The sequence below is a fragment of the Mesorhizobium wenxiniae genome, from assembly GCF_002284535.1.
GTDB lineage: Bacteria > Pseudomonadota > Alphaproteobacteria > Rhizobiales > Rhizobiaceae > Mesorhizobium > Mesorhizobium wenxiniae.
Window position 1 is genome coordinate 114,583 of sequence record NZ_NPKH01000001.1, and the last position, 115,343, is coordinate 229,925.

The following is a 115,343-nucleotide window of genomic DNA, read 5'->3' on the forward strand; positions in this document are numbered from 1 at the left end:
TCTTCGGCAGCCTGGTGACCCTCATTGTTGAAGCCCAGCCGGTTGATCACCGCTTCGTCCGATGTCAGCCGGAAAATGCGCGGCTTCGGGTTGCCGGCCTGCGGCCGCGGCGTGATCGTGCCGACCTCGGCAAAGCCGAAGCCGAGGCCAAGCAGCGCATCGGCAACCTCGGCGTTCTTGTCGTAGCCGGCAGCCATGCCGAGCGGATTGGGGAAGTCGATGCCGCAGACGCTGACTTTCAGCCGGTCGTCACGCACGGGTCTCCCGGCTATCGGCAACCCGCATTTCAGCGCGGCGATCGACAGGCCGTGGGCTGCTTCCGGATCGAATGCGAACAGGAACCTCTGGCCGAGCCAGTCGAGCACGCTCATTCGGCCTCCAGCGTTGGGAATTGGTGCAGGCCATCGGTGTCGAGCGGCAACGGTTGCACCCAGACAACGGCCTTGAGGTCGAGCGGGCCGTAAAGATGCGGGAACAGCGCGCCGCCGCGCGAGACCTCGTATTTCAGCAAATCACCCAGTTTGGCTCCATCGATGGCGACCAGCAGCAGCCCGGTCTGGCCGGCAAAGTGTTTTGTCGCCGTTTCCCTGGCCTGGCCAGCGGTGGAAAAATGGATGAAACCGTCGGCGACATCGATCGGCGCGCCGGTGAAGCGGCCATTTCTTTCGGCCTCGCGCCACAACGCTTCAGGTACTATCTTGTAGATAATCTGAGACATGGTTGCGCTATAGTCCGAACCAACCATGCGGGGAAGAGGCAAGCAGGTTCCGGAAAAGTGTCACACGGTTTTTCCGACAAGAATCTGCGCTAAGGCAAAGGCTAGGATTCTTCCCCATTTCCGGCGCAAACATGCGATAAATTGCGCTTACTGGCCCATGGAGGACAATATGCGTCCGCAACACGTCTTGATTCCCGCAGCGCTCGTCTCGCTCGTCGCGGCATCGGCCTTTTCTGAGGAAGCCGACCGCTACCGGCTGGAAAAGTCGGCCACCGGCTATGTCCGCATGGACACGCAGACCGGTGCGATGTCGATCTGCGAGGAGCGTTCCGGCCAGCTCGTCTGCAAGATGGCGGCCGATGAACGCGCCGCCTTCCAGGACGAGATCGACCGGCTGCAGAATTCGGTGAAGGCGCTCGACCAGCGCGTCGTCAAGCTCGAGAACTCGCTTGCCGCCCGCTTTGAGTCGACATTGCCCAGCGAGGAGGATTTCAACAAGACGATGAGCTTCATGGAGCGCTTCCTGCGCAGCTTCATGGGTATCGTCAAGGACATGGAAAAGGACAGCGGCGAGGATGGCGCCAAGCCCAATTCACAAAAAACCTGAGCACCATTCACCGTGGGAACCCGGCGCATAGGCTTGCCGCTTGAAAACGGCTGATATCGCCGCATAATCGTTCGACTGATCCCGTAAGAAGCAGACAATCAGTGGGATTCGGGGAGGGACTTGTGCCGTCAGGCTACACTTTCGTCATCGCTGACGATCATCCACTTTTTCGCGGCGCGCTGAGAGAGGCGCTTGCCGGCATCGGCAATGTCGCCGGCATTCACGAGGCCGGCGATTTCGAAAGCGCTAAGGCGCTGGTCGTGGCCAATGAGGACGTCGATCTGGTGCTGCTCGACCTGTCCATGCCGGGCGCGAGCGGCCTTTCCGGTCTGATCTCGCTGCGCGGCATCCACACGACGGTGCCGATGATGGTGGTGTCGGCGCATGACGATCCGGTGACCATCCGGCGCGCGCTTGATCTCGGCGCTTCGGGTTTCATCTCCAAATCGGCCAGCATGGAGGAAATCCGCAGCGCCGTGCAGTCGGTGCTTGCCGGCGACATCGCTGCGCCCACGGGCATCGATCTCGGCGTCGAGCGCGATCCCGAGATATCCGATCTGATCAAGCGGCTGCAGACGCTGACGCCGCAGCAGACGCGCGTGCTCGGCATGCTGGGCGAAGGGCTGCTCAACAAGCAGATCGCCTACGAACTCGGTGTCTCCGAAGCGACGATCAAGGCGCATGTCTCGGCCATTTTGCAGAAGCTTGGCGTCGACAGCCGCACCCAGGCGGTGATCCTGCTCTCCAAGATCGGCAGCGACCCGCTGCAGGCAGCCAGCTGAGCTAGAGCATTTTGCAGCCAAGTGGAATCACTTGGCGTTGCATAAATGCGGCTAAAACAGATAGATAGAGCGGTTCAATTGAACGCATCCCGCTCCAGCATCCTGGTCAACAGAAAGATTATGACCGTTACTCGGCCGCGGACGCCAGCGGCCTGACCCTCGCCATCATCGAGCGCAGCACCGCTGGTTTGAGTGGCTTATTGATCACCGGCACGTCGAGTCTGCCGGCGGTGGCGCGCACCTCGCTCGAGCGGTCGGCGGTGACCAGCACGGCCGGCATGTCCTGGCCGTGGATCGCACGCAGTTTGACGATCGCGTCAAGGCCGGTCTCGCCGTCGAGATGGTAGTCGGCAAGCACGATGTCGGGGCGATGCGTGACGGACCCCTCGAGATCCCCCGTGCCGGCAAACGTGTCGACGCTGCAGCCCCAGCCTTCGAGCAGCAGCCGCATGCCGTCGAGGATGCGGGCATCGTTGTCGATGCAGAGCACGCGAAGCCCGGCAAGCGAAGCAGCAGTGCGGACCGGCGCTTTCGCCGTGACCACGCGCCGTGGCTCCTGCGCTGCCGCGACCGGCAGGATGACGGAAAAGCGCGTGCCCTTGCCTGGGTTTGAAAAGATCCGGAGTTCGAGGCGCAAGACGCGAGCGATGCGGTCGACGATGGAAAGGCCGAGCCCGAGGCCGTCAGCTTCGCGCGCACCCTCGTCGAGCCGGGTGAATTCGTGAAAGACCGTGTTCAGCTTATCGCCGGCAATGCCGATGCCGGTATCGATTACCTGGATCTCGGCCAGTTCGCCGCGCCGCCGCACGCCGACCAGGATGCGGCCATGGCGCGTGTATTTGATGGCGTTGGACACCAGGTTCTGGATCAGGCGGCGTAGCAGATTGCGATCCGTCATCACGCTGAGTGACGAGGGCATGATCGTCAGGCCGAGCTTCCTCTCGGCGGCAAGCGGCTGGAAGTCGTTGCCAATCTGCCGCAGCAGCTCGTCCAGGCTGAAGACGGTGTCGTCCGGTTTCATCGCGCCGGCATCGAGGCGGGAGATGTCGAGCACCGCGCCGAGAATGGTCTCGACCGATTCCAGCGAAGATTCGATGTTGTTTGCGGCCTTGCCGGTCGGGCCCTTGCCGGCCTTTTCGATCAGCGACGAGCAATAGAGGCGGGCGGCGTTCAGGGGCTGCAGGATATCGTGGCCGGCGGCGGCAAGGAACCGCGTTTTGCCGAGATTGGCCTCCTCGGCCAGCATCTGCGCCTGTGCCAGTTCCTCGTTGACGCGGGTCAGTTCGACAGTGCGGTCCTTGACGCGTTGTTCCAGCGATTCATTGGCGCGCTTGAGCGCCAGATCCTGCTCGACGCGTCCTGAGATGTCGGCATAGGTGGCGACGATGCCGCCATCTGGCATTGGGTTGGAGCGCAACTCCAGGATGCGGCCGCTGGTCTTCAGCTCCATCTGCCATGGGCTGACGAAACTGGTGAGGCGGTTGAGCATCGCCACCCGCTGGTCGGCCGGAATGTCGCCGCGCTCGGCCAGGTGGCGCAGGATGCGGTCGAGCGAGACGCCGACCTGGCCCATCTCGTCGGGCAGGTCGAACAGCGCCCGATACTGGCGATTCCAGCAGATCAGCCGGAAATCCCTGTCGAAGACGGTGATGCCTTGTTCCATCTGGTCGAGCGCGATCTGCAGCAAGTCGCGATTGTGCTGCAGCGCCTCGGTGGCGTCGTCGAGCAGGCGGAAGGCATCCTTGGATTCGCGGTCGTTGCGGCGCAGCAGCAGCGACAGGATCAGCCGCGCCGAGGAGGAGCCGACGGCACTCGCCAGAAGCTGCTCGGAGAAGCGGATGACGTCCATGCTGGCTTGTTCGTTGCCGTGCAGCGAAGCGCCGCTGCTCTCTTCAAACGACTGGAAGGACCGCTCGGTGCGTTCGACGCCAAGATAGCGCGCGATGGTGTCCTTCAGGTCGTTGACGGTGACGGTGGTGCGGAAGCGGCGCAGGCTCGGCATCGGGCTCGCCTCGCGCGGCACGAAGATCGACGCCTGGATGCGTTCCAGCGGCACCGACGCGCGCGACAGCGAGCCGAGCACGAAGAACAGCGTGTTGATCGACAGGCTCCACAAGACGCCGTGGTTCAGCGGCTCGGCGATGGTGCCGAACAGCGCTTGCGGCCGCAATGCGTCGAAGCCGAACAGGCCGTGGACGACAATGCCGGTGTCGGACGCGGCGAGCGAAGGAAGCAGCAGCGTATAGCTCCAGACGACGATGCCGGCGACCATGCCGAGCGCCGCCCCCCTGCCGTTGGCGCCGCGCCAGATCAGTCCGCCGATCAAGGCCGGCGCGAACTGCGCGATCGCGGCGAAGGACATCAGGCCGATAGAGGAGAGCCGCGCGCTGTCGGTGCTCTCGCGATAGTAGAGGAAGGCGATGAACAGCATGATGAAGATCGCCGCACGTCGCACGTTGAGGATGAGCGCTGACCAGTCCTCGTTCTCGGATGTCGTGGTCTTGAGCAGGCGACGCACAAACAGCGGAATGACGAGGTCGTTGGAGATCATGATCGACAGCGCGACACTTTCTACGATCACCATCGCGGTCGCCGCCGACAGGCCGCCGATGAAGGCGGCCATGGCCAACACATCGTGACCGCTGAGCAGCGGCAGCGACAGGACATAGAGATCGCTGCTGGTTCTGGTACCGACCAGCGCCAGGCCGGCGAGCGCGATCGGCAGCACGAAAAGGTTGATCGCCACCAAATAGAGCGGAAACACCCATGTCGCGGTGCGCAGTTCGGCCTCGCTGCGATTCTCGACGATGGTGACGTAGAACTGGCGCGGCAGCATGATGATGGCGAAACCGCTCAAACACGTCAGTACCAGCCAGGTGGCGAGCGACGTGCGGTAGCCCATCGCCTGCTGCACTTGCGTATTCTCGGCGAGCTTGTCGACCATATCGCCCGGGCCGCCGAAGATCAGGAAGGTCACCATCAGGCCGATCGCCAGGAAGGCCGCGAGCTTGACGACCGTTTCCACCGCGACGGCCAGTACCAGCCCGTCCTGGTGCTCGGTGGCGTCGGCGTGGCGCGTGCCGAACAGCACCGCAAACAGCGCAAGCAGCATGGCGACGACCAGCGAGATGTCGCTGACGAAGGGATCGAAGGAGGGCGGCGAGCCGGTATAATGCTCGACCATCAGGCTGACCGAACCGGAAATCGCCTTCAACTGCAGCGCCATGTAAGGCACCGCGCCTACCGTCGCAATCAGCGTGGCAATCGCTGCTACTGCGAAACTCTTGCCGTAGCGGGCGCCGAGGAAGTCGGCGATCGAGGTGATCTTCTCTGTCTTGGCCAGCCTGACGATGCGCCGAAGCAGCGGAAAGCCGAACACGAACACCAGCACCGGGCCGATATAGATGCCGAGGAATTCAAGGCCGCGCTCGGAGGAAAGGCCGACCGAACCGAAGAACGTCCAGGAGGTGCAGTAGATCGCCAGGCTGAGCGCATAGATGAAGGGCCGGGCCCGGTCAGACCCGGATGTCGTTGAGCGCCGGTCGCCGAGGCTGGCGATGGCGAACAGCAACGTCACATAGGCAATCGCAATGATGACGACGAACCAGCCCTGCACGGCCTGACAATCCTCCCTTGCCGGTTTTGCATCCGGCCTGCTGAGACGCAATCACAGCTTGGCGATCAAGTCCATCGCGGCTTTCGGCGCAGGATGGCTGCGGCTTCGGAATTTTGGCCGGCGGAAACGGTCTTTTGTCCATGCTGCAACCGCAGGTTTTTGCTATTGTGCCAGTGAAGCCAACGATCGGGCGAGGGCGGCGGCCTGGCCCGTCAGGACAAGGAGGGTCGAATGCTGAAAGAATTCCAGGAATTCATTTCCCGGGGTAACGTCATGGACCTGGCGGTCGCCGTCATTATCGGCGCTGCCTTCAGCAAGATCGTCGATTCACTGGTCAATGACATCATCATGCCGATAATCGGGGCGATTTTCGGCGGACTCGACTTCAACAACTATTTCCTGCCCTTGTCCTCAGCCGTCAACGCCACATCGCTGGCGGAGGCCAAGAAGCAGGGCGCAGTCTTCGCCTATGGCAGTTTCATCACCGTCGCGCTGAATTTCATCATCCTCGCCTTCATCATCTTCCTGATGGTCAAGGCCGTGAACAATCTGCGCAAGCGGCTGGAGCGTGAGAAGCCAGCTGCGCCTGCCGCTCCGCCGCCGGCCGATGTTGCGCTGCTCACCGAAATTCGCGATCTCCTCGCCAGGAAATAATCCGAAGACAGATTCCCTGGACCAAAACCCCGGTCGGTTTCGGCCGGGGTTTTCTATTTTCGCCTGTCGTAAAACACGCTAGCTGTCCAGAAGACGGAAAACGGATCCATCCATGACCCTCATCGAGGATTTGCGCGCCGAGGCCCGGGCTGCGCCGGAAAGCGGCATTGTCGCCGTCATGAACCGCGGCCGCGACCGCGACGGCATGATCCCGCTCTGGGCCGGCGAGGGCGACCTGCCGACGCCCGCCTTCATCACCGATGCCGCTGCCCGGGCGCTGGTCGGCGGCGAGACCTTCTATACCTGGCAGAAAGGCATCCCCGAGCTGAGGCAGGCGCTCGCCCGCTATTACGTGAGGCATTTCAGCAAGAGCTTTGCCGAGGAAGAATTCATCGTCACCGGCTCGGGCATGCACGCCATCCAGCTGGCGCTCGACGCCGTCGCCGGGAAGGGGGACGAGGTCGTCTATCTGTCGCCGGCCTGGCCGAATTTCGCCGCAGCCGCCGGCGTGGCGGGCGCCGTCCCGGTCGCTGTCACGCTCGACCTGTCCGGCAATGGCTGGTCCTGCGACGTCGGCAAGATTGAGGCGGCGATCACGCCAAGGACAAAGGCGCTGTTCGTCAACACACCGTCCAATCCGACCGGCTGGACCGCCGACAGGGAGACGCTGCAAGCGATCCTCGACCTCGCCCGCGAAAAGGGCCTGTGGATCATCGCCGATGAGATCTATTCGCTTTTCCACTACGGCGATAGTCGTGCGCCGTCCTTCATCGACATCATGGCCGACGAAGATCGCATTCTGTTCGTCAACAGTTTTTCCAAGAACTGGGCGATGACCGGCTGGCGGGTCGGCTGGATCAAGACCCATCCTTCGCTGCAGCAGGTGTTCGAGAACCTGGTCCAGTATTCGACCTCAGGTGTTGCCCAATTCATGCAGCGCGGCGCGGTCGTCGCGCTCGACGAAGGCGATGTCTTCATCGCTGAGCAGGTGGAGCGGGCAAGGGCTGCGCGCGACCTGGTCTGCGGCACCCTGGCTGCGACCGGCAGGGCACGCTTCACCGTGCCGCAGGGCGCGTTCTATCTGTTCTTCGCGGTCGACGGCATCACCGATTCACGCGCCGCCGCCTTCGACATCGTCGACCGTGCCAATGTCGGTCTGGCACCCGGAACCGCCTTCGGCCCCGGCGGCGAGCCCTTCCTCAGGCTGTGCTTCCACCGCCGCCTCGACCAGCTCGAGGAAGCGGCGCACCGGCTGGCGAAGTGGATGACGAGTATGTGAGTTGCCTTCGATCCCCGAGTTGAAGCTCGGGGATCAGCCGCCGGACTTCGGCACCAGCAACGGAATGACGCGGTCGCTTTCCCTCACCGAAGGCCGGCCCGCAGAACCGTAAGAGATACCCAAAGCATCCCAAGTCTCAACCAGCGCATCCTGGAGATCCGCGATCAGGTGATCCGAATGGAACGGCGTCGGCGTAATGCGCAGCCGTTCGGTGCCGCGCGGCACGGTCGGGTAGTTGATCGGCTGGATGTAGATGCCGTGGACGCCGAGCAGGCGGTCGCTGGCCATCTTGCAGAGCTCGGGATCGCGGACGAGCAGCGGCACGATGTGGGTAGCGGAGTCCATCACCGGCAGGCCGGCGGCGGTAAGAACCTGCTTAGTCCGCGTCGCCTGGCGCTGCTGTGCGTCGCGTTCGGACTGCGAGCGCTTCAAATGGCGGATCGACGTGGTCGCCGCGGCGGCGATGGCCGGCGGCAGCGCCGTGGTGAAAATGAAGCCCGGCGCATAGGAGCGCACGGCATCGATCACCGCATTTGTGCCGGTGATATAGCCGCCGAGCGTGCCGAACGCCTTGGCCAGCGTGCCTTCGATGATGTCGATACGGTCTGCCAGCCCTTCGCGCTCGGTGATGCCGCCGCCGCGCGGTCCGTACATCCCGACGGCATGGACCTCGTCGATATAGGTCATGGCGTTGTAGCGCTCGGCAAGATCGACGATCTGCTTGATCGGCGCGATGTCACCATCCATCGAATAGACGCTCTCGAAGACGATCAGCTTGGCGCGTTCGCGGCCCGCCGCCTGCAGCAGGCTTTCAAGATGCGCAACGTCGTTGTGACGAAAGATCTTCTTCTCGGCGCCCGAACGCCGCACGCCCTCGATCATCGAGGCGTGGTTCAACTCGTCCGAGACAATCAGGCAGTTGGGCAGAAGCCGTGCAATGGTCGAGATCGAGGCTTCGTTGGAGACAAAGCCCGAGGTGAAGACGAGTGCGGCTTCCTTGTCGTGCAGGTCGGCCAGTTCCAGTTCGAGCTCGACCAGCGGATTGCTGGTGCCGGAGATGTTGCGGGTGCCACCGGCGCCAGATCCCATCTTGCCGGCGGCGTTCTGCAGCGCAGCGATGACGTCTGGATGCTGGCCCATGCCGAGATAGTCGTTGGAGCACCAGACGGTGATTTCCTGGGCGCGGCCGTTGGCGCGCCAGATGGCGCGTGGGAATTTCCCCACGATGCGCTCGAGGTCGGCGAAGATGCGGTAGCGACGCTCTGCATGGAGCTGGTCGATCGCGTCTTCGAAGAAACGCTGATAGTTCATTTCGGCTTCCCAGTTTTGCGTGGGATCATAATCATTGCCCTATTCGACGTCCACTTGGCCTTTTTGGTCAAAATGCCACGCCCCAAGCCTGTTCCTAACGACCACGGATCATGGCCGATTCCCTTGATGTGCATGAATTTTGTTTCAGGACTATGCCACGCGCCGATGAGACTGGTTGCCGCAGGCACTAATGCTACTGATGGCCTGGCGGCAGGCTTTCCAGTAAGGCAGGTGTTGAGACAGTTTCCGATAAAATCTTGAGCAGCGAGGACGCGGATGACGGTTTTGGTGACAGGCGGCGCCGGCTATATCGGCAGCCATATGGTCTGGGAGCTGCTGGATGCGGGCGACAGCGTTGTCGTCCTCGACCGGCTTTCGACCGGTTTCGAGTGGGCGGTGGCGCCGGAGGCAAAGCTCGTTGTCGGCGATGTCGCCGACAAGGAGCTGGTCGGCTCGATCATCCGGGACAACAAGGTCGACGCGATCATCCATTTTGCCGGCTCCATCGTGGTTCCCGAATCGGTTGCCGACCCGCTCGGTTATTACGAGAACAACACCTGCAAGACCCGCACGCTGATCGAGACCGCAGTGCGCGAAGGCGTGCCCGATTTCATCTTCTCCTCGACCGCCGCCGTCTATGGCGGCGCCGGGCTGGAGCCGGTGCGTGAAGATGCCCGCCTTGCACCGGAATCGCCCTACGGCCTGTCCAAGCTGATGAGCGAATGGATGCTGCGCGACGCCGCAATTGCCTATGGTTTGCGCTATACGGCGCTGCGCTACTTCAACGTCGCCGGCGCCGACCCGAAGGGCCGCACCGGCCAGTCGACGCCTGGCGCCACGCATCTGATCAAGGTCGCCTGCGAGACGGCGCTCGGCAAGCGACCCCTTATGCAGGTGTTCGGCACCGACTATCCGACGCCAGACGGCACCTGCATGCGCGACTACATACATGTCAGCGATCTGGCGGTGGCGCATCGGCTGGCGCTGGAACGCCTGCGCGCCGGCGGGACAAGTCTCGTCGCCAATTGCGGCTACAGCCACGGCTATTCGGTGCTCGAGGTGATCGACAGCGTGCGGCGCGTCTTTGGTCATGATTTCGAGGTGCGGATGGGCGAGCGCCGTCCGGGCGACGCCGCAGCGGTAGTCGCTAATTCGGAGCTGGCGCGCCGCGAACTCGGCTGGACGCCGCAGCGCGACGACCTCGACCTGATCGTCGCCGACGCGCTGGCCTGGGAGCGCATTCTGACCGGCAAGAATTCGTCGCGGGGCTGAGACCAAGTTCTTAGCTCGAAAGCTCCACGCAGAAGCGCTATTGAAGGAGCTGCGCGGCGCAGCGTAGGCGCATTTGGCCGCGTGTGACTTTGGGGGGCGGCATGAGAATATTGGTGCTCGGAGCCGGTGTGGTCGGCACGGCGGCCGCCTATTATCTGGCGAGCGACGGCCACGAGGTGACCGTCATCGAGCGCCATCCGATGGCGGCGGGCGGCACCAGCCAATCGAATGCCGGGCTGGTGTCGCCGGGCGACGCCACCGCCTGGGCCTCGCCCGCTGCGCTGAAGACGTTCCTGCGCGCGCTTTACAACCACGATCTCGGCATCAAGGTGCGGCTGCGCTTCGATCCCTATTTCTTCGCCTGGAGTCTGCGCTTCCTGCGCCAGTGCACGCGAGCGCGCCTGCGTGCCAACACCGAAATCAAGCTGCGCCTGGCGCTTTATTCGCGCGACTGCATCAACGCCATCTCTGCCGACACCGGCATTCACTATGACGAGCGCAAGAAGGGCATTCTCTATTTCTTCCGCTCGCAGCAGAGTCTTGATACCGGCACCGACAATTACCGCTATCTCGCCGAGCACGGTCTGCCGATCGAGATCGTCGGCCGCGACCGGCTGGTCGAGCTAGAACCCGGGCTTGCCGGGGCCAAGGATAAGATCGCCGGCGGCGTCTATTCTCCGATCGACCAGACCGGCGACTCCAGCCAATTCACGCAGAACCTCGCTGCCTATGCCGCCGAGAAACTCGGCGTCCAATTTCTCTATGGCACGACGGTCGAAGGCCTCGACATTGAAGGCGATCGGGTGCGCGCGGTGATGACCTCGGCCGGTCCGGTCGCTGGCGACGCCGTGGTCATATCAATGGGACCTGAAAGCGGCCTGCTCGGTCGCCGCTACGGCCTCGATCTGCCGGTCTATCCGGTCAAGGGCTACACCGCGACCTTGCAACTGGAGGACGAGAGCAAGGGGCCGACCATGGGCGGCGCCGACGAGGATCAGCTCATCGGCTATTCCAGGCTCGGCAACCGGCTGCGGCTCGCTTCGACAGCCGAGTTCACCGGCTTCGACCGCACCCACAAGCCGAGCGATTTCGCCGCCATGTTCAGGACTGGCAACGATCTGTTCCCGGGTGCCTTCGACGAGAACAAGGCCGAGCTCTGGGCCGGCTTGCGGCCGATGATGCCAAACTCGGTGCCGGTCATCGGCCAAGCGCGCTACAGGAATCTATACCTCGATACCGGCCACGGCCATGTCGGCTGGACAATGGCCTGCGGTTCCGGAAGATTCCTTGCCGATGTGGTCGCCGGCCGCAAGCCGGAGATCGACCCGCAAGGGCTGGTCTACAAAGGCTAGATCATGTCCGGACCGCAAGTCGCCATCGACCTTGGCCGCATCGAGCGCAATGCACGCACGATCGTCGACCGCTGCGCCCTGTCCGGCATCAAGGTCTTCGGCGTCACCAAGGGAACTTGCGGCATGCCGCAGGTGGCGCGAGCCATGCTGCGCGGCGGCGTCGCCGGCATCGCTGAATCGCGCTTCGAAAACATCCGCCGCCTGCGCGACAGCGGCATCAATGCGCCGATCATGCTGCTGCGCAGCCCGCCGATGGCGCGCGTCGAGGAGGTGGTCCGCACCGTCGACATCAGCCTGCAATCCGAACTCGCCACCATCCGCGAGCTGTCGCGTATCGCCGCGCGCATGGGCCGCGTCCACGACATCATGCTGATGATCGATCTTGGCGACCTCAGGGAAGGCATCTGGCCGAACGATCTCGTGCCCACTGTCGAGCAGATACTGGCACTCAAGGGCGTGCGCATCGCCGGCATCGGCACCAATCTCGGCTGCTTCGGCGCCATCATGCCGACGGAGGAAAATCTTGGGCAACTTGTCGCCCATGCCTACAAGGCCGAGCGTCTGTCCGGCGCAAGGCTCGACTGGATATCAGGCGGGGCGTCATCGTCACTGACGCTGCTGCTCGAAGGCAGGCTGCCCGCCGGCATCAACAATCTGCGGGTCGGCGAAGCAATCCTGCAGGGTGGCGTCGAAACCTTCCGCGAGACGCCGTGGGCCGAACTGGAACCCGATGCCTGCCGCCTGACCAGCGACATCATCGAGGTCAAGCTGAAGCCGTCGCGGCCGATCGGCCAATCAGGCTACGACGCTTTCGGCAACCAGCCGGTGTTTCCCGACGAGGGCGACAGGTTGCGCGCCATCGCCAATATCGGCCGCGAGGACGTTTTGATCGAAGGTTTGACGCCGATTGCCAAGGGCGTGCGGGTGCTCGGCGCCTCCAGCGATCATCTGCTCCTCGATGTAACCGACGCCGACCCGCCACCCGCCGTCGGCGACCGTGTCGCCTTCCGCATGAGCTATGGCGCCATGCTGTTGGCGATGACCTCGGAATATGTCGAAAAGGCCCCGATGCACGATGTCGAGGATTTCTCCGGCCGCAAGATGGTGCAGATCACAGCCGAACCAGCGGCCGCCGGCATCCTCGCCAGGGAAGCGACCGGCGCCCGGCTGGAGGCGATGAATTTCGATGTCGTCGAGCTGGCCGATATCGAGCGGCCGCCTTCCGGCCTGGTCCGGCTCACCGCCGGGAGTGACCGGCGCATCGCCCACAAGGCGCTGACGATGACCGCGCGGGCGACACACTCGTTTGGCCTGATCTGGATCGATTCCATCGCTGCGCTGATGCCCGAGGACGAGGACGGCATCGATCTGCCGGAACGTTCGGTGCTGGCGCGGGCGCTCGGCCTCGATCACAAGCCCGGCGCGTTGCAGCCCCAGCTGTCGCCGGAAAACGTCGTCATCGTCGGGCTGCGCCATGCCGATCCGGCCGAGGCCCGGGTGCTGAAGGATTCGCGCGTCTCCGCCTTCACCATGACCGACATCGACGCCATGGGCATGCGCGACCTGATGCACGAGGCGATCCGCATCGCCACCTCCGGCACGCAAGGCTTCCATGTCAGCTATTCGCCTGAGGTGACCGAATTCGCCGGCTGGGCGGCTGGCTCCGGCGGCATCACGGTGCGCGAAACGCATCAGGCGATGGAGGCCATCGCGCTGTCCGGCGGGCTGTTGTCGATGGATGTTTCCGGCCTGACAGAAGGTTTGGAACCGCGGATTGCGATAGACACCGTCAACTTCGTCATGTCGGCTTTCGGCAAGCGGATTTTGTGATCAGCCCCGCGCGTCGACCGCCGCGCGCCATGAGCGCGCATAATCCGCCCAGGCTGGGTCGGCCGGCGGTTCCATCCCTTCGCCTTTGCCGTGGACCGTTCTTTGGTCCGACGCCAGCAAGGCAGCGCCGATGCTGGTCCCGGTCGCAGCCTCGGACGCAATGACGGCACGCGCCGTCGCTGCAGCCAGCATCTGCGTGAAAAGCCGGTTGCGGGCGAACGGGCCCTCGACGATGATCGGACCGTCGGCACCGATCAGATCGAGGCAGGTCGCGGTCATCAGCGCCAGGTAGAAAGAGATGGCGGCAAAGCGCTGGCCGTTGTTTATGCCGTCGGCGTCGAGCCATGCGGCGGCGTGATGCGGGAACGGCCCCGAACCTTGTTGGGTCGAAGGCAGCAGGGATGTCTTCCCAGCGAGCACTGTGGCGACATCCTCTTCGGTCCAGCCTTCCGATTGGCCTTCTGTCAGCCGTGAAAATTCGCGACCCCCCATGAAGCGCGCCGATGGCACCGGATCACCGAGCGCATTGACGTTGACCAGCGTGTCGCGCGCCGGATCGAGCGCGATCTTGTTGCCGCCGACGGCCATCGACACCACCCAGGTGCCGGTCGAGACGACCGAGAAGGGCGGTCTGTCGGACAGGAGATGCGGCAGCAGCGAGGCATTGGAATCATGCAAGCCGCAAAACACCGGCGTCTGCGGATCGAGCCCGGTTCCCTTGGCAAGGGCGGGCAAGATTGGGCCAAGGCGGTCCTTGGCCGGCCGCACCGGCGCCATCAGGCCGCGCCATTGCATCCGGTCGACGAGTGACGAAAAATCCGCTTTCCATGGGTTCCACAGATCGGTGTGGCAGCCGAGCGAGGTCACCTCGTTGGCGGCGACGCCGGTGAGGCGAAAAGCCCAGTATTGCGGATACATCAGGATCGCGGCGGCCTCGGCGAACTCCGCCGGGAAGTTCCTCTGCTGCCAGAAGAACTGCGCGCCGAGATTGAGGCCGACCGGCAGGCGCGGCGTGCCCGTCTCGGCAAAGGCCGGACGGATCGCGTCATAGTCCTGGGCAAGGGCGCCGGGCCCGGTGAATTCATAGTCGAGCACCGGCAGCGCCAGCTCGCCGGCAGCGTCCACCAGCACGCCCGTCGCGCCATGGGCGGTGATCGATATCGTGTCGATGCGCTGTTCGCGATTAATCCCGGCGAGGCTGTCGACGATGAACGACCACAAAAGCTCGACATCGTGGTGCGGGTAGGGACCGTCGGCAACGGGCGCATTCGCCATGCGGCGCAGCGCGACTTCGCGCATGTCGGCGAGATCGACCAGTGCTACCTTGGCATTGGTCTTGCCGATATCGATGACGGCGACGTGGTGTGTCATTCCATATGGAACATGGTTTCCAGCGGCACCGCCACCGGCTCGTTATCAGGCTTGGTCTCCATGATGTCGGCCATTTCAGCCCACCAGCGCTGTATCACTGGGTGCTTCGGCAATTCATCCATGCCGTGGTCGTCACGCCGCCACAGCACGCCGAACAAGGTGTTGGTCTCTTCGTCGAGATGGATCGAATAGTCGAAAACGCCTGCCTGCTTCAACAGCGCCACCAGCGACAGCCAGATGTCGTCATGGCGCCTTTTGTATTCGGCCTTCATGCCCGGATTGAGCTTCATCTTGAACGCGTATTTTTCGGCCATCAGGTGAAACGCTCCCGACGCACCCGCCGCCAGACGATCGGCAGCGCGATGACGATGATCAGCAGCAGGCCGATGAAGATCGACATGACGATGCCGGGCACGTTGAGCAGCCCCAAGCCAAAAGTCACCAGCCCCATGATGAAGGCGGCGAGCACAACACCCAGAATGCTGCCGGCGCCGCCCAGGATGCTGACGCCACCAAGCACCACCATGGTGATGACTTCCAATTCGTAGCCTTGCGCGATCGACGGTCGGGTCGAGCCGAGCCGCGAGGTGATCAGCACCGAGGCGATGCCGGCCATCAAGCCGGTCAGGCAGAACAGGATGAACTTGATGCGGCCGACGCGCACGCCGGAAAACTGCGCCGCAACCGGGTTGTTGCCGATGGCGAAGACGCGGCGGCCGAAGCTCGTCCGGTGCAGTAGGAACCAGTAGACGACCGCCGCGACGAGGAGCAGCGTCAGTTCGAACGACACCACCCACCAGACATAGCCTTGGCCGAAGAAGGCGAAGCTCGGGGGATAGCCCTTGTAGGCCTGGTCGCCGAGGACGATGAAGGCGATGCCGCGAAACAGGCTCATCGTGCCGATGGTAACGACGATCGACGGCAATCCCAGCCTGGTGACGAGCAGCCCGTTAAAGGCGCCGCAGCCAAGCCCGACCACGATGCCGATCGCCACCAGCACCGGCGTGCCGGCGCCGGCCTGCACCGCCATGCCCATCATCGTCGAGGCCAGCGCAATGATGGCGGCGACCGACAGGTCGATCTCGCCGGAAATGATCAGCAGCGCCATGGCAAGCGCGATCAGTGCCTTCTCGGTGAAGTTGAAGGTCAGGTCAGACAGCGACCACGCGTCGAGGAAATAGGGCGAGGCGAAGCTGTTGACGGCAAAGATGGCGACTGCCACTGCGACCAGCAGCGCCTCCCATGAGAAGATCGCCGCGTTGAGCGGCTTGTCGAGCCGGTTGGGAATGTGGCGTCGGGCTGGGGTGTCGGTCATGCCGCTTCCGCCTTTTTGAGGATGATGCGGCCTTGCCGGCGTTCGCCGCGCGCATTGAGCACCACGGCCAGGATGATGGCGCTGCCCGAGATCGCCATCTGCCAGAAGGGCGAGATGTTGATGACCGGCAGCGCATTGGAGATGATGCCGAGGAACAGCGCACCGAGCAGTGCGCCGCCGACCGAGCCGATGCCGCCGGCGATCGAGATGCCGCCGATGACGCAGGCGGCGATGATGTTGAGCTCGTAGCCATTGGCGACCTCGACCGAGGCGATGACGTAGCGCGAAATCCAGAGATAACCGCAGAGACCGGCGGCCATCCCCGAGATGCAGAAGACGATGAACTTGGTGCGGCCGACATCGATGCCGGCATAGACCGACGCCGTCGGATTGACGCCGATGGCGTAGATCGAGCGGCCGAGCGCCGTTCGCGTCATCACGAGGAAGAACAAGGCGACGACCAATATGGCGATCCACGACAGGACCGGGATGCCGAGAAAGGCCGCGCGCTGCAGGCCGATGAACTCAGGGCTCATCTGGTCGGCATTGACCCAGGCGCCGCCGGAGATGACGAAGGTGGCGCCGCGGTAGATGGTCAGCGTGCCGAGCGTCACCACGATTGACGGGATGTTCAGCCGCCATACCAGCAGGCCGTTGATCACGCCGAGCACCAGTCCGACTAGCAGTGCGATGACGATCAGCAGCGGGATCGGGATTGCCGGATGCGCGGCGTTCAGCATCGCCACTACCATGCCGGTGAAGCAGAGATTGGACGCCATCGACAGGTCGATCGAGCGGGTCAGAATGACAACCATCTGACCCAGCGCCAGGATCGTCAGGATCGAGGTGTCGTTGAACACCTGGCGCAGATTGGCCGGATTGGCAAAGCCCGGAAAGCGCAGGGAGATCAGCCCGATCAGCACGACGATGGCGGCGAGAAGCCAGACTTCGCGATATCTAGGAAGAGCCTTCATGCTGCGATCCCCGCTGCCGTCTTGACCAGCGTTTCCGCGTCGAGCCCCTTGTTGTCGTAGACCGTAGCAATGCGCCCCTCTCGCATGACGACGACGCGGTCGGACATGCCGAGGATTTCGGGCAGTTCGGACGACACCATGATCACTGACAGACCTTGCGCGACGAGCTCGGCCATGAAGCCGTGCACGGCGGCCTTGGAGCCGATGTCGATGCCCTTGGTCGGCTCGTCGAGGATGATCACTTTGGGGGCTGTCGCCAGCCATTTGGCGATGACGATCTTCTGCTGGTTGCCGCCCGACAGCGTGCCGACATCCTGGCTGAGCGACGAGGCGCGCAAATCGAGCCGCTCGGTATAGGAACGGGCCAGTGCGAACTCCTCGGCGAGCCGCAACACGCCTGATTTGGACATGCGCTTGAGTGAGGGCAGCGAGATATTCTGGAAGATCGGCAGGCCGATCACCACGCCTTGCTTGCCGCGCTCTTCAGGCACATAGACGATGCCGGCATCGATCGAATCCGCCGCCGATTTCGGCACGATCTGTTCGCCTTCCAGCATGATCGTGCCGCTGCTGGCGCGGGTGATGCCTGATATCGCCTGCATCACCTCGCTGCGGCCGGCGCCGACGAGGCCGTAGAAGCCGAGGATTTCACCCTTGTGCAGCTCGAAGCCGATGTCGTCGAACTCGGTTGGATGCGACAGGCCGGAGACAGTGAGCACCGGCGCGCCGATCTCGGCCTTCCGCTGCGGAAAAATGTGATCGACTGCGCGGCCGACCATCATGCGCACGATCTGGCTCTGGCCGGCATCCCTGATCAGGCCTTCGCCGACCATTTCGCCGTCGCGGAACACCGTATAGCGGTCGGCAATGCGGTAGATCTCGTCGAACTTGTGGCTGATGAACAGGATCGCCTTGCCTTCGCTCTTCAGGAATTCGATGAGCAAAAAGAGCTCTTCGATCTCCTTCAGCGACAGCGCTGCGGTCGGCTCGTCCATGATGACGATCTGGGCATCGATCGACATGGCGCGGGCGACTGCCACGAGGTGCTTGTTGGCGATACCGAGGTCCTTCAGCCGCGCGTCGGCGTCAATGTGGCCGGCACCCATGGTGTTCAATACTTCACGGGCATTCTTGCGCATGGTGCGCCAGTCGATGGTGCCGAAGCGCGACCGCGGCGCATGGCCGAGAAAGATATTCTCGGCCACCGTCAGGTCGTCGAACAGCACGGTTTCCTGGTGGATGGCGGTGATGCCGTGCCCGAAGGCGGCATGAGCGCTGGGCAAGGTGACGGCTTGGCCGTCTATGCTGATGGTGCCCGCATCGGGCTGGTAGATGCCGGTCATGATTTTGACCAGCGTCGACTTGCCGGCGCCGTTCTCGCCGATCAGAGCGGTCACCTGGCCGGGATAGAGCGACAGGCTGACATCATGCAGCGCGCGCACGCCGGGAAAACTCTTCGAGATGCCGGACAGGGTCAGCCGCGGAGCCGGAGCCAAAGGCTGCTCGGTCGTCGGGTTGAGTTGGGCTGTCGTGTCCATAGTCGTATCAAGCCCTGCAGCAGGTCCGTTTGAGGACGCGGCGGAACCTCTGCCCCGCCGCGCCGGCTTGAAGGGCTCCAGGATCAGTAGATCTTGGAGAATTCTTCGATGTTCGACTTGTCGAACTTGAAGGGCGGAGCCATCGCAGCCGAATTGGTGTCGTCGAGCGTGACCTTGCCGACGCGGCCGATCGACAGCGTCGCACCCGGCTTGGCTTCTTCCTTCTTCACCGCCAAATCATGGGCGAGGTAGACGGCCGAGTAGCCGAGGTCGATCGGGTTCCACAGCGCGACCGCTTGGCTGGCACCGTTGTCGATGAACTTCTTGAACTCCGACGGCAGCGCCAGGCCGGTGACGTTGACCTTGCCGATCAGGGCTTGGTCGGTCACCACCTGAGCGGCGGCAACGACGCCGACCGTGGTCGGTGCGATGATCGCTTTGAGGTTCGGATAGGACTTCAAAAGGCCCTTGGCTTCGTCCGTGCTCTTGGCCGAGTCGTCGTCGCCGTAAACGGTGGCGACGAGGTTGATCTTGGGAAATTTCTCCGGCAGCACCTTCTTGGCCGCGTCGATCCAGGCGTTCTGGTTGGTCGCGGTGGACGAAGCCGACAGGATGGCGACGTCGCCGCCTTCCGGCAGGTAGTCGGCGGCAAGCTTGATGATGGTCTCGCCGATCAGGCTGGTGTCCGAGGGGTTGAGGTGGAGCTGGCGACCTTCCGGAGCGACGCCTGAATCCCACGAGATGACGGTGATGCCGCGATCCATCGCCTTCTTCAGCGCCGGCACCAGCGCGTCGGCGTCATTGGCCGAAATGGCGATGGCGTTGACCTTCTGGGCGATCAGCGAATTGATCACCTCGATCTGCGCTTCGGCGGTCGCCTTGGTCGGGCCGGTGTAGATGATATCGACGTCGCCGAGTTCCTTGGCCGCCTCTTCGGCGCCCTTGTTGGCGGCATCGAAGAAGCCATTGCCGAGCGACTTCACCACCAGTGCGATCTTGACGTTCTCGGCACAGGCGGCATTCACGAACATGGCGGCGGAGAACGCCGCCGTAACCATCAGTTTCTTCAGAAAGCTCATCGAATATCCTCCCTTGAGTGTTGCATTCCATCGCCGCTGCGGGCCTCAGGCCTGCAGCGAAGATTCTTCCTTATTGCCCAGCGTTGTGCGGGCGACGACCAGCGTCACACCGGCGGCCTCCAACATCTTGGCCTCGCGGTCCTCGATGCCGTCGTCGGTAATGACGGTCGCGATGCGCGACAGGCCGCACAGGATCAGGCTCGAGCGTTTTCTGAACTTCGACGAGTCGACCAGCACCACCAGTTCGTCGGCCTGATCGATCAGTTTCTGTTCGGCCTGGATCAGCAGCGGGTCGCCTTCCATCAAGCCGAGTGGCCCGAGCCCTTGCGCGCCCATGAACATGCGGCGCGCATAGAAATTGCGCGTCACGTCATTCTCGAAGGGCGACAGGATGATGTTCTGCTCGCGGTAGATGGTGCCGCCCGACAGCATCACGGTGTTCTTGGAGTGCTTGAGCAGGTGCTCGGCGATCGGAAAGGAATTGGTGAAGATCGGCATCCGGCGGCCGGTCAGGAAATGCACCATCTGGAAGGTGGTGGTGCCGCCATTGATGATGATCGGCTCGCCGTCCTTGCAGAGTTCCACGGCGTCCCGCGCGATCGCCCGCTTCTGCGAAGCGTTGATCGTCTCGTTGACGGAAAAAGGCCGGCCGGCAAGGCCGATGAACTGCGGTGGCGTGATCGCCTCGGCGCCGCCGCGCACGCGGCGCAGGCGCTTTTGCACATGCAATGCGGCGATGTCGCGCCGGATCGTCGCCTCGGACGAGTCCGTCAGGTCGACCAGCTCCTGCACCGTCACCACAGGCTTTTCCTGGACGGCGGACAGAATGATCCTGTGGCGCTCTTTCTCGTGCATGGTTCCTCCTGCCGAGCATCTAGGCACCCAAAACGCGCAGTGTCAATCATTTCCGATCAAATAATTTCATTGTGCAGTGCAATATGATCAATCTTGATCGTTTGTGATTGACAACGCCGCCGCTTGCGTGGACATTCGAGCAAAGCTGACCCGCAATGCGGTGGCAATTGACCGCATCGTTTGCGCGTCTCACGTCACGGGAGGATTACCTATGCTCGACAAGCGCTCCGGCACGCGCCCCGCCAATCTTTGGGATGACGCGAAAGCCCAAGCAATGAGCGAGCCGGAACGTCTCGTCTATCGCTCGAATGTTCTTGGCTCCGACAAGCGCGTCACCAACTATGGCGGCGGCAACACCTCTTCCAAGATCTGGCAAAAGGATCCGCTCACCGGTGAGAGCATGGAAGTGCTGTGGGTCAAGGGCTCGGGCGGCGACAGCGCCTCGATCAAGCTCGACGGCTTCGCCACGCTCTATATGGACAAGCTCAGGGCGTTGAAGGGTCTTTATCGCGGCCTCGAGCATGAAGACGAAATGGTCGGCTATCTGCCCCACTGCACCTTCAACCTCAATCCGCGCGCGGCCTCGATCGACACGCCGTTGCACGCATTCGTGCCGAAGCCCCATGTCGACCACATGCATCCCGACGCCATTATCGCCATTGCCGCCGCCAAGGATTCGAAGGCGCTGACCAAGGAGATCTTCGGCGAAGCGATCGGCTGGCTGCCGTGGAAACGTCCGGGCTTCGAACTCGGCCTGTGGCTGGAAAAATTCTGCCTCGAGAACCCTGAGGCCAAGGGCGTCGTCCTGGCAAGCCATGGCCTGTTCACCTGGGGCGACACCCCAAAGGAATGCTACGAGACGACGATCTCGGTGATAAACCAGGCGATCGACTGGTTCGAGCGCAAGTCTGAAGGGAAGCCGGTCTTCGGTGGCGAAGTCGTCAAATCGCTCGACGCGCCAGCGCGTCGCGCCGCGGCGGCAAAGCTGATGCCGAGGATCCGCGGCCTGATTTCGGAGAAAAGCCACAAGCTTGGCCATTTCGACGATTCGCCAGCCGTGCTCGAATTCGTCAATTCGAAGGATTTGCGCCCACTGGCAGCGCTCGGCACATCCTGCCCGGACCATTTCCTGCGCACCAAGATCCGGCCGCTGGTCATCGAATTCGATCCCAAGAATCCCGACGTCGATGCCGTCATCGCCCGTCTCGCCGACGATGTGGCGGAGTATCGTGTTGGCTATCAGGCTTATTACGACCGCTGCAAGCACGTGGATTCGCCACCGGTGCGTGATCCGAACGCCGTGGTCTATCTGATGCCCGGCGTCGGCATGTTCACCTTCGCCGGCGACAAGGCGACGGCGCGCATATCGGGGGAATTCTACGTCAACGCCATCAATGTCATGCGCGGCGCCTCGACGGTTTCGACCTATGTCGGGCTGCCCGAGCAGGAAGCCTTCGACATCGAGTACTGGCTGCTCGAAGAGGCAAAGCTGCAGCGCCTGCCGAAGCCGAAGGCTCTAGCCGGCCAGATCGCGCTGGTCACCGGCGGCGCCGGCGGCATCGGCCGGGCGACGGCCAACCGGCTGCTGCGCGAAGGCGCCTGCGTCGTGCTGGCCGACATCGACGAGACCGCCCTTGCCAGCGCCAATGACGAGCTGGTGAAAGCCTATGGCAAAGATTTCGTGCGGCCGCTGGTCATCAATGTCACGTCAGAGGACCAGGTGATCTCCGGCTTCGCCGAGACCGCAGTCGAGTTCGGCGGCATCGATATACTGGTGTCGAATGCCGGCCTGGCAACCTCGGCGCCGATCGAGGAGACGACGCTGGCGCTGTGGAACAAGAACATGGACATCTTGTCGACAGGCTATTTCCTGGTTTCGCGGGAAGCATTCCGTCTTTTCCGCGCGCAAAAGATCGGCGGCAACGTCGTCTTCGTCGCCTCCAAGAACGGGCTAGCAGCATCGCCCAACGCCGCCGCCTATTGCACGGCCAAGGCCGCCGAGATCCATCTGGCGCGCTGCCTGGCGCTGGAGGGCGCGGAAGCGCAGATCAGGGTCAATGTCGTTAATCCCGACGCCGTACTGCGCGGCTCCAAGATCTGGACCGGCGAGTGGAAGGAACAGCGCGCCGCCGCCTACAAGATGTCGACCGACGACCTCGAGGAGCACTACCGCTCGCGCTCGATGCTGAAGCGTTCGGTGTTCCCCGAAGACATCGCCGAGGCGATCTATTTCTTCGCGTCCGACATGTCGGCCAAGTCGACCGGCAATATCGTCAATGTCGACGCGGGCAATGCCCATTCGTTCACGCGCTGAGCGGAGACGGGCGATGGAACAAATCATCTCCGCCGACATCGTCGAAAAAGACAACGCCGCGCGCGAGGCCGACCTCAAGCGCGATTACGACTCGCTCGGTGAGCGTCTTGACCGTCGCGGCATCGCCATCGACGCTATCAGCGACAAGGTCGAAAAATTCGCCGTGGCGATCCCGTCCTGGGGCGTCGGCACCGGCGGCACCCGCTTTGCCCGCTTTCCCGGCGCCGGCGAGCCGCGCGACATTTTCGACAAGATCGAGGACTGCGCCGTCATCCGGCAGTTGACGCAGGCGACGCCGACCGTCTCGCTGCACATTCCATGGGACAAGGCCGACCCGAACCGGCTGAAGCAGGCCGCCTCCCGCTTCGGCCTCGGCTTCGACTCCATGAATTCGAACACGTTCTCTGACGCTAAGGGCCAGGCGCTTTCCTACAAGTTCGGCTCGCTGTCGCATGCCGATGCCGCAACGCGCCGGCAGGCGGTCGAGCACAATCTCGAATGCATCGAGATCGGCAAGACGCTGGGATCGAAGGCACTGACCGTATGGATCGGCGACGGCTCGAACTTTCCCGGCCAGGTCAATTTCGCCAAGGCGTTCGAACGCTATCTCGACGCGATGAAGGAGATCTACGCCGGACTGCCGGACGACTGGAAGCTGTTCACCGAGCACAAGATGTACGAGCCGGCCTTCTATTCGACGGTCGTGCAGGATTGGGGCACCAACTACATCATCGCCACCGAACTCGGCGACAAGGCGTTCTGCCTGGTCGACCTCGGCCACCACGCGCCCAACGTCAACATCGAGATGATCGTCTCGCGGCTGATCCAGTTCAAGAAACTCGGCGGCTTCCATTTCAACGATTCGAAATATGGCGACGACGATCTCGACGCCGGCTCGATCGATCCTTACCGGCTGTTCCTCGTCTTCAACGAGCTGGTCGATGCCGAGCTTTCCGGTGCCGAAGGTTTTGATCCGGCTCACATGCTCGACCAGAGCCACAACGTCACCGATCCGATCGAAAGCCTGATGCTGTCCGCTGTCGAGTTGCAGCGCGCCTATGTGCAGGCGCTGCTGGTCGATCGCAAGGCACTGGAAGCCTATCAGGACGCCAATGACGCGCTGATGGCGACGCAAACGCTGAAAGCCGCCTATCGCACCGATGTCGAGCCGATCCTCGCCATGGCGCGGCTGAACACGGGCGGCGCCATCGATCCGGTCTCCGCCTACCGGGCGGCCGGCTATCGGGCGAAGGTCGCGGCGGAACGGCCGGCGGTTGCGAGTGGCGGCGGCGGGATTGTTTGATGTCGGCCTGAAACGAAAAACCCGCCTGAGGCGGGTCGCGGTGCGATTGCCCAAATCAATGGCGATTGTAGCGTTTACAAACCCAGGCTTGGACGGATCGCATTCCAGTCTTCCCAAGCATTCTCCAGCCTGATGTCATCGTAGCCGCGCTTCTCCGTCACCTCCGCGGCGACGTCGTAGGGCATCGCCACGCATTCAGCGCTATCCCTGATCGCCACGACTTCATCCTCAGTCAAGGTGAGCCCTTTTGCTGTTCGCGATTGAGGAGAATCGCCACGAGCGATGGAATCGCCACCAAAACCAACTGCTCGTCGGTCACTTCGGCTTCTCTACCGGCTTGTGCATTACCAGCTTCTTGAGCCGCTCGTCAAAGCACTTCTCGTGGTCGTCGCATTCAAGCTCGCGGGCGACTTCCTTGAATTTGTCGAGCTGGAATTGCTTCGGATCAGTCATGCTTGCGCTTGTACCATGCTCGGTGGCTGGGGCGAAATCTGCCGTTCAACGCTGTAACACTCACAGTTACAGCCGTGACAATAACCGGAAGAGCGCAACGGTGCTTTACGAAGCGGACCGGCAAAAGCGCGTGAAGGACTCCGGAAACTTTCTCCCCTTGGCAGTAGACTCGCCCGCTCCAACGGTTTCTTCTAGGCGCATCCAACGCCTCGGAGAACGGCCATGCACCACACCCGCCGCACCCTAATCGCCGTCGGTCTTTCCCTCACCTTCGCCTTTGTGCCGATGACGGCCATCTTCGCCGCCTCGCCGCAGCCGGCGAAGGGCGAGCATGGCATGGTGGTGACCGCCCAGCATCTGGCATCGCGAGTCGGCGTAGAGGTGCTGAAGAAAGGCGGCAATGCCGTCGATGCGGCGGTTGCCGTCGGCTATGCGCTGGCTGTGGTCTATCCGAACGCCGGCAATATCGGCGGTGGCGGCTTCATGACCATCCGCTTCGAGGACGGCCGCTCGACCTTCCTCGATTTCCGCGAGCGGGCGCCGCTCGCCTCGACGAAGACCATGTATCTCGACAAGGACGGCGAGCCGGTGAAGGGCGCCAGCCTTGACGGCTATCTCGCGGTCGGCGTGCCGGGCTCGGTGGCCGGTTTTGAAACGGCACGGGAAAAATACGGCACGCTGCCGCGGCAGGACTTGATGGCGCCGGCCATCCGCTATGCCAAGGACGGCTTCGTGCTGGAGCAGGGCGATGTCGCCTCGCTCGAAGGCGGCGCCGAACGGCTGGCCAAGGACCCGGCCGCGGCTGCCATCTTCCTGAAGCCGGACGGCAAGCCTTATGCCATCGGCGAGCGCCTTGTTCAGGCCGATCTCGCCGCCTCGCTCTCAGCGATTTCGGAGCAAGGTCGAGATGCCTTCTACAAAGGACCGATCGCCGACGGCATCGTTAAGGCCAGCGCGGAGAAGGGCGGCATTCTGGCCAAGGCGGATTTCGAGAACTACGCGGTCCGCGAGCTCGAGCCGGTGACCTGCAATTACCGCGGCTATGAGATCACCTCCTCGCCGCCACCGAGCTCGGGCGGTGCCATCATCTGCGAGATCCTCAACGTACTGGAATTCTACCCGCTGTCCTATCTCGGCGCGGGTTCTGCCGAAACCGTCAAAGTCATGGTCGAGGCAATGCGCCATGCCTATGTCGACCGCAATTCGGCCCTCGGCGATCCCGAGTTCGTCGACAATCCGGTCGAAAAACTGCTCGACAAGAATTATGCGAAGGAAATCCGCGAAAAGATCGATCCGTTCCGGGCCGGGGTGTCGCAGGACTTGATGCCGAAGGGCTTTGGTGAGAGCCAGGAGACGACGCATTATTCGATCGTCGACAATGACGGCAACGCCGTCGCGGTGACCTACACGCTGAACGGCTCGTTCGGCGCCGGCGTCGTCGCCGACGGCACCGGCATCCTGCTCAACAACGAGATGGACGATTTCACCCAGAAGCCGGGCGTGCCCAATCTCTACGGCCTCGTACAGGGCGAGGCGAATGCGATCGAGCCGAGGAAGACGCCGCTGTCGTCGATGAGCCCGACCATCGTGGCCAAAGACGGCAAGCCGTTCATGGTCATCGGCAGCCCCGGCGGCTCGCGCATCATCACCATCACGCTGGAAGCGATCGTCAACGTTGTCGATCATGGCATGAACATCCAGGAGGCGATCGACGCGCCGCGCATCCACCACCAGTGGCTGCCAGACACGGTCTATATCGAACCGTTCGGCCTGTCGCCCGATACCGAAAAGCTGCTTGCCGGCATGGGCTACCACCTCGATGTCACCGAGGCGACCTGGGGCCAGGCGGCCGGCATCCTGGTCGGCGGCAAGAGCCTGGCCGAGATCGAGAAGGGCGGCGGCGCCCGCTACAACGGCGCTATCGACAGCCGCGCCGCATCCGGCGAGGCGATCGGATATTAAGTTTCGTGCGCCCCGGGTCTGTTGAGATTCAGGTCAGGCCGAGCCGGAGTCGAAGACGGGCGCGAAGCGACCAGACTGCGTGGTTTCCGAGAACCGGAACGGAGCGTACTTTCGGTACGCGAGTACCGGAAGCGCAGGAGACCGCCATTCGCAGGCCGGCATCATCTAAATATCGGCAGACCATCAGATGACCAGCGTTATGGTGGACGCAATCAGCATCACCGCCGCGATGCCGACGAACAAGGCATAGATACGCGGCCGATCGAGCAGAAGCGCATTTCCGGATATCCACGCCGCAGTGGCGCCGCCAAGCGCGTACAGGAAGCCGTTGCGATGGCCCAAGGCCAGGGTTGCGGCCATCAAGCCGCCAATGACGAGGGCGCCGAACACGATGATCACGGCGACCGCGTATTTCTCGAAATCGTTGCTGGCCACACCCGGGCCCATCACGTTCAACGTCGTCAGGTCGTCCGGGTCGAAGGGGTTGGCCGACCCATATTCGTCTTGACCGACAGGCTCGCGCATCATTCATTCTCCTTGAAGCGGCAACAAATCATCAAGCGTTGCCGAGCGCAACTGGATCGCGCCGCGTTCAATGCGATCGGCACCGTCTTCAACACTTTCTGGCCGCAGCTTGCTACCGGTTTTTTGGATTTATGTCGGATCGTCCTGTCATTCCAGGCGATCTGTCGGATTGGAATCGCAGCCGGGCGTTCCGACTTGAAAGTCCGCCGCTCTGGAGGCGGCTTCGAACCGCTGCCCCTGACTATCGGGCCTGACGATCGCGCGCAGGCCTCGCCCTCGCAACGGCGTGCTCGACGTTGTCGGTGGCGAAGATTGGTCAGCGGCGAAGTTGGCCGGCGCCACTTTGGGGGGGCGTTGGGGTAGGTTGCCTGATGGGCGCCGGCCAGGCGGAAATCAGGTCCGCCGCAAGGAAATATAACAGGAATTGCGCGGTATTGGCAGTGGTGTGATCGCGGAAGGATGGTTCGCGCTTCCCGGTGCGGTGACCCATTATGGGTCAGTCGTCTGGCACCTGAATTGCACGGTAGGCAATGCTGGGCAACAGCCCGGAAGTTGTCCCCAAATATGGGGCCTCGCCGCTTCGCAAATGGAGCGGCGGGCCTTTTTGGCACACCGTCGTGAGCGCGGCACCGCCGGAACTCAAAGGCAGCGTTTTGCAACACGCCTGGGTTTCTTATGCGGCCGGAGCCGGCGGCAGTTCGAACAGGTTGGCGCCATTCTCCTGGCCTCGCTCGACATAGCCGATTATCCGAAACCATTTTGCGACGTCCGGTCTCTGGAGCCAGCTGCGCGAATGAATGGGGAGGTTGCCGGCGAGCGCCTGGATATGGCGGATGTGCCGCTTGCAGAAGCGAACGGTCGCGGCACTGAAGAAATCCTCCTGTGCGGCGAACAGCGTATCAGCAGCGTCGCTATGCTCGTGCCACGCAATGATCGCCACGGTCTTTTCGCCCTGGACAAGCGCGTGAGCACGGCCTTCTTTCAAGTTCATCATCAGATTGTCGTAGGCGATCTTGCTGTCCTTGCCGGCCGCGGCGTATTCGTCCGATATCCGCTTGGACAGATCACGGAAAAGAGCTTCCAGATCTCCAACCGTTGCTGCGCGTGCTCTCATTTCGCCTCCTAGAGCCCCAGCAGGCAGTTTGCCCTAAGGATAGAGGATCACCAAGCAAATCAAATCCGTCATCCGCCCAACGCGAGCAAAGACGTTTCGCGGGGCGAAGCCGCAATGATGTGCTCAGGTCACGTGATTTTGCCGATAGGCGCGGGAAATGCGACTGGTGCGTGAGTCGCGCAGGTAATCGCCGTCCGCCCGGTCTAGTGGCGATGGTAAGCCAGAACTGTACTGCCGCGTGGCGACTTGTGGCGATCAGATAAGGTGAACCCGGCACCCTCGATTAGAGACTGAAGACGGATGTCGTCTTCGTCGGGAACTCGCGCCACAATCGTCTGAGTGCGGTTAATGATGTCGATGAAGATGCGATCGGCCTCCTCCTGACCCAATCCCCTGCGGACATGCTGGTACACAGCGAGAAGAAGAACGATATCGTAACGATCATTTAGAACAGATTGAAGCTTTCCACTCCCAAGACTCATGGTGTCAAATCGACTTTCTACGTTCGATCCTAGAAAGATAGAACGCGCCACGCGGGTGTGTGGCTTCAGAACGTCAATGCCGTGGATGTAGGCCGGTCTGCGTTTGGCGATTTCATAAGCGACGATGCCCATATTGCAGCCAACATCAAGGATCGTCTTACCGGAGTAGTTTACCCCGCATGAAAATAATCCATCGAGCCGATCGTCCCACGTTCCTGCGCTATATTTCTTGTGCGATTTCCAAAAAGGCACGACTATCCTTCCGTGTCCTGGACCAAGTCGAATTTATCTGCGCCCTCGTGCATTTTCCGGCAAAGTCCAACGAAACGTCTGTCGGACCGTTAAGCAATTGCCATGGAAAATGGTGCCCAGAGGCGGATTCGAAGCGAAGGAAATCTGGCTTTGTTTCCAAATAGTTGACACCCACACAAGAGCAGGGATAGCCAACAAAAATACCAACAAAATATTTCTGTGGATTGGTTCGGTTCCCGGATATCGCTCTATTCGCTCAATGCCATCGGATCCCAACCTCATCTCAGAAGCGGAGCGTTGAGCAAGTCGCAGGTCCGCTGCTGCCTCCAATTTCCCCGAGATCTGATCGCCCTTACCACTTGAAGATGGCGGCGAGAGCGTCTTTCGACTTGACGCTTACGTCCTTGAAAATATTGAGCTTTTCGCGGCATTTGTTAGACAGTCTGTTACACGGCTACAGCGTTAATTTAAGCTCTCGGCATCTGAGCTCGCGCGCCCGAGCATCGACCTAATCCGATACTGGCTCGGGGCATCGTTGCTCCCGGAGCTTCAGCATAGTCTCGCAAAAATTCCCAAGCCGCTTCGGGGCTGACGAGTCTGCGAAGCCGACGAGCGATAGGCAATACCGAGACGCAGACATTACGTGACGGCACTTGATATTGCAGTGCAGCAAGCGTAGAGCACCGCCCGCTTATCGGAGTGTCGTCCATGGCCCTTACCAATGCTGGTAACGAGGCAGAACCTGTCGAACAATCGAGCCATTCTGAGGTCGAGCAGCACAGCACCAAGGTGCTGATGCTGGGCGCGTTGGGCGTGGTTTACGGCGATATCGGCACCAGCCCGATCTATGCATTCCGAGAGGCGTTGCACGCATCGGCCGGTGGCAACGTCGCCAACCGTGGCGACATCCTCGGCGTACTCTCGCTGATCATCTGGTCGCTGACGATCACCGTCACCATCAAATACATCATGTTCGTGCTCCGTGCCGACAATCGCGGCGAGGGCGGGGTGCTGTCGCTGATGGCGCTGGCGCGCAACAGTTTCCCGACGCGCTCGGCGGTGATCCTCGGCATCGGCATTGTCGGCGCGGCGCTTTTTTTCGGCGACGCAGTCATTACGCCGGCGATCTCGGTGCTGTCGGCGGTCGAAGGTATGAATGTCGTCACGCCGACATTCCAGCCCTATGTGGTGCCGCTGACACTGGCCATTCTGGCGGTCGTGTTTGCGGTACAGCGGTTTGGCACCGGCGGCGTAGGATTGGTGTTCGGGCCCGTTACCGCGCTGTGGTTCCTGGCCATCGGCCTTTCCGGCCTCAACCACATCATGGACGACCCGGAAATCCTGCTGGCAATCAGCCCGCATTATATCGTGTCATTCCTGATCAACTCGCCCGAAGTCGCCTTCGTCACGGTTGGTGCGGTTTTTCTCGCCGTCACCGGCGCTGAGGCGCTCTATGCCGACCTCGGCCATTTCGGGCGCAAGCCGATCGTGCTTGCCTGGCTGGCCATCGTGTTTCCTTGCCTGTTGCTCAACTATGTCGGGCAAGGCGCCTTCGTGCTGGCGAATGGCGGTGTCGTCGGTCATCCCTTCTTCGAGATGAACGAAGGCCGGATGCTTATCCCGATGGTGGTGCTGGCGACGGCGGCGACCGTGATCGCCAGCCAGGCGGTGATCTCCGGCGCTTTCTCGCTGACCAGGCAAGCAGTGCAGCTCAACATGCTGCCGCGCCTGGAAATCCTGCATACGTCGGAAAGACAATCCGGCCAGATCTATATGCCGCGCGTCAACATGCTACTGGCGCTCGTGGTGATGCTGCTGGTGGTCGGCTTTGGCGAATCCAGCAAGCTTGCCTCGGCCTACGGCATTTCGGTGACAGGCAACATGCTGGTGACGAACATACTGCTTTATGTCGTCATGACGCGCATCTGGAAATGGCCGCTCGGCGTCGCGATAGCCTTAATGGCGGTGTTCGTCTTCATCGATACCGGCTTCTTTGCAGCCAACATCGTCAAGGTATTCGAAGGCGGCTGGGCCTCGCTTGCCATTGCCGCAGTGATCGTGATGACCATGTGGACTTGGATAAGAGGCACCAGGTATCTATTCGACAAGACGCGCAGGAACGAGATTCCGCTCGATTCCCTTGCAGGCAATCTGTTGAAGAGGAAACCGCAGCTGATGTCCGGTACGGCCGTGTTCCTGACCAGCGATCCCGCCAGCGCGCCGACCGCGTTGATGCACAGCCTGAAGCACTACAAGGTGCTGCACGAACAGAATGTCATCCTCTCGGTGGTGACGGCGCAACAACCCGTCGTGCCCGACAGTGACCGGGTCAAGATGGAAACGATCAACGAGCTGTTCATGCGGGTGACGCTGACCTTCGGCTATATGGAGCAGCCCAATATCCCGCGCGCGCTGGCGATTTGCCGCAAGCAGGGCTGGAAGTTCGACATCATGACGACCTCTTTCTTCCTGTCGCGGCGCTCGCTCAAGGCCTCGCCCAATTCCGGCATGCCGGTCTGGCAGGACAAGCTGTTCATCGGGCTGGCGCGCACGGCGGCCGACGCAACGGAATATTTCCAGATCCCGACCGGACGCGTCGTCGAGATCGGGACACAGGTGGCGATTTAGTGCATGCCGCAGTTCAGCAGCTGAGAAGCCACTTGAGCGTGTCCATAGAAAGCGCCTCACTGAATACCAAACATCCCATCCTCTGTTTGGTACGTTTCCAACTCTTGATATCTTTAGGAATTGACCCAAGGATCGCTGCTTGGGTTCTGTCTCGGAGGCGCGACTTCGGTGAGCAGAACTCTAGCAGCCCTTTCCCAGACTCTCCGCATGAATCGGAGTAGCCTGCTTCCATCGGCGATTTACATCATGGGCATCGCCGTTGAGCGACGGCCACGCTTCCGCCCTAATGGGAGGAACAGCTATGGTCAGTAACACCAGCTCAATGAGTGGCATTGCCTATCCCAGCGACCTGGCTTTGTTGAAGCAGGTCTTTGATCGTGTCTGCGCCGAGGCAGGTATCTCCGTTAGCCGCATGCAGGCGGAGCGCCTGAGCGTGAGCGTAATGGCACTGTTCTCGGACGGCGAGTTCGATGAGGCCGTTCTTTATGAACGCTTAAGCTTGATGCCCGCTCCTTGCCCAGAACGGGCAGCGTATGACCTCCGATCATCAGGAAGTCCTCACGAGCCTTGTAGCTCGTTATGAAACCGTAGTGTCGATACAGGACCGGATCGTTGAGCACGACCGGGCGTTTCGGGCCTAGCATCCGAATTGGATGAAGGCCTACTGGAGCGGCTGCTCGTCTCGTTACGGAAGGCCCGCGTCGCCCTGGAGCGCGAGATTGGGCCTACTTTTTAGTCCCGCTGTAACTATCGTTGGAGGTTCGCCACCGAGAGGAATTGGCCACGGACCTCGACAGTGGCTGCACCGAGACGGATCGACCGCTGCAAGTCTTTAACCGAAGTGGACCTGCATTTGTTCCCCTAATGCAACCATCCCTGATCTGCGGGTTACGCAAAAGGCGGGGAACCTCGGCCGACATGATAAAGCGCGACATAGCTGGGCATAAGTCCCTTGCAGACGCCGTTCGGGAGTTGATCGGAACCGAAGACAATCGTCGTCATGTACAGAAGCTGTTTGGGCCAGTCGACACAGAGCTAAGCCCAACCCTAGCTTCATTACTTGAGGCGGAGAAACTGCTGACCGAGGCGAGCATCGGCGCGGTGCTGGATGGCCTCGGTCTCGCGCGTTATGACGAGGGCGTAAGCGACCTGACGGACGAACTTCGGCAGCTAGCCGCCACTGACGGGACGGTGGGAATGATAACCGGCGCCGTCGCGATCGCCGAACGCCACGGCTTTGCGCGCGCCCTTGGAGCCTGGCTCGCCGACGCCCTGCTGGCGCAACGGCTGGGTTGGGCACACGCGGTGCCGTTGCTCGGCGCCGAAGCGGCCCTGGGCACAAGCGTCCGCCCGCGTAGATCAGCAGCCAACTCGGTGGCGACAGGCATTGAGACCGATCCTGAGCGTGCCAAAAGTCTGCTTGCCGCGCAGGCGCGGGCTGCGCTACGCGCCATCGATCTTTCCGCCGAGCTCGAGCGCCGCTCGGACCGGCTGCTTGCTGTTGCGCCGAAACTCAGGGCCAAGGCGGCGGATCTTGTTGTCGACAAGCTGCTGTCCGACGATGCGATCGTTGCCTCGGAAAAGATCGCCGGTAGGAGTGGCCGTGGGCTGCGCCGCCTGTTCGACCGTCTGGTCGAGCTAGGCGCCGTCCGAGAGCTATCCGGCCGCCCGACCTTCCGCATCTACGGGCTCTGACGATAATGGTGCAAGCGGCGCGCAGGCGAGGGGGGAGCCGGTCAGATGACCGTCGATCAGCTGACCAGCTGTTTGACCGGGAGCTGGATCACCTGCCGCCGGAGGCGCGTTGGCGCGAATGGATGAACCGTGTCGAGGCCACGATCTTTGCTGCCGGTGAACCAGTCGGCCGCGAGACGCTGGCTCGCGTCGTCGGCAAAAGCTGCAGCATTGATCTTCTCATCGACGACATCCGCGAAGAACTGCGCGGTCGACCCTATGACCTCGTTGCCGTCGCTGGTGGCTGGAAGCACCTGACCCGGCCTGCCTATGCCGATGCGATCCGCAGTGCATTTGACACAGCCGTTGGCGGCGGTGGGGGTGCGGGCGATCTCACGCAGTCGGAGGTGCTGGTGCTGATGTGCATCGCCTATTTCCAGCCGATCACCCGCGCCGAGCTTTCTTCCTTCTTCGGCAAGGAGATCAGTCGCGATTTTATTGGTCATCTGCGCGGTGCCGGTCTGATCGCTTCCGGCCCGCGTAGCCCGACGCCGGGCGCGCCCACACTTATGTCACGACCAAAGAATTCCTGCTGGAGTTCGGGCTTGATACGCTGCGCGATTTGCCGGAGACGAGGCGCTCGAGGATGCCGGGTTGCTGTCGAAGGAGAAATTACTGGCTGGTGACATCATCCCTGACTTTGTTGTCGACCAAGATTACGTCGGAGTCGAACTCGACAAATAGCCGTGCCGCTTTGCGAGTGAGTTTTGTCCGAAATTCGTAGCATATTTCTGACCTCTCAACCGTGATCTCGTACGAAATAGGACTACATCTTTCGGACAAAGTCCCCGGCATTAACCCGCCAATCGCTTCGGTTGCCGCCCGAAGCGCCAAGCTAGTCGCGGAGCCTCAACAGGTTGTCCTAGGTTAGGTCGAGGCGACTGATAGGAGGTTTGGAGCGTCGGCGCCTGCCCAATTTCAAAGGCGTCGGGCACGCTGGAAAGGCTGACTTGGCTGCGCTCGAGCTGCCCATTCCAACGACGGGGAGGGGACACGACATTTGACCGACCTGCGATCAGTGATGCGCATGATCGCGTTTACAGGGACGGCAGGCTCAGCCGTGTTGGCCGGGGCGGAAGTGCTATCACAAGAGTTGCTCGCTACGCCGGGATAAGCTTCTTGACCTCGATCTCAGCCGAATTCGGCATGTCATCGGCTTCGTACTTGCGGACCCTGGCGATGATGTCCTTGGCGCGCGTGATCTTGTCGTTGCGCCATTGGGCCACTTCGTTCGCCGACAGGTTGTCGAACACTTTGAAGAAGTAGTCCTTCTGGGTGTAGCAGCCATAAAAGCCCAGGCCGACGATCCATTTTTCGAGGCCGTACGAATCGTAGACATAGCCGGCTTCTGCGTTCCAGAATTTGACGAGGCGCACGGTTGGCTTGATCAAATAGGAATTGTTGCCGTTGACAGTCTCGAGCGTGCTGTTGAAATCGTTCGGGTTCGTGCTTTGCCACTCATCGGGACCCTTGGGGATCTGATACGTCGTGCCCCACGAGAGCAAGGCGGGCACTAGGTCGAACTTGATATGGTTGAGCTCCAGCACCACCGTGGGGCTCGATTGGTAGAGTTCGGAGTTGGCGTATTTCTGCTCGGCGAACTTACGCAGTCGGGTGAGGTAGGTCTGTGGGTTCAGTCCGCCTTTTTCAAAAACGATCATGTAGTCAACGTCCGAGTGCGCATCCATCTTGCGGGGAAGGATCGTGCCACGGGTGTGCGAGCCGAACCGGAAATGCGACGTTAGGCCATCACCGGCGACCGTGAAATAACTGGCCAGCCGGGAGCTCAAGGTCGTGACCGAGGTCGCGATCGAGGCCTTCTCGTCGGCCGAGAGCACCGCGTCGCTTGCACGGGATACGAGGTAGCTATTGACTGTCATTGGTGGGAACCTTTGTCGACCGCGTGCTTGGGTTCGCCGGCGTTAATGCCGTCGCGGGCCCTCTTAAAATCGCGGTCTGAAAAAGCAGGGCTTGCCTGGTTCAGTTCATCGCGCCGCGTGGTGAAGCCTTTCAGGGCGGTCAGCACGGTTTCGGCATCGGGCGTGTTGTCGAGTTCGACCTCGCGGAAAACGCGGGAATTGTTGCGTAGCGCCAGGTACTGGTCGCCCGAACTCTTGTGGTCAGCCGACTTCTCACCGGGTTTCAGGAACGTCATCAGCGACGTGAGGACGGCAACGCAAAGCGCCATAGAACCCGCGGCGACAGGATAGTCCTTGAAAAAAGCAGCGCCCGCTGCGGTGCTGAGGATCACCGAGGGAATGCCGAAGACATAGTTCCACACCGCCCAGCGCGCTGAAGCGTTGAAGTGCGCTTTGCCGGAATGAATACAATCTTCTTCCATGCGGAGAAGTTCATCTCTCACGCGTTCCCGCGTCACGTCGGGCATGATGTCTCCTTTGGAGGAGAGAACTAGCACGCCTCACCTGGCCAAGCTGCGGAATTTCAATTTATCCCCTTCTTTCAGCGGGTTAGTCTGGGACGGAACGTCGAAGCAACAGCTGCGGCTTGGTTGGGGGAATACTGCTGCCGGAGGTGCTTGGCGCGCCGTAGTGCCGACGTCGCTGCTAGCAGCCGTCGGACACGGGGCTCGATGCGGCCAAGGCCATTTTTGCTTCAAGGCGGGAGGCCTTTTCCGGGGTGTCAATATACTGAGAAAGATCCGGTTTCGGCCCGAAGATATGCCGCCAGACGATCTGGATTTCATTGTTGTGTCGGCGGACCTCGGTGCTGATCGTCGGTACGAGACGCGCATGGGCACAAATCAGCGCATCGCTCGACCGGTCCTGGCCGACCGTCATCCGGTACGCGAATTGAGCGATTGTTCGATTGAACCGGCGAACTTTGTGCTTATCCGTGACGTCGCGGTGCCGTGTCAGGACGCCAAACGGCTGACGCTTGCTTGAACCGCGCACCAGCATGCGGGCGGTCAGGGGAAAGATCAGCTCGATGTCACCGGAGTGATCATAGGGGGTGCGTGCGAGCAGCGGTTCGCGCGGGTCATATGTACACACCGGATTGTCGGAAGTCAGGAATGGGATGTCGGTCTTGTTGTGGAGAACCTCGAAGCCAAGCCGAAAGCAGAGATCGCCGAACGTCTTGAATTCGTCCTCCATCGCGAGCAGTGTTTCATGCGGATTGACGCCGACCGGCACGGTGTCGAACTGACCGGCGTAGCGTTCCAATTCTGGCGGCAGTTTGCCGATTTCCTCGAACACCTTGCATTCGCTTCGCAGCTTAGCCTCCAGCATAAGCGCGATGCGATCTCGGGTCGCCGGAACGCGCGTCCGCATGATCGTTTGCATGCCTTGGACATTGAAGGATAAAGCCGGTGAAAGACGACGAGCCTGAAGCGCACGGACGGTCTCCGGCCAAACGGTCTCGATCGGATTCCAGAGGTCTTCGAATCTGTGGTTTTCTTGACCGCCACCGGGGAGTTTCTGAGAGTAATAGTAGTTCTCGTACCCAGTTGCCCTCGGCTGCTTCGGCAGCGGTGCCTCTGGCGCCTCGGCCCGATAGACTTGGACACGGCCGCGGTCATCGGCGAAGCCTTCCATATAGGTGACCGAGATGAAGTGGTGTTTTCGGTTCTTCCGTCCCGCCCCGCTGCGGACCGGATTGAAGATGCTAAATGGCCTCACATCGCCATCGATGGGGACGTCTCCCCATTTGCCAAAAAACAAGGGTGACTGCTCCATGGTCCTGTGGTCGGGCTCCCCGGTCACTGCACCTTGTCGGGCATGACCCTGCGGATTGGGATCCTCAGCTTCGGCTCTTCACGAAGCGCCGCGTGGCGTCCGTTTTCACCACCCTGATCGAATTGTACTGGCTGGCGAGTACCTTGTAGTCGACGATCAGCTTGCGGGCCATCAGATAGGCCAGAGCGGGGTTTATGCGCCTCGGCTCCCAGCCGTACCGCTCGGCGACCTGGCCTGTATCGTGGGGCATCGACGGGTCGTTGATCAGGTCGGCAGCGATACGCAGCGCGTCATCTTCGGGCGACCAATCCATGAAATATTTGTCGAATGTGGCAAACAGGTCCTCCTTGGGCAAGACGCGGCCGAAGCTGACGGAAACCAGATCGCGCAGCTCGTGCAGAGCGTCCTCGATGTCCTCCTCTGACGCTTCAATGGTGGCCGCCAGCTCATCTACCCCTTTCTGAGGGTGCGAGAACATTGCATCCGACGTCTCCTCAACAAAGATCTTGGCAATTGCCGTTGCGACCTTGGAGTAACCCGTCGCCGGCTGCACAGCCGCAATGGGCGCTGCGCCGAGCTGCGGCTTACGCGTCACGCCATGGATGTCGTTCACCAGATTGCGCACGCCTTCGTCTAGGCGCGCGGCATCAAGTTCTGGCGAGAGCATGCCCGACAGAAGCGGCGGCAATTCCCGTGCCGCGACACCGTAGCGAAGGGCTATGAAGCGCGCCTGCCCAGAGATGCGGCGGACCAGGCCGGCATCCATCTCCTGCTGGACCCACGGCTTCTGCATGGCGCTCGGAGTCAGCAGCACGATGAAATGCGTGCAGTTGCCCAGTCCCTCGTCGATTTTGCGGCGCAAGGAATCTCCGGAACGGATCTCCCATTCCGCCCACCAGGTATCGATTCCATCCGCCATCAGGGCGCGCGCGACCGTCTCTGCTAGCTCGCGATCGTCGAACGAGTAGCTGAGAAAGGCTTTCGGGGAGCCCTGTTGCAGGGGCAGGAACACAGTCGACGCCTGCTCATTGTCGCTCATCTTGTCCTTCACCAGCGCGAGAAGCTGCGGCGAGCCCTCAATACTGAGCCGCAAATCGTCAAGGGCTTCTCCAAGGACCAGGACAGTGGGAAATTCGCCTGTATCAGGATGGCGAATGGCACTGAACCTCTCCCACAGCTGTTCCTTGATGCTCTCGACAGCCGCAGCTTCAAAATCCTTTGCAAAATCCCCCGAATCAAACGGCCGGCCATTGTATCGCATGCCCATATTGAGTCCTCGTGTTGGTCCCTTGATATGAACATACGCAGAACAAATATCAAAGGGAGGCCAATTGAAAAACCACGGTAGATTATGGGTCCGGTGCCGGAAATCTTTCGAGTTTCCGGAGCCGAGGGATCCATATCGAGGACAATGGCGTGACGGCAGGACTTGAACCTGCGACCTCCTCGCCCCTAGATAGCGGTGTCACGCACCACCCCGGTCGAAAGCGAGGCGCTCTATCCTCTGAGCTACGCCACGATCTGCCTATGCATCGTTGTCCACGACCAGCTGCGGCTTCTTACGCTTCAACCGGTTCGATCTCTCCTCGGCCGCCTTCTTGATCTCGGCGGCCTTTTCCAAGGCAAACGGCCTGGCGGCCTCGATCAGGCCATCGAAATGATAGCGGTTCGTCATGCTGCCATTGGGCGTGTTGCGCCGTTCCTCCCGGCCAAGAAGTTTAAGGGCCTCGAGCGCGGCAATGCGTTTCTGAATGGTGCGGGGCGTCACCCCGATTGCCTTGGCGATCGTCTCGACCGAGGGGTGGGGCAGGTTGTCGGGCAGCCACCAGTACTGGACCAAGTGGATGATGATGTTCATGTCGAGCGCATCGAGGCCGAGAGCCTGCTGCTTCTCGATGATGATGTTGGGGAAAGCGCTCCAGCCGGTGGCCATGAGTGCCTTGGTCCACTTCTTCTCGTTGGTGCGTAGCTTGTCGACGTCTGCTTTGGCGGTTTCTGGCTGGGCCATATGAGGCTCCCTGTGGTGAACTGCATCCAGATATGGTGGTTTCCCGTGATGACGCAAGGGCATTGGGGACGGTTCTGCATTCAGGGGGAGGGTGTTTCACGGTTCGTCCGGCCTACGTCTCTTGATTCAGGGGCCGGGGACCCGCGCTACACCCGAAGAAGATGACTTGATAATATGAAGTGTCGATCAGATGAACCGTGCTATATGCAAGCGATAAGATAGGTCCCCCTGACCCAAGGTTCACCCGGGGTATTGACAATCGGGTTGTCGACACCCATAGTTCCGTCGTGAGCATCGCTCCGGGGTTGGCGCCAGGCGCCAGCCGAACTTTTCAAAACGAAGGCCCGGCTAGTCCGGGTCTTTGTTTTTTATCCTGTCAAAGCAGCTGTATTTGATGCCACGGGACGCCAGCTCCTCGGGCGGCAGGTGCGCGTCGATGAGACGCTTGTGACCCATCAGGGCCCTATAGGGCCGGTAGGACGGGTCATATCCGCCCTTGGCCATCGGATAGAGGTAGAGATCGGCGATCTGCAGCATCGGTGTGGCTTTGGTCCTGCCGCGGGGCTCACCGCGCACGATGTCCTTGAACTCTTCTGCGGTCAACGACCCGTAGCCGGCCGAGTTGGCGCCGTCGAACGGCATGCCCTGCGTCTTCAGGATGCGCATATAGGCCACCAGATCACGGTCCTCCGCCTTGCCGGCACGTTCGAAGAACACGCGCAGCTTGCAGTCCTGGCTGCGGGCGTATTTAGCGGCGCGCTCGATCAGGATGCAGTAGGCGGTCTTGCACATGAACCAAAGTTAATCCTGATACCGGTCGCGGTAGCGGGCCACATAGCCCGGGCGGTCGATGACTGCGGCAATCCCAATGACGGGCAGGGAGAGCAGCATCCGTTCCAGGTCACCCAGGAACTCGTAGGCAGCCTCAGGCTTCTTCAGCCAGCCGAAGTCGCCGCGCCCGCCCCTGATCGCCCAGGAGTGTAGGGGGTACGTTATGCCGTGTTGCTGGCAAAAGGCCTTGTGGCGACTGTAGAGCTCATCGACATCTTCCTCGTTGATGAGGATCCCGCCGAGGGCGAAATAATCCATCTCGTCGCGGCGCTTCTCTTTTGGCTCTCGGTCCGGCTCTCGGCTGCCGCTGTCATCGAGGTAGAGGTGGATTTCGCGGTCTGTCACGGGCAGGCTTTCATTGCCCGCACAGCTTGGCTCAAAAACCGGAGGCTGCATAGCAATCTGATGACCCGGCCGGGCGAGGGGGTTCAGCGCGGCGGCTTCTTGGCGTTGCGTTCCGCCTTTGACGGATCATCCGTAACAAAGCGCAGCTTGCCCTCGTTCCCAAACCCGATATCCAGTTTAGATTCGCCTTTCTCAATCGGGGATGGACGCGGATGCTTCTATGGCCAACACATCCAAGCCCGCGATCTCCTGCATCACCTTGCCGGCGATGCCCTGCAGATCGCCGTACATTCCGACGGTCGACTCGATGACACCCTGGATCTGAGCCTCCCGCTTGGCCCACAGGCGGATTGTGGCTTCCGTTCCCTGGCAAGGTCGTCCTGCATATCGGAGAATTTCTCGACGATCGCTTCGACCCGGTGGCGAAACCTAGGGCCAGTCAGATAGCCGTAGACCTGCTCCATCTTGGTGGCCTGGCCGTCCTGGGCGAGGCGGGAGTTGGCGAGCTCGATGAGGGACTGCCGGAGCATGATCGCGATCGGAATCGCGCATTTGGGATGGGCGATGTAGACGCCATCCACCAGATCGAACGTTTCGACCCCCGCAGGCAGCGCCTCGGAGATCATCAACGCAATGTCAGCCTTGGCCGCACGCTGGTCCGCCCGGAGCTTTCCGAGCCAGCCCGGGCTCCAGTTCCTAGTGCGTTTTGATTCCCACAGGATCGCTCCGCAGGGCTGGCCGGCCGGTCCCACCACGCGCTGCAGCACGTCACCACCGAACTCACCTTTGGCGACGGGTTCGATGATGTCCATCGGGAAGCGGCTAGCGATCAGCGACTCCAACTCGAGCTCAAGGACCTCGCCCTGAAGCTGCTGAGATCCTTGCTCGGCGCGGCGTTTCAGCTCCTCGATCTGGCGCTGCATGCCGGCGATCTGTTCCTCTTTCTCGGCCACCTTCATCTTGAGGCCGTCTTCGGCTTCGGTCCTGGCCTTGACGCGGACGGCGTCCAACCCTTCCTGGATTCTCTTTTCGATGGTCAGCGCCATTTCCCGCTTTTCATCGTCGAGGGCCCGCTGCTGCTTCATAAATTCGGCCTGTTGCAGCTGCGCCGCGGCGAGCTTCTCGTCCCGCGCCATCAGCGTCGCCTCCAACTCGCCCAGCTTCCTGTCCTTGTCTTCAAGGTCGGTCGAGACCAGCAGCTTCGCCTTACGGGCCTCTTCGGCTGCTATCCCGGCACGCTCAAGCTTGAGTTTTTCAGAGACCTGGCCGTCGATGTCCTCCCGGGCGGCGTCGATCGCGTCCTGTTTGCGCTGAAGCTCCTCTTCCCGCGCCGCCATGACGGCATTGCTCTGCGCAAGGCGCCGTTCGTATTCCTCGCGCGTGGCCGCAATCAGCGGTGCCGCGAGCGACTCGTTGAGCTTAATGTCCGTCTTGCAGCTCGGGCAGCTGATTGTCGGCTCATTGAGAGTCCTGGGCTGCACAGTCATCGGACACTCCGTCGGGAACAAAAGATGTTGCAATGTATACAGGAACGCGGCCACCTCGAAAAGAACAAAAAAGGAACATACCAGTTATCCCCCGCATAGGTGTTCGTGCTGGCGGCCCAAGCGGATGAAGCCGGGCAAAGCTATCTTCAAAATAAGGTGTTCGTCGTCTTCCGTTGCGCTTGGAGTGCTAAGGGCCCTAAGGACATGTTCAAAATGCGTGCGTATGGCGAGGGCCATGACGGCTCAAGCTGGGAGGTGGTGATGAAGCAAGCTCGACGCGATCGGAAAGACATGCGATACCGCGAGTCGTTTGAGCTTTCACCTGCTCGCGCATGTGACGAGTGTCCCCTCTGAGGAGCGCCTGCGCGCCAGCGCGAAGGTAGGGATGAGAAAACAAGGTTAAATCGCCGACCTCATCTACGACACGCCGACGCTGCAAGGCATTGAGTGCTGCCATCTGATCTTCTGTAAATGAAGGCTCCACGCCATATTGGGGAAGCGGAGGCGTATCTCCAGAAAAACTCCAGACTCCCAATTCTGGCACCAGCCCGGGCTCCTCATCGCCGCCATTGATGATGAACGAAAGTTCCGTATCAGAGGCACCGGTGGAATTTGTCGTTGCCAAGGCGACGGCCCGCAACAAACTCTCATATGCCGGGCCCTTCTCAGCGAGTTGGACAACGAAGTCGAATGCGTCACTGCGTGCCTGGCGAATAATCTCGGCGTCAGAAGCATTGGGAGGCAACTGCGCATGAGTCTGGGCAAGATATGTAATGGCGCCAACGTCTCGCAATTCCTCTCCATCCATGATCAGAGCTTCGAGGCGTCGCCGGAGGTCATTCGGTACGCTGTGCACCTCCGAAGCTCTTGACCAGACGGCAAGAGCGAGGTCGTGTGTGAGACCCCCAACAACCACCCACCCGTGAGTGCCTAGGGAACAGTTTTCGATGCTGGGTTGGTGAGTGGCCTGCAGCAAGACGGGTTCGGACTGTGCGACGATGAGGCGTCGATTCCGTGGAATGCGCCCTATTAAGCCACGGAGTGTTGCCAGCGACGCACTCGCACCGGGGAGCGGTTCGCGTGACCCCAAAGGGTCATCGAGGAGGTAGAGCCGTTCACCCCCGGCGGCCTCGGTCAAAAAGCGCTCTGCCTCATCGACGTGCTGGCCGACTCGCACCTCGAAGCCGGCCATCTGAAGCGCGCTTGCAATTTCTCGAGCGATCCAAGTTTTGCCTGTTCGAGGTTGGCCGCTGAGAAGAAGGACCAACTGCGAATTCAACACATCGATGAGATTGCCTTCGCTGCCCCGAAGAAGATAGCCCGGTGCCGCGACTGTATCAGGGGCTAGTCGCCGAATGCGCTCCATGATCGGTGCAATGATATCAGACTGGGTTCGCTTTGCATGCGAGACGATATCGGTAAGGTGGGCAATAGCCCCGCGGAGGGATTGTGAATCAATCCTCTGCGCACGCAAAGCGGCCTGCAGCCTGACTTCCACCGAAGCGTCGGTTTCCTGCTCGATGACAAAGATCCTGGAGAGAACGAGAGAACTGAAGCGATCTTCGAATCCGGAAGATTTTTGAGCGAGGCGATCGTCGCCGTCTTCCTTTGGCTAGCTTTGAGACCTTGGCTCCGGAGGAGATCAGGTGGGTCGCAAGGAATTTTTTGAAGAAGAGCTGAGCAATCTGTCCCGACACCGCTCGGATTGGATATGTGTCGTCGTTACCTCCATTCAGAAAGGGCAGAAGCTGATCGTCGCATCGCGCCGAAAGGACGAAAACCGCTCTCCGGTCTGGATCATTCAACAGCCGTTCGAAGAGGCAGCTTTTGCCACTTCGTTCGGGAAAGTGGGAGAGATACGTTGCAAGATCCTCGAGGGTAGCGACGCCTCCCGCACCCTTGATCTGTATCTCCGCTGTGAGCCGAACGTTACGTGGATTGAACCAGGTTAGAGGGCCGTCTTCGCCGGATTTTGGTTCAACTACGAGCGTTGCGTCCTTCACTGCGCGAAACCGATACGCAATTTCTACACACACGAGATCCTGGAAGGCGAACTTCTCGGGTGCAATAATTGCAATTGTCATTGGCCCCGGCGACTCCTCTACACAACCCTAAACACGTAACTAATCTGGCACAACGCCGACGTAAACGCGCTTCCGGGACGCCTAACGCTTATTGATGGGCTTCGCGAGTCGATCCGGCTGCTGGAGCACGAACGACACCCCAGTCGAGGAGCAGCCGACTCCGCGCGCAAAAGCGTTTCCTGTCGAGGAGATCGGAAAGCCTGATCCAGAACTGGAGGCGGCAATCCTCAATCAGCTCAAGCGCTCGGCGACGTTGCCGTGCCACAGATAGTGCCTCACGCTTTCGAGGGTCGCGACAGCCGCAGGCGCTGCGGCGCTGAGCGGTGGTGGCAGGCCGCGGGCCATCTGTTGGAGCACTGTAATGCGCATGGTGATGTGGAAATAGTCGAGAACATGCTCCGCATTGGGGCGCATGTAATATTGAAGGTCTCGCAGATTGCAGGCGCCATCCGACATGAAGGTCACTTCCTTCGGGAAGAGCTGCCACGACAGGCGCGACAAAGCCAGACACCGTTTGGCATCGGCAGTGTCTATATCGATCGTGGGCTCGGCAGCGCGAGCTTGCCGAAGCACGTGCGTACGGTGATTGTACGCTTGTCCTTCAGTTGCGTGGGCTGATGGCAACACGGACAGGGCCGCTCGCGACGGGCGAGGTCGAGGGCCTGCCTTTCCGTGATGGCTACCTGGAGCGCGGCCAAAGCCTTCTTTGCTTCTTCCAGCGTTAGGCCGAGCTCATCGATCGACAGCGTACCATCTGTTCGCTCGAAGCTGACAATCTCTTGCGTTTCGACCGCCGCGTCACCGCTGTCGATCATGAGTTGAATCGCAAACCCCATCCACATCCCTCCTGAACTGGGGAGAGGAAAGCATGTTGACCGGTTGCAGTCAGCCCTTGGTGAGCCGCGAAAGTTCGCGTTTCAGAGCCGCATTCACCTCACGCCGGCTGAAACGCTCGGGTTCGAAGGTGCGCAGCGGATCATCGTCCTCGAACTACATCTTCCCCACGAAGTAGCCGCTCGATGTCGCCGAAGCGGAACCGATCGAGGAGCGCCGCATAGCCTGGTGGGCCACCAATATCTTGGGGCGGGCCGGCACGCGCGCCGGCGATGCAGACCGGATAGACCTTGCCGCCCTCCCGCTCATGCTTGGCCTCAACCCGGATCTCGTGTTCCCACAAATCGCCGAAATCATACTCGTAGAGGATCCTCTGGCGCACGCGCAGTTGGAGATCGACGAATGTCACCTCGCGACCCGCCGCGTCGCGGTGGCGTTCGCCGGTCCAAGTCCTACCATAGTGCCGGCCGTGCAGCTTGAAAGCATGCAGATGACAGTCCTCCCAGCCGAAGGCGATCTGGATTGTTCGGTGCAGCGCGTAGAGTGTCATTTCTTCCGGAACGAGCAGCCGGCGCGATATCATCGGCGAGATTCGTCGCAAGCTCACTTTGAGTTGATACACTTGGGAATTTGCAACACCGGACATGGCGCTCAGGCTAACGCAGAGCCGACGAGACCCCCAACTTTTTCATGCTCCCTATTGCCACCTTCTCCCCGTTTGTCGATATGCGAGCGCCCTGTGTGAGTTCAGCTGGCGGCACCACTGCGCGTAGGCCATCATATCGATGTGATCGGCCTTCCGCTGGAGCCTGACCAAGAATGAAGTCAAAGACGGGTTGAGGCTGACCGAGCGCGGTCGCCTGCAGGGTTACGGGAATTCTGGCTGCGGCCGATCAACATGCAGCTTCAAGAAGCCATGGGCTAGGGACGATTCAAAATGCTAGACTTATTTGAGCCGAGACTGCCAGACAGCAAACTCCACAAGAGCTTTCGCGAAATTCGATCCAACCCAAGCTATTCCAAGGTGATGCCCGTAATTCAAAGCTGGGCAGCGGGCCTGCTCAACAAGGCTTTGACTGACTTCGGCTGTAGCGTGGACTATTCCAAATCCTCGCCAGATTTCTTCGTGACGGCGCCTGGGAATTATCAATTCAACATCGAAGCGGTGATATCGGACCAGCCTGCGGGCGACAAAGAATGGCTGCCTTCCAGCTATCAAGATTTCAAGGATCGCGGTGCGCTAAAGCTGGTTGGGAAAATCAGGGACAAGTTGGAAATAGTTCGAGGCAGCAATGGCAAAAAACATCCCTATTCTTCGCTGAGCCATGTGCAGGGCCGACCGTTCGTCATTGCGATTGCCCCCTTCGATAGTAGCCAATCCGTCATGCAGAACAATGAACTGATCAACCTGGTCCTCTTCGGCATCGGTGCCCCGGTGCTTGAAGGAACCGAGCTTAGACAAGATAAGATAAGGTCGCTTGCGACAGCTTCCGGCGCGCCTGTAGAAATGGGGATTTTCACGAACGATTAGGAGATCAGCGCTGTCATTTTCTCCACAGTCGGGACTTTCGGCAAGGCGGTCGCTGAAAGCAGGATTGAGAGGTTTGTCAGGGCAACCCGCTATAGATTGATAGAGAAGGAAAGGGTTCAGTGCACATCCAGCATTCCTCATTTCATCGCGAGAGCCATCTAAGATGGGCTGCACGTTTATTTTAATCCTCATGCGCAAGTGCCATTTGAACCAAGCTTCAGGTGGCCAGAAGAGGTTTCCCGAAATTACTATGACGTGACGGCCGGCCAACCGATCCAAATACATCCCGATCGCGCGTTGGTTTCCCGGCAGGTTTTTGAATTGAGCCCTTTCTGGATGCACCATCTCCTTGAAAGCAATGGTTTTGTCGGATGTCTCCGTCGCTCGAACTATTGCTGATGGATCCAGGCATGACCGCTTTGCGCCTGATGTCGGCCGTAGAGGGAAACTTAGCCTGTGTCCGGGAGCAGACATCGGGATTAAACATGCTGGAGGTTTTGGTCGCACCTCATCTCACGTCGTGAAGCGAAGGTAGCTTCCGGTAGCAGCCGACACTCGCGCTTTCCGCACGCTAGTGAGCTGCAGGGCTGAGTTGATCGCCGAGACGCTTCAGCTCAGCTCCGTTAGTCGCTTATTCTCCAGATAAGCGCGCCATCTGCGGGTGAGTTTGCCGCGACGGAGTTGATATATACCCGGCAAAGCGACTGGTGCGCCTTCGACGACCGCATTGTAGTCCGACAGGAGTAGCAGCAGGTCCGGCTCTGTGTAGCCACGTGCGGCCGCACTTTCGACGCGTTGGAGGACATCATCGATAGCGTCGGCGGCGTTCTTGTGTGCGATCATCGTGCCGACTGTATCGGACGAAAGCAGAAAAACTAGTGCCGCCACCAGCACGCGCGCAAGTGAGACCTGTGCGTCGGTGGACATCGAAGACATAGCATGCCAGAGCGTGAAGCCCATCAGAAGCGCAACCGCAACCAGCACGAGGCGCATCGCTTGGGCACTCGCGCGCTGCAAGTCGCGCGTCCAATATGCTGATTCTTCAATCAACTCGGCCAGGCGGAAATAACTCGGCTCTGCGCGGCTCGCAAAGTAGCTTTCCTCGCGCACCATTGGCTTGTTTTCGATGGGTGCGGTGAAGCCGTCAAAGATTCTAAGCCGCTGCTCTGCCGAGAATCGTGCATTGAGACCGCTCGCCAAGAGCACCGCCCGGCGCGCTTGGTCGCCAGCCGAGCGGTGCTTCCGCTGCCTGCGGCCCAGCAAGAGCCAAAAGCCGGCAAGCCCGAAGCCGATGAGCGCGAAGTTGAGAAGGGTGGCGTTGTCACTGGAATAGACTGAGATTGCGGCGATGGCCGCAACACCAAATTGGGCGGCAAGTGCCAGGTTCTGATGCCTGCGCACGGTTCAGCTCCGCACGCTGATGGGTCAGCAGGCGGTCATTGCTAAACGCCGCCGCTGCATGACGCAGAACCTCGGCGACAAAGCTAGACTTACCTCGAGTGTAGGCCTTGGCGTCGGTCGGATACGCCTGCGCAAGGCGTTGCTTGAGAGCGGCATAGCGGCTCGCTAGGTCTGGATCGCCGGACAACTCGTCGCGAAATACAATCATGTCCTGTCCCCAAGAGTTGCCGTTGGGAACTAGGTGAAGGTGAAAGGGCGTGACGGGATCGGGTTTCACAAGAAAAATGCGCGGTGGGTTATCGCAACTCTCCTCCTCGACATAGCCCGCTGTTTTCAGCGTTGCGGCGACTTGTTGTGCTTCTGACCAGTCGAGAACGGAGACCAGGAGGTCGATACACGGTTTGCCCATAAGACCGCGGATCGCCGTAGATCCTACATGATCAATAAATGCCCGCGCCGGTGCAATGACAGCGCGGATCGCCTCCGCCTCGCCGGCACAACGCGCGGCCCATTCTTCGTCGTGCGCGACAATGCGTACCGTATCATGCGCAGCCATTTTCTCTCCACGCATGGCAGAACCAAACACCCTGGATCTTGTACTGCTCGACCACATTACCATGGACGCCATAATACGTGTTCGGCTTGGTCACCGCACGCGTGCTACGCATCGGTTTCTCGCAATCTATCCAAAAGCATTCGTCCCCGTGTGAGAGTTAAATTCTTATTTTCACTCTCGGTCGTGTAAAGCAGATTATCTCGTTCGTGTTCGCAAACCCGAGCGGCTGTTTCCTTGGCTTTCCGTACCTCTCCTTCCGCCAATGAGAGGCCGTCGGGAACGTGAGCGTTTCGACAGCCATTGGGGACTAGCACATATCAAGAGGGGGCAGTGTGAAACTTGTAAATGACTTCAAAAACTTTCTATCCGATACCGTCAATCTCAATCAAACCCGTATTACACTGCTTGAGGACCGAGCGGAGACGATTAATAGCTTTCTTCGAGCATCCGACTGGGAACCGACAATCTCCACCTTCATCGAGCAGGGCTCTTGGGCGCACGACACTATCATCCGCCCGGTGGATGGCGGAGAATTCGACGCCGATCTGCTCGTCAGGGTTCGGCCGGTCGATGGCTGGAGTGCCGCTCAATACGTGAAGGACCTCGGGCGCGTTTTCCTTGAGAGCGGACGATATGCCGACAAGACAGTCGTTTATGATTACTGCGTCACGATCACCTATGCGGACGATTGTAAGATTGATATCGCTCCGCTGGTGATGGACCGCGAGTACCGAGGAACGCTCGAAGTCTGCGACAAGCGCAATGATAAGTTCGACGAATCCCAGCCCATCGAATACACTCGATGGATGCGCGAGAAGAACGGGTACTCGGGTAATAACTCGTTTCGCAAGGCGACCCGGCTCATCAAATACATCAGGGACATCAAGAAGCGTTTCAGTTGCCAGTCGGTTCTTCTAACGACACTCGTCGGTCACCGGATCGAGTGGTTCGACAAGGATTCGGACGGGTTCGCGGACACGCCAACCGCGTTGCAGACAATCATGGGTAGGCTCGACGACTGGCTGCAGGCACGGCCGGACAAGCCGGGGGTCAACAACCCTTCGCTCCCCACCGAGGATTTTGCCGACCTGTGGAACGACACCCAGTACGCGAACTTCCGAAACTTCGTGAACAAGTACCGGAAGTGGATCGATGAAGCGATCGATGCCGAGACCCGCTCCGACAGCATCGAGAAATGGCGCAAGGTCTTCGGCGACGATTTTGCGAAGGGAGAGAACGTAAAGAAGGCGGAGGCTTCTGCGATGCAGCAGGCCAGTGCGCTTCTCATGGAAGGGGCAGCCCACCTTGATAGCCTAGTCGACAACGTAATTGACTTTGGTATCAGCATCCTCCCATTGTGGTTCCGGACGCCATCCCACCTCCAGGCCCCGCGTTGGCAGCCCGCCGAGCAGGTTTCCCGGAATGTCCAAGTCTTCGCCGAATATCGCGCGTCCCAGTATTCCGGCAAGGGACATCCGATCAATTCAGGCGAGGCGTTACCCCCGCGGGGTGGTCTCTGGTTCGACGTCCGTGTCAACAAGTTCCAGACGGTGCCGGCTGACTGCTACGTACGGTGGCGCATCACCAATACCGGGGCAGTGGCGATGGCCCTCAAGAAAGGGCGGGGCGGCTTCGAGAAGCCTACCGACGGTGATCGTCGCTGGGAAGCGCTCGAATATCGCGGCGTCCACATGGCGGAAGCATTCATCATCCGTAGAAGCGATGATCGGCTCGTTGGTTTTAGCGAGCCATTCTACGCTGTGATCAAGTAGGTTGAGGAAAGGGAGCTATCGATGCCCAGGGTAGATACGGTAGGTGGCAACTACTACAAGCCCCTCGAGCGGGCCGAAGCTGTCGGATCTGGACTGTTCTGGGTGGTTTCGATCCTCTCGATTGCGGCGCTTTTCGCCGACAAGGTGGCCTATCCGATTGTCTACGATATCGTGCAGATCGTCTTCATCGTTTGCGTGCTGCTGTTCTTTTTCCAGGGACAGGTCCAGAAGCTCTATCTCTTTCCTCGTGCCGAAGACAAACGCCGGCAGGAATTGCTGTCGAACAGTTACGGCGTGACGCTGACGCATGAAGAGACAGTCGGCTACTACAATAATGACCAGACAAACCCGTTGAAGCGCCTCGCGGCGTCGGTCATGGAAAGCACGTTCTTCACGCGCGAGATTGTTCGAAAGATGCTCGTCGGACAGCGAACGAAGACCGCAGGTTACCTCGTCATCTACTTCGTCGCCGTCTTGAATCGCTCCACGAATCTCGAAGTCCTTGCTGTCGCGGCTCAGGCGGTCTTCAGTGAGGATATCATCGCCCGGTGGCTCCGGATGGAATGGCTCCGTATCCGCAGCGAGCAGGTTTTCGATAATCTAACTCGACTGTTCACAGGAAAGCAGGCCTTCTCGCGACCCGCAGCTCAATCGCAGGCGATCGACTTTTTCTCGTTCTATGAGACGACCAAATCTACGGCCGCGATCCTTCTCTCATCTAGGCTGTTTCATAAGCACAACGCGCGCCTGACGAAGGAATGGGATCAGATTCGCGGTCGTCTCGGAATCTGAGGCAAACATGGTCACAACTATATCGGAGGGCTTTCGCCAATTCAGAACAAACCTTGAAATCACAAGTCTTCAGGAAAGCACTACGTCCAGCCGTCAGCAGAACGTGCGGGACACGGTCGCCGAAGATTTCGAAGTTCTCGAATCCTTTCTGACCGGGTCCTATCGCCGAAACACGATGATCGCACCCCTCACTACGGCAGACATCGACGTCTTCATCGTGCTCGATCCGAAATACTACACGGACCAAAGCCAGCATGCACTGCTGTCATCCGTGATGACGACACTCAAGAAGAGGTATCCGAAGACACCGAAAATAAAGCCCGACGGCCAAGCGGTGACCATCACCTTCACGGATTTCAAGGTCGATGTCGTTCCGGGCTTTTATCGAACTGGCGGTGGGTTTCTTATTCCCGACTCGCACCTGAAGAGATGGATTCCCACGGATCCGAAGAAGCACGTCGACTTGTGGTCCGCGTCCAACAAAGCTCACCACGGCTCACTCGTGCCACTGATCAAGATGCTGAAGTGCTGGAACCGCGAGAAGGGAATCTCTTCCGCTCCTTTCATCTGGAGGTCCTAGTGCGCCATGTTCTGAAGGACGTCACTATCACCGACTATCCGAGCGGCGCTCGATGGGTATTCGACAAAATGAGGGACAAGGTCTGGACCAAGATTGCCGATCCCGCCGGCTACAGCGACGACGTCGCTTCCTATCTCGCTAAGTCCGAGGCCGACAGGATGATCGCCGCTCTCGACCAGGCGTATCGGCGGGCCCGTACTGCGGAAAACTACTCGAACCAGGGATATGCGAAGCTGGCGATCGACGAATGGCGGTCGATTTTTGCTGACTATTTCCCCGCATACGGATGAGGCGACCACACTCGAAGAACGAAAAACGGGCAGCAGTCTTAAGCCTCGGGCTGGTTGCATGTTAGTTTCCAACAAACCAACTCGGAATGTCACTGCTCGACTAGGGGAAACTTGATGGATGAGGAAGCCGCCCAGGAGAGCGCGCTACAGAGGCGCCTAGGCAAGCTGCTGGCCGAAGCGTATGATGAAGTCGTATCTGCCATTCTTTCCAAGCTTGAGGGTGGCGGCAAACCATCCAAGGTGAGCAGATATCCGACCTTCTCGCTGCATAACAACGGCATGGCATCGTTGGGCGATGGCGCTTGGACGGGGGTGGGTCCGCTAGAATATGCTTCACTGCTCGAACCTCCCTACAACGACCCTGAGGCGCGTCAGTTAGGCAAGTTCCCACCCATTCGTTTCCCTGCAGTGGCGAGGCTGGCAGCGTTCGCCCTTGAATACCCCGAAATCGCCCGCATTCCCCCGACGGGATCCGACGCGGAAAATCCGTTAGCAAGGGTCGCTATCGACCTTCTAGTCGCGCGGGCTGCGGATGTTCATTTTCTTTGCTTCGGCGCGGCCCCCGCGACGGACGCGACCCGCGCTGTTGTTCTGAAGCCGCTTTTCAAAGGATTGTTTGACTCGCGCCTGAAGCTTGCGGTGCTCGCGCCGATCGCACTCGTCCGGTTCGACTTCGACCGGGTGCGCCTCGGACCCTCTGCCTATATCATGCGAATGTCGCCAGATTTTCAACGAGCGCGATGGGAGATGAAGGCCTACGGCGCTAACGGTCATGACCAAGTGCTCGCGGCCGCGACCCATGCTTTCGTGCTTACCGGATGGGACGTTCCGAACGGCAATTGGATCGAGCTTAGCCAGACACTATCGAACTTCAGCTCGGAAGCACGCGAGCGCATCGATGCGCTATTCGCTGCGCTCCGGCTCGAGACCGGGATCGAGACTGGATATGCGCAGGAAATCCGGCTTGCGAGGGGCTGGCGTCACCGGCACAATTATCGGCTGCCCAATGTTTATGCCGTTGGCGCACGCCGCTATCCCGAGGTGTTCGACGATTTTGGTTGGAACCGTGCGGACCTACCCCTCGTCAGCAAGGCGCAGATGCGCAAGGTCGCATGCCTTCTTGAAGCATTAGAAAGTTCAACAGGCGAAAGGCTTGCCTTGGCCACCCGTCGCCTGAACACGGCAATGACGCGCAGTGACCTCGCCGACGCAATTCTCGACGCCACAATCGCTCTTGAGGTTTTACTTGGCGACGGAGACGGGCAGGCGATCTCGTGGAAGCTCCGGATGCGCGCAGCCGCGTTGGCAGGTATCGAGGGAGGTCAAGCTGGTGCGAAAGCCATGAGTGACGCGATCGCGGTGGTCTATTCGACCCGATCAGCCATTGTCCATGGCACTCGGCGACGAATTGGCGCTGCCGACGCACATGCAGAACGGGATTTGGCGGCGAAGGACCTGGCGCTCGATGCATTGCGTAGCCTGCTTAAGATCCTCATCCGCCGACCTGAGTTTCTCGATCCACGTCGTATCGACGGCGATCTGTTGATGGCACCGCCGTGCATCACAACTAGCACCTAGACGATCGGACCGATGTCAGTTCCCAAGCGCCATCACTACGTGCCGCAGATGATCCTGAACGGCTTCACAGACTCGGATGGCTGGCTGCACTGGTGCCGCCTCCGCGAACGACCCGTCACGGTCCGCCGCGCAAGGCCTCTTGAACTGTTCCATCAGAATCATCTGTACAGCACGCTTTCTGAAACCGGGGCCAAGGATCCGGCAATGGAGCACGCTCTTTCAGTTCTTGAGAGCGAGGCTGTTGGAGTCGTGCAATCCATTCTGGTGCCGGCACGGGAGGGCCGGCTTCCCGTCCTTACATCCGAGCAAAAGCGCCTCTGGTACATATTCTTTCTAACCCAGTGGCGACGCAGTCCTGAGACCCAACGAGCCAACGTCTCCGATGCTGAAGCACTGCGAATGGTTGAGGATACACTCGACGAGCTCCGCCAAGCCGCACCCCATCGACTTGACGAAATCGAAGCGCTGGCGACGGCCGATGCCAAGGCTCGAACAGTACGCAACGTTCGAGTTCAGACAATCGGACAACCGAGTGCAGAGGTGATGCGCGTGCTTGAGCGACGTGGCATCGCCATACTGCGCATCGTCCAGCCGAAGAAAAGCTTCATCGTCGGCAGCCGGCCAGTCGTGAAACTAACCGCGCCCAATCGCACCGATCTTAACGATCCGACGGTCGAGATGTGGCTCCCGATCGCGTCAGACGTTGCCGTGGGAGCAGGACAAGGCGACGGAAAGATAAGTCTTCACGATACGGTCGATGAACGCCCAGTGCGGCAGCTCAACATTGCGATCGCGGGCCAGAGTGGCACCATCGCTGCCGGTTCAGCAGCGCTGGTCAAATCCATAGCCAATGCTCGGTGATCAAATCCGAATATCCGAGGGGCTCGCGGGTAAGGCCGACCTCGCGCTTCTATATGGACGGCGGCCACGAGTACCACCCGGATTTCGTGCACGCAGCAGATCAGCAGTTGGAGGCTGACTTTCGATGAAGGTAACCCGCAGGCCTTCTTCAATCAGCTGAGCACGATCAGCGTGCCGGTGACGATGCAACGCAACCCAACCTACCCGAAATTCGTGTTGGTGTTCGGCCGCCGCGCCGAATACGCGGAGAGCGAACTGCGGCGCAGCCGTATTGACGCCGAAGAGCGCGACGATTTCAAGATTATCACGTTCGACAGCCTCGCGGAGGGTCTATATGGCAAGCGCACATTGTGGTTCGGCGTCCGGCGCGCCGAGTTCATGGATCTTCAGAATGAGGAAGATCGTTGACGATAATCTCTTTATCTGGGCCGATCCACGTATGCTAACCGTCAGCGAAGGGTTATACGAAAAGCTCGAGGCGGTCGGGGGCAAGAACAAGCCTTCGCCCTTCCGTACAACAGGATGCGGCCATCTTATGGGCAATTTCCATCCGGATGCGCTGAAGGTGAGGATGCGCCGCCGAACGGCCGCACCCGCGACGGCAAGCTGACGGACCATGGCCGATCAAGAGCCGACTGCTGTCGAAGATATGAAACCTGAGCACGTGGCGCCCAAGCGCCGGGAAGCCGCTGAGACCGAGAGCAACGGCCACGCGGAGAGCGCTGTATCAGAAGGGTTCATCACGGTCGCCGACCTGCCGCGCGGCCTCTACGACCATGAGGGGCACGTATCCGTGCGAGACCGTGGGCGGCGGCGATATCACCCGTTTGCCTATGATTTCGACTCCACCCCGATGAGTCTCGACGATCCGAGCGAGCACTGGGAGGAGAAAGTGAAGGTGCTCCATATCGAGAACCGCAACAATGCGATTGAGAGGCTTAAAGCCGAGTACGGCGAACGCCGCCATGCGCAAGTGATCCAGGACACTAAGGACCTTGGCGCAAAGGCGTTCTCCATCGTCAGTTATCATAACCTGATGCATGAACAGGCGCGCCGCGCCTTTGTATCAGGGCTCTACTTCCCAGCCTTGGTCGCTGCGTGCGCCCTCGGCGAGCGCATCCTGAACCACCTCATCCTGGACCTTCGGGATCACTACAAAGCGTCGCCGTACTACCGCCGTGTTTATCGCAGCGAGTCTTTCGATGACTGGCGGTTCGCCGTGCGCGTGCTGGAAGACTGGGGCGTGCTCTTGCCTGATGTTGGGATAGCTTTCATGGAGCTTGCGACGCTGCGCAACCGCTCGGTCCACTTTAACCCCGCGACCTACTCCACAATGCGGGAGGACGCTCTATCGGCATTGAAAACGCTGGGCCACATCATCCAACTGCAGTTTGGCGGATTCGGCCGGCAACCATGGTTTATCGAAAACACGCCCGGCGCCCAGTTCATCAAGCGGACATACGAGGACGTTCCCTTCGTAAAGACTTATATCGTGCCCTTGAGCGGATTTGTCGGCGTAGAATACGGCATGGACCTCACGGAACGGGGTTGGCGTCATCTCGACTACCATGACTATGGCCCGGGCGATGTCGACGACTCCGCGTATGCGCGTCTCTACCGTGAGCGGGATCATAGCAAAGTCGTTACGCGCGAGATGGTGGAGCGCGCTGCACGGGCGCAGGCAACGGCCGCGGCCGAGGAAGGGGCGGAAAGCGCCCGTCCCGAAGGTGTCGCGCCCCAGGCATAATCTCCACAGCGATCGGTTCCGCCGCGATTTGGCGCTTCGGAGTTGAGCCCGAAATCGCTGCGCATGCGTAGCGAAGCGAATTGACATTATTACGGGCAATGACCGCTATCGTGGTTTCGGTATTTGAGTACGAGCGGCCGAAAGGGCGTCGGTTGGTTATGGGCAGCTTTCCATCAACCGGGGCCGAAACCGGACGGACCGCAGTCGGCCCCGGAGCGGCCATTTCTGAACTCCCGCACATTGGCTTTTCCAGCGCTAAACTGGCCTTGGGCGCCAGATGTTCCCGGTCTGTGCTCGAAAAGTCGCATAAAGGGCAGACTGGCACATGGAACTTGGGTCGCGAGGTGGAGCAAATGCGTTACGCAGGGTCGCAGAACGCGCAAGAGACATTGCAGGTCATCTATAATCGAGCTGTCGGCCCAGCCGACTTCCTATTCGTGCCAGTGAGCAATGGCAATCGTACCAGCGACAGCACCCATTGCTCGCTGCTGCTCGTTGATGGCCGCAACCCGGAGCGGGTCGCCTATCACCACGACTCCTCCCGGACAGGGCCACAACGACGAGCCTGCAAACCAGCTCGCAAGGGTGCTGAACGGCACCTTCGAGGCAGCCCCCATGACCCGACAGCCGAATGCTTATGACTGCGGCGTGTTTGTGTTGGCACGTGGGCGCCGATTGGACAATTGATGGCCGGGCAGCGGCGCCGGGTCGCTGCGACGACCTCGTCGCCGACCGGCAGGCGCTGCAAGACCGGCTGAGGCGGCGCTTCCGCACGGGATTTGTCTAAAATTCCAAGGGGGATTTGTGGAGGTATGACGCCGACAGGCCGCCTACCGCCAGACTACCCCGCTCATGAACGCGACGCCGGCAGCACTCCCATCTCCTTGAGCAACCAGGCAGCGCCGTCAATCTTGTCCATGGTCCAAAGCATGAAGCGACTGTCGACATGGATGCTTCGACTGCGGTCTGCGGCATATGCCCAATCGGAGATCACTCCATCGAGCGTGCCATCAAAGGCGAGACCGACGAACTCGCCGCGCCCATTCAGCGTGGCCGAGCCGCTATTGCCATTGGTAATGTCGACCGTGGACATGAAGTCGACCGGCAAAGTGCCCAGCTCCGGCGCGACATAGGGGCCATAATTCTTGGCCCGGATCGCAGCGACGGCGGCGGCCGGCGCATCAAACTCGCCCTTGCCAGTGTGCTTGGCCAGAAGTCCCTCAGCCGTGGTGAATGGCGTCCAGATCTGCCCGTCGCGTGTTCGCCCCGACACCTTGCCCCAGGTGATGCGCAGCGATCCATTCGCGTCGGGATACACCGGCCGGCCAATCGCCTGCCAGTAGGCGCGCAGGCCCTGCATATAAGTCGCGCGCGCCGCCTGCGCTCGGCCAGCGCGGTCCTTCGCCGCGCGCTCCGCAGCTATGTCGCCGGGATAGAGCGCGACCGCCAGCTTGATGAAAGGATCGTCCGACGCCTCGAAGGCAGCAGCCGGCTTGTCGAGCCAGCCGAGCCGCGTGGCCGTGTCGGCGAGTTTGGTTTCTGCATAAAGTCGGTCAAGGCCGATTTGGTCCAGAGCCGTTTCGAACGCAGTATCGCGGTCCTTTGCGTCTAGCCGGCGATATTCATCGAGCGCGGCCTCAAATAGCTTGCGATCGATGTCGGGCAGGTAACCGCGTTCGATCTGCGTCAGTTGATCCACGGTCTGGTTACGGTCACGATCCTGAAAGCCGCGTTCGCGGTCTTCATCGAGCTTCTCGTGCTCCTTGGCCCAGCGATACAGAGTGCGCGCGGATGAGAGCATTTGCGCGCGGTTCAGCAGCGCCTGGCGCAGCCCCTCGAGCGACGCCTGGCTATTCTCGTCCACCATGGCGCCCAGTTCGCCGATCGCTGCGCCATAGCGCGCCTGCCGCGCGGGATCATCGGCGACCCAGTCGTGATAAGCTTTCTCCTCGATAGCCTTGCGCACGTCGAGCCCGATCGCATTGGCCCCGGCGAGATCGCCCGCCAACTTCTTCTTGTAGTTTTCCACGCCTTGCAGGATGGAGGCGTAGCGGATCTGCGCTTCTCGATTGCCTGCCGTGGTTTGGTTTATCTGGGCCGCATAATCCGACAGCAAATGCTGCAACAGCGGTTCGTACCGCGCGAAATTGAACCGTACTTCATCCGCCGTGCGGAACCGATTGGTTTTTCCGGGAAAGCCGACGACCATGACGAAATCGCCGTCTTGCACGCCTTTAGAGGCAATGCGCAGCCAGCTCTTCGGCCGGTAGGGCACGTTGTCGCGCGCATAAGGCCGGGAGGAACCATCAGGAGCGACATAAGCGCGGTAAAAACCGAAGTCGCCTGTGTGGCGCGGCCACGTCCAATTGTCCGTTTCGCCGCCGAAGTTACCGATGCCGAGCGCGGGCGCATAGACGAGGCGCACGTCCTGAATTTCGAGCTTCTGCTGGAGATAGTAGGAGGCGCCGCCATAATAGGACTCCACGTCGCAGCGGCGATTGGGCTGTTCTTCACATGCGGCGATCAGCGCCTTCCGGTTCCTGTCGAGCCGCTCATAGCGCGCAAAGCCGTTCAGCTTGTCCGATACGCCCTTGAGCATGTCGGCGGTCACATCACGGATATCCTCGATCACATAGATGCGGCTGCCGGGCACCGCGGGTAATTCTTCACCAAGGCTTTTCGCTAGAAATCCCTTGGTGAGATAGTCTTGACTCTCCTTGCTGTTGTACTGGATCGATTCCAGCACGCAGTGACGGTTGGTCGCAACCAGTCCTTGCGGACTGACGAAGGAAGCTGAACATCCGCCCAGTGATACGATCGCGTTGAGCGGGGCAGTGTCTAGACGGCTGAGCTGCGCGGGATCAAGCTGGAGTCCATTCGCGCGCATGGCCGCGCCAAGTTCCGTAATCTGGGCCGGCATCCACATGCCTTCGTTCGCCGACGTCCAGAGCAAGTTCATAGCGGTGGCTTGGGCCAAACGACTAAAATTCGAGTTCATGCTGATCTCGTTCCCATTCTGTGTATTGTTCTTCGCTGATCTGGATCGATGAGCTATCGGGCTGACCGGCGTCCGCAAGCGCCTGCGCGGCAGCCACTGGGTGAAGAGTGAGTGGACGGTCAACACAAAAATCTGGGTGACGCTCCCCTCACATTGTATCGGTGCAACGTTTGCGGATCATCCGTTGCACTAATCGTGCCAAAGGATGCCTGAGACGCCCTTCGGGTCCCGCGGAGAAGTCATTCGAGACGCCTCTAACAATATCTCCCGCATTGCGGGCCGGCCATTGGAGCGCCTCGTCAATAAAGCTTTCAATCACCTACGTGGTAAGGGCCTTGCGTGTCCGACCTCCGACATTTGGGTCCGACCTCCGACATTTGGTTGTAGACCCGACACTCTCGTCCTCGCTCGCGACGAAGCCCACTGCCGAACAGCCGTCGTTAATTGTGAGAATGCGTGCTATCGTTTCTGTTACGTGCGGTGTTGCGCGAGGACGAGGGTGCGAGGAGTGCCCGGACTTCCCCTTGCCGCAAATCCGCTCGGCGCTTGGCGACATAACCCGGCGGACTATGTGCGCGAGTGCCGGCGTGAGGCGCGAAAGTAAATCTGGGATGAAACGTCGACCATCCGAATCGAGCATGGAAACCTCATCAAAGCGACAACCGCCAACCGGGTTCGCGAGGCAGGCGCGTTCGTCGTCCCGACGAACATCACCTTTGCTGTCGTCGCTCGGGACGGAGCCAGATACGGCATGTCCGCCGAATCCCTTGAAAAGGTGAGCTTCGTTCTCGATGCCGGCTTGTCGGCGCTCGAAATGCTTCAAAGCGCTGGCGTGACCATGGGCTACGGCTCCGATCTGCTTGGCCAGATGCAGGGGCACCAATCAGAGGAATTTCTTCTGCGCGGCCGCGTTCTCAAGCCTCGGGACGTGATCCGATCCGCGACGGTGGATGCTGCCCGCGTGCTCAACATGGAAGGCCTCATCGGCACCATCGCGCCTGGCGCTCACGCAGATCTCATCGCCGTCTACGGCAATCCGTTGAAGGACCTCGCGATTTTGTCCGATCCCGCCCGGCTTCGAAAGATCATCAAGGGCGGGTGAGTGGTGAAGAATGAATAACCAGACGCAGGTAATCCGTTGCCATTCAGGGGAATTACGCAACACATATACAGGCAGGAGCACAACAGAACGTATTGAGCAGCTACCGATGGTTCCGAAGGCATGACGCTGCGATTGCCGCCTTCGTGCTGCCGGTGCTCAAAACTCTCAATCGTCCCTGACCAGCCTTGAAATCTCGGCGCTAATATCGGCTCCTTCGTAGGGCAATGCCTGAGGACGTTTCTCGCACGCCTAGCCGTCATGATACACGCGCTCATTTGATTGCGTGGCATCGGTGGAGAGCGCTGTCACAAACGGCTGGACGACATTCCTCATATCGCGCCGGCGGAGCCTGTTTTGATCGTGCCCCATGGCGTGGTGTAGGTAACGGCATTGGTCGCCGTGCTCTCCGGCAAGGGCCGGACTGATCAGCGCGCCACTGCCGGCAGGCTGATGAGCGGATCATCGCTCATCTGGCTGATGGTCTCAAGGGTCATGTAGCGCGCCCGCTGCACGGCCCATTCATCATTCTGTTCGAGCAGGAGGGCGCCGACGAGACGGACTATGGCATCGTCATTGGGGAAGATGCCGACGACCTCGGTCCTGCGCTTGATCTCGCCGTTGAGGCGCTCGATCGGGTTGGTGCTATGCAGCTTGGCACGGTGCTCCTTGGGGAAGGTCATGTAGGCAAGCACGTCGGGCTCGGCATCGTCCATGATGGTGGCGAGCTTGGGCACCTTCGGCCGGATCTGGTCGGCAACGGCGCGCCATTGGGTGCTGGCGGCCTCGGCCGTCTCCTGGGCGAAGGCGGTGGCGATGAAGGCCGAGGCGACGCGGCGGCCGCTCTTGCCGGCATGCGCCAGCACGTTCCTCATGAAATGGACCCGGCAGCGCTGCCATGTCGCGCACAGCACCTTGGTGACGGCCGCCTTGATGCCTTCATGGGCATCGGAAACGACGAGCTTGACGCCGCGCAGGCCGCGGCGGGTCAGCTTGCGCAAAAACTCCGTCCAGATCGGCTCGGCCTCAGACGTGCCGACCTCCATGCCCAGCACTTCGCGCCGGCCGTCTGCGTTTACACCGACGGCGATGATGACGGCGACCGAGACGATGCGTCCGCCGCGGCGCACCTTCAGGTAGGTGGCATCGATCCACAGATAGGGCCAGTCGCCCTCGATGGGCCTGTCGAGGAAGGCCTTCACCTTGCCGTCGATCTCCTCGCACAGCCGGCTGACCTGGCTCTTGGAGACGCCGCTCATGCCCATCGCCTTGACCAGGTCGTCGACCGAGCGCGTCGAGATACCCTGGACGTAGGCCTCCTGGATGACGGCGATCAGCGCCTTCTCGGCCATGCGCCGCGGCTCAAGGAAGCTCGGGAAGTAAGAGCCCTTCCTGAGCTTGGGGATGCGCAGCTCGACGGTGCCGCCGCGTCTCCCAGTCTCTGTCGCGGTAGCCGTTGCGCTGGACAAGCCGCAGCGGGTTCTTCTCGCCATGGGCCGCGCCGGTGGCGGCGCCCACCTCCAGCTCCATCAGCCGCTCGGCGGCAAAGCCGATCATCTCGCGCAGGATATCGGCATCGGGGGTCTTCTCTACGAGCGTGCGCAGGTTCATCATGTCGTTGGTCATCGGTGGTTCCTTCGAATCAGGTTGTGTCAGCAACCCAACCCTACCGAAGAACATCGATGACCGCCGCTGCGCCGCTCGCTCGCTACAGCGCTGTTGAGGGCGCGCTCGCGAGCGGCTTCGCTATCGCCGACCTACACCACGCGGTGGGACACGACCCCTGTTTTCACCAAAGTCGAACTCGCGGGTGACGCCTACGGCCCCTGCCAAGTTAATCCCATTTGAGATCGAATGCGGTGGGCGTGCCGCTCCTAGCAGCGCCGTTTTTCCCATTGACGTGAAAACATCAGAACAAAGTACCTTATGTCTACAGATTTCGTAGAATATCGTTTGGTTTCGGTGGTGGCCTATGGCGCATGTGTGGGAGATAGATGACTTGGCACGATTATCGGTTCTTGGAATATCCGGCGGTGTAAGCAACCCGTCCCGCACCACGGCGGTCGTCAATGCGCTGGTCAAGGCGGTCGCGTTGCGCCTGCTTGCCGACACCGGTCTGATTGAGATCACGGAGGCAGCACCGTCGCTTTTCGCCGGACTATCCCGCGGCGCACTTGGCGCATCTGGAGAAGCGATTATCCAGCGTGTCGAGAAGGCCGATTTGCTCGTGGTCGGAACGCCTGTCTATAGGGCTTCCTACACTGGCGCTCTCAAGCACCTGTTCGACCTGGTCGACTATCGCGCGTTGACGGGCAAGACCGTGCTTCTCGCGGCGACCGGCGGGAGCCCATACCATGGCCTGGTGCTCGAACATCAGCTCCGGCCATTGTTCGGCTTTTTTGGCGCTGTCACCGTCCCTACGGGCGTCTACGGCACGCCCGACGATTTCGTCGATGGCGAAATCGTCGGCGCAGCCATCATCGAGCGTATTGCAAGGGCCGCTACCGACGCGGTCTCCTTGCTCAACTCAAGTCACGCAAATGCCGCCGTCGCCACCCGCGTCGGCTGAGCCAATCAACAGGGGAAACGACGACATGAGTTCGCATTCCGACGCCATCAAATTCGCCTACTGGGTCCCGAACGTCTCCGGCGGCCTGGTCATCTCCAACATCGAGCAGCGGACGGGTTGGGATATCGACTACAACCGCAAGCTCGCCCAGATTGCCGAGGCCAACGGGTTCGACTATGCGCTGAGCCAGATCCGTTTCACAGCCGGCTATGGGGCCGACAACCAGCACGAATCAGTCTCGTTCAGCCATGCCTTGCTTGCCGCGACCACAACGCTGAAGGTCATCGCAGCGATCCTGCCCGGTCCGTGGAACCCTGCGCTGGCGGCCAAGCAGATCGCTACCATCAACCACCTGACCAATGGCCGCGTCTCCGTCAATGTCGTCAGCGGCTGGTTCCGAGGCGAGTTCGCCGCGATTGGCGAACTCTGGCTCGATCATGACGAGCGCTATCGCCGGTCGGAGGAATTTATCCGAGCGTTGCGCGGCATCTGGACGGAAGACAGCTTCACGCTGAAGGGCGATTTCTACCGCTTCACCAACTATTCCATGAAGCCGAAGCCGATCGAGCCCTTGCCCGAGATATTCCAGGGCGGCTCGTCGCGAGCCGCTCGCGACATGGCGTCTCGTGTCTCCGATTGGTATTTCACCAACGGCAATACCCCGGAGGAGATCCGGAAGCAGGTCGACGACATCCGCACCAAGGCGAAAGCCAACGGCCACAAGGTTAGGATCGGCGTCAACGCTTTCGCCATCGCCCGCGAGAGCGAGCAGGAAGCGCGCGCCGTGCTCGACGAGATCATCGCCAAGGCGAATCCGGAGGCGGTGCAGGGCTTTGCCGATCAGGTCAAGAATGCCGGCAAGGCCTCGCCGGAAGGCGAAGGCAATTGGGCGAAGTCGTCCCTCGAGGATCTCGTTCAGTACAATGACGGCTTCCGCAGCAATCTCATCGGCACGCCGGAACAGATCGCCGAACGCATCCTGAAACTGAAGGACGCCGGTGCCGACCTGATCCTGCTCGGCTTCCTGCATTTCCAGGAAGAGGTCGAGTTCTTCGGCAAGCGCGTCATTCCTCTGGTGCGCGAACTGGAAGCAGCTCGCGACAGGGAGCTTGTCGCCGCGGAATAGGACGGGCGCGGCCCACGGGGCCGCAGCCGACACGCCTTCAAAAGCAGGAATGTTTCATGATTGGTGCTTCGCTGGGAGCGGCCGCATACGAGCGCGCGTCCGAAATTTCCGCCATCCTCGCGGTGGCTAACCCCGTCGGCGACAGGCGTCTGGCACGCCTGTCGTCACGGCCGGATGTGGTTCTCGCGCTGAGCGGGATCGGCATTTCCTTTGGCGGGGTCAAGGCGCTGAGCGATGTTGATCTCGAAGTGGAAGTCGGCGAGATCCGCGCGGTGATCGGCCCCAACGGCGCCGGCAAGTCCTCACTGATCAACATCATCAGCGGCCTCTATCACGCCGACCGCGGCAGGATTGCGATCGGCGGGCAGTCCTTCTCCCGGGTGCCGGCGAGCCGTCTAGCACGGCTCGGCGTTGCGCGAACCTTCCAGAACCTGGCGCTATTCGGCGGTCTGTCCGTGCGCAACAACATCGCGTGCGGCCGCGTCCACACCAGGCGCGCCAGTTTCGTCGAACATATTGCAGGTCTGCCACGCGCCCGGAGCGAAGATGCGGGAATCGCCGAAAAGACCGATCAGATAGTCGCCTTCCTGCATCTCGAAAGCGTCGCCGACCGCCTCGTCGCCACCTTGCCTTACGGCCTGCAGAAGCGGGTCGAGCTGGCGCGCGCGCTGGTCGCCGAGCCGAAGCTGCTGCTGCTCGACGAGCCGATGGCCGGCATGACGGCGACCGAGAAGGCCGAGATGGCCGGCTTCGTGCGCGCCGCGCGCGACCGGCACGGCGTCACCATCATCCTGATCGAGCACGACATCGGCGTCGTCATGGGCCTCTCCGACCGCGTCGCCGTGCTCGACTACGGCCGCAAGATCGCAGACGGGACGCCGGCCGAGGTCAGGGCCGATCCGGCAGTGATCCGGGCCTATATCGGCACCGCCGAGGGCGAGAATGGCGAGGACATCCGATGAGCTACTATGATTTCCTCTTCGTCATCGAAGTGCTGGTCGGCGGCCTGCTCTCTGGCGTCATGTATTCGCTTGTCGCCATAGGTTTCGTGCTGATCTACAAGACGTCGGGCGTGCTGAACTTCGCGCAGGGGTCGATGGTGCTGTTCGCAGCGCTCACCTTTGTCAGCCTCGTCGAACGCGGCATCCCCTTCGCGCTTTCGCTGCTCATCACCTTCGCGGTCATGGTCGCGCTCGGCTTCACCATCGAGCGGACCGTGCTCAGGCCGCTGGTCAACCGCTCGCCGATGACGCTGTTCATGGCGACGCTGGGGCTCTCCTACATCATCGAAGGTGCCGCCCAGCTTATCTGGGGCACGCAGGTGCACGGGCTCGACCTCGGCATCGACGACACCCCCTTCGAGGTCGGCGGCATACTGATCTCATCCTTCGACCTGCTGGCGGCGGCGATCGCCGCCGCCATGGTCGCAGGCCTCAGCGCCTTCTTCTATTGGACGCGGATCGGCCTTGCGTTTCGCGCCGTCGCCGACGATCAGTTCGCGGCCCTCGCCGTCGGGCTGCGGCTGCCTCGCATCTGGGGCACCGTGTGGACGGCGGCCGGCTTCGTCGCGCTGGTCGCCGGACTGTTGTGGGGCGCGCGTCTCGGCGTCCAGTTCTCGCTGTCGCTGATCGTGCTGAAGGCGCTGCCGGTGCTGGTGCTTGGCGGCTTCGATTCCATCCTCGGCGCCATCGTTGGCGGCCTCATCATCGGCGCCAGCGAGAAGCTGGCCGAGGTCTATCTCGGCCCGTTCGTCGGCGGCGGCATCGAGGGCTGGTTCGCCTATGCGCTGGCGCTGGTTGTGCTTTTGGTGCGCCCCTCCGGCCTGTTTGGCCAGAAAACCGTCGAAAGGGTCTGAACCATGGCCGTGCAAGCTCTCGACGCCGCAAGGCTTCCAGTCGACTGGGCGAAACTCGTTCAGAAGCTGGCGTTGGCGACCGCCCTGTTCGTCGTCGCCTACGGCGTGGTCCCTGCCTATGCTTCGGGCTATCTGGTCGAGGCGATCCTGCTGCCATTCCTGGCGCTCAGCCTGGCGGCGGTCGGCCTCAATTTGCTGACCGGCTATTGCGGCCAGCTCTCGCTTGGCTCTTCCGCCTTCATGGCGGTGGGCGCGTTCGGCGCCTACAATTTCAACCTCAGGGTCGAAGGCCTGCCGCTGGCGGTGACCATGATCCTGGCCGGAATTTCCGCCGCCGGCTTCGGCGTCGTGTTCGGCCTGCCCAGTCTCAGGCTGCGCGGCTTCTACCTCGCCGTCTCGACGCTCGCCGCCCAGTTCTTCGTGCAATGGGCGCTGACCAAGTTCGGCTGGTTCTCCAACGACAACCCGTCCGGGGTGATCTCGGCGCCGCACCTGGCCGTCGCCGGTCTTTCGCTCGACAGCGCGACCGGCCGCTATTTGCTTTCGGTCACCACGGTCATGGTGCTGACGGCCCTCGTCTGGCGCTTGGTCAACAGCGCGACCGGTCGCAACTTCATCGCCGTGCGGGACAACGAAACCGCCGCACGCGTCATCGGTGTGCCGGTGCTGCGAACCAAGCTTCTGGCGTTCGCCATCTCGTCGTTCATCATCGGTATCGCCGGCGTGCTGTGGGCCTTCACCTATCTGCGCACCGTCGAGCCGGCAGGCTTCAATCTCGACCGCTCATTCCAGATCCTGTTCATCATCATCATCGGCGGGCTGGCCTCGATCCGTGGCGCGTTTTTGGGTGCGGCGTTCATCGTTGTCCTCCCGCTCTTTCTGTCCCGGCTCGGCGCCTTCCTGTTCGGCGGCCTGTTCGATTCGGGCGTTCTCGACATGAGCCAGCGCATCGTGCTCGGCGCCCTTATCATCATCTTCCTCATCGCGGAACCGAGCGGGCTGTCGGCCCTCTTCGACCGCCTCAAACGACGGATCGGCTCAAGGTCCAGCTGATTGCCGCTCAACTTCCTCCTCCGCTCGGACCAACCCATCAGGAGACGTAAGCAATGACCTTCTTCAGTCACCTAAGAAAAGCGGCGATCGCCACGGCCTTCGTGCTCGGCGCGACGGCGGTTCACGCCGAAGAACAATACTTTCCCCTGCAGAGCTACCGTGTCGGTCCGTATGCGGCCGGCGGAACCGGCTTTTTCGGTGGCTTCATCGACTATCTCAACCTGATCAACATCCGCGACGGCGGCGTCAATGGCGTCAAGCTGGCCTGGAGCGAAGGCGAGACGCAATATGAGGTCGAGAAGGGCGTCGAGGTGTATGAACGGTTGAAGAGCAATCCCGGCATCGCTGCCTGGAATCCACTCTCGGTCGGCATCGCCTATGCCATGATCGATCGCATCACCGACGACAAGGTGCCGCTGATCACCATCAACCACGGCCGCACAGACACGACCGACGGGCGGGTGTTCCCTTACGTCTTCCCGCTGCTGCTCAATCCTTACAGCGAGACCTCCGGCATCGTGAACTACATCGCGTCCAAGGAAGGAGGCCTCGACAAGCTCAAGGGCAAGAACATCGTCGTGCTCTATCACGGCTCGCCCTATGGGAAGGAGACGATCCCGATCTATGAGCTGCTGTCGCAGAAATACGGCTTCGAGCTGTCGCAGATCGAGGTGCCGCATCCCGGCAACGAGCAGCAGGCGCAGTGGCTGACCATCCGGCGCGAGCATCCTGACTATGTCGTGCTGCGCGGCTGGGGCGTGATGAACCCCGTCGCCTTGAAGACCGCGCAGAAGACAGGCTTCCCGGCCGATCACATCATAGGCAATGTCTGGTCGAATTCCGAAGAGGATGTCATCCCCGCCGGCGATGCCGCCAAGGGCTATACGGCCATCACCACCCAGGCCTCGGGTGAGCGGTATCCGGTGGTCCAGGAGATCGTCAAAACGGTCTACGGCGACGGCAAAGGCAATCTCGAGGACAAAAGCCGCATCGGCTCGGTCTACCACAATCTCGGCATCGTCAATGGCATCCTCAATGTCGAGGCGGTCCGCATCGCACAGGCCAAGTTCGGCAACCGCACGCTGACCGGCGACGAAGTGCGTTGGGGCTTCGAGCATCTCAAGCTCAATCCGGCGCGCGTCGAGGCACTCGGCGCCAAGGACCTGTTCCACTCGATCAACGTCTCCTGGGACAATCACGAGGGTGACGGCTACGTGACCTTCCAGCAATGGGACGGCAAGAAGTGGAATGTCGTCTCCGACTGGATCGCTCCCGACTGGAAGCTGCTGCGTCCGATCATCGAGAAGTCGTCCGAGGCGTATGCCAAGGAAAAGGGCATCAAGATCCGCACGGCCGAGGACGCCGACGCGGTGGTCAGCAACTGAATTTGGTATGGTGCGGCCGACAAATCTGGCCGGCCGCGCCATCCACCTTCCCGAGCGGAGTCATCGATGTCCATCCCGGAATACCCGATACTGTCAGTTAGCAGCGTGGAGGCTGTTTACAACGGCGCCATCGCCGCCCTACACGGCGTCGACTTGTTGGTTGGCAGGGGCGAGATCGTCGCGCTGCTCGGCTCCAACGGTGCCGGCAAGACGACACTGCTGCGCGCCGTATCCAATCTCCTTCCGGCTGAGCGCGGCGCCATTACCGCCGGTCGGATCACCTTCGGTGGCGAGGATGTTTCAAGGGCAAGCCCCTCGCACCTAGTCCGCAGCGGCCTTGTCCAAGTCCTCGAGGGCCGGCATTGCTTCCGCTCGCTGACGGTCGAAGAGAACCTCTTCACCGGCGCGCTCGGACGCTCGTCCTCTCGCACGGGCGTCAAGGCGGACCTCGATCGTGTCTATTCACTTTTCCCAAGGCTCGCCGAGAAGCGGCGAACCCGGTCCGGCCTCACTTCCGGGGGCGAGCAGCAGATGACGGCTATCGGCCGGGGTCTGATGTCGCGGCCGAAACTCTTTGTTCTGGACGAGCCGTCGATGGGGCTGGCACCGCTGATCGTCGACGAGATCTTCAGCGCCCTGAAACGGCTCAACCGCGACGAAGGCCTTTCGATCCTCGTTGCCGAACAGAATTCGGCGGTCGCGCTGAAATACGCCGACCGCGCCACCGTGCTCGAGAACGGCGTCAGCGTGCTGGAAGGATCGGCTGCCGACTTGCGCCAGCGCACCGATATCAAAACCTACTACCTCGGCGGCGCGCCGCTTCCACCGCAACATTTTCCCAAGGAGACAGCAGCATGACCATCCAATCCAGGCAGGCGTCGGATAGCCGCAGTGCCGTCCCGCCGGTCGAACGACCCTCTGCCAAGGCGCATGTGATCAAGGCCGATGCCGAGGCAATCGCTGTCGCCGAAAAACTCGCCGCCGAATTCGCCAGGGATGCCTCCAAGCGGGATCGTGAACGCATCTGGCCGAAGGAAGAGCTCGATGCGTTTTCGCAGAGCGGCCTGTGGTCGATCAACGTGCCGAAAGCCTATGGCGGGCCGGAGCTCTCCTATGTGACCCTGTCGAAGGTGATCACCATCATCTCGGCGGCCGATCCGTCGCTCGGCCAGATTCCGCAGAACCATCTTGGCGTCGTCGCCGCTATCCGCACCGTCTCCGACGAGGCGCAGAAGAAGCTGCTTTTCGCTGAGGTGCTGTCCGGCACGCGCTTCGGCAACGCGTTCTCCGAGTTCGGCTCCAAGCGCGCGGCCGACTTCGAGACAAAGTTCGTCGACGCCGGCGACCATGTCGTGGTCAACGGCCAGAAATTCTATTCGAGCGGTGCTCTGCTTGCCCATCTGGTTCCGATCGTGGCGCTCGATGACGAGGGGCGCGCCTGGTATGCCATCGCCGATCGCGGCGCGCCCGGACTGACGGTGATCGACGACTGGTCGAGCTTCGGACAGAAGACGACTTTGTCCGGTACGGTCCTGCTCGACAATGTCAAGGTGCCCAAAACGCATCTTGTCCCCGGCTACAAGGGCTATGACAGGCCGACGGCCGACGGCGCCATCTTCCAGATCATCCAGGCCGCGGTCGATCTCGGCATCGCCAAGGCGGCGATCGACGAGACTGTCGGCTTCGTGCGCACCAAGTCGCGCGCCTGGATCGACAGCGGCGTCGATCATGCCTGGCAGGATCCTTATACGATCCAGGCGATTGGCGACCTTCGCCTGCGGGCCAACGCGGCAGAGGCGGTTCTGGAAAGGGCCGGGCTTGCGGTCGATCGCGCCGTGGCCGACCCGAACGAGAAGACCGTCGCGGAAGCGCAGATCGCGGTTGCCGAATCCAAGATCCTCACGACAGAGATCGCCATCATTGCCACGAACAAGCTGTTCGAGCTCGCCGGCACACGCTCGACGCTGGCCGAGCACAATCTCGACCGGCACTGGCGCAACGCCCGCACCCACACGCTGCACGATCCGGTGCGCTGGAAATACGCGATCCTCGGCAACTACTACCTCAACGACGTAAATCCGCCGCTCCATGCCTGGAGCTGAGCGAAGCGCCTCCAAATCACAGAGGACCATTCATGAGCATTGCCACTCCCGACAGGATCAAGGTCCTGTGGTTTCTGCCGACTCATGGCGACAGCCGCTATCTCGGCACCTCAGAGGGGGGCAGGGCGGTCGACTTGCCCTATCTCACCCAAGTCGCGAAAGCCGCCGATGCCATCGGCTACTATGGCGCGCTGCTGCCGACAGGACGCAGTTGCGAAGATAGCTGGGTCGTGGCGTCGGCGCTGGCACCGCTGACGCAGCGGCTTCGCTTCCTTGTCGCCGTCCGGCCGGGCCTGCAATCGCCGACGCTAGCCGCGCGCATGACCTCGACGCTCGACCGCATTTCCGGCGGACGCCTGCTCATCAACGTCGTCACCGGCGGGGATCCGGTCGAGAACAAGGGCGACGGCATCTTCCTCAGCCATGACGAGCGCTATGAGGTGACGCGGGAATTCCTCGACATCTACAAGGCGGTGCTTCGCGGCGAGACCGTAGCGTTCGCAGGCAAGCACTTCCGTATCGAGGACGGTCGCCTACTGTTTCCGCCCGTGCAGACGCCACATCCGCCGCTCTATTTCGGCGGCTCGTCCGATGCCGCTAACGCGGTCGCCGCCGAACAGATCGACAAATATTTGACCTGGGGCGAACCGCCGGCGGACGTCGCGGCAAAGATTGCCCATGTGCGCGGTCTTGCCGAGAAAGCCGGGCGCCAGGTGACCTTCGGCATCCGGCTGCATGTCATCGTCCGCGAGACCAATCATGAGGCCTGGGCCGATGCCGACCGCCTGATCAGCCGCCTGGACGACAACACGATAACCGAGGCGCAGAAGGTTTTCGCGCGCATGGATTCCGTCGGCCAGTCGCGCATGAGCCGGCTTCATGGCGGCCGCCGCGACAAACTCGAAATCAGTCCGAACCTGTGGGCTGGCGTTGGCCTGGTGCGCGGCGGCGCCGGCACCGCCCTGGTCGGCGATGCGGCGACAGTTGCGGAACGGATCGACGGATACCGGCGCATTGGCATCGATAGCTTTATCCTGTCCGGCTATCCGCATCTGGAGGAGGCCTATCGGTTCGGCGAACTCGTGTTGCCGTTGTTGCCGCTCGATCATGAAATCTCGACGCGCCCGACGGCAGTGAACATGGGACCGTTCGGCGAAACGGTGGCCGGCGACCATCGGCCTTCGGCACTGCGCGCGAGTCAGTCTTGAGCGCCAGAGACTTGGGCAGGGGACCGGTCGTAGCCATCATCGGTGGCGGCTTTTCCGGTGCGGCGACCGCGTTTCATCTTGCGCGGCTGCTGCCCGCCGGTGCTGCCGATATCGTGGTCGTCGAGCCCAGAGAGGGGCTCGGCTATGGTCTGGCCTACTCGACGGCCGATCCTTCACACCGCATCAATGTGCCGGCGTCGAGAATGACGCTGATCTCCGGCCAGGACAGCCACTTTGCCGATTGGCTGGAGCAGACCGGCGCGATTCTCGACGATGCCGAGGCTATTGCCGCAAATGGAGCACTCTACCCACAACGACGCGTTTTCGGGCGCTACGTGGAATCTTATCTCCAACCCTTTCTGTTCGGCAAAGTGATCCGTCATGTCAGGTCCGCCGTCGCGTCAGTCGAGCTCAGTGGCCAGGGCTACATCCTGATTCTCGCTGATGGAAGGACGCTCGCAGCCGACGCCCTAGTGATTGCGGCGACGCATCCGCCACCGGCCTTGCCATCGGCCCTGCGGTCTGTGGCTGCTGCAGCCCGGCTGGTGGCCAATCCCTATGATCTCGGAGGGCTGCAAGCGATCGGCCGCGACGACCAAGTGCTCGTAGTCGGCACTGGATTGACGTCGGCGGATATCATTGCCACGCTGGACCGCAATGGGCATCGTAGCCGCATCGTCGCGCTGTCACGTCATGGTTATCGTTCGCGCAGCCACGCGGTGCTCCCGGGCGACCCGATTGGTGATTTCATCAGTCTGCCTTCACGCAGCGCAACAGTGATGCTCAGACGCATCCGGGCCACGATCCTAGATGCCAAGCGTCGGGGCGAAGACTGGCACCCGGTGCTCGATGCCGTCCGACGTCAGGGACAAATCATCTGGCAGGCCCTGCCGCTCGACGAGCAACGCCGCCTCGTGCGCCATTTGCGCACGCTGTGGGATGTGCATCGCTTCCGCATCGCGCCACAGGTCGCGGACGTGCTCGATCGCCGCGTTGCCGAAGGCATGCTCGCCTATCGCGCCGCATCGATCGTCGGCGCCGAGCAGGTCGACGGGCGCATTCGGGTCACGCTGCGGCCAAGGCGCCAACCCACTCAGACAACCGAGACGTTCGACAGGGTGGTCGTCACGACCGGGCCGGCGCATGCCGATATTTTCCGGACCAACACAGCAATTGCCGATCTCGGGCGAATGGGACTGGTCCGGCTAGACCCGATTGGCCTTGGCCTGGCGACCGACAGCCAAGGCCGTGCGGTCAGCACTTCCGGCCGACCGACCGACAGCATTTTCGTCAGCGGGCCGCTGGCGCGCGGCAGCGTTGGCGAATTGATGGGAATTCCCGAAGTCACCGCGCATGCCGAGCGTATAGCCGCTGAAATCCACCAATGGCTTGGATACCAAACGGCGTTGCGTCGTAAGGCGTCGTGAAGCTGCAAACACGATGAGGCTATCCAGATGACACTCACCGAGCGCATTGCGAAGGTGGAAAGCCCATTCGTGTCGTAAATAGGCCACTGGTCGCGTGCCGCTCCTGGCGCTTTTCGCAGATCCGCTCGACCTCGGAGGTGCCGATCTCCATGCCCAGACTTCGCCGGCGTCCACCGCTTTGATGACGATCCGAGACGATCAGCCCACCGCGGCGGGTCGAGAAAGCACTGGGCGGGAAGACGCCTACAGCGAGGCTGCTCGCCTTGTGGCCGTAGAGAGGGAAAGAATCTGCCGCCGGACATCGACTTCAGTGGTCTAGAGAAGGCGGCTCGGCAGCGACCTCTGCGTGAACCCAGACGCCTTGAAAATTTGCCCGATGCGTCCGGATGCTTGGCGGTGATCTTCATCAAATGCGATGAGCTGCAATTTCTGGCGACGGCCACGCTAAGGGCGGGCCTCCAGCACCATGTTGAACGGTGTCTCCGCGGCGCGACGCAATCGCTTGAAGCCGCCGCCGGTCACCACCTTGCGCAGCCTCGCCTCACCGGCCTGGGCTCCAAGCGCGAGCCCGACTTCCTGCGACACGGACGCGGGCGTGCACACGAACGTGGAAGCGGCATAGTAAACGCGTCCGACGGGATTGAGGTTCGCCGCCAGATGATCATGCGCGAACGGCTCGACGATCATCCACGTGCCATCCGGCTTGAGCGATCCGTGGACATGGGTGGCGGCGCCCGTCGGGTCGCCCATGTCGTGAAGGCAATCGAAGAATGTGACGAGGTCATAGGTTCCGGGATAGCTCTTGGCGGCCGCGACGTCGAACCGCGTGTTGACGCCGACGCCGGCTACCTCGGCCGCCTTGCGGGCGCGCTCAATCGAAGGGGCATGATAGTCGAAGCCGACGAAGCGCGAATTGGGGAAGGCCTGTGCCATGAGCACGGTCGATGCACCATGACCGCATCCAACATCCGCGACGTCCACGCCGCGTTCGAGCTTCTCGACGACGCCCTCCAAGGCCGGCAGCCAGGAGTCGATCAGATTGGCATTGTAGCCTGGACGGAAGAACCGTTCCGTACCGCGAAACAGACACGCGCTATGATCGTGCCACCCGACGCCCTTGCCGGACTGGAATGCCTGCCTCACCTTTTCTTCATCGAGCCACAGCGCGGACAGGAACTCGAATGCGCCTGCCATGAAGGCCGGGCTGTCTTCATCGGCGAACACCAGCTCTTGCTCGGCGTTGAGATAGAATTTGTCGCTCGCTTCATCGTAGTCGACGTAGCCCGCCGCCGCCTGCCCGGAAAGCCATTCCCTTACGAGGCGTTCCTGGGTGCCGGTGCGTGTCGAAAGTTCGGCGGCCGTCATCTTGCCGCCTTCGCGCAATGCCTTGAACAGGCCGAGTCTGTCCCCCAGCAGGACTCCCGCGCCCGTTGCGATCGCACCGAGATCGCCGACCATTTTCCCCAAGAATGCGTCCAACTTTTCCTGATTCGGTTCAGACATCGGAATCTCCCTTTGGGTTCAATCTCTCCAGGCGACGGAGCCGTGCTCGTCATGAGGCGCCTTGAGCATCAGATGCTCGAAGACATGCGATGCCGGATTTCCCCGGCGGCTCATCCGCGCTGCCGATCCTGCACCAGACCATATGAGTGACGACCGGCGCGGTGGTCGGGAATGACAGCCACCTCCATGCCCTTGAAAAGCAGGAAATCCGTCACTTTGCCCTCGTCGGTAACCGGCGGAGCCGGAGTGGTCGTCACCAGGGCAAGCCCTGTCGCAGCAGGTATCCTAGGGCAGCCCGTCAAAACATCGATGACTCCGGTTGTGGTGCCGGGGCGGGCGATCAGGGGCCAAGTGATTGTTCCGCGGCGGCTGTATGTTTTGGTAAGGTGATCATGCGAATTCTTGTTGGTCGGTCACGTGTTTGCGGATGACCCGCATGTACTGTGCCAAATGAGAAAACCATTCAAACGCAATACAGTAGATCTGACTGTATCCGACATTGTCGGAATTTGGACATCGCCGAACGCGAAGCGCTCGGGGCTTGTGACGATACTTGAGCGTGCTGCTTCGGAGGAGGGATGCGCCTCGAACCGGCCGCGAGGCCTTTTTCTGGCAACGGATTCCGGCCGGGTTAGGCCGCGAGGAAAGCGACGGTGAATAAGAGGTAGAGGACCAACCGTTTTGAGCGGGTAGTTGCCGTGTTGCGCCCCCAGGCAAAGGCCAGCACCACGGAGCAGTATTTCTGGTGGCGATACTACAACGCCTTTAAGTGCCGGTTACCCGTTTTTACCCAGTTGGCCTGGTGCATTCAGAGCGAGGTGGTTGGAAACCGCTTATTGTGGCTATGGGCGAACTCGGGATGGAGGAGTGGACCCAAAAATTGGCAAAATGCCCCAGGGAGGATTACATGGGTCGCTCATTCCCCGTACTCGTTACAGGTGCGCGTCGCTACGCAAACAGCTTGCTTTTACTTGGCGTTTTTTGCCGTCTCGGCATCGCTCACTAATTCGGCCGCTGCCGATACCGTGAACTGGCGTCAATTCGAAGGGACCAGCATAACTTGGGCCTACGACATCCACCCCTATGCGGATGCTCTCGCTGCGCAACTTCCGGAGTTCGAGAAGCTGACCCGGCATCAAGGTCACGCCGGAACTCTACCGAGACGATTCTTACTGGAACAAGATGACGATCCAACTGACGACGAAGTCGCCAGCATGGGATGTGTTCGGCACTGGCATTCAGCCCGCGTGGGACCTCGCTCCGAGTGGCGCCCTGGAGCCGCTGGACAAATACCTGAGCGATCCGAAGCTTACCGATGCTGGATACGACTACATTACGTGGACATGATCAAGAAGTGCGCGGCTCCTTCCTTCGCCAATGATAACTGGTACCAGGTCGTGGACGGCATCTCGTCCGGCCGCACCGCGATGACGATCGACTCAAATATGTTCGGCTTCTGGAACGATGTTGCGGGGAAGCCTGCATCCGGCAAGATCGCCTTCGCTCCGCCGCTGCACGCACCGAGCGCCACGAGCTTGGATTCTGACATCTGGATCTGGGCTCTCGCCATGAACGCGGCTTCCGAAAAGAAGGGCACGGCCTGGCTGTTCATCCCGTGGGCCACCTCCAAGCAGGTGGCGCTCAAGGGTGCCCTTGCCGGCCAGCTACGTCAATCCGCCGCGCACGTCGACCTGGCAGGACGACACCTGGACTAAGTACGCCCGCGCTGATCACTGAACGTGTTTGAGTAGCCCCCCATTTCCGTAAGAAGTCCTCGTCATGAGAAAACCCTCCCTGATGCCGCCCGCACCGAGGAGGCCTTTACGAAAATGCCAGTCGGATTGTGGATCGCGTTGAAGAAGACTTCACTCGAATGCGCGTCTAGATCGTCATAGGTGAGCCGCGAGACCAGTGACGTACCTTTATGATTGTAAAGGTCCTTCGATGCTTGCCGGTACTGGGCCAGTAGCGTAGTCCACCCTCGAACGAAAAGACTGAGGCCGCCGCCCCGGCTACCGACGCCGACTCGCAATCACCGGCACTCGACGGCGGTTCGGAACTTCTCGGTGCCGCAGCGCCGGCCAAGCCGGACGGGCCCGGTGAAAAATTCGTCGTCGAGGGCAAGGCGCCCGCTGCTTCGCCCGGCCGCGCCGACGATTTTTCTTGGCCGCCAAGGCGGCAGCCTGCGGCCGCGGCCACAACCGAAACGACCACGGCGATCAGTCCGTAACCTGCCCGGGGCAGCGGAAGGGCGGAAAGCGCCTTCCGATGGCCGCGCAAGTAGGGTCTCGAGACAGACTCAGCGCGGCAGCACGCTCGATCCCATCAGCGCCTCGTCGATCGAACGCGCTGCCTGACGGCCCTCGCGGATCGCCCAGACGACCAGCGATTGACCGCGGCGCACATCGCCCGCCGCATAGAGCTTTTCGACGCTGGTCTTGTAGTCGCGATCATTGGCCTCGACGTTGTTCGAGCGGCGGCTGTCGATGGCGATCTTCATCTGGCCAGTCAGTTCCGACACCGGCCCGACCGCGGCCGGCCCGGCAAAGCCGATAGCGATGAAGGCCAGATCCGCGCGGATGACGAATTCCGTGCCGGCGATCGGCTTGCGCTTTTCATCGACCTCGCAGCATTTGACGCCGGTCAACGCGCCGTCCTCGCCGATGAATTCGAGCGTCGCCACCTGGAACTCGCGCTCGGCGCCTTCCGCCTGCGAGGACGAGGTGCGCATCTTCGTCGCCCAGTAGGGCCAGACCGAAAGCTTGTCCTCCTTTTCCGGCGGCTGCGGCCGGATGTCGAGCTGGGTGACACGTACGGCGCCCTGGCGGAAGGCGGTGCCGACGCAGTCGGAGGCGGTGTCGCCGCCGCCGACGACGACGACATGCTGGCCGCCGGCGACGATCGGCGGCGACGGCCACGCCACCGATTGGATCGACTCGCCGCCCATGCGCTTGTTCTGCTGCACCAGGTAAGGCATCGCGTCATGCACGCCGTCGAGATCGTCGCCGGGAATGTTGGCCGGGCGCGGCGTTTCCGAACCGCCGCAATAGAGCACCGCATCATATTCGGCGAGCAACTCCGCCACCGGCTTGTCGACGCCGACATTGATCCCGCAATGGAAGCTCACGCCCTCGCCTTGCATCTGCTCGATACGCCGGTCGATATAGTGCTTCTCGATCTTGAAGTCGGGGATGCCGTAGCGCATCAGCCCGCCCGGCCGGCTCTCGCGTTCATAGACGTGAACGTCGTGGCCGGCGCGGCCAAGCTGCTGGGCGGCCGCCATGCCGGCCGGCCCCGAGCCAATGATTGCGACGCGCCTGCCGGTCTTCCTTTCCGGCGGATAGGGTCGGATATGACCGGTTTCATAGGCCTTGTCGGCGATCGCCTGCTCGATCGTCTTGATGGCGACCGGAATATCCTCGAGGTTCAGCGTGCAGGCTTCCTCGCAAGGTGCCGGACAGATGCGGCCGGTGAATTCCGGGAAATTATTGGTCGAATGCAGGTTGCGGATCGCATTGTCCCAGTCGCCATTGTAGACGAGGTCGTTCCAGTCCGGGATTTGGTTGTGGACGGGGCAGCCGGTCGGCCCGTGACAGTACGGAATGCCGCAATCCATGCAGCGCGCGGCCTGTTTCTCGACCTCCTTGTCCGACATCGGCAGCGTGAACTCGCGAAAATGCCGGATGCGGTCGGAAGCCGGCTGGTACTTGTGCACCTGCCGGTCGATCTCGAGAAACCCTGTTACCTTGCCCATAGTCCAGTCCCTGCTGTCCAGATGGCGCGCTCGACGACGCACCCGTTAACCTCATAAGGCAGCCATGGCAACCTTCAGTCCGAGGCCAGGATTGTTGATGAAGGCATCGACCGGGAAGCTTTGCTTCCCGGCAAATCCCAAAGCCTATTCCGCCGCAACGCCCATGCGCATGCGTTCCATTTCGATCAGCGCGCGGCGGTATTCGACCGGCATGATCTTCCGGAATTTCGGCCGGAAAGTCGCCCAGTTGTCGAGGATCTCGCGGCCGCGCACCGAACCCGTGTAATGGACGTGGTTCGAGATCAGCTGATAGAGCCGCTCCTCATCATGGCTGGTCATGTCGCCGGACACGTCGACGCGGCCTTTGTGATCGAGGTCGCCGCCATGATGGAGCAGTTTCTCCATCAGGTCGTCTTCTTCGGGAACGGGTTCCAGTTCGACCATCGCCATGTTGCAGCGCTCGGCGAAATCACCCACCTCGTCGAGCACATAGGCGACGCCGCCCGACATGCCGGCGGCGAAGTTGCGGCCGGTCTGGCCGATGACGACGACAATGCCGCCGGTCATGTACTCGCAGCCATGGTCGCCAACGCCTTCGACGACGGCGGCGACGCCCGAATTGCGAACCGCAAAACGCTCGCCGGCGACGCCGCAGAAATAGGCCTCGCCCTCGGTCGCGCCGTAGAGCACCGTGTTGCCGACGATGATCGACTCCGCGGCGACGATCTTCGTGTTCTCAGGCGGGCGAATGACGATGCGTCCGCCCGACAGGCCCTTGCCGACGTAGTCGTTGGCGGCACCGACCAGCTCGAACGAAACCCCACGCGCTAGGAAGGCGCCGAAGGACTGGCCGGCGGTGCCGGTGAGCTTGACCGAGATCGTGTCCTCGCGCAGGCCCTTGTGCCTGAAGCGCTTTGCCACTTCGCCCGACAGCATGGCGCCGGTCGAACGGTCGACATTGCGGATCGGCAGCTCGATGCTGACCGGCTGCCTGGCTTCGAGCGCCGGCTTGGCCAACTCGATCAGCTTGCGGTCGAGCACGTCGTCGATCGGATGCTTCTGCCGCTCGGTCCAGTGCACCGCCTCATGCGGGGCATCCGGCTTGAAGAACATCTTGCTGAAATCGAGCCCGCGCGCCTTCCAGTGCTGGATCAGCGCCCGCTTCTCCAGGAGTTCGGTGTCGCCGATGATCTGGTCGAGATGGGTGTAGCCCATCTCGGCGAGCAGCGCCCGGACCTCTTCCGCCACATAGAAGAAGAAGTTGATGACGTGTTCCGGCGTGCCCTTGAAGCGCTTGCGCAACACCGGATCCTGCGTCGCGACGCCGACCGGGCAGGTGTTGAGATGGCACTTGCGCATCATGATGCAGCCGGCCGCGATCAGCGGCGCGGTCGAGAAGCCGAATTCGTCGGCGCCAAGCAGCGCGCCGATGACAACGTCGCGCCCGGTGCGCAGGCCGCCATCGACCTGCAGCGCGACGCGCGACCTGAGGCCGTTGAGCACCAGCGTCTGGCGCGTCTCGGCAAGGCCCATTTCCCACGGGCTGCCGGCGTGCTTGAGCGAGGTCAGCGGCGATGCGCCGGTGCCGCCGTCATAGCCGGAAATGGTGATGTGATCGGCGCGCGCCTTGGCGACGCCGGCCGCAACCGTGCCGACACCGACTTCGGAGACCAGCTTGACCGAGACATCAGCCGCCGGATTGACGTTCTTGAGGTCGTAGATGAGCTGCGCCAGATCCTCGATCGAGTAGATGTCGTGATGCGGCGGCGGCGAGATCAGGCCGACACCGGGCGTCGAATGCCTGACCTTGGCAATGGTGGCATCGACCTTGTGACCGGGCAACTGACCGCCCTCGCCGGGCTTCGCCCCTTGCGCCACCTTGATCTGCATCACATCGGAGTTCACCAGATACTCCGCCGTCACGCCGAAACGCCCGGAAGCGACCTGCTTGATCGCCGAACGCTCGGGGTTCTTGCCGCCGTCCGGCAGCGGCAGGTAACGGTCGGCCTCTTCGCCGCCCTCGCCGGTGTTAGACTTGCCGCCGATGGCGTTCATGGCGCGCGCCAGCGTGGTGTGCGCTTCCCTGGAGATCGAGCCGAAGGACATCGCTCCGGTCGAGAACCGTTTGACGATATCGGCCGCCGACATGACCTCGTCGAGCGCGACCTTCTTGCGTCCGGTTTCTTCGGCCAGTCTGATCTTGAACAGACCGCGAATGCTCTGCGCCCGCGCCGTCTCGCTGTCGATCTGAGCGGAATAGTCCTTGAACGTCTGCCACGATCCCTGGCGCACGGCGTGCTGCAGGGTGGCCACCGCATCGGGCGACCAGATATGCGCTTCGCCGCGCATGCGGAACATATATTCGCCGCCGACCTCGAGGCTGTTGCGCAGCACCGGGTCGTTGCCGAAGCCGTCGGCGTGGCGGCTGACCGTTTCGGCCGCGATCTCTTCCAGCCCGACGCCTTCGATCAGCGTCGCGGTGCCGGTGAAATATTTTTGCACGAAGTCGGTCTTCAGCCCGATGGCGTCGAAGATCTGCGCGCCGCAATAGGACTGGTAGGTCGAGATGCCCATCTTCGACATCACCTTGAGAATGCCCTTGCCGATCGACTTGATGTAGCGGGAGACGACCTCATTGGCGTCGACTTCGGCCGGCAGCTCGCCGCGCTTGTGCATGTCGAGCAGCGTGTCGAAGGCGAGATAGGGATTGATCGCCTCGGCGCCATAGCCCGCAAGGCAGCAGAAATGATGCACCTCGCGCGGTTCGCCGGACTCGACGACCAGCCCCACCGACGTGCGCAATCCCTTGCGGATCAAATGATGGTGGACCGCCGCCGTCGCCAGCAATGCCGGGATGGCGATGCGGTCCGGCCCGAGCTGACGGTCGGACAGGATGATGATGTTGTAGCCGCCGGCGACCGCCGCCTCGGCGCGCTCACACAGCCGGTCGATGGCGCCCTGCATGCCGGCCGCGCCTTCGTTCGAAGCATAGGTGATGTCGATCGTCTTGGTGTCGAAACGGTCCTCGGTGTGACCGATGGAGCGGATCTTCTCAAGATCGCCATTGGTCAGGATCGGCTGGCGCACTTCGAGCCGCTTGCGACGCGAATTGCCGACGAGGTCGAAGATGTTAGGCCTCGGCCCGATGAACGACACCAGGCTCATCACCAGTTCCTCGCGGATCGGGTCGATCGGCGGGTTGGTGACCTGGGCGAAGTTCTGCTTGAAATAGGTGTAGAGCAGCTTCGATCTGTCCGACATCGCCGAAATCGGCGTGTCGGTGCCCATCGAGCCGACCGCTTCCTGGCCGGTGGTCGCCATCGGCGACATCAACAGCTTGGTGTCTTCCTGGGTAAAGCCGAACGCCTGCTGGCGATCGAGCAGGCTGACGTCCCTGCGCAGCGCCCGCGGCTCGACCGGCTTCAGGTCTTCGAGGATGAGCTGGGTGTTGGCGAGCCAGCTCTTGTAGGGATGCCTGGTCGCGATCTCCGACTTGATCTCCTCGTCGGAAACGATGCGACCCTTCTCCAGGTCGATCAGCAGCATGCGGCCGGGCTGCAGCCGCCACTTCTTGACGATCCTTTCCTCCGGCACCGGCAGCACGCCGGCTTCCGAGGCCATGATGACGCGATCGTCGTCGGTGACGATGTAGCGCGCCGGGCGCAGCCCGTTGCGGTCGAGCGTGGCGCCGATCTGGCGGCCGTCGGTGAAGGCCACCGCCGCCGGCCCGTCCCACGGCTCCATCAGGGCGGCGTGGTATTCATAAAAGGCCTTGCGATCTTGATCCATCAGCTTGTTGCCGGCCCAGGCCTCAGGGATCAGCATCATCATTGCGTGAGCGAGCGAGTAGCCGCCCTGCGTCAGGAATTCGAGCGCATTGTCGAAACAGGCGGTGTCCGACTGCCCCTCATAGGAGATCGGCCACAGCTTGGAGATGTCGTTGCCGAACAGTTCGGAATCGACCGAGGCCTGCCGCGCCGCCATCCAGTTGACGTTGCCGCGCAGCGTGTTGATCTCGCCATTGTGGGCGACCATGCGATAGGGATGCGCCAGCTTCCACGACGGGAAGGTGTTGGTCGAGAAACGCTGGTGGACGAGGATCAGCGCCGTCTCGAAACGCGGATCGGTCAGATCCTTGTAATAGGCGCCGACCTGATAGGCCAGGAACATGCCCTTGTAGACGATGGTCCGCGATGACATCGACACGACGTAGAAGCCATTGTCGACGCCCTTGGTCTCTTCGTGGATACGACCGGAAATGACCTTGCGCAGGATGTAGAGCCGCCGTTCGTAATCGTCGTCGCTCTCGATCTCGGCGCCACGACCCAAAAACACCTGCCGCTGGACCGGTTCTGAAGCAGCGATATCAGGCGCCTTTGACAGCGATGAATTGTCGACCGGCACGTCGCGAAAGCCGAGCAGCGGCTGGCCTTCGAGCTGCGCGACCTCGGCGATGATGCCTTCGATATGCGCCTGAAGCTCAGGATCGCGCGGCATGAACACATGGCCGACGGCGTAATGGCCGGGCTTGGGCAGTTTGACGCCCTGGCTGGCCATCTCCTCGCGGAAGAAGCGGTCGGGAAGCTGCACCAGCACGCCCGCGCCGTCGCCCATCAGCGGGTCGGCGCCGACGGCGCCGCGATGCGTCAGATTTTCGAGCACCGCCAGGCCGTCCGTGACGATTTGATGCGACTTCACGCCCTTCATATTGACGATGAAGCCGACGCCGCAGGCATCGTGCTCGTTGCGCGGATCGTAGAGGCCGTGGGCGGCGAACCCGGTGCTGGTTCGCCAAATATTGGTCAGGGACGGATTTTTGACGGCTGCCGCTTTCGTCTGCGCGGCCTTCCTCGCAGATGGCGTCATGTCCGTCATCGTCCTGTCCTCCGTTCTTGCCTGGCGCAGAGACAGGCGGTCGGCTGCGTCCCCCGTCTTCCCCGCCTGTGGGCGCAGGTGGATCGGTGGGCAGCGCCGAGCTTCATGTTGCCAGCCTTACTCCAGTGCCATCTTTGACGGGTCCGGGAGACCCTTAGCGGCAGTATTGGTGAGTTGATCAGGCACGTCTTCTCCTTGCTCGATCACGTGTTTGCGGATAACGGCGAGGCTGGGCTGGACGCCTGGGCCGGCCTATTTGTACAACCACGTCAGGGAAATGGACGAATTGGCCAGTAAGCCATTCGACTATCGCCCCTCTTTGGTTTCCTCCTTGGCCGCCCCCCTTCACCTTTTGGGAAAATCCTCTTGCGGAGCCACACAGAGAGCGCCGTAACAAACCTTCTCACCCTTGTAGTTGGCCAGAGCCTGCAGCAACTCGGGTAGAAGGTGCTGTTTCAGGTCGTCCGAGACAGGCTCCGGACCCTCCAGCGCTTTCAGTGTCTGCTCGAGCAACTCGATGGCGCGATCTTTGTTGCCGCTCTCATGATAGTACTGAGCGACCACCGGATAAGACAGGAACTTAGAGCCGCCGTCTTGCGGCAGTGCCACGATGTGTTTGGACAGCTCTTCGCCCATCGCGAAGCGCTCAGCAGACGGAAAGCCGGAATAATCAAAGCCCGGCGCGAAGAGTTGGTATAGCGCCCAATACATCCATCCCTCGGACTTTCTGTCGATCGCGTCGCGAACGAATTGGCGCATTACGGGCAAGCCGGCCTGCATGTCGCGCATTCTGTGAAGCAACAGATCGACATGACTCACGCGGAAGTTGAGTTTGTCCGGTATCAAGGCGATGCCTTCTTCAATCGCCGAGAGCGCCGTCTTCCAATCCTCGGCCTCCATTGCCGGCCGAAGTTTGTCGTATATGGGCTTGGTCAGCGCTTGTTCGCGCGCTATGGTTTCGCCTTCCGCAATCCGCTCCGTATCGGCGGATTTTGCCTGATCGCTGGTGCGCCAGCTGCCGTTAAGCACCTTCGGCAAAACCTCATCGAGTTGCGTCGGATGACCGATAAAGGCGATGTGGCCGTCTCGGTCGACCACGAACGAGGTCGGGACCCCGTAAGAAAAGCTGGGCTCCATCCAAAGCTTGTCCATTTCGCCTGTGGAGTCGAATGCGATCCGATAGTTCAGATTCGGGAATTTTTCGGTCAACCAAGCGTCCAACGTGCTTCGGGCCTCGTCGGCCGTTGGAGCGTCTTCAGAAGCCGCGACTCCGACGATCTCAACGCCGTTGTCCTTGTATTTCTCCTGCAGCTGGATCAGATGGGGCATCCCGTCCACACATGGGCCGCACCAAGTTGCCCAAAATTCGACTATGCACACTTTGCCGGGCTCAAAGCTGGTGAGGGGCTCGCCACGCAGCCAGTTCTCGACTTTAATCGAAGGAGCCGGGGACTCCATCTGCAATACCACGTTGCGGTCCAAAGCTATTTCCAAAGGTTTCTGCACGAGCTGGTTTCCTCTCAGAGACGGCACACGGGTTCAGGGAGGAGCGGATCGCTCGTCTTGCCCCATTGAGTGCAGTCACAGTCACTCAGTCTCAAAAGCCATGCCAACGCGCTCAGCGCGCAGTTAGCGCCCATTGCTTCGAAAAACCTCGACAGTGCCCAGATGTTGGTTGTAATGAACCTGACATTTGTCTGACGCTGTCAGCTTTTGGACACGCGATCACGCGCTTCGTGCCGCCAGAAGGCCAGGCCGAGCCCTGTGTTGCCAGCGGTCGCTTCGATGATTGTACCGCCCGCGCGAGCTGGCCACGCTGTTCGGCATTAACGATCATCGACAACGCAATGCGATCCTTGATCGATCCGCCGGGATTCTGGCTTTCGAGCTTGACGAAGAGACGACACCTGCCGGTATCGAAGCTCTTCAGTTCGACGACCGGCGTCTCCCCAATCAGATCGAGCACTGACGCAAATGGCGGACGCAGGCGAGAGGACGCCTTTGTCGACGGTCGGCGGAACATCTCGAGGCTCATGCGGCTGCGGTCTCCAGAATGTCGGCATAGTGCCGTTGCGCAGCATCGGGATGCGAGCGCAGTCGGCTCTTCAGCAGTTGCGGAACAGTGGATTGTCGGGGTCGCTGGCGGGGCACCCGCTTCGGCAGCCGTTCAGGCGGCAGGTCAAGAAACCGTATGTCGGCATCAAGCCGCGCGCCGAAGAAGAAGGGAATCGAAACAGTGCCCTTCGAAAGACCCAGGGCAACGGAAATCATTGCATCGGGCGAGTTCATGCGCCTGAAGCAGCGCTGCCTGCAACTGCTTCATAGCGACAGGCGGGCGAGACTCTAGCGAGGCTTTCGCCGCTTGGTTGATTGAGGCTCTCGACGAAGCCACCAAGATTCGGCGGCCGATAATAGCTTGCTGCTCATTGGGACGTCGACCAACGCCGGGATTGAGAAAGGCAACCCTGCCCCACAAGGCGGGTGTCACACGTGCGGTGCGTCCGCTCGTCACGCCGGATGGTTTTTGAGACCTGGGTTCACGGCTAATCAGATGCACCCCTGTCGTCGTTTCGGTGCAGGCCGCCAGGGGGACGTGTTGCAGCAGCTTGCAATTAGTTTCGCCACTACGGGGCGTGCGAGCACGGGGCTGCACAATGAGATCATATGCCGGCGTGGGGACCAAGGTGTGGCGCAGCCTTAGAGAACTCAACACCGAGACCGGAGCAACGGAGACTGCTCTTTCGTCGAGCCAGTTTAAATTAGAACATTCTTTCTATAGTTTACGTCAATTATCCTGTTCGATAGCTCTGTCGACTAGCGATGAGACTTTTCAACGCAGCGCGGACATCCGCTGGCCGGATGTGACTTGCTATCCCTTTCAAGATCAAACAGGAGAACCCATGAGCAATCCAGTCCTTGTCAACCGGACCATTCTTGACTCCGACGTTGTACCGCTGACCAGCCGTGTCGGAGCTGAAATCAGAGGCGTTCGCCTTGGCGGAGACCTTTCGGACGCAGCGATAGCAGCCATCAACCAGCTTCTTCTAAAACACAAGGTGATCTTCTTCCGCGGCCAGGAGCACCTCGACGATGCGGAGCAGGAATTGTTCGCGCGGCGTCTGGGTAACCTTGTACCTCATCCCACGCAGGGGCCGGCAGCCGGCACGGCCTCAATCCTCAATCTCGATTCCGGCCGTGGCGGTGGCAGGGCAGACCAGTGGCATACCGATGTGACTTTCGTCGATGCCTATCCGAAATTCTCGGTCCTACGTGGCGTCGTCATTCCGGCGGCGGGGGGCGACACGATCTGGTCCAACACGCACGCCGCGTACGAGAATCTGCCGGCGCCGCTCAAAATATTGGCGGACAATCTGTGGGCTATTCATAGCAATGCCTACGACTACGCAGCCGTGCGCCCGCGCGCCACAGCCGAAGAGAAGAGGCACTTCGAGGAAGTCTTCACATCGACGATCTACGAGACCGAGCATCCGGTCGTGCGCGTCCATCCCGAAACCGGGGAGAAGTCGCTGCTGCTCGGCAATTTCGTGCAGCGCCTCGTCGGCCTTTCCAAGAGCGATTCCGCCAAACTCTACGAGGTGTTCCAGTCCTACGTCACTGCCCCGGAAAATACCGTGCGGTGGCGCTGGCAAGTAAGCGACGTCGCTATCTGGGACAACCGTGCTACCCAGCATTATGCGGTCAACGACTATGGCGACCAGCACCGGGTTGTGCGTCGCGCTACGGTTGACGGTGACGTTCCGATCGGCGTCGACGGTCGCCGCAGTATAACCCGTGTCAAGGCAGCCAAGCCGGCGGCGAAGGCAGCCTGACCGTCTGAACAGGGTAAAGATGAAAACTTCGTATCGCCGCGGCCATATCGCGCTGCTTAACCGCCCCACAAAGCCTTATGATTTCCGAGAAGCAAGGCGAGTTGCGGGCTCGAGGCTTGGCCCGAAATCGAGGTCCTGCAGCGTGGCGCATGGCTCGAGTCGCTGCTCGTGGCCCCGCTGCAGCGGTACAGGTCCCCCACCGCCCCCACCATCTCGCCCGCCCTGCACCTCGGATAGCGATCATTCACCGTTTGTTCATTATGATAGCGCACGATCATAACTGGACATGCTGGTAGCTCGTACATGCCTGAAGGCCCTGCGCGCCGACCCAGCGCCGGGGCCTTTTTACTTCCGCAAAATCGATTCCAGCAACGCGGGCACTTCGCAGGATGTCGCAATCCCGCGCTTGCGATGATACGCCGTACAGCGAATTGCGCGAGTCAAACGAATTTGGGTTTCTCAAATATAGAATCGTCGATACCGATCCTGATGGATCGAGCCTCGACGACGAAGTCAACCATCTTCAAACGGAATTATTCAACATTGCCGAGAGCTCCCGGTGTGCCGTCGAAGCCGACATTCGGGAGGTCAGCGGTCACCAACGATCATGGTGATCGCCAGCATCTTTCGTATTCACATGACCGTCGGCCTGGTACTTTCCCGAGGCCATGACATGAGTGGGTCTTCCAAGCACCGATTTGGCCCGGTAGGATTTGCAGGGGGCGCGGACAAGCGGATGAACAAACGGAATGATGCTGGAAAACTGCGCGCCTGCTGGGATTTAGCCGACCTGGCTCAGGAACATGGCTTGTCGACAACGAGGGTGCGCCAAATCATCGAGAAGGCCGATCGGCTCGTGGGCGGCGGCATTCAGACCAAGACTGAAACGTCCAACGCCTCGCCTCGATCCGATTTCATGGTCGACTATCCCTATGTGTGCAAATTGGCCGAGAAGCACCGGCTGGGTAGCGTCACGCCGCATCATTCTTTGCGGAGCTGGAGCGCGCGGGATCGCTGGAGCGGCTGGTGAAAGCGGTTGCCGGGGCGCACGCCAACAACAACACGTGAGCTGGCGCCTCGTGTGGCAAAAGGAGAGGGCGAGAGCCCATGGCCTGCAATGAAGCGATCAAGCATTGCGATCGTGGAACCAAGCTGCCCAGTCGACCATCCGGACCGCGGCCTTCAATGCCAGCTCGCCTTGGAATCGGCCTTCCAGGAATTGGCTGAGCGCGCAGCGGAATCCGGCTGGACCGAGGAGATAGCCACGCGCTCCTCGAACTCGCCGGCGCGCGCCTCAGGAGCGACTCCGCCAATGACGAGACTGAGAGGACGATTAATCGTGCCAGGGCAACGAGAGAGCGGCAGGTTCAAGAAGCTTCGCCTGACCCGATAGGAACGTCGCTGCGCCAATAAAATTGGCGGTGAAGGCTGACCGCGGCCGAGTCGGGCAAGCGAGCGAAGTGCTGAAATAAGGGCGTGAGAATCCAAGACATCGTTTGTAGAGAGCATCGAGCTTCGCGAGATTGTGGTACAGGATCGACCGCAGGTGTTCTCGGAGCGCTCGCAGAACCCGGGATTCTTCCGCGGCACCCGCCAAGGCGAAGAACGGTCAGAGTTGCACGATAACGCTTAAAAGCGAGCCTTCCTCCGAAAGTCTGCGCGCGCAGTTCCACGGTCCGATACGCTTTCATAGCTATTCCAATCGCCGCGCCCATTCTCTCCCGGATCAGGTCCAGCGGGTCTGCAGTGCATGCGCCCCCAAAGTGGACGCCATTGGGCCGGGTGAACCGGGCTCGATTGCGCGCCGAAGGCCCGTTCCAGGCCCGGAAATCCGGGTCCGTCAGGGCGAGCGCGTGCGGGTCGAGGTAGAGAACGGCCTTGCCGAGAAAACGACCGTGCACTGGCATCGCGTGCGTGTGCCACATGCCATGGATGGCGTGCCTCACCTCACGCAGAAGCCGATTGGAGCGGGCGAGCGCTTCGTCTACGAGTTCGACGCCGTCGACGTCGGCATCTGCTGGTATCACCCGCACCAGCGGAGCTTCGAACAGGTCGGGCGCGGACTTTATGGTCCGCTGATCATCGAGGAACCGAAGGCGGTGCGGGCCGATCGCGAGGTGACCTGGATGCTCGGTGACTGAGGGCTGACGAAATCTGGCGCAATCAGCGAGGATTTCGGCAACCGGCACGACATTCACCACAATGGCCGCGTCGGCAACACGGTTACCATCAATGGCCGCGTGCCGGATACCTTTGCGGTCAGAAAGGGCGAGCGCATCCGGCTGCGGCTGATCAACGCCGCCAATGCACGCATCTTCAGTCCCGACTTCACGGGTTTTCAGGCCGGCCGTCATCGCGCTCGACGGCCAGCCGGTGACGCCACACGCGCCGGAGGCGGGTGGTGCTGGGTCCCGCAATGCGCACCGATCTGATCCTCGACATGACGGGCAAGCCGGGCAGCCGGCTTTCGATCTTCGACCAGTTCTACGAGGGGCTGGAATATGAGCTCGTCGATCTTGTTTATTCCGACACTCCGCTTAGGGCACGTGTGCCTGATTGGCCGCTGACCCTGCCGACCATTCCGCTGCCGGAGCCGGACCTCGATACAGCGTCCCGCAACGAAGTCGTCTTCACCGGCGGCATGATGGGCGAGATGGTGGCGCAGGACATGGGTGAAAGCATGGGTCCGGGCGCATGATGCAGGACGATGAATTCCGGCACCGCCTGGTTCATCAACGGCGTCGCCGCCGACGAGGCCAATCACGACATGAAGCCGGGGCTGACGCTCTTGCGGAATAAGAGCCACGTCATCGCCACGACCAACGCAACCGCGTGGCATGATCCGATCCATCTGCACGGCCATTCCTTCCGGGTGATTTCCCGCAACGGCCAGCCCACCCCACGTCGCGAATGGCAGGACACGGCGCTGGTTTCGCCGCGCGAGAAGGTCGAGATCGCCTTCGTCGCCGACAATCCCGGCAATTGGATGTTCCACTGCCACGTTCTCGAACACCAGGCGGCCGGTCGCCTGACCAGTCCACAAGCCGAAGGAGAAGCAAAAATGTCCAATACCCTGATAGCTCTTGTCCTCGCCTCGATCCTGTCAGGCGCCGCTCCGGCGTTCGCCGGCGAAAGGACGTCACGCTCTACAAGAACCCGCAATGCGGCTGCTGCGAAGGTTATGCCGGCTATTTGCAGGAAACGGCTTCGCTGTCACCGTCAAGGCCGACGCACGACCTTTTCGCCATGAGCCGCGAAGAGGGCATTCCGCCGGAAGCCGATGGCTGCCTTCTCTCGTTCATCGACGGCTATGTGGTGAGCGGCCATGTGCCGGTCGGCACGGTCAACAAGCTCTTGACCGAGCGGCCCGACATCAAAGGGCATGACGCTGCCCGGCATGCCGATGGGCTCCCCCGGCATGAGTGGCACGAAGGAAGCGCCCTTCGAGATTCTCGAAATCCGGAAGTCTGACGGGACCGGCGGCGTCTACGCCACGGAATAGGAGGCTTCGATGATGGAATGCATGAGCGGCATGATGATGTTCGGCATGGGCCTGGTGTGGCTGCTTGTCGTCGTCGTGCTCGTCCTCGGGACGGCCGCGCTGATCAAGTACCTGTTCTCCAGCGGCGGCAAAGGAGAAGGGCGTCGGTCCTCTTATCGATGCGTGGCCGCGGCAGGCCTCGGATTGGTCTGGACATTGCCTTGGCTCGCCAACCGGATGGCCGGTGGCGGCGCCCCGGCCGCGGCGATAGCGCTAGGCAAGACGGTTTTAGCCAGGCGAAGGTCAGCGCGATTGGAAAGCCCGCTGCCTTCGGGACGCATGCCGGCGCCGGGACCGGCCGCGGTCGTCGGCGGCGGCTACCAGAGCGACATGCCGGGCTTCGGGAATGTCCTCACCGACGAGGAGATCCGGGCCGTTCTGGCCTTCATCAAAAGCACATGGCCCGAGCGGGAACGCGCCTATCAGGCAGATGAGCCGCCGGGAGCGGGAGCAGACACAGTGAGACCAATCCTAGCCGCGGAGCCCTCGAACGCCCCCAACCGGAATGCATTGTCCATGAAAGCGAAACCGTCGCTTGCGATTCAATTTCTGGCGCTGATCCTCGCGACCTCCGCGCTGGCCCACCATCCGGGCGCCGATCTCGACAAGATGAGGGACAGCGCGGAGAGGTTCTTCCAGGCGATCGACGAGCAGGCCGCGCCGCCTTTCGAACTGGCCGACGCGGACGGAAGGGCCGTCCGCCTTTCCGATTTCTCCGACAAGATCGTGGTGCTCTACTTCATGACGAGGTAACCTTGGAAGAAGAAGGCGACGGCCACTGGCGGCAGGATGGCAAGCACGCTGGCCGCAAAAAGCGGCCATACTCATAGAAGCGGGCCGGTTCTGTCGCAAATCGTGCTTTTGGCCACAACTGGACGCTTTCGCGCGCTTATGGACCAGCTCACATGTCCAACAACGCAAGCAGATGACAGGGCTCGACGTGCCCCGGGGTGGCGCCCTACTTCCACGCTCGCACTGTCACACTCCCGCCGAAAGGCGGGTTTAGTGAGTTATGGCAGTGACTGTGCCACCAGTCCAAACGTCGAGTTTCGCGGCAACTTCGACGCTTTCCTTAGCTGACTTGCCCAAAACCAGCGCGGCCAAAGCATACTGCTTGCCGCTCCCGATGGCATAATATTCACCTTTCACGGGATCACTTGGCAGCCAATTGCCGTCCAACAATACGGCTTCCCCATTTTTGCGCACTATCAGCGCCTCAAATTCAAAATTGTCGTCGTTGCGCGGCACAGGAATATCAGAAACATCCATGCCCTTCTCAACCCAGTCTCGAACGGCCTTTGGAATACCCAAGGACGAAGAGGAAACGCCGATGAGTGTGCCGTCGCATAAGCGAAACACCTTCGTTTTCTCACCGACGGATACTGAGTCAAAACCCAAGGCTCGGCCGTCGCCAGCCATGGTTCCGTTCCTGTAAGCTATTGTTGTCATTGGCACCCTTCTATCGCTACATCAAACTTCAGGACCTTGCGCATGTCCCCTGTGTCAAGGTCACTGACCGACGGCCTATTTGCCTGATACACGATACAGGCTGCGCTCCTTGAGTTCGCGCACGGGTGGCCGTCATCTTGCCGCCTTCGCGCAATGCCTTGAACAGGCCGAGTCTGTCCCCCAGCGGGAATGACAACCACCTCCATGTCGTTGAAAAGCAGGAAATCCGTCACTTTGCCTCGTCGGTAACGGGCGGAGCCGGAGCGGTCGTCACCGGGCAAGCGCGGTCGCAGTAGGTATCCTGGGCAGCCCGTCAGACATGGATGGCTCCGGTTGTGGTGACGGGGAGGGCGATAAGCAAGTTCGGGCCAAGTGATTGTTCCGCGGCTGTATGTTTTGGTGAGGTGATCATGCGACTTCTTGTTGGTCGGTCACGTGTTTGCGGATAACCAGCATGCGCTGTGCCAAATGAGAAAACCATTTAAAGTCAATCCAGCAGATCTGACTGTATTCCGACATTGTCGGAAATTGGACATCGCCGAACGCGAGCGCTCGGGGCTTGTGATGATACTTGGGCGTGCTGCTTCGGAGGAGGGATGCGCCTCGTACCGGCCGCGAAGCCTTCCTGCATTTAAGGCGCCAGATCAATTGAACGCGCATACCAGTCAGCCGTCCCGTCGTTTAGTCCAAATGGCGATCCATCTCAGCGCGCTCACGCCATCCACCTTTCTGCGCGACCCAAGCTAAACACGCTCGGCGATGATTAGGATACCTACTACATCTGGACCCGCCCGGCCTTGCTCGCCTGCGAGACTTGAGGCGTTCGTCGATCGGATAGAGGTTTCGATTCAGGAGACGTGCTTCGTGATGCGGCCATGATAGGCCGGTCCCTCACCGACTGCCGCACGCTCGGAAGAAGCCAAGGTAGGCGACAAGCCTCTGTGGATCGCTGAAGCGCCGAATGTTGCCGATTGCCGCGGCAACGTTCGCACCCACGGTGACGTCGGAGGCAACGTCATCAGGCGACGGATTGTCGGATCCTAGTGGGCACCACCGCGATATCCGCCTCGACCACCGTCAACGCCTCGTTGATCTGATTGATCAAGCCGAGGTGGCACTCGATGGCGGCGCGCTCAAGGAGCAGCATGAGTTAACACCTACTCCTAGCGCCGCTCCTGAAGTCCTATTTCCGCCGGCGCCTGACGAAGCAGCGCAATGCGACTCCCGCGACCGTGGCCAGCTATCGCGATGCCTTGCGCATGCTGATCCTCTTTGCCGCCGCCCGATTGCGGAAGAAGCCGGGGGCGTTGGCGCTCGAAGAGCTGATCGAGATCTCGTTCTCGCTTTTCTCGACGAACTCGAGGAGAAGCGGAACAATTCCGTCACCACGCGCAACGCCCGCTTGGCCGCGATCCGATCTTTCTTCCGCCACGTCGCTGCCGCCGACCCGGCATCCTTCGGCGTCGCCCAACGCGTGCTGACGATTCCCATTAAACGGACGCACATTGACGTGACGTACCACCTCACCACGGCCGAAGTGGACACCCTCATCGCGGCGCCAGATCCAAAGACGCCCCGTGGTCGGCGCGACCGAGCCTTTCTGCTCTTTCTTGGCACGAACCGGCGCCCGGGCCTCCGAAGCCACCGGCGTCAACGCAAACGACCTTCAGTTGGAGCGGCCGCACCCACAAGTGCTGCTGCGCGGCAAAGGGCGTAGAGACCGCGTCGTCCCCATTGCTAAGGACCCGGCTGCGGGCGCTGACATCCTTGTTGAGCGAGCGCGGGATCGCCCATCACGAGCCGCGACCGATATTCCTCGGCGCCCGCAACGAGCGCCGGGCCTACCAGACCGGCTTTGGCCGACAAGCCCATATCGCCGCACATCTTCCGGCACTCCCTCGCCATGAAGCTTCTCCAGTCCGGCGTGGACCTTTTGACGATCCAAGCCTGGCTCGGGCATGCACGGGTCGCCACGACCCACCGCTATGCCACAGCGGATGTAGAGATGATGCGCAATGGACTCGAGAAGGCGGGCGTCACCGGCGATCACGGCGTGCGTTTCCGACCAAATGACTCCGTTCTGCAACTGCTGAACTCCATCTGAATGTTTATGTGGCGGAGGCAAGCTGGGTTTGGCCGGTCCGAAGGGGTCAGGGCGGCTCCGCCACATAATCTCGCCCGACGCATAAATGCGGATCCCGGCCCAATGTCTCCTGAACCTGCAGAGCGAGACGCTGCATTCCGCGACGCATATCGGTCCGGCCCACCGCCAACCAGATCCGCACCTGGCTCGGGACCGGGATCATGAAACGCCCCGCGCCTTCACCATCGCCGCTGCCAGTGTTGGCGGCGTGGTCAGTGGAATCCGCAGCCGCACCTTGCCGGCGACCTCCAGCTCGATCACCACTGGCGGCGGGAGCGGCTGGGCGCGTTCGTCAAGAACGTCTTCAGTTGCCGGCTGCCCGGTCTCAGGTCGAAACAGCTCGTTGCGCCAGTATCGGCTGCTGGGCGCGACGCTGTTCGCTGTGTCACAGGAAGAAAGGAAGGTCACCTTGGAGCTCAGGTCAGTCGCCCCTCGGGCTTTTTGCCTATGGCGGCAAAGGGCTCAAGCAAGCCCGAGCTTTTTCCTGAGCTCGGCGTTTTCTTTCCGGAGCCGGTCAGCGAGGAGCTTCTTCAGACGGGCGTTCTCTTCTTCAAGCTTCACAAGATCCTTGAGCTCATCGCTCTGTGTTGTCTGCCCAGCAGCCCTTTTCCAGTGATAGTACGTCTGTTCCGATATTCCAGCGTTCTGAACGGCTGCCTTGATACTCTCTCCCCGTCCGATCTGCTTCTCGATCTCGCCGAGCTTCTGGGCACGCTCGTTCTCAGAGTAATTTCTCCGCGCTGCCCGGACTGTAGGCGAAGCGATCGCTTTAGATGAAGACGCCTGAAGAGCCGAGCTGGCGGCTCTGGTTCGTATAGCACCTGCGCGCTGCGCGGTCCGCTTCCGCGTCTTCGGCGCCTTTATATCGGGTGTCTGTTCCTTCACGGGCACCTCGCCTGCTGCCTGGGTTGCCTCAGTTTCCTTAAGGTTGGACATCAGAAACTCCCTGCGATTTCAAACATCTATTCTAGCACGCAGCATCTAGAACTTATGGGCTTTGTCAACTGCGGCCACAAAACCGTGCTCGCCAATGTCGCCGTCCGACGCGTTAACATGATGCCAGTAACTGCGGCAATGCAATCGGTTCGCAATCCGCAACAAAGAGTATCGGCTGGATGTGCACGACGCCCCAGTCTCTGAAACAGCGTAGCCGCCCGGTAAGAGCCGCTTTCAGTCTGCCTTAGAAACAAGGTGGTCGGTCGCCACTCCCGCGCATACTATCCGTCTACTCTTGCTCCTCGCACGGCGCCAGGTCCTCGTCATCGATGCCGGGCAGCGTCGCAGCGGCTAAGCCAGCCACTCGCATTGCTCCCTGACAGGATGGTGCCGATCCTGCTGAGATCGCATGCTGGCGCGACGTTGCTTTGCGGCCACCGTCGCGCCTGCCCGTGAACTGTTCGCGCCTGTGCTCATGCTCGCCTTGACACCCTCGATGGGTCCATCCGGGATGGTCAACCATCCGGAACATAGCGGGCAGGCGGGCATCTTCACCAGCAGTCTCTGTGTCGCTCTCGTGGCGGCAAACAAGATCGAGGCTGGCGGGGTGATGATCAACGGTCTCGAACCATCGATTTTGATCGCGGTGGCCGTTCAGTGTGTTCAAACACGAGGCGCCGTTAGACGGCACCGCAGCATCATAGCGAAGTGCCATGCAGGACGACTCCCTGCAGCATCGTCTCGCGCAGCCAAACACTTGCCGGATCACTGTTGTGAACGGCCGGGCGTTTGACGGCCTGTGACGCGAAAAGGCAACGGAAGATCTAGCATTTATGGGGGGAATGTTTTTCGGAGTGCTTGACCAGAAGGAAGGGCATGACTGCCTATTGCCCGACCCGGCAAGGCCGCACTCATGACCGGCTGGGCTCATCCTGCATGCCGCGCCCGTGAGGTTACTTGTCGGAAGTGCGTCGAGCACAACGACGAGATGTAGTTCACGATCTTTGAAACGCGTGGTCAACTATCCAAAGTGTGGATGCCTTTCATCGAAACAAACGATTTCATCAATGTTGTGGAATCCTGCATGGGCAGAAGCACCTGACGCACACCGATGCCCCACTGCCTCATGGCGTGGCGAGCGTCTTAAGAACTGCCCGAAAGGAGAACTTTCATGCGCTCTACCGGGCAGTGGAGTGCTGGGAAAGGGAGTTGCAACTGACCGGCCATGTCAACTGTCCGACTTCTTCCGAGCCTATGGACAGACTGGGAACCTTCCACGCAAAGCCATTCGAAAGCGGCCGCAGTTGGGCCGGCGCGAGACCGGAAGCCCGCGCAATCGGCTACGACGCGCACGGTGTAGCGGCTCACATCGTCATACTGCACCTACGCCACACACCGGCCGGACCTGATCCGGCTTTATGAGCATTGGGCTTTGTCAGTCGCACAAGCGTGATGGCTTTCGCGACGCGGCGCGCCTCAGGAACTGAGCCGCGGGTCCGGGTCGAAACGCGGGAAAGAAAGACAGGAAACAGAATGGCCGATCAATTCGCAACGGACGTCATTGCCCTGATCAAGAAACGCGCCGAGTCGGAGAGCGGTGAGGGAATGCCTGCGTCATTCGTCGGCGAGATAACAATCGCCACGGAACTGGACGCGCTCGGGTTCGATTCGCTGGGTTTGGCGGACGTCCTCTGGGATGTGGAACAGGCCTACGGCATCAAAATCGATATGAACACGGCCGATGCCTGGTCCAATCTCAAGAATGTCGGCGACGTCGTGGAAGCCGTCCGCGGCTTGCTTGCGAAGGAGGCTTGAATGGACAGGCGCGTCGTCATCACCGGAGTGGGCGGCCTGTGCGGACTGGGCACCGACGCCGCCTCTATGTGGAAAGAGATGCGCGAAGGCCGCTCCGCCATCGGCCCGCTCGCCAATTCCGAGCTTCATGACCTGGAGGGCATGACGGGCGCTGAGATCAAGGCGCTGCCCGAGCACGACATCAACCGGGGGCATCTCATCTCCATGGACCGCTTCAGCTTGCTCGCCGTGCTTGCAGCGCGCGAAGCCATGCGGCAGGCCGGACTTTCCTGCGACGAAGGGAATGCCCATCGCTTCGGCGCGACAGTGGGCGTCGGATTTACCGGTTCATACGCAACAGAACAAACTTACCGCTCACTGCTTTTGGGTAGCGCAATCCGTGCTGAACTCTTCACTGGAGTAAAGGTGATGCCCAGCGCCGCTTCCGTCCATCTTAGCTTGAGCCTCGGCTTGCGCGGGCCGGTGTTCGGGGTGACCTCCGCATGTGCCTCGGCCAACCATGCGATCGCCTCGGCGGTGGATCAGATCAAGCTGGGCCGGGCCGACGTAATGGTTTCCGGGGGCAGCGACGCACCCTTCGCATGGGGCGTGCTGAAAGCATGGGAAGCAATGCGCGTGCTTTCACCCGATACCTGCCGGCCCTTCTCCGCCGATAGGAAGGGCCTGGTGCTGGGCGAGGGTGCTGGCATGGCCGTGCTGGAAAGCTACGAGCATGCAAGGGCGCGCGGTGCCACAATCCTTGCCGAGATCGCCGGCGTCGGCCTTTCCGCCGATGCCTTCCACATCGCCGCGCCATCTGTCGAGGGGCCAGCGTCGGCGATGCGCGCCTGCCTTGCCGATGCCGGGCTGAATGCCGGGGACGTCGACTACCTCAACGCGCACGGCACCGGTACCAAGAGCAATGATCAGACTGAAACGGCGGCGATCAAGCGTGTGTTTGGAAATCACGCTTATTCGATGTCCATCTCTTCCACCAAGTCCACGCACGCGCATTGCCTCGGCGCAGCGAGCGCGCTTGAAATGATCGCCTGCGTGATGGCAATCCAAGAGGACGTCGTGCCGCCGACCGCCAACTATCGCGAGCCAGATCCCGCTTGCGACCTCGACATCACGCCCAATGTGCCGCGCGAGCGCAAGGTGCGCGTCGCCATGAGCAACGCCTTCGCCATGGGCGGCACGAACGCAGTTCTGGCATTCAGGCAGGTGTAGAAGCCATGCAAGACGCCTCATTTGAGGTCACCTGTCGTATCTAGCTGCTTGCCGGACCACTATGTGAAGCGAGCGCTATTTGCTGCCTCTGCGATGCGGGAATTGGCAGCGGACGTCTCACGATCAAACAGGCATCTGCTTGTAGAATTCTTTTAATCGTGAAGCGGCGCGAGTGCGCTATCCGTTGAGGTGAGCAAGGCCGGCGCCCTGGGTGAGCTCTGGTGTCGGGTGGTGGAAAGTACAGGGGGAGCTGTGTGGCCACCTCTTTCTCGGCCTCGACGATGTGCGAAGGAGCCTGTGCGGCGAACGGGCCGACGCCCCAGGCTCAGAACCTGGGCGAACCTAACTCCCGCCAAAGGACAGCCCAGAGCTGGATACACGAAAAAGATACTGAACCCGCGAATCAGATTCTGATCAATCGTCGTGTCTGAGCTCCGCTCGGCTCTTACGGAGATAATCGCGCGGCCCGGCAACGGCCGCGCGTGCCGCGGGCGTGAGCTTTGCGCTTCGTCAGAAGTGCCTCGAGCGTGACGACGATAATTGACCAGCCATATGGAACGCATTCGCCCAGTTATCCAAAGCGTGGATACCTTTCATCTAAACAAAGGATTTTACCGTTTTTGCTGCAGGTCCCATAGAAGCGCTTCAAGTTGGAAAGATAGGTAGTTCCGATGGTTGCGTTGGATCCGAGGAGCATCATCTGGTGTGCGGGGCGTACAAAGTCAGTCGCATCTGCATTGCGGCTTGGTCTTTCGGCGGTCTCCACAAGTTACGCCCCGTTGGCGCGACGCCAATTATTTAACCAATGCTTGGACATTTATCTCAACCAGACAGCTACAAGGTGAGGTCTTCCATGCGCCCGAATGTCGAGTGGAAGTTGTGCTGGGAAAATGAGTTGCAACTGGCCGACCATGTCGAACTCTCCGACTTTTTTCGAAAGACCTATGGACGGACTGGCGCCTTCAACGCGGAGCCATTCGAAGGCGGCCGCAGTTGGGCCGGCGCGAGGCCGGAATTCCGCGCAATCGGCTACGACGCGCATGGGGTAGCGGCTCACATCGGCATGCTGCGGCGCTTCATCAAAGTTGGCGAGGTCGACTTGATCGTCGCTGAATTGGGCCTGTACGCGGTTCGTCCGGATCTTGAAGGGCTCGGAATCGGTTTTTCGATGCGCGTGGCGTACCCAGTGCTCCATCAGTTGGGTGTTCCATTCGCTTTCGGCACGGTTCGGCACGCGCTGCGAAACCATGTCGAAAGATTCTGCAGAGCCGGCCTCGCGAACATTGTGTCGGGCGTTCGCGTACGGTCGACCCGTCCAGACGTGCATCCCGACCTGCCGCCCACGCGCCTGGAAGACGTACTCGTGTTGGTTTCGCCGATCGGACGCTCGATGGACGAGTGGCCGTCCGGTACCCTGATCGACCGGAACGGTCCGGAACTATGAAGCCTCTGGACTACATATGCGAAGGGCAGAGTGACAATGCCGATGGCATTGCAGAGCGCAGCGTCTATCTGACGTTTGACGACGGTCCCAATTCATTTTTCACACCGCAGATACTCAATGTGCTGGCGCAACATCAGGTGCCGGCGACCTTCTTCGTTGTTGGGGCCTACGCGGCCGACGAGCCGGAACTCGTTCGCCGAATTATTACAGACGGGCACGGTATAGCCAACCACACGATGACTCATCCGGACCTGGCTAAATGCGGGCCCGTCGAAGTCGACCGCCAGATAGTTGAGGCAAACAGAGTCATAGGGATGGCTTGCCCGCAGGCCATGGTTCGGTACTTTCGTGCACCGTATGGCATCTGGACCGAAGAAGTAATCGCTGCATCAGCGGGTGCGGCATTGGCGCCCGTCCATTGGTCCATTGATCCACGCGACTGGTCTCGCCCCGGCGTTGACGCCATCGTCGACAGAGTGCTCGCCGATATCCGGCCGGGCGCAATCGTGCTGTTGCACGACGGGTGCGCTCCCGACGAATTGCAACCAGGCAATCAAGCCAGTCTGCGCGACCAGACGGTGACAGCGTTGTCACGCCTAATTCCAGAATTGCACGGCCGCGGATTTGTAATCCGATCACTTCCTCAACATCCCTGAACAAACAGAGATCCTATGGACCTTCTCACCACAGCCAGTACTGTTGCCGTTTCGTCTTATGCGGTGCTCTCGACTGTTTACAGAGGCATGCAAGCGGTCTACTCCCAACCGGAAAATGTTACGCCGCCGTCGGAAAGCTTGTTCGGATCCGACCGTTGGCCGAGCGTGGATGTCATCATCCCCTGCTACAATGAGGACCCGCGCACACTCGCGGCGTGTTTAGCTTCCATCGCAATTCAAGATTACGCCGGAACATTTCAGGTCTATCTGGTTGACGACGGTTCTGGAAATCGTAATGCCGTCATCCCGGTACATCACGCCTACGAGGGCGACCCGAGATTCAATTTCATTCTGCTCCGCGAGAATGTTGGCAAACGCAAGGCGCAGATCGCCGCCATCCGCCGCTCATCTGGAGATTTCGTGCTCAGCGTCGACTCTGACACGACACTTGCGTCCGACGTGATCACGAAGCTTGCAGTAAAAATGCGGGATCCCATGGTCGGAGCGGCCATGGGCCAGCTGACGGCATACAACCGCAGCGACACTTGGTTGACCCGATTGATCGATATGGAATACTGGCTGGCTTGCAATGAGGAGCGCGCGGCGCAAGGTCGCTTTGGTGCGGTCATGTGCTGCTGCGGCCCATGTGCAATGTACCGCCGGTCTTGTCTCCTTTCTCTGCTGGATCAATACGAGACGCAGCTGTTCAGGGGGAAACCAAGCGACTTCGGTGAAGACCGTCATCTTACGATCCTCATGCTGAAAGCAGGCTTTCGAACCGAGTACGTTCCAGATGCCGTCGCGGCGACAGTCGTTCCGGACAAGATGGGACCTTATTTGCGCCAACAACTCCGCTGGGCACGGAGCACTTTCCGGGACACGATGCTTGCGCGAGGTCTACTGCGTGGCCTGGATCGCTATCTAACTTTGGATGTGATGGGAGAGAATCTCGGCCCATTGTTGCTCGGCATCGCGGTAGTAACGGCGCTCGGTGAGCTACTATTTTCACATACAGTAAATTGGTGGACGGTGCTGGCTATTGTCACCATGACCATAATCAGATCTACGGTGTTATCTTTCCGCACTCGGCAGCTTCGATTCATCGGCTATTCAATGCACGCGTTAATCAGGATATTCCTGTTGATCCCCTTGAAGGCTTACGCCCTGTGTACATTGAGCAATAGCGATTGGCTGTCGCGTAAAAGTGTTCCCCTGCCCAACAGAAGCACAAAGGAAATCACAAGCGCGATGCCGCTTGCCGGAGCAAATGCTGCGGGCAATTCTGGAATTGCGGAGTCACTTCATACTGCAGATCTTTCGCTCACAGCTGGTGAAGTCTGACGGCCTTGCAGCGCCGGGTGACCGAGTAAGTTGTGTCAGTCGACACGTGGTGAAGCTTGTCGAGTTACCTATGGTCAGAACGGGAACTATCTGGAAGCGACACGTGGCATCTTGACGTTAATTCTTTGGCGGAAGCGATACACGCGTCGCTCCGGCCGCGACTTTCCAAAGGTGCCATCTCAAGGCGGTGGCCTGCTCTGAACCAGATTCGTAAGTAAGCTGCCGGTGGCCAATCGGACTCATTCCGCTTGAGATAGACGCATGTCCAATGTAGCAATCGACCTTACCGGCGTAACCAAATTATTCGGAAACAAGCTCGTTGTGGACGGGCTGTCCTTCACCGTTGCATCGGGAGAGTGCTTCGGTCTGCTGGGGCCGAACGGCGCAGGCAAGAGCACGATTGCGCGTATGCTCCTCGGTATGACCCGGCCTGACGCGGGTGATATAACAGTCCTCGGTCTACCAGTGCCGGCACGCAGCCGCTTGGCCCGCAAGGGCATAGGCGTGGTCCCGCAGTTCGACAATCTCGACCTGGAATTTACGGTACGTGAGAACCTGTTGGTGTTCGGGCGCTACTTCGGCATGAGAACAAGAGAGATCAACGCCGTCATCCCACGGCTCCTCGAGTTCGCTCGCCTTGAGAGCAAGGCGGATTCACGTGTCGGCCTGCTATCCGGCGGGATGAAGCGGCGCCTGACGCTGGCACGTGCTCTGATCAACGACCCCCAGTTGCTTGTGATGGATGAGCCCACGACCGGCCTCGACCCGCATGCCCGCCATCTGATCTGGGAGCGACTTCGTTTCCTGCTGGCGAGCGGAAAAACGATCATTTTGACCACCCATTTCATGGAAGAGGCTGAGCGGCTTTGTGATCGGCTGTGTGTTCTCGAACGGGGACGCAAGATCGCCGAGGGCAGTCCTCATGCGCTGATCGACGAGTACATTGGGTGCAACGTGATCGAGATCTTCGGCGGCAATCCACAGGAGCTGATTTCGCTGATCAGGCCGTACGTTCAGCGTATCGAGGTAAGCGGCGAGACGCTCTTTTGCTATGCGCCTGATCCGGAGGATGTGCGCATCCAGCTTCGCGGTCGAGCGGGTCTGCGTATTCTGGAGCGTCCACCCAGTCTGGAGGACGTTTTCTTGCGGCTAACCGGACGTGAGATGGAGAAGTGAGCAATGGGTGAACGTCTTGCGGCCGCTCTACCCGCCAACGCCTGGAACTGGATCGCGGTGTGGCGCCGCAATCATTTGGCATGGAAGAAGGTGGCATTTGCTTCAATGCTCGGCACCCTTGCTGATCCGATGATTTACCTTTTCGGGCTCGGCACTGGCCTTGGACTGTTGGTAGGCCGCATCGAAGGTGCATCCTACATCGCTTTTCTGGCAGCCGGCATGGTTGCGACAAGCGCGATGACAGCATCGACCTTCGAAACAATTTACGCGGTTTTCGGTCGAATGCGCGATCAGGGCACTTGGGAAGCAATCTTGCACACACAACTTACCCTCGGCGACATCGTTCTCGGTGAATTGACCTGGGCAGCCACAAAGGCCTTTCTGGCCGGTACGACAATTGCGATTGTTGCCGCCGCGCTAGGTTATGCCGCGTGGACGTCGGTTCTCTACGTGCTGCCGGTCATCGCTCTCACCGGGTTCGCCTTTGCGAGCCTGGCCATGCTCGTCATCGCGCTCGCGCCCAGTTATCACTATTTTATTTTCTATCAGACGCTTGTCATCACACCTATGCTGTTCCTTTCGGGCGCGGTTTTTCCAGTCGGCCAATTGCCAGGAGTGTTTCAGCAGATTGCGGCCTTCTCGCCGCTGGCGAATTCTATCGATCTAATCCGTCCGGTGATGCTCGGCCGCCTGGGCGACAATGTAGGGCTGCATATAGGCGCACTTTGCATGTTCGCTGTATTGCCTTTTTTTCTGTCGGCTGGACTGTTTCATCGACGACTAATGCGTTGACGCTTACCTACGCCCATCAACGAGAAGGAGGTCCGCAATGCCGGATTGCAAACTGCCCACAGCGGCCCGGAGGCATGCGTGTGCCAGGAATCGCGAGTGGTACAACAACGCCGAAGCCGGGCGCCACCAGCCGCTGCAGGCACGCGCCCATCTTCGCGACCACACCTCGGAGTACAGGCTGGGTGGTGAGGCGCGGACCCACCCGGAGCGTTCAAGCGATAGCAGCCAAGCTTCTTGTGCGCGTCCCCAGACCGTCGCGGCCATTATTTAGTTGGATAAACATGCAATGACCCACAACGAACCAACTCCTGAGCCTTTTGTGATCCTTGCTATGCCAAGGACCGGAACACACTATTTAGAAGAATTGCTAAACGAGCATCCGACCGTTTTGAGTAACGGTGAGTTGCTAAACGAATATGATCCCAATTGGCCCAGCACGGATCGCCTGCTAGGCACGGATCGCGAGCTTCTTGAGCTTGCCTATGTGCGCTGCCCTATGCGCGACTACAAGAATGTGACGCATCTTGGCTGCAAGATCAATGAACCTCAGTTTCGCGAGCGTCCAGCATTCTTTGCGGAATTAGTTCGTTGGCCAGCACTCAAGGTCATCCTCGTTGTTCGCCGAAACGTATTGGAATCGCTCCGATCCTTTGTGCAGGCCAGGGAAAGCGGTCAGTGGCTGAAGTTCAGCTCGGACAACGATACCGCTCGGCCACCGAGCGTCAGGTTGTCAATCGCTGACTGTGAGGCTTATTTCAAAGCCGCCGACGATTTTCACGCTCGCGTTATGGACTCCTTCACGTCGACCAACCTGCTTGTAATGGAATACGAGAGCCTTCTTCATGAACCTGCCCAATGCTTGGGAGCGGTTTGGGATTTCCTGGGCGTTCCAGCGCTTGAGCCATCAGATAACGCCATCCTGCAGCGCCAGGAAACGCGACCGCTGGATCAAACGGTGGAGAACTTTGACGAGTTGCGGATTCACTTCGCACGCGGACCTTATTCAAGATTTTTTGACCTCGGAGATTCGATGCGCTCCTACGCTTAATCGCTTGTCCCGCGTGCTCTGATGGGCGTGTAGGATATCCTGCAGTTTGCGCGCAATCCGTCGCAAAACTGACCAACCAAAGTCACCAAGACGACAGATATCGGCCGGCATTCGATCTGCGGCGAACATCAAAGGCACGGCCGCAAGGCGACCTGGTCAATTCCCTCTCTGGCGAAGCACTTCTTCACGCGATCTTTGGCGAGCCTTGAGTGCAAATTCCGGCAAAGGTGGAGGGTTCCAGTGCGCAACCCGCACCAATCTCGCTGGACGGGACAGGCCTCCAGTTGGCACGGCGCTTGCTCCGAGATGACAGCAGCGCTCGACCGGAGCGCAGCATGGGAGAAGGAGGAGCCCCCACCCCGATCCGGTCAGGGAGAGAGAAACGGTGTTGGTTCCAAAAGTCCCCCGCGCGATCGCAGCGCCCCGCAAGCGCCATTTTGCCCGGACCTACGTGCAGGTGCTTGCCGCCATAGTCCTGGGAGCCGCAATTGGCTACCTCTATCCGGAAACCGGCCAGAGCCTGAAGCCGCTCGGCGATGCCTTCATCAAAGTCGTCAAGATGATTATCGCACCTGTCATCTTCCTGACAATTGCGACCGGCATTGCCGGCATGAGCGATCTGCAGAAGGTCGGCCGAGTTGCCGCCAAGGCGATGGTTTATTTCCTCACCTTCTCGACCCTTGCACTCGTTGTCGGACTGATTGTCGCGAATATCGTTCAGCCTGGCGCCGGCCTCAACATCGATCCGGCCTCGCTCGATGTCCAAGCCGTTAAGGGCTATGTGGCCACGGCTCACGAGCAGTCCGTGATCAGCTTCCTGATGAACATCATCCCGTCAACGATTGCCAGTGCCTTCGCGGAAGGCGACATCCTGCAAGTCTTGTTCTTCTCGGTCCTGTTCGGCATTGCTTTGGCGATGACCGGAGAGACGAGCAGGCCGGTCGTTACCTTTCTCCAGGCGCTTACCGCCCCCATTTTTAAGCTCGTCGGCATTCTGATGAAGGCTGCACCCATCGGCGCCTTCGGCGCAATGGCCTTTACGATCGGCAAATACGGAATCGGTTCGGTGGCCAACCTCGCGATACTGGTCGCGACGTTCTATCTTACCGCCTTCCTCTTCGTGTTCGGGGTTCTCGGCGCGGTCTGCCGCTACAACGGCTTCTCCATCTTTTCTCTCGTCCGCTACATCAAGGACGAACTGCTGCTTGTCCTGGCAACGTCCTCCTCGGAGGCCGCGCTGCCCTCGCTCATGGAGAAGATGGAGAAGGCCGGCGCCGCGCGTTCGGTCGTAAGTCTCGTCATCCCTACTGGATACTCATTCAATCTGGACGGTACCAATATCTACATGACGATCGCCGCCCTCTTCATCGCGCAGGCGACGAACACAGATTTGTCAATTGCCGATCAGATCCTCCTGCTGCTAATTGCGATGCTTTCCTCGAAGGGTGCGGCAGGCGTCACCGGCGCCGGCTTCATCACATTGGCCGCTACTCTCTCTGTCGTGCCGAGTGTTCCCGTTGCCGGAATGGCTCTAATTCTTGGCGTGGACCGCTTCATGTCGGAATGCCGCGCGCTGACGAATTTAGTCGGTAATGCGGTGGCATCGCTCGTTGTCGCTCGCTGGGAAGGCGAATTGGACCAGTCACGGATGGAAGCCGCTTTCCGCGATTAGGGTTACATCAAACTGGCTCCCCGCAAGCAAGATCGCAACAGCGCGACGTGTAAGTAGCGGCCTTGACACAACAGTCGAATTGCCAGCCTCCAAAGAGCGCTGGAAATAGAGTACTAACGCAGTGAGTAATACAACACCATGAAGCCCCTAAGCAAACGAACGGTTCACGGAAACTCATCTGGGTGCGCATGGAGCGCTGTTCGTCGAATGCGCTATCCGCGGGGTGGGGGAACTATTTCAGCTTGCCGCCCCAAGCCGTCGCGGGAGCGCACCGGATGATGGAGGACCGGCCGATCAGAATCGCTAGGGGAAAGCGCGTCACAATAGCCGATCTCGCCCGCGAAGCCGGAGTCAGCGTAGCAACAGTCGATCGGGTTCTGAACGTCCGCCTTCCGGTGCGAGAGGAGACCGCCCAGCGGGTCCATGCGGCCGCGCACGCGATCGGCTATCATGCTGCCGGTCTCATCAAACAGCGCTTGCAGCAGCACCTGCCGCACTACAAGCTGGGCTTCATCTTGAGAAAACCTACCCACGATTTCTACCAAGATTTCGCTCGCAAGATCGAAGAGTCGGTCAGTATGGCTAAATCCTTCCACGGCCTTCCGATCATCGAGTTCGCGCAGTCACATTTGCCGCGTGACCTGCTCCCGCTTCTTAAGGACCTTGGGAGCCGCTGCCAGGCGATCGCCATGGTGGCGGCCGATCACCCGAAAATCACAGCATCAGTCGAGGAGCTCAAGGCGAAAGGTATCCCGGTATTTTCGCTGCTATCCGACTTCGCCGATGGCGTGCGCGAGGGCTACATCGGCCTCAACAACAGCAAGGTCGGACGGACTGCCGCTTGGGTGTTTTCCAAGGCCGCAAAACGGCCCGGCAAGGTGGCGGTGTTTGTCGGAAGCCATCGCTTCCAGGCGCATGCGACGCGGGAAACGGCCTTTCGTGCGTATTTTCGTGAGAACGCGCCAAAATTCGAGGTGCTTGATGCGCTCGTGAACCTTGATGAACGGCAGCTCACTTACGAAAAATTGCTGGATCTTATGCAGCGGGAACCAGAGCTCGTCGGCTTCTATATGGCCGGCGGAGGGATAGAGGGGGCAATTTCCGCGCTCCGAGAAGAGGGGAGCGGTCAGGATCTCGTCGCGATCGTGAGTGAAATGACGCCGCAGTCACGTGGGGCGCTTGCGGATGACATCTTGACGATGGCGGTCGGCACGCCAATGCGCCGACTTTGCCAGGAGCTGATAATGGCAATGGAGCGGGCCATCAAAGCCGGCGTCGCGGAGAGCCCGGGGCAGACATTTCTGCCGTTCGACATTTATCTTCCGGAAAATATTTGAGCTTGATGGATTTCTATCATGAGCGCCCATTTTCCTTTCACCGATGAAAGGAAAGCTCGATTGACTCGGCCGTCTCTGTCCGATCTGTGAACCGGCGTGGTTCCGTCTTGAAAGAAGCCGGATGCCGAAATGGCAGCCGCGCTTCATGGAAGGAAAGTCAAGCAATGCGCCAGGTATCGCCCCGCTTTGCACTCGATCACATGGCGGCGCCCCGCCTTGACGTCAGTGCGCTTTTCGCGCTTGCCCGTGACCAAGGCCTGACCGACGTCCAAATCCGTTACCCTCATTTCAGCAATCCTGTCGCACGCGGCATTCCGGCTGCGGACGTCCGGTTTGCCGCTACCGAAGCGGGCGTCACGATCATCTCTGTCAACGCCTTGCAGCGGTTCAACGACTGGACTCCAACGCGTCAGGCCGAGGCAAGCAACCTCGCCGATTATGCGACGGCGTGCGGGGCGGAGACGCTCGTGTTGGTGCCGGCCAACCGCAGCTCGTGGCCCACCAATAGCGAGCGCCAGGACAATCTTCGTTTCGCTCTAAACGAGATCAAGCCAATCCTCCAGTCGCGGGGTCTGATCGGTCTCATCGAGCCGCTGGGTTTCCGAACCTGCTCGCTTCGATCAAAGAAGGAAGCGGCCGAGGCCGTTGCCGCGGTTGATGGCCAGTCCGTCTTTCGCCTCGTGCACGACACGTTCCACCACACCCTGGCCGGGGAGACATGCCTGTTCTGCGAGCTTACCGGCCTGGTGCACATTTCAAGCGTAAACGACCCGACCTTCTGGATTTACCCCGATCGCTTTCTTGCAGGTTCCGACAATGGCAGCCAGATTCAGGCGCTGCTGGATGGCGGCTACGCGGGACCTTTCTCGTTCGAGCTGGTCGAGGAAGTCCATTCTCTGGACGATCTCGCAGGCGCACTTGCCGCCAGCATCGACTTTATCCGGCGAGGGCTATTGTCGTCAGAGTAGATGGTGACAGGAGTAGTGACTATAGGTGCGCCTGAATTTTCCGTGGGTTCACAGCGGGACAGCCATCCGAGATGCCTCTTGCATCATTATCTCCCGCATCCAGATGCTTGCCGGATCGCTATTGTGGAGGGCCGGCCATTGGAGGGTCTCGGTGAATGTGGGAAATGGCAGCGGAAGTTCGATAACCCGCAGGGGGAACGTTTTTTCGAAATGCCTGACCAGCCGCAAGGGCATGGTCGCTATACGAGCTGTGCCGGACACCATAGGTGGAATCATGCTGAAGCCCTGCACGGCGACCTCGACACGTCTCTTAAGGCCATGCTCAAGCAAAAACCATTCCTCGATAGACGGCTTCATCGTACGCCCGAACCTGACCGCGACGTGCCTCATCGACATGTATCTCTCGAATGTAAGCTGCTGTGGCAGCTGCTTGTTTGTGGGACAGCCTACGCACACGAGCTTCTCGTCAAACAGCGGAACGCTTGAATGCACACTCGACGTGAACATATCCGGTAGAATTAGAAAATCGACGTCACCGCGCCGGAGAAGCTCATCGGGGCTATCGTCGACAGGCAGCAGTTCGAAGCTGACGGCGGGGGCTTCCCGTGCAATACGCTCCACAAGCTTTTCGAAAAATACGAGCGTGACGAAATCGGAAAGAATGATCCTGAAGAGGCGATCGGCTCGAGCTGGGTCAAACGGATCCGAAGAAATAATCGAGCACTGGATGTGCTGGAGAGCGTCGCGAACTGCGGGGGCAAATGCTGCCGCACGCGGGGTTAGAAATCGTTCGCGACCTCTTATCGTAAACAGTTCATCGCGGAAATAATCGCGCAGTCGGGCGACGGCCGCACTCATGGCGGGCTGACTCAGGTTGATCCTGCGTGCCGCCGCCGAGAGATTACGCTCCGTCAGGAGTGCGTCGAGCACAACGAGGAGATTTAGATCAAGTCCTTTGAAACGCATGTCATCAGCCATCCATGGGATGGATGCCTTTAACCGAAACAAACGACTTTAACAATTTAGCATTCTTGCAATCTTTTGTCGCAAAAAGTTTATGATGGATGACGTTAAGGTCCGACATATGAGCCGCGTGATCTGCCGAAGCGAGCAATCGTACGTACTGTGCAGGTCAGAGATTAGCGGTTTGAAATGCCGGGCCGATGGCGCCGGGCTATCAACCAGCGTCTTCGGCGGCCCCGACCTAGCTAGGCGTGGAACCTAATAGGGTGCACCCTTCCAGTCCGAGGCGACTGATGGGCGGTTTGATCCTAAGCTGCCGTGAGGCCTGTGTTGTATCGGCGAGGCCAATGCAGCAGTTCGGCAGCGTCTTTGAGAGCTGTTGTAGGCTCGGCCTAAGCCCATTGGCGCAAGCCTGTCTGAACGAAGCGCTTGGCCTTGCTGTTATCCGGTGGTGATCTGTGGTGCCTTTTCGTCCTGCTGTTCTTGTTTTGGAACGCCCTTATGGTGAGCCCATCCGGGACGTGGGGCACCGGGAGCACGAAGGTGCAGGCAGGCCGTCAATAGACCGTGGGCTGAGAGCCCGAGCTCGTTACATGGCCGCCCCTCGCGACTTTCCCGGAGGCGCTGCGAGCGCGGATCAGTAGATGTCGTGTTACCCGCCAGCTCCCGTCTTTGACCGAGCCAAGAAGGAGGAACGGGCATGCGCATCATCGGACTGGATATTCACCGCGCCTTCGCCGAAGCAGTGGCATGGGAGGATGGCAGGCTCAGGCGACTCGGCCGCGTCGACATGCCGCGCGATCTGCTGGCGGCGTTCGCCGCGAAGCTGTCGCCGAACGATGTCGGGGTGATCGAGGCCACCGGCAACGCGACGTCCGCTGCAGCTGTGGTTGCGCCGCATGTGAAGAAGGTGGGGATCGGCAACCCGAAACAGGTGCGTATCATTGCCTATGCCAAGATCAAAACGACGATCGACGCCGACGTTCTTGCGCAGCTCTATGCCAGCGGCTTCTTGCCAGAAGTCTGGATTGCGGACGAGCCGACGCAGGCTCTGCGTCGACAGGTGACACGGCGCAATCAGATTGTCCGACAGAGATCTCGATGAAGACCGTCATCCAGTCGATCCTTCATAGCCACCTGATCCCGTCCTGCCCGCATGCCGACCTGTGCGGCGCCAAGGGTCGGACCTGGTTAATCGAGCAGGTCGTACCGCAGGACGAGCGCCTCGCGATCGATCGGCATCTGCGCGAGTTCGACCGATTGGGCGAAGACCTCCAGGTCATCGAACGCGATCTTGCCCGCTCGGCTCTCGAGGATGAAGGCGTGAAGCGGCTGATGACCATTCCCGGCGTCGACATCACCGTCGCGCTGGCGATGAAGGCGGCGATCGGCGACGTGTCGCGCTCGACGATCCGCAGAAGCTCGTGACCTATCTCGGGTTGAACCCAAGCGTCCGACAGTCCGGCCAGGTCCGGCCTACCATGGGCGGATCACCAAGCAGGGCCGTGGTCATGCGCGCGGCATGCTCGTCGAGGCGGCCTGGGCGGCCGCTCGTGCTCCCGGACCGTTGCGAGCCTTCTCCCTGCGGCGTGCGAGCCCGGCGCGGACAGCATGTCGCGGCCGTGGCAACCGCACGCAAACTCTCTGTCGTGATCTGGCATCTGTTGATGAAGGGCGAGAGTTACGCGTGGGCTCGACCCTCCCTGCATGCCAAGAAGCTTGCGCGATGTGGAACTCAAGGCCGGGAGCAAGGCTGTGCGCGGCCAAAAGGGAGCCGCGCACGCCTACAACATAAAGAGCTACCGGGAAGAAGAGCGCCGCTGGGTGGAGCAGGCCGAGGGCGCCTATGCACGCCTCGCCGCCGGTTGGAACCCACGAGGTCCGAAGAGGGTAGGCACGGATGCCGCAAACGAGGCGCGACGATAGAAGCTGCGCGGCAGGGCTCTCATCTCGGACCCTGCTCTTCGCCACGCGGTCGTCCGTGCGCGACAGGAGAATAGCGCAGATTTATCAAAAAGGCTCTTGTCGATCACATCAGTGGTCTTGGGCGCTGTACGGCCGGGTGAAGACTTTGCAGGTGGCCCGGAAAGCGTTTGACCTGTAGCGAAGCAATTGTCGTCATTACGCGCTCGACCCGGGCGCCCAGCTTGGCATAAGAGCTACGTGGCCTCAGGAAGCGTCGTCAATGCAGACCATGGACGAATTCCCAGCCGATGCCGAGATGCAGGTCGACCGTGCCTGTCGCCGTCCGGTGATGCGATGCCCCCGAGCGCATGAGTTCGCCCCGGATGCTCCCGGTCACGACGCACGGGTTCGGGTTCCAAGGCGCTCAGTTTGTTCGCGCCCAATCGGTGTAGGACGCGGCAGAAATACGAGCGTGACGAAATCGGAAAGAATGATCCTGAAGCGGCGATTCGGTAGACCCGGGTCAAACTATCCGACGAAATAAACGAGCACTGGATGGGCAGGAGAGCGTCGCGAACTGGAGGGCAAGAGCTCCCGGACGCAGCGTTAAGTTTGAATACCTCCGCGGACATGGTCGCGAGCTCATCGCGCAAATAATCGAGCAGCCGAGCGCCGGCCGCACTCATGACCGGCTGGGCTCGGTTAATCTTGCATGCCGCGCCCATGAGGTTGCGCTCTGTCGGGAGTGCGTCGAGCACAACGAGGAGATGTAGTTCACGACCTTTGAAACGCGTGGTCAACTATCCAAAGTGTGGATGCCTTTCATCGAAACAAACGATTTCATCAATGTTGTGGAATCCTGCATGGGCAGAAGCACCTGACGGACACCGATGCCCCACTGCCTCATGGCGTGGCGAGCGTCTTAAGAAACCGCCCGAAAGGAGATTTTTCATGCGCTCTACCGGGCAGTGGAGTGTTGGGAAAGGGAGTTGCAACTGACCGGCCATGTCAAACTGTCCGACTTCTTCCGAGCCTATGGACAGACTGGGAGACGCGCACGGTGTAGCGGCTCACATCGTCATACTGCACCTACGCCACACACCGGCCGGACCTGATCCGGCTTTATGAGCATTGGGCTTTGTCAGTCGCACAAGCGTGGTGGCTATTTTCGCGAGGCGGCGCGCCTCAGGAACTGAGCCGCGTCCAGGTCGAAACGCGGGAAAGAAAGACAGGAAACAGAATGGCCGATCAATTCGCAACGGACGTCATTGCCCTGATCAAGAAACGCGCCGAGTCGGAGAGCGGTGAGGGAATGCCTGCGTCATTCGTCGGCGAGATAACAATCGCCACGGAACTGGACGCGCTCGGGTTCGATTCGCTGGGTTTGGCGGACGTCCTCTGGGATGTGGAACAGGCCTACGGCATCAAGATCGATATGAACACGGCCGATGCCTGGTCCAATCTCAAGAATGTCGGCGACGTCGTCGACGCCGTCCGCGGCTTGCTTGCGAAGGAGGCTTGAATGGACAGGCGCGTCGTCATCACCGGAGTGGGCGGCCTGTGCGGACTGGGCACTGACGCCGCCTCTATGTGGAAAGAGATCCGCGAAGGCCGCTCCGCCATCGGCCCGCTCGCCAATTCCGAGCTTCATGACCTGGAGGGCATGACCGGCGCTGAGATCAAGGCGCTACCCGAGCACGACATCGATCGCAAGCAGCTCGTCTCCATGGCCCGCTTCAGCTTGCTCGCCGTGCTTGCAGCGCGCGAAGCCATGCGGCAGGCCGGACTTTCCTGCGACGAAGGGAATGCCCATCGCTTCGGCGCTACAGTGGGCGTCGGCGGCTTGGGCTGGGATGTAATGGAGGAAACTTACCGGGCCCTCCTTTTGGACGGCGCGAGGCGAGTTGGCATCCTCGCTGTACCCAAAACGATGCCAAGCGCCGCCGCCGGCCAGGTGAGCTTGCGCCTCGGCTTGCGCGGGCCGGTGTTCGGGGTGACCTCCGCATGTGCCTCGGCCAACCATGCGATCGCCTCGGCGGTGGATCAGATCAAGCTGGGCCGGGCCGACGTAATGGTTTCCGGAGGCAGCGACGCACCCTTCGCATGGGGCGTGCTGAAAGCATGGGAAGCAATGCGCGTGCTTTCACCCGATACCTGCCGGCCCTTCTCCGCCGATAGGAAGGGCCTGGTGCTGGGCGAGGGTGCTGGCATGGCCGTGCTGGAAAGCTACGAGCATGCCAGGGCGCGTGGTGCCACAATCCTTGCCGAGATCGCCGGCGTCGGCCTTTCCGCCGATGCCTTCCACATCGCCGCGCCATCTGTCGAGGGGCCNCAGGGCGCGTGGTGCCACAATCCTTGCCGAGATCGCCGGCGTCGGCCTTTCCGCCGATGCCTTCCACATCGCCGCGCCATCTGTCGAGGGGCCAGCGTCAGCGATGCGCGCCTGCCTTGCCGATGCCGGGCTGAATGCCGAGGACGTCGACTACCTCAACGCGCACGGCACCGGTACCAAGAGCAATGATCAGACTGAAACGGCGGCGATCAAGCGTGTGTTTGGAAACCACGCTTATTCGATGTCCATCTCTTCCACCAAGTCCACGCACGCGCATTGCCTCGGCGCAGCGAGCGCGCTTGAAATGATCGCCTGCGTGATGGCAATCCAAGAGGACGTCGTGCCGCCGACCGCCAACTATCGCGAGCCAGACCCCGCTTGCGATCTCGACGTCACGCCCAATGTGCCGCGCGAGCGCAAGGTGCGCGTCGCCATGAGCAACGCCTTCGCCATGGGCGGCACGAACGCAGTTCTGGCATTCAGGCAGGTGTAGAAGCCATGCAAGACGCCTCATTTGAGGTCACCATCTAGCTGCTTGAGGGGCGGGGCATTGTGATACAGGGGGAGCTGTGTGGCCCCTCTTTCTCGGCCTCGACGATGTGGAAGGAGCCTGTGCCGCGAAACGGGCCGACGCCCCCCAGGCCCAGAACTTGGGCGAAACCAACTCCCACCAAAGGACAGCCGGTTTAGTAGCCGAACAATGAAGCCTCGCTCGACGAGCCGCCGCCTCTACTGTCAGCGGCATCACGCGGTTGAAGCGAACAGCGCAGCGGCTACTGTTCAGCACAACTCGGATGGCAATTGGGACAAGTGCGCACATGTCGTCACGTACGCTGAACGCCGCAGGTACAGCCAAATTGGGGGCGGGGCGTTTCTGCCGTTTTGATAGAATTCTATCAAACTGACAATTTTCCTTGCACAAATGCAAGGAGAGCTCGATTGACCCCTCCCTCTCTTGCGTCAACGATGGGTTTGCAGGCTGCGGTGCGGCAGAAGCCGGACAGAACGGCGACCGGTCGAGTAAAGGCCTGCGCAAACGGCATATTGCGAGCGCCCGCGCGGAGGAGAAGACGCTCGTCCTGGTGAAAGGCAACGATGCTCAGGCGCCATTGCCATTTGCCGAGGGCGTCCGCGCGCCGGAAATTTCGAAGCAACAAAGGTGAGATCGAGAATGATGATGACGAAATACAACACAGCTCACCGTCCAGTGCAGTTCTACCGGCGGGTGGCGGAGTGGGATGGGCTGCCAAATGGAACGTAAAAAGATCAGCAAGGAGATGCTTGGCGATAGTCAGGCGCTGCGCAAGCTGCGTGAGCACCTTGTCAAGGTGGCCAAGGCGAAGACTACGGTCCTGTTGCGAGGTGAATCCGGAACCGGCAAGGAGCTGGTTGCCAAAGCCATTCACGAGCTCTCGCCTCGCGCCAAGCAGCCCTTCATCAAGGTCAATTGCGCGGCGCTCACCGAGACGCTTCTGGAATCTGACTTGTTCGGTCATGAGAAGGGTGCCTTCACCGACGCGAGCAGTTTGCGCAAGGGGCGCTTTGAGGCTGCCGACAAAGGCACATTGTTTCTGGACGAGATTGGCGAAATATCAGGTTCGTTCCAGGCTAAGCTGCTGCGTGTCCTGCAGGAGCAGGAGTTTGAGCGCGTCGGCAGCAACCACACCATTAAAGTTGATGTTCGCGTGATTGCCGCAACGAACAGGGACTTGGAAACGGCAGTTCAACGCAAGGAGTTCCGGCAAGACCTCTATTATCGCATCAACGTCGTCACTTTGCGCGTGCCGGCATTGCGCGAAAGGCGAGGTGATATTCCGCTCTTGGCCGCTCAGTTTCTCAAGAATTTCAATACTGAGAATGATCACACGCTGACCTTCGCTCCCGAAGCGATTGAGGTGCTAATGAACTGCGAATTTCCAGGTAACATCCGAGAGCTCGAAAACTGCGTTCAACGGACGGCAGTTCTGGCGACGGGTCCATCAATCCTCAGAACTGACTTTGCCTGTTACGCGGATCAGTGCTTGGCCGCGGCGCTGTGGAAGAACGGACCGCCGACGTCAGAGAAGTCGACTACGATCGAGCCTTCCGCCGCCTGTGCCGCCCCGCCCGTCGGCGACGGG

At 60.7% G+C, this 115,343-nt stretch carries 101 protein-coding genes, 1 tRNA gene and 9 pseudogenes (2 of these 111 only partly in view); 62 read left to right on the forward strand and 49 right to left on the reverse strand.

All coding sequences use genetic code 11. The features are described from left to right. Together CIT31_RS00515 and CIT31_RS00520 are read right to left on the reverse strand one after the other, a co-directional pair. Positions 1–371, reverse strand: partial view of a quinone-dependent dihydroorotate dehydrogenase gene (locus CIT31_RS00515; protein WP_095517066.1) — the start only. The gene continues 706 nt to the left of window position 1, outside the view; 371 of the gene's 1,077 nt are visible here — the first part of the coding sequence; its start codon is at positions 369–371; its stop codon lies beyond the left edge, outside the window. Continuing rightward, complete coding sequence (locus CIT31_RS00520) at positions 368–718, reverse strand: DUF952 domain-containing protein (RefSeq protein ID WP_165778313.1); 351 nt, start codon at positions 716–718, stop codon at positions 368–370. Before CIT31_RS00520 ends, CIT31_RS00515 begins: the two co-directional genes overlap by 4 nt. 169 nt (positions 719–887) lie before the next feature. Between CIT31_RS00520 and CIT31_RS00525 the strand changes: the two genes are divergently transcribed. Then, complete coding sequence (locus CIT31_RS00525) at positions 888–1,325, forward strand: hypothetical protein (RefSeq protein WP_095517163.1); 438 nt, start codon at positions 888–890, stop codon at positions 1,323–1,325. Positions 1,326–1,447: 122 nt separating this feature from the next. After that, positions 1,448–2,107 (forward strand): response regulator transcription factor, encoded by a 660-nt coding sequence (locus CIT31_RS00530; RefSeq protein WP_095517068.1) that lies wholly within the window; start codon positions 1,448–1,450, stop codon positions 2,105–2,107. A gap of 127 nt (positions 2,108–2,234) precedes the next feature. On the opposite strand, the gene CIT31_RS00535 is transcribed toward CIT31_RS00530, so the two are convergent. Then, positions 2,235–5,723, reverse strand: a complete 3,489-nt coding sequence (locus CIT31_RS00535) for a PAS domain-containing hybrid sensor histidine kinase/response regulator (RefSeq protein ID WP_095517069.1) — start codon at positions 5,721–5,723, stop codon at positions 2,235–2,237. Positions 5,724–5,954: 231 nt separating this feature from the next. Here CIT31_RS00535 and mscL point away from each other — a divergent pair, with 231 nt between their 5' ends. Together mscL and CIT31_RS00545 are read left to right on the forward strand one after the other, a co-directional pair. Continuing rightward, positions 5,955–6,377 (forward strand): large conductance mechanosensitive channel protein MscL, encoded by a 423-nt coding sequence (gene mscL / locus CIT31_RS00540; RefSeq protein ID WP_095517070.1) that lies wholly within the window; start codon positions 5,955–5,957, stop codon positions 6,375–6,377. A gap of 112 nt (positions 6,378–6,489) precedes the next feature. Further along, entirely contained in the window at positions 6,490–7,656 is a 1,167-nt protein-coding gene (locus CIT31_RS00545; RefSeq protein ID WP_095517071.1) for a pyridoxal phosphate-dependent aminotransferase, read from the forward strand. A gap of 33 nt (positions 7,657–7,689) precedes the next feature. Here CIT31_RS00545 and hemA read toward each other — a convergent pair whose 3' ends face one another. Beyond that, positions 7,690–8,967: a 5-aminolevulinate synthase gene (gene hemA / locus CIT31_RS00550; protein WP_095517072.1), complete on the reverse strand. Its 1,278-nt coding sequence runs from the start codon at positions 8,965–8,967 to the stop codon at positions 7,690–7,692. Positions 8,968–9,243: 276 nt separating this feature from the next. Between hemA and galE the strand changes: the two genes are divergently transcribed. The 3 genes from galE to CIT31_RS00565 all read left to right on the forward strand — a co-directional run bounded on the left by galE (position 9,244) and on the right by CIT31_RS00565 (position 13,421). Next, positions 9,244–10,239 (forward strand): UDP-glucose 4-epimerase GalE, encoded by a 996-nt coding sequence (gene galE / locus CIT31_RS00555; RefSeq protein WP_095517073.1) that lies wholly within the window; start codon positions 9,244–9,246, stop codon positions 10,237–10,239. A gap of 101 nt (positions 10,240–10,340) precedes the next feature. Next, positions 10,341–11,591, forward strand: a complete 1,251-nt coding sequence (locus CIT31_RS00560) for a D-amino acid dehydrogenase (protein WP_095517074.1) — start codon at positions 10,341–10,343, stop codon at positions 11,589–11,591. A 3-nt stretch (positions 11,592–11,594) separates the two neighbouring features. Then, positions 11,595–13,421: an alanine racemase gene (locus CIT31_RS00565; protein WP_095517075.1), complete on the forward strand. Its 1,827-nt coding sequence runs from the start codon at positions 11,595–11,597 to the stop codon at positions 13,419–13,421. Here CIT31_RS00565 and CIT31_RS00570 read toward each other — a convergent pair whose 3' ends face one another. The 7 genes from CIT31_RS00570 to CIT31_RS00600 all read right to left on the reverse strand — a co-directional run bounded on the left by CIT31_RS00570 (position 13,422) and on the right by CIT31_RS00600 (position 20,553). Continuing rightward, a complete protein-coding gene (locus tag CIT31_RS00570; protein WP_095517076.1) occupies positions 13,422–14,792 on the reverse strand; it encodes an FGGY-family carbohydrate kinase in 1,371 nt (456 codons plus the stop codon). Continuing rightward, a complete protein-coding gene (rhaM, locus tag CIT31_RS00575; RefSeq protein WP_095517077.1) occupies positions 14,789–15,106 on the reverse strand; it encodes an L-rhamnose mutarotase in 318 nt (105 codons plus the stop codon). The genes CIT31_RS00570 and rhaM overlap by 4 nt, the downstream gene beginning before the upstream one ends. Continuing rightward, a complete protein-coding gene (locus tag CIT31_RS00580; RefSeq protein WP_095517078.1) occupies positions 15,106–16,107 on the reverse strand; it encodes an ABC transporter permease in 1,002 nt (333 codons plus the stop codon). The genes rhaM and CIT31_RS00580 overlap by 1 nt, the downstream gene beginning before the upstream one ends. After that, entirely contained in the window at positions 16,104–17,081 is a 978-nt protein-coding gene (locus tag CIT31_RS00585) for an ABC transporter permease (protein WP_095517079.1), read from the reverse strand. The genes CIT31_RS00580 and CIT31_RS00585 overlap by 4 nt, the downstream gene beginning before the upstream one ends. Continuing rightward, complete coding sequence (locus CIT31_RS00590) at positions 17,078–18,619, reverse strand: sugar ABC transporter ATP-binding protein (RefSeq protein WP_095517080.1); 1,542 nt, start codon at positions 18,617–18,619, stop codon at positions 17,078–17,080. Before CIT31_RS00590 ends, CIT31_RS00585 begins: the two co-directional genes overlap by 4 nt. Before the next feature lie 83 nt (positions 18,620–18,702). Beyond that, positions 18,703–19,698: a rhamnose ABC transporter substrate-binding protein gene (rhaS, locus tag CIT31_RS00595; protein WP_095517081.1), complete on the reverse strand. Its 996-nt coding sequence runs from the start codon at positions 19,696–19,698 to the stop codon at positions 18,703–18,705. Between the two features lie 45 nt (positions 19,699–19,743). Then, positions 19,744–20,553, reverse strand: a complete 810-nt coding sequence (locus CIT31_RS00600) for a DeoR/GlpR family DNA-binding transcription regulator (protein ID WP_095517082.1) — start codon at positions 20,551–20,553, stop codon at positions 19,744–19,746. Between the two features lie 211 nt (positions 20,554–20,764). On the opposite strand from CIT31_RS00600, the gene CIT31_RS00605 reads away from it, so the two are divergent. Together CIT31_RS00605 and rhaI are read left to right on the forward strand one after the other, a co-directional pair. Then, positions 20,765–22,867, forward strand: coding sequence for a bifunctional rhamnulose-1-phosphate aldolase/short-chain dehydrogenase (locus CIT31_RS00605; protein ID WP_095517083.1), 2,103 nt, complete (start codon positions 20,765–20,767; stop codon positions 22,865–22,867). Between the two features lie 13 nt (positions 22,868–22,880). Beyond that, positions 22,881–24,170 (forward strand): L-rhamnose catabolism isomerase, encoded by a 1,290-nt coding sequence (gene rhaI, locus CIT31_RS00610; protein ID WP_095517084.1) that lies wholly within the window; start codon positions 22,881–22,883, stop codon positions 24,168–24,170. A gap of 74 nt (positions 24,171–24,244) precedes the next feature. On the opposite strand, the gene CIT31_RS34565 is transcribed toward rhaI, so the two are convergent. Together CIT31_RS34565 and CIT31_RS34035 are read right to left on the reverse strand one after the other, a co-directional pair. Next, positions 24,245–24,388, reverse strand: coding sequence for a hypothetical protein (locus CIT31_RS34565; RefSeq protein ID WP_206073307.1), 144 nt, complete (start codon positions 24,386–24,388; stop codon positions 24,245–24,247). A gap of 97 nt (positions 24,389–24,485) precedes the next feature. Beyond that, positions 24,486–24,623 carry a hypothetical protein gene (locus CIT31_RS34035; RefSeq protein ID WP_165778314.1) on the reverse strand — a complete coding sequence of 46 codons (138 nt, stop codon included), beginning with the start codon at positions 24,621–24,623 and terminating at the stop codon, positions 24,486–24,488. A gap of 222 nt (positions 24,624–24,845) precedes the next feature. Here CIT31_RS34035 and ggt point away from each other — a divergent pair, with 222 nt between their 5' ends. Next, positions 24,846–26,585: a gamma-glutamyltransferase gene (gene ggt, locus CIT31_RS00620; protein WP_095517085.1), complete on the forward strand. Its 1,740-nt coding sequence runs from the start codon at positions 24,846–24,848 to the stop codon at positions 26,583–26,585. Positions 26,586–26,768: 183 nt separating this feature from the next. On the opposite strand, the gene CIT31_RS00625 is transcribed toward ggt, so the two are convergent. The 3 genes from CIT31_RS00625 to CIT31_RS00635 all read right to left on the reverse strand — a co-directional run bounded on the left by CIT31_RS00625 (position 26,769) and on the right by CIT31_RS00635 (position 28,958). Next, the gene (locus CIT31_RS00625; RefSeq protein WP_065005814.1) at positions 26,769–27,113 is read right to left on the reverse strand and encodes a hypothetical protein; all 345 of its coding nucleotides are present in this window, start codon (positions 27,111–27,113) and stop codon (positions 26,769–26,771) included. Between the two features lie 670 nt (positions 27,114–27,783). Further along, positions 27,784–28,224 (reverse strand): hypothetical protein, encoded by a 441-nt coding sequence (locus tag CIT31_RS00630; protein ID WP_029356736.1) that lies wholly within the window; start codon positions 28,222–28,224, stop codon positions 27,784–27,786. 203 nt (positions 28,225–28,427) lie between these two features. After that, positions 28,428–28,958: a class I SAM-dependent methyltransferase gene (locus tag CIT31_RS00635; RefSeq protein WP_133116098.1), complete on the reverse strand. Its 531-nt coding sequence runs from the start codon at positions 28,956–28,958 to the stop codon at positions 28,428–28,430. Between the two features lie 708 nt (positions 28,959–29,666). Here CIT31_RS00635 and CIT31_RS00640 point away from each other — a divergent pair. The 4 genes and pseudogenes from CIT31_RS00640 (at position 29,667) to scpB (ending at position 34,004) form a co-directional block, all read left to right on the forward strand. Further along, positions 29,667–31,586, forward strand: coding sequence for a potassium transporter Kup (locus tag CIT31_RS00640; protein ID WP_091600265.1), 1,920 nt, complete (start codon positions 29,667–29,669; stop codon positions 31,584–31,586). A gap of 301 nt (positions 31,587–31,887) precedes the next feature. Beyond that, a complete protein-coding gene (locus CIT31_RS00645; protein WP_095517087.1) occupies positions 31,888–32,169 on the forward strand; it encodes a hypothetical protein in 282 nt (93 codons plus the stop codon). Positions 32,170–32,363: 194 nt separating this feature from the next. After that, positions 32,364–33,281, forward strand: coding sequence for a DUF1403 family protein (locus CIT31_RS00650; protein WP_236378330.1), 918 nt, complete (start codon positions 32,364–32,366; stop codon positions 33,279–33,281). Between the two features lie 5 nt (positions 33,282–33,286). Beyond that, positions 33,287–34,004 (forward strand): annotated as a pseudogene (gene scpB, locus CIT31_RS00655) (SMC-Scp complex subunit ScpB). A 416-nt stretch (positions 34,005–34,420) separates the two neighbouring features. On the opposite strand, the gene CIT31_RS00660 reads toward scpB, so the two are convergent. The 10 genes and pseudogenes from CIT31_RS00660 to CIT31_RS00700 all read right to left on the reverse strand — a co-directional run bounded on the left by CIT31_RS00660 (position 34,421) and on the right by CIT31_RS00700 (position 43,184). Beyond that, a complete protein-coding gene (locus tag CIT31_RS00660; RefSeq protein WP_095517088.1) occupies positions 34,421–35,200 on the reverse strand; it encodes an SMODS domain-containing nucleotidyltransferase in 780 nt (259 codons plus the stop codon). Then, positions 35,197–35,706, reverse strand: coding sequence for an SLATT domain-containing protein (locus tag CIT31_RS00665; RefSeq protein WP_029356699.1), 510 nt, complete (start codon positions 35,704–35,706; stop codon positions 35,197–35,199). The genes CIT31_RS00660 and CIT31_RS00665 overlap by 4 nt, the downstream gene beginning before the upstream one ends. Positions 35,707–35,884: 178 nt before the next feature. Next, entirely contained in the window at positions 35,885–37,000 is a 1,116-nt protein-coding gene (locus CIT31_RS00670; protein WP_236378328.1) for a DUF4238 domain-containing protein, read from the reverse strand. Between the two features lie 79 nt (positions 37,001–37,079). Continuing rightward, positions 37,080–38,282, reverse strand: coding sequence for a toll/interleukin-1 receptor domain-containing protein (locus CIT31_RS00675; protein ID WP_095517089.1), 1,203 nt, complete (start codon positions 38,280–38,282; stop codon positions 37,080–37,082). Between the two features lie 147 nt (positions 38,283–38,429). Continuing rightward, a tRNA-OTHER gene (locus CIT31_RS00680) sits at positions 38,430–38,534 on the reverse strand. 6 nt (positions 38,535–38,540) lie between these two features. Further along, positions 38,541–39,023, reverse strand: a complete 483-nt coding sequence (locus CIT31_RS00685) for a helix-turn-helix domain-containing protein (protein WP_023679072.1) — start codon at positions 39,021–39,023, stop codon at positions 38,541–38,543. Positions 39,024–39,371: 348 nt separating this feature from the next. Then, the gene (locus CIT31_RS34745) at positions 39,372–39,815 is read right to left on the reverse strand and encodes a type III PLP-dependent enzyme domain-containing protein (protein ID WP_245316065.1); all 444 of its coding nucleotides are present in this window, start codon (positions 39,813–39,815) and stop codon (positions 39,372–39,374) included. Positions 39,816–39,824: 9 nt separating this feature from the next. Continuing rightward, positions 39,825–40,199, reverse strand: a complete 375-nt coding sequence (locus CIT31_RS34750) for a DUF3800 domain-containing protein (RefSeq protein WP_245316066.1) — start codon at positions 40,197–40,199, stop codon at positions 39,825–39,827. Positions 40,200–40,391: 192 nt separating this feature from the next. Then, positions 40,392–41,686: pseudogene (locus tag CIT31_RS00695) on the reverse strand (DUF2130 domain-containing protein). Between the two features lie 208 nt (positions 41,687–41,894). Beyond that, positions 41,895–43,184, reverse strand: coding sequence for an nSTAND3 domain-containing NTPase (locus CIT31_RS00700; protein WP_095517090.1), 1,290 nt, complete (start codon positions 43,182–43,184; stop codon positions 41,895–41,897). 148 nt (positions 43,185–43,332) lie between these two features. Between CIT31_RS00700 and CIT31_RS00705 the strand changes: the two genes are divergently transcribed. Beyond that, the gene (locus tag CIT31_RS00705; RefSeq protein ID WP_095517091.1) at positions 43,333–43,638 is read left to right on the forward strand and encodes a hypothetical protein; all 306 of its coding nucleotides are present in this window, start codon (positions 43,333–43,335) and stop codon (positions 43,636–43,638) included. Positions 43,639–44,001: 363 nt separating this feature from the next. On the opposite strand, the gene CIT31_RS00710 is transcribed toward CIT31_RS00705, so the two are convergent. The 3 genes from CIT31_RS00710 to CIT31_RS00720 all read right to left on the reverse strand — a co-directional run bounded on the left by CIT31_RS00710 (position 44,002) and on the right by CIT31_RS00720 (position 45,250). Next, entirely contained in the window at positions 44,002–44,226 is a 225-nt protein-coding gene (locus CIT31_RS00710) for a hypothetical protein (RefSeq protein WP_133116099.1), read from the reverse strand. 74 nt (positions 44,227–44,300) lie between these two features. Next, the gene (locus CIT31_RS00715; RefSeq protein ID WP_127243397.1) at positions 44,301–44,606 is read right to left on the reverse strand and encodes a hypothetical protein; all 306 of its coding nucleotides are present in this window, start codon (positions 44,604–44,606) and stop codon (positions 44,301–44,303) included. 140 nt (positions 44,607–44,746) lie between these two features. Then, positions 44,747–45,250, reverse strand: coding sequence for a plasmid pRiA4b ORF-3 family protein (locus CIT31_RS00720; protein WP_084831570.1), 504 nt, complete (start codon positions 45,248–45,250; stop codon positions 44,747–44,749). A gap of 291 nt (positions 45,251–45,541) precedes the next feature. On the opposite strand from CIT31_RS00720, the gene CIT31_RS34570 reads away from it, so the two are divergent. Continuing rightward, on the forward strand, positions 45,542–46,135 hold the full coding sequence (locus tag CIT31_RS34570) for a hypothetical protein (protein WP_189523677.1): 594 nt from the start codon (positions 45,542–45,544) through the stop codon (positions 46,133–46,135). A gap of 609 nt (positions 46,136–46,744) precedes the next feature. Here CIT31_RS34570 and CIT31_RS00730 read toward each other — a convergent pair. Together CIT31_RS00730 and CIT31_RS00735 are read right to left on the reverse strand one after the other, a co-directional pair. After that, complete coding sequence (locus CIT31_RS00730) at positions 46,745–47,536, reverse strand: hypothetical protein (RefSeq protein WP_029356716.1); 792 nt, start codon at positions 47,534–47,536, stop codon at positions 46,745–46,747. Beyond that, the gene (locus CIT31_RS00735; RefSeq protein WP_165778315.1) at positions 47,457–48,092 is read right to left on the reverse strand and encodes a GrpB family protein; all 636 of its coding nucleotides are present in this window, start codon (positions 48,090–48,092) and stop codon (positions 47,457–47,459) included. The genes CIT31_RS00730 and CIT31_RS00735 overlap by 80 nt, the downstream gene beginning before the upstream one ends. A 332-nt stretch (positions 48,093–48,424) precedes the next feature. Here CIT31_RS00735 and CIT31_RS00740 point away from each other — a divergent pair, with 332 nt between their 5' ends. The 9 genes from CIT31_RS00740 (at position 48,425) to CIT31_RS00775 (ending at position 55,712) form a co-directional block, all read left to right on the forward strand. Then, entirely contained in the window at positions 48,425–49,864 is a 1,440-nt protein-coding gene (locus tag CIT31_RS00740; protein ID WP_095517093.1) for an SMODS domain-containing nucleotidyltransferase, read from the forward strand. A 21-nt stretch (positions 49,865–49,885) separates the two neighbouring features. After that, entirely contained in the window at positions 49,886–50,656 is a 771-nt protein-coding gene (locus CIT31_RS00745) for a hypothetical protein (protein WP_029356721.1), read from the forward strand. Positions 50,657–50,663: 7 nt separating this feature from the next. Then, positions 50,664–51,236 carry an SMODS domain-containing nucleotidyltransferase gene (locus CIT31_RS00750; RefSeq protein WP_245316067.1) on the forward strand — a complete coding sequence of 191 codons (573 nt, stop codon included), beginning with the start codon at positions 50,664–50,666 and terminating at the stop codon, positions 51,234–51,236. Beyond that, the gene (locus CIT31_RS34755) at positions 51,236–51,526 is read left to right on the forward strand and encodes a hypothetical protein (protein WP_245316068.1); all 291 of its coding nucleotides are present in this window, start codon (positions 51,236–51,238) and stop codon (positions 51,524–51,526) included. The genes CIT31_RS00750 and CIT31_RS34755 overlap by 1 nt, the downstream gene beginning before the upstream one ends. A 114-nt stretch (positions 51,527–51,640) precedes the next feature. Beyond that, positions 51,641–53,104 carry a HEPN domain-containing protein gene (locus CIT31_RS00755; RefSeq protein WP_095517094.1) on the forward strand — a complete coding sequence of 488 codons (1,464 nt, stop codon included), beginning with the start codon at positions 51,641–51,643 and terminating at the stop codon, positions 53,102–53,104. Between the two features lie 12 nt (positions 53,105–53,116). Then, positions 53,117–53,965 (forward strand): DUF4238 domain-containing protein, encoded by an 849-nt coding sequence (locus CIT31_RS00760; protein ID WP_095517095.1) that lies wholly within the window; start codon positions 53,117–53,119, stop codon positions 53,963–53,965. A gap of 171 nt (positions 53,966–54,136) precedes the next feature. Then, positions 54,137–54,373, forward strand: a complete 237-nt coding sequence (locus tag CIT31_RS00765) for a Shedu immune nuclease family protein (protein WP_127240888.1) — start codon at positions 54,137–54,139, stop codon at positions 54,371–54,373. Continuing rightward, a complete protein-coding gene (locus CIT31_RS00770) occupies positions 54,357–54,575 on the forward strand; it encodes a hypothetical protein (protein ID WP_095517096.1) in 219 nt (72 codons plus the stop codon). Before CIT31_RS00765 ends, CIT31_RS00770 begins: the two co-directional genes overlap by 17 nt. A 6-nt stretch (positions 54,576–54,581) precedes the next feature. Beyond that, entirely contained in the window at positions 54,582–55,712 is a 1,131-nt protein-coding gene (locus CIT31_RS00775) for a hypothetical protein (protein ID WP_051695625.1), read from the forward strand. An 850-nt stretch (positions 55,713–56,562) separates the two neighbouring features. On the opposite strand, the gene CIT31_RS00780 is transcribed toward CIT31_RS00775, so the two are convergent. Continuing rightward, complete coding sequence (locus tag CIT31_RS00780; protein ID WP_095517097.1) at positions 56,563–58,710, reverse strand: S46 family peptidase; 2,148 nt, start codon at positions 58,708–58,710, stop codon at positions 56,563–56,565. A 631-nt stretch (positions 58,711–59,341) separates the two neighbouring features. On the opposite strand from CIT31_RS00780, the gene CIT31_RS00785 reads away from it, so the two are divergent. Further along, positions 59,342–59,812, forward strand: coding sequence for an amidohydrolase family protein (locus CIT31_RS00785; RefSeq protein ID WP_370464289.1), 471 nt, complete (start codon positions 59,342–59,344; stop codon positions 59,810–59,812). A 425-nt stretch (positions 59,813–60,237) separates the two neighbouring features. Here the strand turns inward: CIT31_RS00785 and CIT31_RS00790 are convergent. Next, positions 60,238–61,435, reverse strand: a pseudogene (locus CIT31_RS00790) (IS256 family transposase). A 373-nt stretch (positions 61,436–61,808) separates the two neighbouring features. On the opposite strand from CIT31_RS00790, the gene msuE reads away from it, so the two are divergent. From msuE to CIT31_RS00845, 10 genes are all read left to right on the forward strand, one after another. Then, a complete protein-coding gene (gene msuE / locus CIT31_RS00800) occupies positions 61,809–62,378 on the forward strand; it encodes an FMN reductase (RefSeq protein WP_029356692.1) in 570 nt (189 codons plus the stop codon). 25 nt (positions 62,379–62,403) lie between these two features. Next, on the forward strand, positions 62,404–63,504 hold the full coding sequence (sfnG, locus tag CIT31_RS00805) for a dimethylsulfone monooxygenase SfnG (RefSeq protein WP_091600500.1): 1,101 nt from the start codon (positions 62,404–62,406) through the stop codon (positions 63,502–63,504). A gap of 56 nt (positions 63,505–63,560) precedes the next feature. Next, on the forward strand, positions 63,561–64,466 hold the full coding sequence (locus CIT31_RS00810) for an ABC transporter ATP-binding protein (RefSeq protein ID WP_095517098.1): 906 nt from the start codon (positions 63,561–63,563) through the stop codon (positions 64,464–64,466). After that, positions 64,463–65,359, forward strand: coding sequence for a branched-chain amino acid ABC transporter permease (locus tag CIT31_RS00815; RefSeq protein ID WP_029356685.1), 897 nt, complete (start codon positions 64,463–64,465; stop codon positions 65,357–65,359). The genes CIT31_RS00810 and CIT31_RS00815 overlap by 4 nt, the downstream gene beginning before the upstream one ends. Before the next feature lie 3 nt (positions 65,360–65,362). Beyond that, positions 65,363–66,412 (forward strand): branched-chain amino acid ABC transporter permease, encoded by a 1,050-nt coding sequence (locus CIT31_RS00820; protein ID WP_095517099.1) that lies wholly within the window; start codon positions 65,363–65,365, stop codon positions 66,410–66,412. Positions 66,413–66,465: 53 nt separating this feature from the next. Next, positions 66,466–67,797: an ABC transporter substrate-binding protein gene (locus CIT31_RS00825; protein ID WP_095517100.1), complete on the forward strand. Its 1,332-nt coding sequence runs from the start codon at positions 66,466–66,468 to the stop codon at positions 67,795–67,797. A 66-nt stretch (positions 67,798–67,863) separates the two neighbouring features. Beyond that, positions 67,864–68,655 carry an ABC transporter ATP-binding protein gene (locus tag CIT31_RS00830; protein ID WP_091600476.1) on the forward strand — a complete coding sequence of 264 codons (792 nt, stop codon included), beginning with the start codon at positions 67,864–67,866 and terminating at the stop codon, positions 68,653–68,655. Then, positions 68,652–69,899 carry an SfnB family sulfur acquisition oxidoreductase gene (locus CIT31_RS00835; protein WP_095517101.1) on the forward strand — a complete coding sequence of 416 codons (1,248 nt, stop codon included), beginning with the start codon at positions 68,652–68,654 and terminating at the stop codon, positions 69,897–69,899. Before CIT31_RS00830 ends, CIT31_RS00835 begins: the two co-directional genes overlap by 4 nt. A gap of 32 nt (positions 69,900–69,931) precedes the next feature. Then, a complete protein-coding gene (gene ssuD / locus CIT31_RS00840) occupies positions 69,932–71,107 on the forward strand; it encodes an FMNH2-dependent alkanesulfonate monooxygenase (protein ID WP_095517102.1) in 1,176 nt (391 codons plus the stop codon). Then, complete coding sequence (locus CIT31_RS00845) at positions 71,104–72,534, forward strand: FAD/NAD(P)-binding protein (protein ID WP_091600474.1); 1,431 nt, start codon at positions 71,104–71,106, stop codon at positions 72,532–72,534. The genes ssuD and CIT31_RS00845 overlap by 4 nt, the downstream gene beginning before the upstream one ends. Positions 72,535–72,978: 444 nt before the next feature. Here the strand turns inward: CIT31_RS00845 and CIT31_RS00850 are convergent, their stop codons facing one another. Together CIT31_RS00850 and CIT31_RS00855 are read right to left on the reverse strand one after the other, a co-directional pair. After that, positions 72,979–74,037: a class I SAM-dependent methyltransferase gene (locus CIT31_RS00850; protein WP_095517103.1), complete on the reverse strand. Its 1,059-nt coding sequence runs from the start codon at positions 74,035–74,037 to the stop codon at positions 72,979–72,981. A 57-nt stretch (positions 74,038–74,094) separates the two neighbouring features. Continuing rightward, a pseudogene (locus CIT31_RS00855) lies at positions 74,095–74,321 on the reverse strand (insulinase family protein); the annotation flags it as partial. Between the two features lie 1,059 nt (positions 74,322–75,380). Between CIT31_RS00855 and CIT31_RS34760 the strand changes: the two are divergent. Both CIT31_RS34760 and CIT31_RS34765 read left to right on the forward strand, forming a co-directional pair. Next, complete coding sequence (locus CIT31_RS34760) at positions 75,381–75,752, forward strand: extracellular solute-binding protein (RefSeq protein WP_245316071.1); 372 nt, start codon at positions 75,381–75,383, stop codon at positions 75,750–75,752. 263 nt (positions 75,753–76,015) lie between these two features. Next, positions 76,016–76,267: pseudogene (locus tag CIT31_RS34765) on the forward strand (DUF459 domain-containing protein); the annotation flags it as partial. Between the two features lie 69 nt (positions 76,268–76,336). Here CIT31_RS34765 and CIT31_RS00870 read toward each other — a convergent pair. The 5 genes and pseudogenes from CIT31_RS00870 to CIT31_RS00890 form a co-directional block, all read right to left on the reverse strand. Continuing rightward, a complete protein-coding gene (locus CIT31_RS00870) occupies positions 76,337–77,791 on the reverse strand; it encodes a glutamate synthase subunit beta (protein ID WP_095517104.1) in 1,455 nt (484 codons plus the stop codon). Positions 77,792–77,935: 144 nt separating this feature from the next. Next, the gene (gene gltB, locus CIT31_RS00875; RefSeq protein WP_095517105.1) at positions 77,936–82,666 is read right to left on the reverse strand and encodes a glutamate synthase large subunit; all 4,731 of its coding nucleotides are present in this window, start codon (positions 82,664–82,666) and stop codon (positions 77,936–77,938) included. A gap of 345 nt (positions 82,667–83,011) precedes the next feature. Beyond that, complete coding sequence (locus CIT31_RS00880) at positions 83,012–84,124, reverse strand: TlpA disulfide reductase family protein (protein ID WP_095517106.1); 1,113 nt, start codon at positions 84,122–84,124, stop codon at positions 83,012–83,014. A gap of 290 nt (positions 84,125–84,414) precedes the next feature. Next, positions 84,415–84,689: pseudogene (locus CIT31_RS00885) on the reverse strand (pyridoxal-phosphate dependent enzyme); the annotation flags it as partial. 8 nt (positions 84,690–84,697) lie between these two features. Continuing rightward, on the reverse strand, positions 84,698–84,955 hold the full coding sequence (locus CIT31_RS00890) for a hypothetical protein (protein ID WP_091600625.1): 258 nt from the start codon (positions 84,953–84,955) through the stop codon (positions 84,698–84,700). 611 nt (positions 84,956–85,566) lie between these two features. Between CIT31_RS00890 and CIT31_RS00895 the strand changes: the two genes are divergently transcribed. Together CIT31_RS00895 and CIT31_RS00905 are read left to right on the forward strand one after the other, a co-directional pair. Beyond that, positions 85,567–86,496 (forward strand): TauD/TfdA dioxygenase family protein, encoded by a 930-nt coding sequence (locus CIT31_RS00895; RefSeq protein WP_091600626.1) that lies wholly within the window; start codon positions 85,567–85,569, stop codon positions 86,494–86,496. A 607-nt stretch (positions 86,497–87,103) separates the two neighbouring features. Beyond that, a complete protein-coding gene (locus CIT31_RS00905; RefSeq protein ID WP_133116100.1) occupies positions 87,104–87,526 on the forward strand; it encodes a hypothetical protein in 423 nt (140 codons plus the stop codon). A 152-nt stretch (positions 87,527–87,678) separates the two neighbouring features. On the opposite strand, the gene CIT31_RS34040 is transcribed toward CIT31_RS00905, so the two are convergent. Further along, positions 87,679–87,867 (reverse strand): hypothetical protein, encoded by a 189-nt coding sequence (locus CIT31_RS34040; RefSeq protein ID WP_158302651.1) that lies wholly within the window; start codon positions 87,865–87,867, stop codon positions 87,679–87,681. A gap of 482 nt (positions 87,868–88,349) precedes the next feature. On the opposite strand from CIT31_RS34040, the gene CIT31_RS34770 reads away from it, so the two are divergent. From CIT31_RS34770 to CIT31_RS35830, 5 genes are all read left to right on the forward strand, one after another. Next, positions 88,350–88,637: a multicopper oxidase domain-containing protein gene (locus CIT31_RS34770; protein ID WP_236473615.1), complete on the forward strand. Its 288-nt coding sequence runs from the start codon at positions 88,350–88,352 to the stop codon at positions 88,635–88,637. A gap of 260 nt (positions 88,638–88,897) precedes the next feature. Further along, complete coding sequence (locus CIT31_RS34775) at positions 88,898–89,194, forward strand: hypothetical protein (RefSeq protein WP_236473614.1); 297 nt, start codon at positions 88,898–88,900, stop codon at positions 89,192–89,194. A gap of 9 nt (positions 89,195–89,203) precedes the next feature. Continuing rightward, positions 89,204–89,746: a multicopper oxidase domain-containing protein gene (locus tag CIT31_RS34780; protein ID WP_236473613.1), complete on the forward strand. Its 543-nt coding sequence runs from the start codon at positions 89,204–89,206 to the stop codon at positions 89,744–89,746. Continuing rightward, on the forward strand, positions 89,743–89,967 hold the full coding sequence (locus tag CIT31_RS34785; RefSeq protein ID WP_236372580.1) for a DUF411 domain-containing protein: 225 nt from the start codon (positions 89,743–89,745) through the stop codon (positions 89,965–89,967). The genes CIT31_RS34780 and CIT31_RS34785 overlap by 4 nt, the downstream gene beginning before the upstream one ends. Before the next feature lie 61 nt (positions 89,968–90,028). Further along, positions 90,029–90,790, forward strand: coding sequence for a redoxin domain-containing protein (locus CIT31_RS35830; protein WP_245316069.1), 762 nt, complete (start codon positions 90,029–90,031; stop codon positions 90,788–90,790). Between the two features lie 249 nt (positions 90,791–91,039). On the opposite strand, the gene CIT31_RS00935 is transcribed toward CIT31_RS35830, so the two are convergent. From CIT31_RS00935 to CIT31_RS34795, 3 genes are all read right to left on the reverse strand, one after another. Further along, complete coding sequence (locus CIT31_RS00935) at positions 91,040–91,456, reverse strand: hypothetical protein (RefSeq protein ID WP_063169404.1); 417 nt, start codon at positions 91,454–91,456, stop codon at positions 91,040–91,042. A gap of 1,048 nt (positions 91,457–92,504) precedes the next feature. Beyond that, on the reverse strand, positions 92,505–92,633 hold the full coding sequence (locus CIT31_RS35645) for a hypothetical protein (RefSeq protein ID WP_259980032.1): 129 nt from the start codon (positions 92,631–92,633) through the stop codon (positions 92,505–92,507). Positions 92,634–92,726: 93 nt separating this feature from the next. Then, complete coding sequence (locus tag CIT31_RS34795; RefSeq protein ID WP_236372576.1) at positions 92,727–93,140, reverse strand: hypothetical protein; 414 nt, start codon at positions 93,138–93,140, stop codon at positions 92,727–92,729. A gap of 201 nt (positions 93,141–93,341) precedes the next feature. On the opposite strand from CIT31_RS34795, the gene CIT31_RS34800 reads away from it, so the two are divergent. Next, complete coding sequence (locus CIT31_RS34800; protein WP_236372574.1) at positions 93,342–93,590, forward strand: tyrosine-type recombinase/integrase; 249 nt, start codon at positions 93,342–93,344, stop codon at positions 93,588–93,590. A 46-nt stretch (positions 93,591–93,636) separates the two neighbouring features. Here the strand turns inward: CIT31_RS34800 and tnpB are convergent, their stop codons facing one another. The 4 genes from tnpB to CIT31_RS33715 form a co-directional block, all read right to left on the reverse strand. Then, positions 93,637–93,792 (reverse strand): IS66 family insertion sequence element accessory protein TnpB, encoded by a 156-nt coding sequence (gene tnpB / locus CIT31_RS35650; RefSeq protein ID WP_084831567.1) that lies wholly within the window; start codon positions 93,790–93,792, stop codon positions 93,637–93,639. Continuing rightward, positions 93,789–94,037 carry a transposase gene (locus tag CIT31_RS34805; RefSeq protein WP_236372571.1) on the reverse strand — a complete coding sequence of 83 codons (249 nt, stop codon included), beginning with the start codon at positions 94,035–94,037 and terminating at the stop codon, positions 93,789–93,791. Before CIT31_RS34805 ends, tnpB begins: the two co-directional genes overlap by 4 nt. A gap of 54 nt (positions 94,038–94,091) precedes the next feature. After that, entirely contained in the window at positions 94,092–94,565 is a 474-nt protein-coding gene (locus CIT31_RS00965; RefSeq protein WP_029356640.1) for a transposase, read from the reverse strand. Between the two features lie 289 nt (positions 94,566–94,854). Beyond that, positions 94,855–95,280, reverse strand: a complete 426-nt coding sequence (locus CIT31_RS33715) for a hypothetical protein (protein WP_133116101.1) — start codon at positions 95,278–95,280, stop codon at positions 94,855–94,857. A 473-nt stretch (positions 95,281–95,753) separates the two neighbouring features. Between CIT31_RS33715 and CIT31_RS35975 the strand changes: the two genes are divergently transcribed. The 12 genes from CIT31_RS35975 (at position 95,754) to CIT31_RS01025 (ending at position 108,023) form a co-directional block, all read left to right on the forward strand. After that, positions 95,754–95,987 (forward strand): GNAT family protein, encoded by a 234-nt coding sequence (locus CIT31_RS35975; RefSeq protein ID WP_405023153.1) that lies wholly within the window; start codon positions 95,754–95,756, stop codon positions 95,985–95,987. Between the two features lie 111 nt (positions 95,988–96,098). Continuing rightward, positions 96,099–96,380 (forward strand): acyl carrier protein, encoded by a 282-nt coding sequence (locus tag CIT31_RS00975; protein ID WP_029356603.1) that lies wholly within the window; start codon positions 96,099–96,101, stop codon positions 96,378–96,380. Further along, the gene (locus CIT31_RS00980; RefSeq protein WP_095517111.1) at positions 96,381–97,589 is read left to right on the forward strand and encodes a beta-ketoacyl-[acyl-carrier-protein] synthase family protein; all 1,209 of its coding nucleotides are present in this window, start codon (positions 96,381–96,383) and stop codon (positions 97,587–97,589) included. 853 nt (positions 97,590–98,442) lie between these two features. After that, positions 98,443–99,033 carry a NodA family N-acyltransferase gene (locus tag CIT31_RS00985; RefSeq protein WP_063169401.1) on the forward strand — a complete coding sequence of 197 codons (591 nt, stop codon included), beginning with the start codon at positions 98,443–98,445 and terminating at the stop codon, positions 99,031–99,033. Further along, positions 99,030–99,689, forward strand: a complete 660-nt coding sequence (gene nodB, locus CIT31_RS00990) for a chitooligosaccharide deacetylase NodB (RefSeq protein ID WP_091600617.1) — start codon at positions 99,030–99,032, stop codon at positions 99,687–99,689. The genes CIT31_RS00985 and nodB overlap by 4 nt, the downstream gene beginning before the upstream one ends. A 15-nt stretch (positions 99,690–99,704) precedes the next feature. Then, positions 99,705–101,030 (forward strand): chitooligosaccharide synthase NodC, encoded by a 1,326-nt coding sequence (gene nodC / locus CIT31_RS00995; RefSeq protein WP_095517112.1) that lies wholly within the window; start codon positions 99,705–99,707, stop codon positions 101,028–101,030. A gap of 261 nt (positions 101,031–101,291) precedes the next feature. Next, positions 101,292–102,206 carry a nodulation factor ABC transporter ATP-binding protein NodI gene (gene nodI / locus CIT31_RS01000; RefSeq protein WP_091600619.1) on the forward strand — a complete coding sequence of 305 codons (915 nt, stop codon included), beginning with the start codon at positions 101,292–101,294 and terminating at the stop codon, positions 102,204–102,206. Between the two features lie 3 nt (positions 102,207–102,209). Next, positions 102,210–102,998 carry an ABC transporter permease gene (locus CIT31_RS01005; protein WP_095517113.1) on the forward strand — a complete coding sequence of 263 codons (789 nt, stop codon included), beginning with the start codon at positions 102,210–102,212 and terminating at the stop codon, positions 102,996–102,998. A 286-nt stretch (positions 102,999–103,284) separates the two neighbouring features. Then, the gene (locus CIT31_RS01010; protein ID WP_095517114.1) at positions 103,285–104,046 is read left to right on the forward strand and encodes a sulfotransferase; all 762 of its coding nucleotides are present in this window, start codon (positions 103,285–103,287) and stop codon (positions 104,044–104,046) included. Positions 104,047–104,431: 385 nt separating this feature from the next. Next, on the forward strand, positions 104,432–105,718 hold the full coding sequence (locus CIT31_RS01015) for a dicarboxylate/amino acid:cation symporter (RefSeq protein ID WP_095517115.1): 1,287 nt from the start codon (positions 104,432–104,434) through the stop codon (positions 105,716–105,718). A 275-nt stretch (positions 105,719–105,993) separates the two neighbouring features. Next, complete coding sequence (locus CIT31_RS01020) at positions 105,994–107,055, forward strand: LacI family DNA-binding transcriptional regulator (protein ID WP_051695606.1); 1,062 nt, start codon at positions 105,994–105,996, stop codon at positions 107,053–107,055. 164 nt (positions 107,056–107,219) lie between these two features. Then, positions 107,220–108,023: a TIM barrel protein gene (locus CIT31_RS01025; RefSeq protein WP_029356612.1), complete on the forward strand. Its 804-nt coding sequence runs from the start codon at positions 107,220–107,222 to the stop codon at positions 108,021–108,023. A 48-nt stretch (positions 108,024–108,071) separates the two neighbouring features. Here CIT31_RS01025 and CIT31_RS01030 read toward each other — a convergent pair whose 3' ends face one another. Next, a complete protein-coding gene (locus CIT31_RS01030) occupies positions 108,072–108,989 on the reverse strand; it encodes a LysR family transcriptional regulator (protein WP_029356610.1) in 918 nt (305 codons plus the stop codon). Between the two features lie 697 nt (positions 108,990–109,686). On the opposite strand from CIT31_RS01030, the pseudogene CIT31_RS01035 reads away from it, so the two are divergent. From CIT31_RS01035 to nifA, 4 genes and pseudogenes are all read left to right on the forward strand, one after another. Then, positions 109,687–110,912, forward strand: a pseudogene (locus tag CIT31_RS01035) (IS110 family RNA-guided transposase). 1,219 nt (positions 110,913–112,131) lie between these two features. After that, on the forward strand, positions 112,132–112,413 hold the full coding sequence (locus tag CIT31_RS01040; RefSeq protein ID WP_095517116.1) for an acyl carrier protein: 282 nt from the start codon (positions 112,132–112,134) through the stop codon (positions 112,411–112,413). Then, positions 112,414–113,716 (forward strand): annotated as a pseudogene (locus CIT31_RS01045) (beta-ketoacyl-[acyl-carrier-protein] synthase family protein). Positions 113,717–114,476: 760 nt separating this feature from the next. Then, a pseudogene (gene nifA / locus CIT31_RS01055) lies at positions 114,477–115,343 on the forward strand (nif-specific transcriptional activator NifA) (its annotated part continues 177 nt past the right edge of the window); the annotation flags it as partial.

Coding starts and splice junctions, on each gene's coding strand:
- CIT31_RS00905 (WP_133116100.1), top strand. CDS start 87,104: ATGGTGATCGCCAGCATCTTTCGTATTCACATGACCGTCGGCCTGGTA.
- CIT31_RS33715 (WP_133116101.1), bottom strand. CDS start 95,280: ATGGCACTTCGCTATGATGCTGCGGTGCCGTCTAACGGCGCCTCGTGT.
- CIT31_RS35830 (WP_245316069.1), top strand. CDS start 90,029: ATGATGATGTTCGGCATGGGCCTGGTGTGGCTGCTTGTCGTCGTCGTG.
- CIT31_RS34570 (WP_189523677.1), top strand. CDS start 45,542: ATGCTAGACTTATTTGAGCCGAGACTGCCAGACAGCAAACTCCACAAG.
- nodB (WP_091600617.1), top strand. CDS start 99,030: ATGAAGCCTCTGGACTACATATGCGAAGGGCAGAGTGACAATGCCGAT.
- CIT31_RS01005 (WP_095517113.1), top strand. CDS start 102,210: ATGGGTGAACGTCTTGCGGCCGCTCTACCCGCCAACGCCTGGAACTGG.
- CIT31_RS00770 (WP_095517096.1), top strand. CDS start 54,357: ATGAGGAAGATCGTTGACGATAATCTCTTTATCTGGGCCGATCCACGT.
- CIT31_RS00585 (WP_095517079.1), bottom strand. CDS start 17,081: ATGAAGGCTCTTCCTAGATATCGCGAAGTCTGGCTTCTCGCCGCCATC.
- CIT31_RS00570 (WP_095517076.1), bottom strand. CDS start 14,792: ATGACACACCACGTCGCCGTCATCGATATCGGCAAGACCAATGCCAAG.
- rhaS (WP_095517081.1), bottom strand. CDS start 19,698: ATGAGCTTTCTGAAGAAACTGATGGTTACGGCGGCGTTCTCCGCCGCC.
- CIT31_RS00755 (WP_095517094.1), top strand. CDS start 51,641: ATGGATGAGGAAGCCGCCCAGGAGAGCGCGCTACAGAGGCGCCTAGGC.
- nodC (WP_095517112.1), top strand. CDS start 99,705: ATGGACCTTCTCACCACAGCCAGTACTGTTGCCGTTTCGTCTTATGCG.
- CIT31_RS00870 (WP_095517104.1), bottom strand. CDS start 77,791: ATGGGCAAGGTAACAGGGTTTCTCGAGATCGACCGGCAGGTGCACAAG.
- CIT31_RS00750 (WP_245316067.1), top strand. CDS start 50,664: ATGGTCACAACTATATCGGAGGGCTTTCGCCAATTCAGAACAAACCTT.
- CIT31_RS34745 (WP_245316065.1), bottom strand. CDS start 39,815: ATGTGCAAGACCGCCTACTGCATCCTGATCGAGCGCGCCGCTAAATAC.
- CIT31_RS00830 (WP_091600476.1), top strand. CDS start 67,864: ATGTCCATCCCGGAATACCCGATACTGTCAGTTAGCAGCGTGGAGGCT.
- CIT31_RS34785 (WP_236372580.1), top strand. CDS start 89,743: ATGAGCCGCGAAGAGGGCATTCCGCCGGAAGCCGATGGCTGCCTTCTC.
- galE (WP_095517073.1), top strand. CDS start 9,244: ATGACGGTTTTGGTGACAGGCGGCGCCGGCTATATCGGCAGCCATATG.
- CIT31_RS00625 (WP_065005814.1), bottom strand. CDS start 27,113: ATGATGCGCGAGCCTGTCGGTCAAGACGAATATGGGTCGGCCAACCCC.
- CIT31_RS00525 (WP_095517163.1), top strand. CDS start 888: ATGCGTCCGCAACACGTCTTGATTCCCGCAGCGCTCGTCTCGCTCGTC.
- CIT31_RS00745 (WP_029356721.1), top strand. CDS start 49,886: ATGCCCAGGGTAGATACGGTAGGTGGCAACTACTACAAGCCCCTCGAG.
- hemA (WP_095517072.1), bottom strand. CDS start 8,967: ATGAACTATCAGCGTTTCTTCGAAGACGCGATCGACCAGCTCCATGCA.
- CIT31_RS00710 (WP_133116099.1), bottom strand. CDS start 44,226: ATGTCGGATGGCGCCTGCAATCTGCGAGACCTTCAATATTACATGCGC.
- CIT31_RS00560 (WP_095517074.1), top strand. CDS start 10,341: ATGAGAATATTGGTGCTCGGAGCCGGTGTGGTCGGCACGGCGGCCGCC.
- CIT31_RS00850 (WP_095517103.1), bottom strand. CDS start 74,037: ATGTCTGAACCGAATCAGGAAAAGTTGGACGCATTCTTGGGGAAAATG.
- CIT31_RS00600 (WP_095517082.1), bottom strand. CDS start 20,553: ATGCACGAGAAAGAGCGCCACAGGATCATTCTGTCCGCCGTCCAGGAA.
- CIT31_RS00935 (WP_063169404.1), bottom strand. CDS start 91,456: ATGGCTGGCGACGGCCGAGCCTTGGGTTTTGACTCAGTATCCGTCGGT.
- CIT31_RS00975 (WP_029356603.1), top strand. CDS start 96,099: ATGGCCGATCAATTCGCAACGGACGTCATTGCCCTGATCAAGAAACGC.
- CIT31_RS00715 (WP_127243397.1), bottom strand. CDS start 44,606: ATGGGGTTTGCGATTCAACTCATGATCGACAGCGGTGACGCGGCGGTC.
- rhaI (WP_095517084.1), top strand. CDS start 22,881: ATGGAACAAATCATCTCCGCCGACATCGTCGAAAAAGACAACGCCGCG.
- CIT31_RS01010 (WP_095517114.1), top strand. CDS start 103,285: ATGACCCACAACGAACCAACTCCTGAGCCTTTTGTGATCCTTGCTATG.
- CIT31_RS00820 (WP_095517099.1), top strand. CDS start 65,363: ATGGCCGTGCAAGCTCTCGACGCCGCAAGGCTTCCAGTCGACTGGGCG.
- CIT31_RS00890 (WP_091600625.1), bottom strand. CDS start 84,955: ATGAACTCGCCCGATGCAATGATTTCCGTTGCCCTGGGTCTTTCGAAG.
- CIT31_RS00665 (WP_029356699.1), bottom strand. CDS start 35,706: ATGCCCGACGTGACGCGGGAACGCGTGAGAGATGAACTTCTCCGCATG.
- CIT31_RS00760 (WP_095517095.1), top strand. CDS start 53,117: ATGTCAGTTCCCAAGCGCCATCACTACGTGCCGCAGATGATCCTGAAC.
- CIT31_RS00825 (WP_095517100.1), top strand. CDS start 66,466: ATGACCTTCTTCAGTCACCTAAGAAAAGCGGCGATCGCCACGGCCTTC.
- CIT31_RS00985 (WP_063169401.1), top strand. CDS start 98,443: ATGCGCCCGAATGTCGAGTGGAAGTTGTGCTGGGAAAATGAGTTGCAA.
- CIT31_RS00780 (WP_095517097.1), bottom strand. CDS start 58,710: ATGAACTCGAATTTTAGTCGTTTGGCCCAAGCCACCGCTATGAACTTG.
- CIT31_RS00815 (WP_029356685.1), top strand. CDS start 64,463: ATGAGCTACTATGATTTCCTCTTCGTCATCGAAGTGCTGGTCGGCGGC.
- CIT31_RS00675 (WP_095517089.1), bottom strand. CDS start 38,282: ATGGGCATGCGATACAATGGCCGGCCGTTTGATTCGGGGGATTTTGCA.
- CIT31_RS34780 (WP_236473613.1), top strand. CDS start 89,204: ATGAATTCCGGCACCGCCTGGTTCATCAACGGCGTCGCCGCCGACGAG.
- CIT31_RS00775 (WP_051695625.1), top strand. CDS start 54,582: ATGGCCGATCAAGAGCCGACTGCTGTCGAAGATATGAAACCTGAGCAC.
- mscL (WP_095517070.1), top strand. CDS start 5,955: ATGCTGAAAGAATTCCAGGAATTCATTTCCCGGGGTAACGTCATGGAC.
- CIT31_RS00545 (WP_095517071.1), top strand. CDS start 6,490: ATGACCCTCATCGAGGATTTGCGCGCCGAGGCCCGGGCTGCGCCGGAA.
- CIT31_RS00965 (WP_029356640.1), bottom strand. CDS start 94,565: ATGTCCAACCTTAAGGAAACTGAGGCAACCCAGGCAGCAGGCGAGGTG.
- CIT31_RS34760 (WP_245316071.1), top strand. CDS start 75,381: ATGATCAAGAAGTGCGCGGCTCCTTCCTTCGCCAATGATAACTGGTAC.
- CIT31_RS00520 (WP_165778313.1), bottom strand. CDS start 718: ATGTCTCAGATTATCTACAAGATAGTACCTGAAGCGTTGTGGCGCGAG.
- CIT31_RS00895 (WP_091600626.1), top strand. CDS start 85,567: ATGAGCAATCCAGTCCTTGTCAACCGGACCATTCTTGACTCCGACGTT.
- CIT31_RS00590 (WP_095517080.1), bottom strand. CDS start 18,619: ATGGACACGACAGCCCAACTCAACCCGACGACCGAGCAGCCTTTGGCT.
- CIT31_RS34035 (WP_165778314.1), bottom strand. CDS start 24,623: ATGACTGATCCGAAGCAATTCCAGCTCGACAAATTCAAGGAAGTCGCC.
- gltB (WP_095517105.1), bottom strand. CDS start 82,666: ATGACGGACATGACGCCATCTGCGAGGAAGGCCGCGCAGACGAAAGCG.
- CIT31_RS00735 (WP_165778315.1), bottom strand. CDS start 48,092: ATGGCTGCGCATGATACGGTACGCATTGTCGCGCACGACGAAGAATGG.
- CIT31_RS35645 (WP_259980032.1), bottom strand. CDS start 92,633: ATGCTGCTCCTTGAGCGCGCCGCCATCGAGTGCCACCTCGGCTTGATC.
- CIT31_RS01030 (WP_029356610.1), bottom strand. CDS start 108,989: ATGCGTTTCAAAGGACTTGATCTAAATCTCCTCGTTGTGCTCGACGCA.
- CIT31_RS00565 (WP_095517075.1), top strand. CDS start 11,595: ATGTCCGGACCGCAAGTCGCCATCGACCTTGGCCGCATCGAGCGCAAT.
- CIT31_RS00810 (WP_095517098.1), top strand. CDS start 63,561: ATGATTGGTGCTTCGCTGGGAGCGGCCGCATACGAGCGCGCGTCCGAA.
- ggt (WP_095517085.1), top strand. CDS start 24,846: ATGCACCACACCCGCCGCACCCTAATCGCCGTCGGTCTTTCCCTCACC.
- sfnG (WP_091600500.1), top strand. CDS start 62,404: ATGAGTTCGCATTCCGACGCCATCAAATTCGCCTACTGGGTCCCGAAC.
- nodI (WP_091600619.1), top strand. CDS start 101,292: ATGTCCAATGTAGCAATCGACCTTACCGGCGTAACCAAATTATTCGGA.
- CIT31_RS00630 (WP_029356736.1), bottom strand. CDS start 28,224: ATGAGAGCACGCGCAGCAACGGTTGGAGATCTGGAAGCTCTTTTCCGT.
- CIT31_RS01025 (WP_029356612.1), top strand. CDS start 107,220: ATGCGCCAGGTATCGCCCCGCTTTGCACTCGATCACATGGCGGCGCCC.
- CIT31_RS00605 (WP_095517083.1), top strand. CDS start 20,765: ATGCTCGACAAGCGCTCCGGCACGCGCCCCGCCAATCTTTGGGATGAC.
- CIT31_RS00640 (WP_091600265.1), top strand. CDS start 29,667: ATGGCCCTTACCAATGCTGGTAACGAGGCAGAACCTGTCGAACAATCG.
- tnpB (WP_084831567.1), bottom strand. CDS start 93,792: ATGATCCCGGTCCCGAGCCAGGTGCGGATCTGGTTGGCGGTGGGCCGG.
- rhaM (WP_095517077.1), bottom strand. CDS start 15,106: ATGGCCGAAAAATACGCGTTCAAGATGAAGCTCAATCCGGGCATGAAG.
- CIT31_RS00720 (WP_084831570.1), bottom strand. CDS start 45,250: ATGTCCGGTGTTGCAAATTCCCAAGTGTATCAACTCAAAGTGAGCTTG.
- CIT31_RS00685 (WP_023679072.1), bottom strand. CDS start 39,023: ATGGCCCAGCCAGAAACCGCCAAAGCAGACGTCGACAAGCTACGCACC.
- CIT31_RS00660 (WP_095517088.1), bottom strand. CDS start 35,200: ATGACAGTCAATAGCTACCTCGTATCCCGTGCAAGCGACGCGGTGCTC.
- CIT31_RS01040 (WP_095517116.1), top strand. CDS start 112,132: ATGGCCGATCAATTCGCAACGGACGTCATTGCCCTGATCAAGAAACGC.
- CIT31_RS00880 (WP_095517106.1), bottom strand. CDS start 84,124: ATGGAGTCCCCGGCTCCTTCGATTAAAGTCGAGAACTGGCTGCGTGGC.
- CIT31_RS00980 (WP_095517111.1), top strand. CDS start 96,381: ATGGACAGGCGCGTCGTCATCACCGGAGTGGGCGGCCTGTGCGGACTG.
- CIT31_RS00580 (WP_095517078.1), bottom strand. CDS start 16,107: ATGACCGACACCCCAGCCCGACGCCACATTCCCAACCGGCTCGACAAG.
- CIT31_RS01020 (WP_051695606.1), top strand. CDS start 105,994: ATGATGGAGGACCGGCCGATCAGAATCGCTAGGGGAAAGCGCGTCACA.
- ssuD (WP_095517102.1), top strand. CDS start 69,932: ATGAGCATTGCCACTCCCGACAGGATCAAGGTCCTGTGGTTTCTGCCG.
- CIT31_RS00835 (WP_095517101.1), top strand. CDS start 68,652: ATGACCATCCAATCCAGGCAGGCGTCGGATAGCCGCAGTGCCGTCCCG.
- CIT31_RS00645 (WP_095517087.1), top strand. CDS start 31,888: ATGGTCAGTAACACCAGCTCAATGAGTGGCATTGCCTATCCCAGCGAC.